This is a genomic window from Fictibacillus terranigra (assembly GCF_030412265.1).
Taxonomy (GTDB): Bacteria; Bacillota; Bacilli; order Bacillales; family Fictibacillaceae; genus Fictibacillus_C; species Fictibacillus_C terrinigri.
The window spans coordinates 173,015-287,222 of record NZ_JAUHLN010000003.1 but is presented as its reverse complement, the minus strand read 5'-3'; the positions used below and the strand labels follow the sequence as shown (position 1 = coordinate 287,222).

Sequence of the window (114,208 nt, the reverse complement as noted above, 5' to 3'; positions counted from 1 at the left end):
GATTATGACACATCTGGTGTATTGATCATGACCAATGACGGAGCATTCGCCAATGAACTGATGCATCCCAAATACAAGGTGGACAAATCATATATCGCCAAAGTTAAAGGAATTCCTGAACGCGAAGTGCTGAAAAAAATGGAAAAAGGTGTCATGCTTGAGGATGGAAAGACAGCGCCTGCAAAAGTGAAGTTCATCTCAGGGGACAGAAAGAAACAAACCTCTATTATTGAGTTGATCATCCATGAAGGAAGAAACCGGCAAGTCAGAAGAATGTTTGAAGCGATCGGGCATCCGGTTATGAAACTGAAGAGGGAGCGCTATGCGTTTTTAGATGTGAAAGGTCTCAATCCCGGTGAATTTAGAGAACTGACACCGCATGAAGTCAAACAGCTTCGCAACCAAGCTGTCACACAACCGTCAAAAAAGAGAGGCCATAAATAAAATTTCAAGCGTTATAGTTAAGTTGGGAACATATAAGATGGGGGCGTCATAATTGAAAAAGAAAAGAAGACTGGTGTTTCGCTCAATTCTTCTTGCCATCATAGCCATTGCCGTCGGTTATACCTTCTATAATAATGTGTTTCAAGACAGGAACGGCAGTGTGCAAAAGGGAAATAAAGCACCCGATTTTGAGCTGACGGATTTGCAGGGAAACAAAGTCCGGCTTTCAGACTATAAAGGCAAAGGAGTGTTCCTGAACTTCTGGGGAACATGGTGCAAGCCTTGTCAGCGGGAGATGCCGTACATGCAAAAAGAGTATAAAAAGTATCAGAAACAAGGAGTAGAGATTCTCGCCGTCAATGTCGGGGAATCCAATGTTTCTGTAAAAAACTTTGCAGACCGTTTCCATTTGTCTTTCCCCATTCCGCTCGATGGTTCTCGTGAAGTGACGAAAGCTTATGGCATAGGTCCCATTCCAACAACATTCCTTGTTGACAAGAATGGAAACATCATTGAAAAAACGAGTGAATCATTAACCAATCAAACAATTAAAACGTACATGGAAAAAATCAAGCCGTAACGGGGTGTGCAAAATTGAAAACCATGCAATGTGAATGCGGCCACAAGAATCCGTTCGGAACTGAGATTTGTGAATCGTGCGGGAAGCCGTTAAGCAACGAACATTCGCGAGAGCTCATCAACATGAGATATGAGGGCAGCGCGGTTCGTTCACAGACCTACAATAAAACCTTTATCGATAAGATTTGGAACTTCTTTTCTTCTGTAAAAGTGGGCATTGGAATTATCATTGTCATCCTGGTAGCGGCTGCGATCGGCACTATATTTCCGCAGGAAATGTACATACCTCCCAATGTGGATCCAACGACGTATTATAAACAAGAGTACGGCACTCCGGGGCAGATCTTCTATCTGCTCGGTTTTCACAATCTTTACGGGTCTTGGTGGTTTTTACTGCTGCTCGCCGCTTTAGGTATTTCTTTAATTATTGTGAGTATTGACAGGGGTGTTCCCCTATACAGGGCCTTAAAGCACCAGCGGGTGACACGCCATGAAAGCTTTATGAAAAGACAGCGCCTTTTTGCAGTTTCAGATCATGGAATCTCATTTGAACAAGTGAAGAAGGTTCTCTTGGGAAAGCGCTACAAAATAAAAGAAGACAACGGCAATATCCTCGCTGAGAAGAACCGATTTTCCAGATGGGGCCCATACGTAAACCATACCGGGCTCATCATCTTCCTGATCGGTGCCATGCTCCGTTTCTTCCCTGGCATGTATACCGATCAGACCCTCTGGATCAGAGAAGGGGAGACTGCCGCCATCCCTGGCACAAAAACGGATGAAGGCCAGTACTATGCCAAGAACCATAAATTCGTCATGGAGCTCTACAATAAAAAGGACAAGCAGTTTTCCAATGCACTGAATCAGGTGAACAATGAGGTGCCGAAGAACTATCAGAGCAATGTCACGCTTTATCATGCCGATCCTTCACATGTGGTTGGAGAAGCTCCTCAACTCAAAAAAGTCAAAGATGCTAAGATCAAAGTGAACGAGCCGCTTGCTTTTGGGGACTATGCCCTCTATCAAGTGGATTTCAAGCTGAACGAGTTTCATAGAATGAACCTGAAGCTTGAAAAGAAATCGACGGGCAAAAGCTTTGGAGAAATCAAGATCAATCTCTTTAATCCTAAATCCGAGTATAATCTTGGAAACGGCTACAAAGTGAAAATGATAGAATATTTCCCTAACTTCAAGCTTGATGAAGACGGCCAGCCTGCAACAGAAAACAGTGTTCCCGACAATCCTGCATTCGTATTTAAGATGTTTACTCCTGAAACACCAAAAGGAGAAACCGCTTTTATTGGAATCCGGAAGAACGTCGAGGCCGGAAAGAACAAGTATAAGATGACTTTCTCCGGACTCGAAACGAAAAACGTATCAGCATTAACCGTGAAAAAAGACAGAACACTTCCAATCATTATCGTTGGCGGAATCATCTTCATGCTTGGAGTAGTTCAGGGTCTGTACTGGAACCACCGCAGAATTTGGATTCAGCAGAAAAACGGGCAATTGTGGATCGCTGCCCATACGAATAAAAACTGGTTTGGCCTGAAAAAAGAAATGCAGGCCATATCACAGGAATCCGGGCTGGTCATGCCTGTTGACCAAAGCGATGAAAAAAGCGCTTAAGCCCTGACAGGAGGTTATTATGGCTGAACTTAGCAGTAATCTGCTTTATATCGCCTTTATTATCTATCTAATTGCAACAGCTGTCTTTGCCATGTCGCTTTCCGACAAAAAAGGAAACGAGAAAGCAGCTTATACCAGGAAGTGGGGGAGAATCGGATATGGTCTTTCCATCCTGGGCTTTATTTCACAGCTTGGATATTTCGTTACGCGGTGGATCGCGAGCGGCCATGCTCCGGTCAGCAACCTTTTTGAATTTACAACGTTCTTCGGAATGATGATGGTGTTTGCTTTCATTCTGTTGTATGGCATCTACAGAACGAATGCCCTCGGGGTTTTTGCGATGCCGATCGCCCTGCTGGTCATCGCATACGGAAGCATGTTCCCGAGAGATATCGCACCTCTGATTCCAGCCCTTCAAAGTGACTGGCTGAAAATACACGTAACAACTGCAGCACTCGGAGAAGGGATCTTGTCGATCTCATTTGTAGCAGGTTTCATCTATCTGATCCGCATGGTCGACCAAACGGTTTCTTCCAAAAAGACAAAGATGATTGAAATCATCATGTACCTGCTCTTATGTGTGCTTGGATTCGTGCTTGTCAGTGCAATCTCTTCTGCTGCTGGTTATGAGACGAAATTTGATTGGACGGACAAGAAGGATCAAAAAACTGAACTCACGTATAATGTGCCGGCTCTTGTCGGTCCGCCGAATGGAACACAGGCAGACAATCACTTCGGACCGCTTCTGAACGCTCCTTCCTGGATGAACGGTGAAGAAGCGCCAAAGAAATTTAATACATTCATTTGGTCCCTGCTTACGGGCGGTGTGCTGTATGGCATCATCCGGCTGATCTTAAGAAAACGGATCGCGGCAGCCATTCAGCCAAAGCTCAAGAATTTAAAACCGGATCTTGTGGATGAGATCAGCTATCGATCGGTGGCCATCGGTTTTCCTGTCTTTACACTTGGCGCACTCATTTTTGCGATGATCTGGGCTCAGCAGGCATGGACAAGGTTCTGGGGATGGGATCCAAAGGAGGTTTGGGCTCTGATCACGTTCCTGTTCTATGCTGCCTATCTGCACTTCAGGCTTTCACGGGGCTGGCATGGCGAAAAGTCTGCCTGGCTTTGCGTCATCGGTTTTGTCATCATCATGTTCAACCTGGTTGCGGTGAACCTGGTCATTTCCGGACTGCATTCTTACGCATAAATATGGAGAAAGACAAACCCTTCATGTCAGGATTTAATGCCTGGTATGAAGGGTTTTGTGATATACAGAGTGTTCATGTATGATAGAAGAGCAGATACATAAGAAATGGAGGAACAGCAGTGGAAAAAGAAGCAAAAATTCTTGTTGTTGATGATGAAGAAAGGATTCGCAAGCTCTTAAAAATGTATCTTGAAAGAGAAAATTATGATGTAGATGAAGCGGAGAACGGAGAGGAAGCGCTTGACTACTCTTTGACCTTAAATTATGACCTCATCTTGCTGGACGTGATGATGCCGGGTATGGATGGTATGGAAGTCTGTGAAAAACTGCGTCAAAGGAAAGCGACGCCTGTCATCATGCTTACGGCAAAAGGAGAAGAGATGAACCGGATCCACGGCTTTGAATCCGGTGCTGATGATTATATCGTAAAACCTTTCAGCCCAAGGGAGGTCATCCTGAGAGTGAAGGCGCTGCTGCGCAGGTCTTCATCAACTAAGTTCCTTCAGACGGAATCCGTCGCTAAAAATATTATCGTATTCCCGCATCTGACGATTGATCATGACGCACACCGCGTGATCGCCGGAGGAAAGGAAGTCAATCTTACGCCAAAAGAGTACGAGCTGCTGTATTATCTGGCGAAGACACCGGATAAAGTATATGCAAGGGAGCAGCTTTTAAAAGATGTATGGAACTATGAGTTCTTCGGTGATCTGCGGACAGTAGACACGCATGTTAAACGTCTTCGTGAGAAGCTAAACAAAGTTTCACCGGAAGCAGCCTCGATGATTGCGACGGTCTGGGGAGTGGGCTACAAATTTGAGGTAGCCGAACAACAATGATCTGGCGCAGTGTAGTCGGAAAGCTCTGGGTAACCATATTACTTTTGGTTTCCGTCGTCCTTTTTATTTTAACTGTCCTGCTTACACAATTCGTAGAGAGATACCACGATGAACAGGCAGAACAGCAGCTCACCAAGCTTGCTAAAAAAATGGTGGAGCTCGTTGAACATTATGACGACAGGGAAGAGGCTTTGCGCATTTCCTCAGAACTGGTCGATGCATACTCATTAAATGCTATGTTCATCATGGATAAAAAGGAGTATTATTCCCCCGTTCCGAAGAAAAACGAGGAACCGGATTTGCCCGTAAAGGTGTTCTTCAAAAATGAATCCCTGTCCTCTGTCTACAAAAATGGGGACAAGGTCGTAAAAAAAGGCGACTTTCCGGTAATGTCAAAAGGGAAAGAAAAACATAACAGGCTGTTGATCGTCGGATTGCCTTTTAAAATGCAAAACGGAAAAACGGGTGCGGTCTATATCTACCAGTCACTTGAAAACATTGCTGAAAGCACGAACTATACGAAGCGTTTGATCTTTTTATCAGCGGGCATCGCGATCATTTTAACAACCATTTTTGCCTTCTTTCTCTCTACCCGGATAACGGCCCCGCTCAGAAAAATGAGGGAGGCAGCCTCTCATATGGCAAGAGGAGAGTTTGATATGAAGGTTCCTATGCTGACACATGACGAGATCGGCGAGCTTGCCATGGCCTTTAACAGGATGGGAAGACAGCTGAAAAACTTTATCACTGCTCTGAATCAGGAAAAGGAACAGCTGTCAGGAATCTTGAGTTCGATGGCGGACGGGGTCATTACCTTTGACAGAAGGATGAGCATGCTCGTGTCCAATCCGCCTGCTGAACGGTTCCTGCAGGCCTGGTATTATGAACAGGGCATGGATCGCCGCGAGGAAGGAACTCTGCCTGATGAGCTGACGGAGTTGTTTGAAAATGTGGTTACGCTCGAAAAAGAACAGTACATTGAAATTGATATTCAGGGGAGAAGCTGGGTGGTAGTCATGACGCCTCTCTATAATCAGTCGTATGTCAGGGGAGCAGTCGCTGTCTTAAGGGACATGACGGAAGAGAGACGGATGGATAAATTAAGAAAAGATTTTATCGCGAACGTCTCTCATGAACTCCGAACACCCATCGCCATGCTGCAAGGATACAGTGAAGCCATCGTTGATGATGTGGCAGGCTCGAAGGAAGAAGAAAAGGAAATCGTCAGGATCATACATGATGAATCTCTCCGCATGGGCCGTCTCGTAAATGAACTGCTCGACCTTGCCAGACTGGAAGCCGGACAGATGAAGCTTCACCCGGTCAATGTGCAGGTTACTGAATTTTTTGAACGGGTTGTTCGCAAGTTTTACGGCATCGCACGAGAGAGGGAGATTGATCTTTCACTGACCATCGATACAGACGGGATGGCCCAATTCGATCCTGACCGGATCGAACAGGTTCTGACCAATCTGATCGATAATGCGCTCCGCCATACCGCAAGCAGCGGCAAAGTTTCCATCCGGGTCGGTGATACAGGGAAAAGATTAAAAATAGAAGTGACCGACAACGGCTCGGGAATTGCCGATGAAGACCTTCCTTTCGTTTTTGAACGGTTTTATAAAGCGGATAAAGCAAGGACACGCGGCAAGAAAGGCGGCACCGGCCTCGGTCTGGCGATCGCCAAAAATATCGTGGTCAGCCACGGAGGAACGATCTCTGTTCACAGCAAGCTGAACGAAGGGACGACGTTTTCGTTCTTTTTGCCGCTAGCTGTTGAAGAATAGGAAAACGGCTCGATTTTTCTTGTTCCATAAGAAACAAAATGAATCATGGGATGAAAACAAAACAAACGGCGATGAACTTCACCCAGTTGAAGTTTCACTAATGCCGTTTTTTTGTTCTGTTTCATACATAGACGCATAACATGAAAAGGTGATTCTAGTTTCAGGGAGGATAAGATGAAAGATTATGGACGACGTTTTCTTGTTGTTTTGGCCATCACCTTGTGCATCGGCATTCTGTTTGTGGGGGGGAAAGGAGGGAATGCAAAGTCAGGAGAAAGTTTTGAAAAACACTTGAAGGAACCGGAAATTCATGATACAAAAGTGGATAAGGATTTGCATCAGAATTAGGTTGGACAATTTGAGGAGGAGCAAGCTTGCCGACAGACTATCACAATCATTTAGAAAAAGGAACGCTCACACTGGACTATCTTGAAAAATTTGTTGCACAGGCTAGGGAAAGAGAGATCAGCCACTTCGGAATCTCCGAACATGCCTACCATTTTTACCAAACAAAAGATATTGTGAGCAAGCCTTGGATGGAAGAACGCAGATACTATGACATGAAAGACTATGTAAACTTGTTTCATGATGCATGGTCAAAGGATCTCGATGTAAAGATGTCAATTGAGATGGATTATACGCCAGGACGTCACAAAGAGATGGAACGTTTTATATCAAGCTATGATTTTGATTATGTGATCGGTTCTGTCCATTGGGTAGGGGACTTTGGCATTGATCTCGCAGAGTTCCGCAAGGAGTGGGACAGAAGGGATCTATATGAAGTATACCGGCAATATTATGACCAAGTCGTCACGCTGGCAGAGTCTAACCTATTTGATATCATCGGCCATATCGACCTTGTTAAAATTTTTAACTACATACCGAAAGATGAAGAATTTCTTCTTGAACAGTATGAACGGGCAACAGACGCTCTAAAAAATTCAAAAACGTGCGTAGAGATCTCTACTGCAGGGCTGCGAAAACCGGTCCAGCGTCTGTATCCAGAGCCTGTTCTTTTAAAGATGTGCCGCAGCAAAGGGATTCCAATCGTGTTTTCTTCCGATGCCCATGAGCCTTCACATGTGGGCTTGGATTATGGACAGGCATTTGAGCTTGCGAGAGAAGCCGGTTATACGTCTGTAATGACCTTTGATAAGGGAGAAAGAAAAGAAATCGCGTTTTAACAAAAAAGGCATGGAGACAGCAGTCTCCATGCTTTTTTTATCCTTTAGAGCCGCAGGCTAGAGAAATTCAGCAGGCTGACGGAGCTTTTAAAATTACAGGTTAATGGTCGTAGCCGATACAACATCTGAAAGTGCTTTAATCTTCAGCAAGATGTCCTGATCCAGTTCTTTGTCAAAGGTAAGCATCATGATCGCTTCACCGCCGGCCATCTTTCTGCCGACCTGCATCGCCGCAATGTTAACCTCCAGGTCACCAAGCAGCTTCCCGACCCTGCCGATGACCCCGGGCCTATCGACATGCTCGATGTACACTAGAAATCCTTCGGGGTCAAAGTCCGTAGAATAACCATTGATGTTGACGACTCTAGGGCCATAGCCATAAATAAAGGTAGATTGAAGGCTGAAGCTTTCTGTTTCTCCAATGACACGGGCTTCGATGAGATTTTCATAGCCTTGTGTTTCTGTACTATACTTCTCGCCAAACGAAAAGCCTTGTTCTTTCGCGATAAGAGTGGCATTGATATCATTGACAATTCGGTCGACTCTTGGCTGTAGGAAGCCGGAAAGAAGTCCTCTAGAAACTAAGCCAGTGTCCATTTCTGTGATTGAACCTGAAAAGGTAATCTTGATTTCTTTTATTGGAGAAGAAAAAGATTGGGATAAAAACTGGCCTGAAACTTTAGCAAGCTCATAAAACGGATAAATCTTTTGAAAGTCGTCATTGGAGAGAGCTGGCAGGTTGATCGCGTTTTTAACCGGTTTTCCTTTGGAAAAAGCCAGGATCTCTTGGGCAACCTGGGCAGCTACATTCATCTGTGCTTCTGCAGTTGATGCTGCAATATGAGGTGTTGCAATCACGTTCGGCAAGTGAACAAGCCGGTTTTCCACCGCGGGTTCCTGCACAAACACGTCAAGCGCACAGCCGGCGATATGGCCGTTTGATAAGTAGGTGTACAGTGCCTCCTCATCGAGGATGCCACCTCTGGCACAATTGATCAAATAAACCCCCTTCTTTGTCTTTGATAGATTGTCGGCATTGATGAGATTCTTAGTTTCTTTCGTAAGGGGGGTATGGACAGTAATAATATCACTGCTCTCAAGGAGTTCATCAAGAGTGACTGGAGCCACCTGCAGTGTTTTGGCCCTCTCAGTCGTTAAAAAAGGATCAAATACCAGTACTTTAGAGCCAAACGCACGAGCCCGCTTAGCCAGTTCCGTCCCAATTCTTCCAAGCCCTACGATGCCGAGTATTTTTCCTGAGAGCTCCGCGCCTGTGAAGCTGGAGCGGCTCCACTTTCCATCTTTAATCGACTGGTTGGCCTGAGGAATTTTTCGCAGGGTGGCCATAATCATCGCAAATGTATGTTCAGCAGTAGAGATTGTATTTCCGTCCGGGGCATTTATAACAAGTACACCGTTCTCTGTAGCGGCATCAAGATCTATGTTATCCACTCCGACACCAGCACGCGCTACGATCCGGATGTTTTTAAAACGAGTAAGAAGTTCTTTTGTCACTTTAGTGGCACTCCGTACGATTAGCGCGTCTATACTTTCAGGATCTTGTATGTCCTCCGCCTTGCCATAGATGACGGAAACCTCTGACTCACTCTCCAGAGCCGCCATACCTTCTTTTGCAATTGAATCTGCTGCCAGCACTCGAAACATTTCATCCACTCCCGGTTTGTAATTTTTCTTAACTAGGCAGAATATTTTTATAATATTGATAATTTACCACACGCCTATATAGAGTACAAACGAAAATTGAGAAGATCATATGAGGTAACTAGAAATGAAAGGCTTTCAGACGAAGAGATGAAAAGATGCTGCCTCTTTCGAAAAAATGTAATTGACAATGGTTATCATTTGTTTTTAAATGAAATGGAATACAAAAAACCCTCCAGCGTGAGCATGAAGGGTCTTGTTTCATTTTTCTATTCGAATTTCAACGCATCGCCATCGAACGGTTCGTCTGCCACTTTAATAGAATCTGTAGGGCAGCCTTCAAAAGCATCCTGCATGTCATCGATCAATACGTCGGGAATTTCTACAATTCCTTGGTTTTCATCAAGGGTAACAAAGGCGATACCTTCATCATCATAATCATAAATATCCGGCGCAGCAGCTCCGCAGGCTCCGCAGGCAATGCAAGTGTCTTTGTCTACAATTGTGTACTTTGGCATATTTGTAACCTCCTAATCATGGTAAGAACTATACAGTAAAACACGTATACATTCAAAATGTTATACTTCAATATATGTGTGCTATTCATATTGTAATTTATTAGCTACCAATATTTCAATAGAAAAAATAACGGTTTATCTCTTTACTCCCTCTATTTACATGTTTCCCCGGGTGTTTCTCCATGAAACGAAGTTCTGCTTCTTTATCAGTCTTCGCATCAAGACTCAAGTTTAGTAAGTGTGGTGAAAGATAATGAATACACGAGAAGGGCTGCTGCTCTATTGTTTTAAAAAATTCAATGGTGAGCGGAGCCTGTCAGGAATCTTGCATCTGATCAACGGGAAAAAAACGTCACAAACGCTTTCTGACGGGCACCTTTTTGAGCTTTCCTTTTTATTTGCAGTCTTCCCAGGGCTCGGGCGTGAAGAATTCGAACAGACGGTGAACCATCTGGTCGAGGCCCATTTCGTTAAAAAACTGAAAGACCGGTACATCATTTCCGAGGAAGGCGAAGAACAACTTACGAAATTTTTAAAGGAGCGGCCATACATTTTTGCGTTCAACGGACTTCGGTACCGGGATGCAGAAATGCCGTTTTCCAGACTCCTCGCTGAATACATACAAGCATTGTCTTACAGTACCCGGAACGTATATGATTTTCTTCCAGCAACAAGAGACCCGGTGACCCATTTTAGGGTGAAACGAATTTTTCCTAAACGACAGGAGAGGCAGGCTGTTGCCGGCAGGTTATACGAAGAATTCTTTGCGCTTTTGAGCAAACTGCCGGAGCCCTATGCAGAGGTATTTGTACTCAAGCTCAGCCGTTATGGCAGGACGGGCCTGACAAATCAGCAAGCGGCTGCAGTCCTTGGGCTGCAGGAAGAAGATGCGGAGTTTAATTTCCGTTTTGTTCTTCACTATCTTCTTAAATATGCCGAAGGTCGTGAGGCGGTCACTTATCCGATATTAAACAGGCTCGTAAATTGTCTGGAAGTAAACGATCCCCTCACTGTATCCGCCCAAAAGACATGGAGACTGCTGAAATCGGGGAAGAGCATGGAACAGATCATCAGCATCAGAAGGATGAAGAGAAGCACGATTGAAGACCATCTGGTAGAGATTTCAATCCATCGTCCGGATTTTTCGATCAGGCCTTATGTTTCTGAGCAGGAACATGCCCGAATTGTAACAGCCTTTCAACAGCTTCAGACCAAAAAACTGAAACGTATTAAAGAAAGCCTCGGAGATGATATCTCTTACTTTAAAATACGGCTCGTGCTTGGAAGGGCAGGTGATCGGAATGAAACTGGCAGATCTATTAAGTGAAAAATTTGGATACAGAGATTTCCGTACGGGCCAGAGGGAAGTGATAGAAGATCTCCTGATGAGAAAGGATGTACTGGCGATGATGCCTACCGGTACGGGGAAATCTATCTGCTATCAGCTTCCAGGCTATATTTTTTCAGGCTCCATCATTGTTGTATCTCCACTGCTGTCTTTAATGGAAGACCAGGTGGAGCAGCTGAAGCGTTCAGGGGAAAAAAGGACAGTGGCTTTGAACAGTTTCATGGATTTCGAAGAGAAAAAACGAGTACTTCACAGGCTCTCCTCTTATCGATTTATATATGTTTCCCCTGAAATTCTTGAGAATGAATACGTGATCAACGAATTGAAAAAAATCAGCGTCTCGCTTTTTGTCGTTGATGAGGCGCATTGTATCTCACAATGGGGCCATGAGTTCAGGACCAGCTATTTAAAACTGGCTTCTTGCCGCTCTGCTCTCGGGAATCCTCCATGCCTCGCCCTGACTGCAACTGCAACACCGGAAGTCCGAGACGATATTAGGGAAAAGCTTGAAATGACAGGCTGTTCGATGCATATCTATCAAGTGGACAGGCCGAACATCGCACTAACTGTCGAGCAATATACCGAGCATTTGGATAAACTGAACCGCGCGATTGGGCTAGCCTCCACTTTATGTGGTCCTGGCATTCTTTATGCCTCTACAAGGTCCTGGGCTGAAAATCTGGCCGAGCATCTTAGGCAAAGAGGGACGCATCGTGTGGCTGCCTATCATGGAGGTATGGAAAATGAAGAGCGGCTGCTGATCCAGAAGCAGTTTCTTAATGATGAGCTAGATATCATCTGCTGTACGAACGCATTTGGAATGGGCATCAATAAGCCGAACATTCGGTTTGTCATCCATTTCCATATGCCTTCGGCGATGGAGTCCTATGTCCAGGAAATCGGCCGTGCCGGGAGAGACGGGAAAAAAAGTCTTGCTGTTATGTTATACTGCAGCGGAGATGAAGAGATTCCTGGAATGTTTATTGACCATGAGTTCCCTGAAGAAGGGCAAGTGCTCCACTGTGCGTCACTTCCGGCAGCCGGCCGTGAATCTTTTGCCGCTATGCTCGAGCGATTTGAGATGAACGAAAGTGCAAGGCGATTTCTCGTTTATCAGTTCGAAAAAGAAGGTTATTTTGCAAACGAAGGGGACGTGCTTCCAGAAGATGCGAAAAAACGTATCCTTCAAAAAATAAGAAGCAGAAAAGCTCAAAAACGCAAAAAAATAGATGAAATGGTAGAATGGATAAAGGGTGATTTTTGCAAGCGGAAAAGGATTGCGCATATCTTTCATGAAGAGCTGGAGGAGCGACCGGAGCAATGCTGCAGTTTTTGCAGGGCGGATATAGAGCTTTTTTTTCAAGAAGATAGCCAACAACAGCTGCAGACTGAAGCTCCAATAAATTGGCAAAAAGAGCTGAAGCTAATCTTTAATCAGGAAAGTGATGATCAACATGAAGAATTGGGATCAAGCACAGCTGATCCGGCAGATGAGCGACAGAGAATTACGCATTAATATTTATTTTTCCCAATTCCTGTTTTTTACGGCTGGCATAGCGGTCATGTGGTTTACACATTTTGACCTGACCCGGCTCAGGTGGGAAAGCTTTAACATCATTGTCTTTGGGGCGGGAACGGCTATTGGAGTCGTCCTGATCAATCTTCTTTTGCATAAATGGCTGCCGAAAGGATCCCTGGACGATGGAGGAATCAATGTTCGGATTTTCCGATCAATGCCGGTCTGGCATATTGCTGTTCTTACAGCAGTTATTTCTTTCTCGGAAGAGTGGCTCTTTCGGGGAGCAGTACAGCCCCTGCTGGGACTAAGCTTGACCAGTTTACTGTTTGCTGTTCTTCATGTACGGTATATAAAAAAACCAGTACTTTTCACTGCGGCGGTTCTACTTAGCTTTCTTCTTGGATATTTATACGAATATACCGGAAATCTCCTTGTTCCAATGACTGCTCATTTTTTTATCGATTTTTTGCTGGGACTGCTGATTTCAAAGGGATGGCTTTCAGCCCATATCGAATCTTACCCACTAGAGGACAACGGAGGTGGTACTCATGAAGAACATGAGTGAACAATCTGAATTAATCAGCGATCGTCCGCTGCCTTCGAGGAAGGAATTTCATAAAAGAAAATCCGAACGGATTAGAAAAGAACATGCGGCAGAACCCGAATCTGAAAGTTCTCCATCGGCAACGGAAAAAAAGGACCGGCTGCCCCTGGCCAAGTCCCTTTTAGTGATCTTCTTGCTTCTCGTGGTATTTATCCTTACTTATAACTATTGGTTTCCGAAAGTAACGGATCCGTTAAAAGGCAATGATGATGTACAGAAAGTGAAAATTGAATCATGAGGTGTTAAAGGATGGTGACTAAACTTACGTCATCATCCTTTTTTTATCAATTTGTTCTGTTCGTCGATGGTGCTGAGTGTCATCTGAAAAGCCTCGGGGCAACTGGTTCAAAAACAGTATGTGAATGGGAATGATTTATTCCCATTACGCATACGTTGAAGCAGGAGGGGGCTTATATGAACGCAATCAACTACTGGAAGGTCGAGCCTTTTATCTCAGAAATCTGCAAAGTGGTCCTTAACACGCTGATTGAAAAAAAAGAACAAAAAGACTTGTATGACAGACAGATGAAGTGGTGGGCATTTTACAGTGCATTAATGGGTTGTCTTGGTTTGATTTACTTGTACGGATTTAAGCTAAACCATATGGAAGGTGTCAGGGCGGCAATGCTTTCACTGGCCGGTGACAAGATGATCTGGTTTATCGGGATCTATTTTCTATTGGCTGGGGTTCAGTGGAAACGGCTTAAAAAGAAATGTGCAAAAGCAGATGAAGAATATGAAAGCATCAGGAAAGAGATTATTGAACGCGGAGACGATTTATGGCCAAGGCCGGAAATGTGGAAGAATAGGCATCAGGTATTGGAGTATGTCAAGGCAGAGTACAACATTAATCTATATCATAAATGAAGTGTTAGCATGCGCAGGGGCATCCGAAAAAGAAATGGTCTGCAATGGAATGCTTTTCTGAATTAATCACTACAAAACAATCATCCATTGTTTCAATGCGACCGAAAGCGATCGTTTGGTGGGAAAGCGGGCAATACACTTCTACAGGTAGGCCAAGTTTTTCATTATATTGTAAATCTTTATTCAACACGAGAGATTTTGTCTTGATTTTTAATAAAGTCATGATGTTCCTCTCCATTCTTTTAAATATTTTAAATGGTTAATCTCATGATAAGGCAATTTTACAGTATTTTCAATAAAAGATTTTAAATATTCTCAAAATTTAAATCGTGTGAAGACGGGGAGGAAGTGAGGATATGTTTGTAAAAAGCAATATGATCCCGCTGCGAAAAACACATTTTGTGATGGAAAAAGATTCCGTCAAACAAGTGCTTGACCTTCTGGAAAAACATGATATCGATGGTGTTCCGGTTGTCTCGGACAAACGGTTTAAAGGAATTCTTACCCGGCATTCCATCTATGAAGCTTTCTTTGCAAGCGGCAAGTCGAAGGAGCAGTTTCTAGAAAAAACCAAAGCCGGCGATATTGCTTGCTGTAAAAACCAGACCATCTGTGAGGATGAAATGTTTGAAAGAACGCTCCTCATTGTGAAAGACATGCCGATCGTTGCTGTCACTGACAAGCACAATCATTTGCTTGGCGTTGTGACCCGGTATGATGTTCTGGAGCAGTTTCAAAGTGCGTTCGGCATGAAGAAGCCTGGGGTCAGAATCTCCTTCGCTTCCCTTGAAACAGAAGGCAGAATAGCCCGGCTGTCTGAAATTACTAAACAATTCCACGAAAATATTATCTCGCTGACCACTTTTGATGAAACCGATCAGCTCGTAAGAAGGATGGTCATGAAAGTGGAAAAAACGCCAAACCTTGAAAAGTTTGTGGAAAAGCTCAGCCAGTCTGGGTTCAGAATATTAAGCATACATGAAGACTGATCCGGCCAGCCCTGAAATGCAGGGGCTGTCCTTTTTATCAATTTTCAGTTAAAATGTGTTTTACAAAAAGTTATTAACGGGGATTTAACCAATACTCCCTTAGTTTTAGTACTATGCATGTACGCGTATGATTGTGAGCCGTTGTACAAATTTTACACAAGGAAAGCAGTCCGCTATACTTAAAGGTATAATCAGCTATTGGGGGATATAGAGATGGCTTCACAGGAAGGGAAGTATAATATTAAAGCTGTGTCAAAGATGCTTGGCATCCAAGCAGGAACTTTAAGAGCCTGGGAACGAAGATACTCCATCATCCAGCCCAAGCGAAATGAAGCAGGACACCGGCTTTATACAGATGAACACATCTATATCATCAAATGGCTCATGAACAAAATTAAACATGGTTTCACCATAAGTCAGGCTGTAGGTCTGCTTGATCATCACGGGAATAATATCGACGAGTTCGTCATGGAAAACAGCAGCCAGAAGGATCTGGCAGTTCAATTGGCGGACGAGCTGCTGGCTGCTCTGCTTTCTTTTCAGGAAAACAAAGCCAAGGAAGTATTGGACCGTGCATTCAGCCTGTTTACAATAGAAAAAGTTACGATTGATATATTAGGTTCTTTACTCGTAAAAATTGGGCACATGTGGGAAAATCAAAAAATCACAGTCGCCCATGAGCATTACGCAACATCTTTTTTGAAAGCGAAGATCGGCAATGTCATTTATCATCTGCCTGTAGACGGATATCGGCCAAAGGTTCTGGCGGTATGCGGATTGAAAGAGACACATGAATTAGGTTTGCTCATCTTCACGCTTTACTTAAGGCAAAAGGGCTTTGAAGTCATCTATCTTGGTGAAGGGATTCCTCCAGAAGATCTCAGTGTGGTCATTGACGAAATCGACCCTAAGCTGTTAGTGGTTTCCTGTACAATGGAAGAACATCTTTCAGACACCTTGAAATGGCTTGAAGTGGTGGAAAAAGAATATCCCTGCCTTCAGATCGGCTTGGGGGGCTTGGGGATTGAATATTTATCCAATGATATAAAAACCAAATTTAAAGACATGATAATAGGGAACACAAAAACAGATTGGGAACAATGGATTCATAAAAAACGAAAACATGAAAAACGACCGCTTCTTAATCATTGAACAGTGGCAAAGAGAAGTTAGCACCAACTTTCTGCTCACTCATATAGTGTATTAAAGAGATGCGGAATCGATCGTAAGGGGGACCAGAAATGCGGGTAGAGCGATTAACTTATAACAAAATCAAGATCTTCCTAACGTTTGATGATTTGAAGGAACGCGGAATCTCCAAAGATGAAATTTGGCAGGATATTCCGAAAGTTCATCAACTATTCAGAGATATGATGACCGAAGCAGACGATGAAGTAGGATTCAAAGCAGACGGACCGATTGCTGTTGAAGTTTTTGCTTTACCGGCGCAAGGAATGGTGGTCATTGTGACAAAAGGTCATAACGAGTATGAACTCGAAGACGATTATGATGAAGACTATATTGAAATGCAGGTTACCTTGGATGAAAGTGACGAAATCTTCTATGAATTTTCGTCATTTGAAGATGTGATCTCATTGGCAAAACGCCTTGGCCAGCTTAACATCGACGGCGGAGCACTCTATTCATTCGAAAGCTGTTTTTATCTAAAATTTGAAGAACAGGATCTTCCTGATATAGAACTGGATACACTTATTGCATTATTGGCCGAATTCGGAAGCTCTTCAACCATAACAAGCTACAGGGTGATCGAATATGGAAAAGCGCTGATGAAGAGCAATGCCATATCACAGATCAATTCCTATTTTAAGTAAACTCCCGGAAATCCGGGAGTTTTTTTGTTTTAAAAAAACACATATGCCATTACATCATCCTCCAAACATGGTATGATAGATGGGATTTCCTTATAGAAAAGCTCACAAAACGTGGCAGGGAATATAATGAACTACATATATTTATTGGGGTGGGAGTGATTACACACATGAAAATTGCAGTCTTATACGGAGGGGTATCTGCAGAGCGAGAGGTATCCTTATCAAGTGGAAAACAGATTATGAACGCTTTGGAATCGAAAGGGCATGAAGTAATCGGAGTTGACTTTCATCCTGACCGTTTGGAAGAAATTATTGGTCTGAATGCGGATATCGTATTCATCGGATTGCATGGAAAGTATGGTGAGGACGGAAAGCTGCAAAGTTTGCTTGATATGCTTAAAATACCTTATGTCGGTTCTGGAGTGCTTGCTTCGGCACTGGCGATGGATAAAGCCCGTTCGAAGCAGTTCTTTAAAATTGCCGGAATCCGTACAGCAAATGAGTTGGTTTTGGAGAAAAAACTCTACAGTGAAGATCAATTGGATGTTCCTTTTGGATATCCGCTAGTCGTCAAACCTAATCATGAGGGATCTACGATCGGATTGACCATCGCCCAAAACAAAAATGAAATGCTGAGCGGCATCACATCCGCGCTCTTGCATGATCATACAGTGATGGTGGAAGAATTTATTTCTGGCAAAGAAGTGACAGTGGCGGTAATGGGGGAAAAAGGTAAAGTAAGTGCTCTCCCGGTGGTTGAAATCGTACCGAAAAATGCGTATTACGATTATGAGTCTAAATATGCGGAAGGCGGGAGTGTGCATTATGTACCTGCGCGCCTTGACGATCGTACGACTGCGTTGCTTCAAAAACAGGCGGTCTTGGCGCATGAAGTACTGGGATGCGAAGTGTATTCCCGGGTAGATTTCATTGTTCCGAACGACGGAAGTGCACCGGTCATTCTTGAAGTGAATACACTGCCTGGAATGACACCTACCAGCTTGTTCCCTGACGCAGCAAAAGAAGTAGGTCTTTCTTACCCTGATATGATCGAAAAGCTGATCCAGCTCTCCCTTCAAAAATAAATGGATGCCCTCCCGCCGTATCTTGGGAGGGTTTCATTATGCGGGCGATAGGATAGTAAAATAGTAACGAAAGCGCTTACCTTTTTCGCGATAATCTTTAAAATTCCCTTCTCATAGGACTAACAAAGGTGTATACTGTCTCTGAAGATGGACTAAACTTTAGAGGTGACAATTATGGGAGGTAACCAAATGACTGCCCAAAACGCAGCAGATCACAAATCAGATAACCATGAAAATAACAACGTGCTTACCGCAACACAGTCGGTGATTGGCGAAGCACTTGATAAATTAGGGTACCCAGAAGAAGTATATGAACTTCTTAAAGAACCGATCCGGATGCTGACAGTCCGCATTCCAGTGAAGATGGATGACGGCTCTACTAAAATTTTCACGGGATACCGTTCACAGCATAACGACTCTGTCGGACCGACTAAAGGGGGAGTACGGTTCCACCCAAGCGTAACAGAGACAGAAGTGAAAGCACTTTCGATTTGGATGAGCTTGAAGGCGGGAATTGTAGATCTTCCCTACGGTGGCGGAAAAGGCGGAATCATTTGTGATCCCCGCAACATGTCGTTCCGTGAACTGGAGCGCCTGAGCCGCGGCTATGTCCGAGCGATCAGCCAACTCGTTGGACCTACAAAGGATATTCCAGCGCCAGACGTATTTACCAATTCACAAATCATGGCATGGATGATGGATGAATACAGCCGAATCAGAGAGTTTGATTCTCCGGGTTTCATCACAGGCAAGCCATTGGTTCTCGGCGGTTCTCACGGCAGAGAAACTGCTACAGCAAAGGGTGTAACCATTTGCATTCGTGAAGCGGCTGCAAAACGCGGGTTCCAACTTGAGGGTGCAAGAGTCGTTATCCAAGGATTCGGTAACGCAGGAAGCTTCTTAGCGAAATTTATGCATGATTCAGGTGCAAAGGTTATCGGAATCTCGGATGCTTATGGTGCATTGCATGATCCTGATGGCCTTGACATTGACTATCTGCTTGAAAGACGAGACAGCTTTGGTACCGTAACTAAATTATTCAAAGATACCATCTCCAACAAAGAGCTTTTAGAACTCGATTGCGACATTCTTGTTCCGGCAGCGATAGAAAACCAGATCACTGCAGAAAATGCTCATAATATTAAAGCTTCAATCGTAGTTGAAGCCGCCAACGGCCCAACAACACTTGAAGGAACAAAAATTCTAACCGAGCGTGGCATTCTTCTCGTTCCAGATGTTTTGGCAAGTGCTGGCGGAGTAACGGTATCTTATTTTGAGTGGGTACAGAACAACCAGGGGTATTATTGGACAGAAGAAGAAGTGGAAGAGAAACTTGAAAGCGTTATGGTGAAGTCTTTTAATAACGTTTACACAACTTCAACGAACCGAAAGGTAAACATGCGTCTCGCTGCTTATATGGTGGGCGTGCGAAAAATGGCTGAAGCTTCTCGATTCAGGGGCTGGATTTAATACTTTGCAAAAGGCGAAAAAATTCCCTATCATTAATGGATAGGGAATTTTTTATTGTTTTTGGGTGAGCTTAAAAAAGATTAATTCGATAGATTAGTGAAACCAGGAGAGTGGAGAAATGAAGTACGATGTGTGTATTATCGGCGGGGGTCCATGCGGTTTATCCGCAGCCATCTCCGTGAAAGAGAAAGGGCTATCCTATGTGGTGATTGAAAAGGGAAACATTGTGGAGTCGATCTATAACTATCCGACCCATCAAACATTTTTCAGCACAAGTGAAAAGCTCGAGATCGGTAATGTGCCTTTTGTGAATGAGGAAAGGAAACCGAGAAGAATTCATGCCCTGACCTACTATCGCGAGGTGGCCAAACGAAAACAACTGAATATCCGTACCTTTGAGAAAGTAACAGAAGTTCAAAAAAAGAACAATACAACCTATTATATCCGAACTAAAACGGCGAAGGACGATATATATGAGTATGAAGCGAAGGCTGTTGTTATTGCAACCGGATATTATGATAATCCTGCCTATATGAACATCCCAGGGGAGGATCAGAACCATGTGTTTCATTATTTTAAAGAAGGCCATCCTTACTATAATAAAGATGTAACGGTCATCGGAGGAAAAAATTCAGCAGTCGATACAGCTCTCGAGCTTCAAAAAGCGGGTGCTAGAGTGACGGTTCTTTATCGGGGAGAAGATTATTCAAAAAGTGTGAAACCATGGGTGCTGCCTGAGTTTGTTTCCCATGTGAACAGCGGGAAAATCTCGATGCATTTTCAATCAAATGTTCTTGAGATCGGAAAAAATACAGTTATTTTTGATAAAAAAGGAAACAGAGAAACCGTAAAAGCGGATTTTGTGTTTGCGATGACCGGATATCATCCCGACCATGATTTCCTAAAGAAAATTGGGATTCTTATTGACCATGAATCCGGTCGGCCGGCCTACAATCCTGAATCGATGGAAACCAATGTGAAAAATGTGTTTATCTGCGGTGTGATTGCGGCGGGAAACAATGCCAATGAAATTTTTATTGAGAACGGAAGATTCCATGGCGGTTTGATCGCCGAAACGCTGGCAGCCTCGCTTCTTTAGAACCGGGCTGTTTTTTTGTTTGTGCTTCGTTAAGAATGGATGTTTTTGTAGCGAATAGCATGTGTTATGATACTGAGGAGGTGTTTACATATGAAAAAAGTAGCGTTGATCACAACCGGAGGAACGATTGCCAGTAAGCCGAATGAAACGACAGGACTGCTGTCATCAGGGGCTTTAACGGGAGAAGAGCTGGCTGCAATGATTGAACTCCCGAACGATATTGAAGTGAATATCTTTTCACTGTTCCAAGTGCCAAGTATGCACATGACCTTTGAACATTTAAACGTGCTTAAAGAAGCGATTGAAAACTTGTATGAAGATTCCGCTTATGATGGAGTAGTCATCACCCACGGAACGGACAGTATTGAGGAAACCGCATATTTTCTTGATCTCACCATTGCTGATCCCAGGACAGTGGTTGTAACCGGGTCACAGCGTTCGCCCGGCGAGATCGGCAGTGACTCGTATACGAATATGAGGCATGCCATCTATACCGCTTGCGATCCCAATTTAAAAGGTTCCGGAACGGTGGTTGTTTTTAACGAGCGGATCTTTACAGCAAGGTATGTAAAAAAAGTCCATGCATCCAACCTGCAGGGATTTAATTCGTTCGGATTTGGTTACTTGGGGATCATTGACAATGATAAGGTGGTAGCTTATCAAAAGCCTATTGGAAGAGAATTTTATACGGCAGTACAAGAAGTGCCTGCTGTTGACATCATCAAGTGTTACATCGGTGCGGACGGAAAATTTGTGAAAGCCGCCATGGACAGCGGAGTTCAGGGGATTGTCCTTGAGGGTGCTGGAAGGGGACAGGTTGCCCCATTGATGATGGAATCCATTATTGAAGCTGTTGCAGCAGGTATTAAGGTTGTCATTACGACCAGTTCTGAAGAAGGCCAAGTCTATCCGACCTATGATTATCTCGGAAGTACGTTTGATCTTGCTGAACATGGAGTGATATTGGGCAAGGATTATGACAGCAAGAAGGCCAGAATCCGGCTTGCCGTACTTCTGGCTGCAGGAGAGGGAGACCGCATACAGACGATTTTCTAGGCAGATGTTACAATTTCTTCATAAACATCAGCTAACGGTTTCCATTCTATGTGTTCCATGATACGATTGTAAAAAACAGCTGAAAAGAGGGCTTCTATGATTGGAATTATTTCGGCAGGGGTTGCTCCTGCTGTCGCCCTGCTTGCTTTCTTCTATTTAAAAGATAAATATGAAACTGAGCCTGTTTCTATGGTCATTCGATTATATATTTTTGGAGCTTTGCTCGTTTTTCCCATTATGGTTATCCAATTCGGATTTAAAGAAGAAATAATGGTTTCTTCTTTTACAGAGGGCTTTTTTCTGTCTGCTCTTCTCGAAGAATTCTTAAAGTGGTTTCTAGTTTTTTATTGTGCCTATCAGCATGCGGAGTTCAATGAGCCATATGACGGGATCGTCTATGCCGTGGCTTTATCCCTTGGATTCGCTTCAATGGAGAATATTTTATACCTGTACGTGCATGGACTGACTGAAGCGTTCGGCAGAGCATTGATGCCCGTTTCCAGCCATGCCCTGTTCGGTGTGATCAGCGGGTATTATTTTGGGAAGGCTAAGTTTTCTTCTGGTAAGAAGAGAAAAATGTTCTTAACCCTTTCCTTTCTTATACCGTTTGTATTGCATGCCATCTACAATTGGATATTACTTGTTTTCGAAAAGGATTTTCTTATCGCCATGCTGCCTTTTATGCTGTTCCTTTGGTGGCTGGGATTGAAAAAAGTGAAGCTCGCCAATGCCCATAAAACAGCCTGGATGACACGGCAGAAAAATGTAGGATCCTAAACCCGGAGAATTTAAAGCTCCGGGTTTTTTCTTGTCTAATTCTTCAGCAATTCATTGCATAAAATGCTCAGATTTACAAAAGCTACTTTTATCATACAAAGCTGAGAATATTTCACAGGAGGCACTTTCTCATGAAAAAACCAATGCGTTACATTAGACGGACGCTGTTTTTTTTAGTTGCTATGACATGTATTATGGCCGGATATACTCCGGAAACGACCCATGCCTTTACTCCCCAGGTCATTCAAAAGGGTGCAACAGGTGAAGATGTAGTTGAGCTGCAGTCGAGGCTGCAATATATCGGGTTCTACAATGGTCCAATAGACGGTGTCTTCAGCTGGAGAACATACTGGGCTCTTCGTAATTTTCAGTATGAAAACAGGTTAAAGGTCGATGGACTCGCTGGATTTACAACGAAGAAGAAGCTGGCGGACCAGTCGAAATTTGATTATGGATGGGTTCATAAACAAATTCGCAAAGGCAATAAATTTACTACTTACGGCGGAGTTCCAAAAGAAAAGCAAGTGAAGAAAAATGCTGGAAGGAAGGCTGCACAGCAGCCCGCCGCACCAGGGAAAAATGCAGCACCGGCAAAGCCGGGCCAAAAGCAGGCTGCCAAAGTCAGCAAGCCGAGACCCGGCAAAAACATTCCGGATGGGTATTCTCAAAATGATATAAATTTGATGGCGAACGCTGTTTATGGTGAATCTCGTGGAGAGCCTTATATCGGCCAGGTCGCGGTAGCCGCGGTGATCATCAACAGGGTGGAAAACCCAGAGTTTCCCAACACTGTATCCGGGGTTATTTTTGAACCAGGAGCGTTCACGGCCGTTGCAGACGGACAAATTTACCTGACGCCGAATCAACAAGCGAAAAAAGCGGTCATGGATGCTTTAAACGGATGGGATCCTACCGGGGAAGCGCTTTATTATTTTAATCCTGATACAGCAACATCCGGCTGGATTTGGACAAGGCCTCAAATCAAAAAAATTGGTAAGCACATCTATACCAAATAACGGAGGTGATTTCCTTGATACGGACAGTATTAATCGCTTTATTAGTAGTAGCTATAGCAGGTACGGGGTATTGGGGATATAGTGAACACCAGAAAAAGAACGCCATCCTCATTCAGGCGGAAAACAACTATCAGCGTGCCTTTCATGATTTAAACTTTAATGTTGACGCCCTGCATGATAAGATCGGGGAGACTCTGGCTATGAACTCTAGACGCCAGTTGTCTCCAACTCTCTCTCAAGTATGGAGGCTCACTTCGGAAGCCCATAACAACGTCGGACAATTGCCGCTTTCTTTACTCCCGTTTAACAAGACAGAAGATTTCTTAACGAAAATGGGTGATTTCAGCTACCGTGTCTCATTGAGAGATCTTGAGAAGAAGCCGCTGTCGGATAAAGAATATTCAACACTAAAAAGTCTTTATGTCAACTCGTCAGAAATTCAAAATGAACTTCGCAAGACAGAAGCACTCGCTTCAAAAAAGAACCTTCGCTGGATGGATGTTGAGATGGCGCTTGCAAACAACAAACAGCCTGACGACAATACGATCATCGATGGTTTTAAAACGGTAGATAAATCTTCTGAAGGTTATTCACAGACAGATTTTGGCCCGGAAGTAACAAATATCCACAACGCTAAAAAACGGAACGTATCCAAACTGAAGGGAGAAAATATCTCTAGAGAGGATGCAAAAAAACTCGCGATCAAGTTCTTCCAGCTCAAGAAAAACGTAAGAATAAGCGTAAAAGAAACGGGTAAAGGCTCAGAATATAAAGCGTATTCCCTCACCATGTACAATCCGGAAACAAAAGCAACAACCTACATGGATGTTACAAAAAAAGGCGGTTATCCATTATGGGTGCTGCAAGACCGAAAAGTAGCCGCCCAGAAGATCAGCCTGAATGAGGCTCAGAAACAAGCCGTTTCGTTCCTTAACCTTCACATGAAGAGTAAAATGGAAGTTGTCTCAGCTAATCAGTACGATAACATCGGTGTCTTCACTTTCGTAAATGTTCAAGATGGTGTAAGAATCTATCCGGACAGTGTCTCTGTTAAAGTGGCACTGGATAATGGAGATATTATGGGGTACCAGGGGACCGATTTCTTAACTTCCCATCATGAACGGACCATCCCGCCTGCAAAAGTCAGTGAAAAGCAGGCGAGAACGAAGCTTAATCCGAAGTTCAAAATGATGGAAAAACACATGGCTATCATCAAGAATGATGTTCAGCAGGAGATCTATTGCTATGAGTTTTTAGGAGTACTTGGAGATGAAACGTACGTGATCTATGTCAGTGCGGAAAACGGAGATGAAGAGCAAGTGAAGAAATTAAAAGAAGGAGAACCGGATTACAGCTCCATGTAAGTTGGTAAAAGGAAAGCTTCGCTGCTTTCCTTTTTTTTATGCACTTGTGCTTTTTGGGAACTATGGCATAATAAATGGTAAAATAGTCTTATAATGGGGGATTGTGTTGTTTGCTATAGGTGACTCGCTAATTTTGGAGCCGGCAGTTTCAAGACAGGAAATACGCTATAAATGCAAAGTGATGGAACTGTCTGATGACCAGATCTACATTGATTATCCGATCAATGAAATAACAGGAAAAACAGAGTTTTTTGTGAATGGTACAGCGTTCAAAGCGACATTCTACCATCAAGATCAAAATGTATATATGTTTCAAACCGAGCTGAGCGGACGAAAAATTGACCGTATCCCACTCTTAGCGATCCAGCATCCGGATGAAAAATCTTTAGTAAAGCTCCAGAGGCGCCAATTTATTCGCATTGAGACCATGCTGGATATCGCTGTGCACCCGTCAGATACTGTGTTCATACCGTTTACTTCAGTCACCTCGGACATCAGTGCTGGCGGTTTGCGAATGGCTTTACCTGCCGGACATCCGTTAAAGGAAGGCATGAGGATCATCTGCGGGGTCATACTCCCGATGAATTCAGGTACTGTTCATTGCCTCAGGGCAGAATGCAATGTGCTGCGCATCCTTGAGCACAACGGCAAAGAAAAGGTGTCTGTGCACTTTAGCAGCATTGGTGAAGCCGCGCAGCAAAATCTTGTACGCTACTGTTTTGAGCAGCAGCTTGCCGAGAAAAAGAAGTTGTTGAACGAATAGATCCGATGATGCTTGGACATATTAGTTTCAAGTATCAGGAGGCTGATCGGCGTGAAAAAAATTGAAAGCCTGCTCTTAAAGCTCGCCATTATCCATTTTGTTTTTCTTATTCTCTCTCAATGGATACTTACACATGAAACATGGAAACGGAACGTAAACAAAAGCATTTATTATGAAGGCGTCATAAAAGGCAAGAGCTCAGGCACGATGGAAACCATAGACCGCTAGTTGGGTTTATGGTATAGTTAATGGCGGAATGTGGCCTACGAATACGTTAAAAAAGCAGGGTGTATACCTGCTTTTATTCGTATGGTTTCAATAAAAGATTTTTGTGTATGCAGGAGGAAACATGAACAAGAAACTAAAGATCGCCATTGACGGCCCGGCAGGAGCCGGCAAAAGTACAGTTGCCAAATTGGTCGCGGACAAGCTTTCTTATATATACATAGACACGGGTGCCATGTACCGGGCATTAACCTATAAAGCCCTGTCTTCAAAGTCTGATTTACATGACGGCAGGATCCTGCAATCTCTTCTTAAAGATACAAATATAGAATTAGAGATTACAGAGAACGGCCAGGCTGTCATCCTTGACGGAAACGATGTCTCCAAAGAGATCAGAAGCTCGGAAGTCACGAATAATGTGTCTTTTGTCGCAGCACCTCAACAGGTAAGAGAAGAGATGGTCAGACGCCAGCAGGAGCTGGCAAGTGCGGGCGGTGTCGTGATGGACGGCCGGGACATAGGGACTCATGTCATGCCAGATGCAGAACTGAAAGTATTTCTGATCGCATCTGTAGAAGAGCGTGCAAGAAGAAGATTCGATGAAAATACAAGCAAAGGATTTGAAGCGGATCTAGAGAAATTGAAGGAAGAGATCAGTCTCCGAGATAAACGTGATTCAGAACGTGAGTTTGCTCCATTGAAAAAGGCGGATGACGCGATAGAGCTTGACACCACATCAATGTCCATTCAAGATGTTGTTAATGAAATTCTTCATTTGGTGAGTGAAAGGGCTGGATAAATTGAACCTTTACAAATTCGGTAAAGCGGTGTGCAGTGCTTTTTTGAAAAGCATGTACAGAATAGAAATTCAAGGGATTGAAAATGTGCCTGCCGAGGGCGGAATCCTGTTATGCAGCAATCATATTAATAATTTTGATCCTCCGCTTGTCGGAGTGGCCGCACCAAGAGACGTTCATTTTATGGCAAAAGCAGAACTTTTCAGCATGCCTGTCCTAAAGACGATCCTGCCAATGATTAATGCTTTTCCTGTTAAACGCGGTATGAGCGATAAACAGGCGTTAAGGAATGGACTCGGCATACTGAAAGAAGGAAAAGTTCTTGGATTATTTCCAGAGGGTACGAGAAGCAAAACAGGCGAATTAGGCCAGGGGCTGGCGGGAGCAGGTTTTTTTGCACTGAAATCAGAAGCTGCTGTCGTGCCATGTGCGATCAAAGGTGAGTATAAACGCGGCAAAAAAATCACTGTTAGTTTCGGAAAGCCGATTGATTTTACAGAAATGAGAGTGCAAAAAGCTTCCGCAAAAGACGCAACAAACCTTATAATGTTAAATATAGAAAAGCTTCTAAAGGAATCTGTATCGTAAAAGGAATACTGTATACTTCCTTCATATAGAAGGTTGAAATATATACTTATACGAAATTGAGGAGGCATTGTGGTATGGCTGATGAGTTGAACACAAGTTTAGAAGAAACAAAAGTGCTGGAAGTTGGAAATGTGGTAGAAGGGACTGTCCTAAAGGTTGAAGATAAGCTGGCCATTATAGATGTGGGCTATAAGCAGGATGCTGTATTGCCTGTGAACGAGATTTCCAATGTTTTTGTTGAAAAAGCATCAGATTTTCTGACCGAAGGAGACAGAGTGACAGTAAAAGTCACGTCTCTTACAGAAGATCAGCTCACCGTTTCCAAAAAGGCGGTGGACACGGTCAAGTCGTGGGAAGAGCTAAAGCAAAAGTTTGACCAGAACGAAACGTTTGAAGTGACCGTTCATGAGGTGGTAAAAGGCGGTTTGGTCGTGGATCTTGGAGTGCGCGGCTTCATTCCCGCATCCATGGTCGAAAAAAGGTTTATTGAAGACTTCAGCGACTATAAAAACCGAACATTAACGGTGAAAATTGTTGAGCTGGATGAAGAGAAAAACCGAGTGATCCTCTCCCATCGGGCGGTAGAGGAGGATCAGGAATCTCAACGAAAGCAGGAGCTGCTGAACAATCTGGAAGCTGGCCAGGTGCTCGATGGCACTGTCCAGCGTTTAACAGATTTCGGTGCGTTTGTTGATATCGGCGGGCTAGACGGCCTTGTCCATATTTCCCAGCTATCCCATAAACGTGTGGATAATCCTTCAGAAGTCGTCTCAGAAGGGGAGGCTGTAAAAGTGAAAGTCCTTTCTGTCGACCGGGATAACGAACGTGTCTCACTCTCCATTAAAGAGACTCAGCCGGGACCTTGGGAAAGCCTTGAAGCGGGTCTTGCACCAGGCAAAGTCATCCAGGGGACGGTGAAGCGCCTTGTTTCCTTCGGTGCTTTTGTTGAGGTGGCACAGGGTGTTGAAGGGCTTGTGCATATCTCCGAAATCAGCAACCGCCATATTGGAAATCCTGGAGAAGTGCTGTCTGAAGGCGAGAAAGTGACAGTAAAAGTGCTGGATATTGACAGGAAAGAAAAAAGAATTTCACTTAGCATCCGCGCTGCACAAGAAGCTAAAGAACAGCAGAACATCCGTGAGAACTTCCCGAAAGAAGAAAAAGGATTCTCGCTTGCTGATATGATCGGCGATAAGCTTAAAGGTTTAAATAAAGAGTAAGATTAAAAGAACTCCGTTTAGGAGTTCTTTTTTGTTCTTAGCTTTTCTGGTTATTTCTTCTTCTCGCTTCTTCAGGGCCTTCGAGTGATGTTGCCCCAGCGTATTTCAGGCTCTGGTCACGGTCGGATTCTACCCGGTGTGATTCACGAAGTTTTTTTTCCTGGCGGTCTTTTCCCATGATGCTGCCTCCTTTCTATTTGCTTTTATTATGACTGCTTGATTAGGTTTTATGCGATTGAGCCATAATGGTGGTAGAGGAGGAGAGCAGGTTGGAGGGTATTTTCTTTTATTGGTTTGCATGGATCGGCTGGGCCTACAGCACTTTTTTGATGAAAGCAGCGCCTCGGAGGACTGTCTATTCAGCATTGCTTCTGATTTTGCTGATCACGCATGGGCTCGTATTGGACACGGGGCGTTTAAGCATTCATTGTTCATTTCTGATTTTAGCTTTAAGCTGTTATCTTTGGATTTTAAGATTACCGTTTAAGATGGTGCTGTATTATGTTTTCTGCACATTTCTTATTGCCCTTTCCTATAATGCAATGCTGCTGTTCTCGATGTATGATCCAGTCTGGATCGTCGTCCAAGTGAAATGGCTGCTGGCCGGCGCCCTTTTTGTTTTTTCTCTGATGCTGATCAAGGATTCTCATTATCGCCCGCTCGTGCTGGCAGGCGGATTCTGCGTGGGAGAGGCTCTCTATCATCTGGTAATTCAAAAATTAACATCGGGCATCGAGCTCGGAAGCCTTAATTTCCTTGATGTTGTGACCTTGTCGCTGGCTTTATGCTTTGTCTCGAGGGGCGTGCAGCAGTTCGGGCACTTCTTGTCTGCTGAAGCAGGGAAGGGAAAAATGATAAAACGGGTATCTAGGGTGAGGGCGCGCTGAATGAGAGTTGTAGGTTATACTTTTATCTGCTAAAATTAATTAGCTATCTCTAGGCCCTTCATTGCGGAAGGGTTTTCTTTTTTGGGACTATTAAGTTAAAAGGATGTGTCGACATGCAAAAGCCAGTTTTGGCCATCGTCGGAAGACCGAATGTGGGAAAGTCCACAATATTTAACCGTATTGTCGGAGACCGGGTTTCTATCGTGGAAGATATGCCGGGTGTGACAAGGGACAGAATCTATAGTTCAGCTGAATGGCTGAACCGTGAATTTAATATAATTGATACCGGTGGAATCGAAATCGGTGATGAACCTCTATTGCATCTCATGAGGCAGCAGGCAGAGGTCGCTATCGATGAAGCCGATGTGATCCTTTTTCTTGCGGATGGAAAAGAAGGGGTGACAGCAGCTGATGAAGAAGTCGCAAAACTCCTATATCGGTCAAAGAAACCGGTTGTCCTTGGGGTAAATAAAATTGATAATCCGGAACGCAAGGATTTGATCTATGATTTTTATTCTCTTGGAATGGGAGAGCCTTATCCTGTATCAGGATCTCACGGCATTGGTTTAGGAGACCTTCTGGATGCTGTATTCAGCCATTTTCCAGAACAGCCTGAGGAAGAGGAAGATGATGAAACAATCCGTTTCTGTCTTATCGGACGTCCAAACGTTGGCAAGTCATCGCTCGTTAATGCGATATTAGGTAAAGAGCGTGTCATCGTCAGCGATATCGCCGGAACAACGAGAGACGCGATCGATTCGGAATTTACTCGTGAAGGCCAGAAATATACGATCATTGACACGGCAGGCATGAGAAAAAGAGGGAAAGTCTATGAACATACCGAAAAATATAGCGTTCTTCGTGCTTTAAAGGCCATCGAACGGGCTGATGTCGTTTGTGTTGTACTAAACGCAGAAGAAGGAATTATCGAGCAGGATAAAAAAGTGGCAGGCTTCGCGCATGAAGCAGGCAAAGCCGTGATTATTATCGTAAATAAATGGGATGCCATTGAAAAAGATGATAAAACACTCCGCGAATTTGAACAGAAGATCCGCGATCATTTCTTGTATTTAAGCTATGCTCCGATCCTTTTCGTATCCGCAAAAACAAAACAAAGGCTTCATACGCTCTATCCTTTGATCAACCAAGTGGCTGAGAACCATTCTCTTCGTATCCAGACAAACGTCCTTAACGATGTTATTATGGATGCGGTGGCGATGAACCCTACACCGACGGACAACGGTAAACGCCTGAAGATCAATTATGCTACACAGGTTGCCATCAAGCCGCCTACCATCGCACTTTTTGTCAATGATCCGGAACTTCTTCATTTTTCATACCGCCGGTTCCTTGAAAACAAAGTGAGGGAGACGTTTGGCTTTACTGGCACTCCGATCAGAATCGTTGCCCGCAAAAAAAATGAATAGGTGAACTTCATGCAGATTGTCTTGTTGTTTATCGGTGCTTATTTATTAGGTTCGATCAGTTTCAGCTATATGATCACTAAAGGTATGAAAAAAGGTGATATACGCAAGCTGGGGAGCGGTAATGCCGGGGCGACGAACACACTGCGTGTGATCGGTGTGGGTCCTGCCATCTGCGTGCTCCTGCTGGACGGGCTGAAAGGAATGATCCCTGTGTGGGCAGCACTTGCCATGCAATACAATATGACCGCGGCGATTGCGGCGGGCGCAATGTCCATCATCGGCCATAACTGGCCGGTCTATTATGGATTCAAGGGCGGAAAAGGGGTGGCGACGACGATTGGTGTTTTTGTGGTGGCTTCGTTTATTCCTGCTCTCATAGCGGGATTCTTCGTCATTCTGATCATTGCAGCTACCCGATTTGTTTCGTTAGGCTCCATCGTATTTATGATTTTGACGCCTGTTTTAATGTTTATTTTAAAAACTATACCTACGGAGGCGGCGCTATTCGCCTCATTGATCGGTGTTCTCTCGATATGGAGGCACCGCACCAATATCTCCAGACTTTTAAAAGGAAATGAAAGAAAAATAGGGCATTAAGCAAGGAGTGGATTAGCAATGGAAAAAGTAGCAGTAGTCGGTGCCGGCAGCTGGGGCACAGCGCTGGCCCTCGTACTAGCGGATAACGGACACGATGTTCGCATATGGGGAAGAAGACAAAAACAGATTGAAGAAATTAATTCCCTACATACCAATGAAAAATATTTGCCGGGCGTTTCACTTCCTGAAGAGCTTCGGGGTTTTACCGATCTCCAGGAAGCGGTCTCAGGAGCTGGAACGATCCTGCTCGTCGCTCCTACTAAAGCGATTCGAGAGGTACTGGGGGATCTGACAGCTCATTTAGATCAGCCAGTCACCATCGTTCATGCCAGCAAAGGGATCGAACCGGAAACGTATAAACGGGTATCCGAGATCATTGAGGAGGAAGTGCCTGCAGATAAACGAAAATCCATCGTTGTATTGTCCGGGCCAAGCCATGCGGAGGAAGTTTCTCTGAGACAGCCTACTACCGTCACTGTTTCCTCATCGGATATTGAGGAAGCGGAATTTGTTCAGGATCTGTTTATTAACCAGAATTTCAGGGTGTACACCAATCCAGATATTGTGGGCGTTGAACTCGGCGGATCATTGAAGAATATCATCGCCCTTGGGGCGGGCATGTCCGACGGTCTTGGCTATGGAGACAACGCGAAAGCCGCTCTGATTACAAGAGGGCTCGCTGAGATCGCCAGACTGGGAACGAAGATGGGGGCTAACCCGCTGACGTTCGCAGGTTTGACCGGAATTGGAGACTTAATCGTTACTTGTACGAGTGTCCACAGCAGAAACTGGAGGGCCGGAAACATGCTGGGCAAAGGAGAAGCACTCGAAGCTGTGCTTGAAAAGATGGGGATGGTCGTTGAAGGGGTAAGAACAACGAAAGCAGCATATCAGCTCGCTCAGAAAGAAAATGTGGAGATGCCGATCACGAATGTTCTTCACGATGTTCTGTTTGACGGAAAGAATGCAAAGGAAGCTGTGGATGAGCTGATGAGAAGAAGCAGGACCCATGAGGTGGAAGACGTATCTTCTCTTTTATAGGAAAAAAATGTCCGAATCATCCATACGGTTATCTTCCCGATTTCTATCACGATTATTAGACTAACGCATAGGATAATGGTGAATAGGTTGTTGGAGGAGGACGAAAAATGGATCGGAACAATCAATTTTTTGATAAAGTTGAGAAGAAAACGAACGTTAAGAAAGAAGATATTTTTAAACTAGCCCAGACCGTCAGCAATGAAAATCTGCGGGATGAACGCACTTTAAGAAGACTGATCTCCCAGGTAGCCTCCTTGGCCGGTGTCCCTGTTTCTAGGCAAAAAGAAGATCAAATTGTCAATGCGGTTATTAATAACAATGTACCTCTGGATTTCAGCACATTATCCAAAATGTTCGATAACAAATAGGTATGCTTCAACGGATAGCCAATCAATCTGCAAATTGGTGTATTTAGTCATTCGGCAGGCGGTGTATCAGACACCGGCCTGTCTTTTTTTTGATGTAAGAAAGAAGTGTCCATCTACAGCTTAAAAGATGAATTTGAATCATATTTCACCCTGGTCCTCGAAAGATGAAAAGTGAGATCTTCTTTTCATCCCTAGCCGTCTTCACACTACCGCCAGAATTGCTCCAGCGTTTGTCGGACCAAAACATGAGCACATACGCATTTCTTTTGTTTTATGCTATAATTTACGCTGTATGCAAAGGGGGATATAAATGGACGCTGGATTAATGAAAATGTGGGTTGCGCTTTCATCCATCGCATTGATGTTTATCGCGGTTTTTTCAATCATGATCAGCAGGTTAAAACTAAAAGGGATTTTTAAATACATACTGGCAGCTATCGCATATATTTGCATGATTACAGCAGGCATCTTAATTGTACTCGTAGTCTTTAGCGGACCGGTGAAAGGATAGGTACGCCAGAAACATGAAAAAGATATGTACTCTCACGTTTTTAGTTTGCCTGCTCTTCAGCCTGACGGGGTGTCTGTATCCCGACAGCCAAAAAAGTGAAAACCGGGTCCCTTATAAAGACCAGATTGCCATGGTGCAGTCTGCGGTGGACGATTACCATAAAGAGACGTCAGTGCTGCCGATCAAAAACAAAGACGCCTCAACAGACGTCTATGAAAAATACCCGATTGATTTTGGAAGGCTTGTCCCAAAGTACATGCAGCAGCCTCCAGGAAATTCGTTTGAAAAAGGCGGAACGTTCCAGTATGTACTCATTGATGCAGAAACAAAGCCAAAAGTAAGGCTGATAGATCTGGTGATCGTGAACAAAGCACAGGATCTGGAAGCCAGACTGAAGGAGTATGTCCGAACCCATAAATATCCGCCATATCAAAAGATATTGGCCAATGGCAGGTACACCCTTGATTACAAAAAGATGGGCTACAAAGAAGCGCCATACGCTGTCAGCCCTTACTCCGGAAAGAACCTGCCATTTATTGTTGATAATGATTCAAAAGTCCACGTGGACTATTCCATGGATCTTTATCCGCTCATCAAAAAGGGACTCCCTGTGAAAAAGGGGGAAGATGTTCGGACGCTTCTTACTAAAAATTCCTTCTTTGTTCCAGTACGGTCCGTTCCTTATACGGTTAAGAACGGAGAACCCGAGTTTCAGGTAACGGATCAATAACTTTCCACGGCACCCATAAATAATTGGCATGAACTCTCCTCCTTTTTAATACATTCATAGAAAAGGAGGAGGGTTTTTTATATAAAAACGGACATGGTGATAACCTGGACAGTTTGCACACGGAAGATCACAAGTGTTTGTGCTTCTCTCCCGGTCTATACAACGAACTGAGGTCCATCGCTGATTTTTGTATGAAAAAACTTTCATTCCTTATCATATTTTTGGGACAACATCATAAGTATGTATTGTCCAAGAATAGCATCCGGAACTTATTTGGATCGGGAGGGAAATGAATGGAAAAAATCGATATTTTCAAAGATATCGCTGAACGGACAGGAGGAGACATTTATCTCGGAGTAGTCGGTGCTGTTCGCACAGGGAAATCTACCTTTATCAAACGGTTTATGGAGCTGGTCGTGCTGCCTAACATTCAAAATGATGGTGAACGACAGCGGGCACAGGATGAGCTTCCTCAGAGTGCAGCAGGGAAGACCATCATGACGACAGAGCCTAAATTTGTTCCGAACAACGCTGTGAGCATCCATGTTGGGGAAGGTTTGGATGTCAATGTCCGGCTAGTGGACAGTGTAGGCTATGCCGTGCCGAGTGCAAAAGGCTATGAGGATGAGAACGGCCCGAGAATGATCCATACACCATGGTATGATGAACCGATTCCTTTTCATGAAGCGGCTGAGATCGGTACGAGAAAAGTCATTCAGGAGCATTCCACTCTCGGTGTCGTAGTCACTACTGACGGCTCGATCGGTGAGATTCCAAGATATGACTATATCGAATCGGAAGAAAGAGTGATCGATGAACTGAAAGAAGTCGGCAAACCTTTTATACTTGTAGTGAACTCTGTGCACCCTCATCATCCAGATACAGAGCAGCTTCGCAAGGAACTTTGCGAGAAGTATGATATTCCTGTTCTCGCCATGAGTGTTGAGAGTATGACAGAGCATGATATAAACAATGTTCTCAGGGAAGTGCTGTATGAGTTCCCGGTTCTTGAAGTCAACGTGAACCTGCCAAGCTGGGTCATGGTGCTTAGAGAGGAGCATTGGCTGCGGGAAAGCTACGAAGAAGCGGTAAGGGAAACGGTGAAGGACATTAAAAGGCTTAGAGATGTCGACCGGGTCGTAGGAAGCTTCAGCGACTTCGAATTTATCGATGATGCACGTCTCGCAGGCATCGAGATGGGGCAGGGGATTGCCGAAATTGACTTGTTTGCTCCGGATGACCTGTATGACCAGATATTAAAAGAAGTCGTCGGTGTGGAGATCAGGGGGAAAGACCACTTGCTGCAGCTGATGCAGGAGTTCGCCTATGCCAAGCAGGAGTACGATCAGGTCGCTGACGCCTTAAGGATGGTGAAACAAACAGGATATGGAATAGCGGCTCCGGCTCTGACCGATATGAGCCTCGATGAGCCGGAAATTATCCGTCAGGGCTCAAGGTTTGGTGTCAGGCTGAAAGCGGTAGCACCATCGATTCATATGATTAAAGTAGATGTCGAATCAGAGTTTGCGCCGATCATCGGTACAGAGAAACAGAGCGAAGAGCTCGTAAGGTATCTCATGCAGGATTTTGAGGAAGATCCGCTGTCGATCTGGAACTCAGATATCTTTGGGCGATCCCTCAATTCCATCGTAAGAGAAGGCATTCAAGGGAAGATTTCACTCATGCCGGAGAATGCAAGATACAAGCTGAAAGAAACACTGGAACGCATAATTAATGAAGGTTCTGGAGGTTTAATCGCTATTATTTTATAATGAAAGGCTCCTTTAAAGGAGTCTTTTTTGTTGAAAAAAGTCAAATTGGCTCTGTAAAAGTCGGATTTTCGCTATTTTCCTCATAAAAATATTGAATTCTTATGACTTATCGTTTAATATAAGGCTTGTCACGAAAGTATTTAGTAAATCCTGTATAAAACAGGGCTCAGCGCTTTATGATAGTAAGACAGCCGAGAAACATATATAGATGATAGTGTTCTTTGAGAGGAGGTGAATGGAATGAACAAGACTGATCTTGTAAATGCAGTATCTGAACAAACTCAACTTTCTAAAAAGGATGCCACTAAAGCTGTTGATGCAGTATTCGAGGCAATCGCTGAAACTCTTAAAGAAGGTAACAAGGTACAACTTATCGGTTTTGGTAACTTCGAAGTTCGTGAGCGTGCCGCTCGTAAGGGTCGCAACCCGCAAACTGGTCAAGAGATCGAAATCGCAGCAAGCAAAGTGCCTGCTTTCAAACCAGGAAAAGCCCTTAAGGATGCTCTAAAATAAGCTTATACATAGGGCAAGCAAGAACCGCATTATGCGGTTCTTTTATTTTGGAAGAAAAATGCGCCAGGAGCCTTCCTTTTTTGCCATTGCTTGTTACATATGCTAGAATCGGTTTTAGAAAACGTACAGCGAACGTGGGAATGAACCTACATAAAACGTTGCAGGAATGAAAATGGAGGCTACCGCAGTGAAGGAATTCGATCAGGAGAAAATACAGCAAGCAGTAACTATGATACTTGAGGCCATTGGAGAAGACCCATCCCGAGAAGGACTCGTTGATACACCCAAAAGAGTGGCTAAAATGTACCAGGAAGTATTTCAGGGTCTGAACCAGGATCCTAAAGAACATTTTGCTACGATTTTCGGGGAAGACCATGAGGAACTGGTTCTTGTAAAAGACATTCCGTTCTATTCCATGTGTGAACACCATCTTGTCCCATTCTTTGGGAAGGCGCATATCGGCTATATCCCAAGAGGAGGAAAAGTTACCGGGCTCAGCAAACTTGCAAGAGCAGTCGAGGCGGTGACCCGAAGACCGCAGCTGCAGGAAAGAATTACTTCTAATGTTGCTGATGCGCTGGTAGAAACGCTTGACCCGCATGGTGTCATTGTCGTTGTCGAGGCAGAGCATATGTGCATGACGATGCGCGGTGTGAAGAAGCCGGGCTCTAAAACCATTACATCTGCAGTAAGAGGAATATTTGTGAAGGATGCAGCCGCCAGGGCAGAAGTCTTAACGTTTATTCGCGGTTAATTTAAAGGAAATGGAGTGGACGGCATGAAGGCGAACGAGAAGATGAACGAGAATGAGTTTTTTGTGATCAAAGCGAAAGAAAACGGTGTTAACGTCATAGGATTGACCAGAGGGACGGAGACCAGATTTCACCACTCGGAGAAACTGGATAAGGGCGAGGTCATGCTGGCGCAGTTCACTGAGCATACATCAGCAGTCAAAGTACGGGGCAAGGCGGTCATATATACAAGGCATGGTGAAGTTGACACGGAAGTATAAAGCTTGGCTCGAGCCAAGTTTTCTTTATGGCGTAAAGGATTGTTGAGTGGCCTGTATGATATAATACATAATAGATAGAGTATGCTGTATTTGCAGGATGTGGGGGCAGGGACATGAAGATCATCCAAGAAATAAAAAAATTAAATGAATACGTTTTACGTACGATGGAACATTCCTTTTTAAATAAGTATGTCGATGTTCCCCGGATGAACAAGGATAAATGCCTCATTGCGTATTCGCTTTTGAGAGAAAGCGGGCTGGAAGGCGAAGAATTGCAGGAATATTACGCAGCTGTAATGCTCGTTCAAAGTGCGCTCGATACACATGAATACATACTTCAGATTGAAAAGGACAATGTGAAAGGACGGCAATTAACCGTTCTGGCGGGAGATTATTACAGCAGCCTGTACTATTTCATGCTGTCTCTCTGTGAAGATCTCCCGCTCATCCGGGCACTTTCACTCGGGATTCAGGATGTGAACGAGAGCAAGATGAGGCTTTACTACAGCAAACAATCAAAACCCGAAGAAATCACAAGCGGAATCAAAAGCTTGGAGGCTGGGATCCTGTCGAGGGTGGCACGACACTTTGGCAAGGAAGAGTTCATTCCTTTTATCTCTGAGTTTTTGTTTGTATCTGCCGCTTCTCAATGCCCTGATCCTCTTTTTTCAGATTATCATCATCAGATCAAAAATGATCTGCTGCTTTCCCGTCATAGGCTCAAGACACAAAAGCAGCCGGACATATTAAAGCCATTCATGGAAAAGAGAATGAGGGCACTGCTTGAAGCACCTCACTATTTATTGCCGGAGGAAGGATAAGCGATGGAACATTTAAAAGAACAGCGGGTCCATTCGGTCTTTGAAAAAATCTCAGGCCAATATGATTTTATGAACAACGTGATCAGCTTTAAACAGCATACCAGATGGCGAAATGATACGATGAAACGCATGGCCGTGAAAGAAGGAAGCCAGGCGCTTGATGTGTGCTGCGGCACAGGGGATTGGAGCATCGCTCTCGCGAAAGCGGTCGGGGCATCCGGGTCTGTAACCGGACTGGATTTCAGCCAGAACATGCTGGAAGTCGGCAAGAAAAAGGTTTCAGAACTCAGGTGCACGAATGTAAAGTTGATCCATGGAAATGCTATGGAGCTGCCTTTTCCCGATAATACGTTCGATTACGTGACCATCGGGTTCGGTCTTCGGAACGTTCCTGATTATCTCCAGGTAATCAGGGAGATGCACCGTGTCGTAAAGCCTGGCGGGAAAGTGGTCTGCCTGGAAACCTCTCAGACTACCACACCTGTCGTTAAGCATGTATTCCGTTTTTACTTCTCGGTCGTTATGCCGTTCCTGGGGAAACTTCTGGCAAAGAGCTATAGTGAATATTCCTGGCTTCAGGAATCAGCCGGAGAATTCCTGGACAGAAATGAGCTTAAGACTTTATTCGAAGAAGCCGGTCTATCCCATGTAACCGTTAAGCCTTATACGTTTGGAACGGCTGCCATGCATATGGGAATTAAACAAACATAGAAAGAGAGATCGCTTGTGTTTAAGAAATTAGCTATCATTCTTGAAATGATCAAGTTTGAACATACTCTATTTGCGCTCCCGTTTGCATTTTTGGGGGCCATACTTGGTAATGTGGTGGAGGAAGGATCTTTTCCATCGATCAGCGAATGGATCTGGATTACTCTTGCCATGGTCGGTGCGCGCAGCGCAGCGATGACGCTAAACCGTGTCATCGACGCAAGGATTGACCAAAAAAATCCAAGGACGGCAACAAGGGCCATCCCTTCAAAATTAATCAGCATGAAAGAAGCCGTATTATTTATTGCCGGTTCTTTTGTTTTGCTGTTTGTCAGTGCTTCACAGCTTAACCTTCTTTCCGTGTGGCTTTTGCCGCTGGCTGTTTTTTTTCTAGTATTCTATTCCTATACGAAGCGCTTTACCTACTTATGCCACGTGATTCTGGGAGCAACGATTGCTTTGGCCCCGCTGGGAGGCTGGGTCGGAGCAACTGGAACTCTCTCGGCAGAAGCCTTTCTGCTCTATGCCGGTGTGGTGTTCTGGACAGCTGGGTTTGATGTGATTTATGCCACTCAGGATGCGGATTATGACAGAAATCATGGGCTGTATTCCATTCCGTCTTATTTCGGAATTCCAAAAGCCCTTTTTATCGCCCGCTGTTTTCATGTGCTTAGCTTTACAGCCTTCTTAGTGCTCGGTGCCTTTTCCGCGTTCGGATGGGTCTATTTTGCCGGAGTGTTTTTATCAGGAGCGATTATGATCTATGAGCACTCCATGGTTTCTCCGGAAGATTTGTCTAAACTGAATGTTGCCTTTTTTACGATGAACGGAATTCTGAGCATTGTGATGTTTATTTTCTCATTGGGAGATTTGCTGCTATGAAAAATTTTGCTGTAGGAATAACAGGAGCGAGCGGAGCCATCTATGGTGTCCGCCTTGTTCAGGAACTGCTGAAAAGCGGACATAAAGTACACCTGATGGTCACCGAAGCCGGCTGGCAGGTTTTTCATGAAGAACTAGGTTGGGATACGGAAGACCGTGAAACTATTCTTCAGGAACATTTTCAGAAAGATAGCACGGGTGAGCTTCATTATCATACGCTTAGGAATTTCAAGGCTCCAATTGCTTCTGGTTCTTATCAGAACAGCGGAATGATTATTATACCTTGCTCGATGGGCACGTTGTCCGGCATTGCTCACGGTGCATCCGGCAACCTGCTTGAACGGGCAGCGGATGTGATGCTGAAGGAGGGGCGGAAACTTGTCCTTGTGCCGCGGGAAACACCGCTGAACAGCATACATCTGGAAAATATGCTCAAAGTAACCCAGGCAGGCGGCAAGATTCTTCCTGCGATGCCCGGTTTTTATCAGCTGCCGAAAACACTGGACGATCTGGTGGATTTTTTAGTCGGCAAAGCGCTGGACAGTTTGGGTGTCCAGCATGATCTGTTTAGGAGGTGGGGAGAGTAATGGCGCTCAATATCGGCGAGATTAAATATACAAACATCCTTCCTATGTTTTTTTATTTGAATAAAAATGAATTTGAGAGGACTGGCTCGAAGTTTATTCCTCAGATACCCGCTGAGCTGAACCGAAGAATGGCGAGGGGAGAAATCGATCTAGGAGGAATATCTTCCTTTTCATTCGGTGAAAACAGCAGCCAATACAGCCTTTTTCCCAATCTGTCCGTTTCCACCTTTGGAAAAGTGGGATCGATTCTCTTATTTTCAAAAACTGCTGTTGGAGAACTGGATGGCAAGAAAATCGCACTTACTTCAAGTTCTGCAACCTCGGTCGTTCTGCTGAAGATCATTCTTAAAGAATTTTACGGCCTAAATCCGGTTTACGAAACGATGGCACCGCACTATGGTCAGATGCTTCAAGACCATGACGCATGCCTGCTGATCGGTGAGGATGCGATTAAGGCTGATTGGCGGCAGGACAAAGAAATCCATGTATATGATCTAGGTGAACTATGGTTTAATCATACGGGACTTCCTATGACGTACGCAGTCATGGCGGTGCGGAACGATACAATTAAAAGAGAGCCGGCTCTGCTCGAGAAACTCTTATTTGAGATGTCCGAGAGCAAACAAAAAACGAAGTCAGACCATTATCAGGAAATGATCAGACATATTCTTCCGGCACATGGGGGAGAATACTCTTTTTGGGCAAACTATTTTCATGGCATCAATTATGATTTTGGGGAAGAACATCTGAAAGGGCTTAAGCACTACTTTCAGCTCGCCCATAAGCATTCGTTGATTGAGTCCGTTCCTGCATTTACTTTTTTTGACTACTCCTTACAGGGCATTTAGGTGAACGCTATGAAACTGACAGAACTCTATTCACATGTAAAAAAAGATCTGCAGCAGATTGAAACTGAACTTGAACAGTCAATATCCGCAGACCATCCCATCCTGCAAAAAGCCGGAAGCCAGCTGCTTAAAGCAGGAGGAAAGCGGATCAGGCCTGTTTTCGTGCTGCTGTCCGCACATTTTGGAGAATATGATGTCCGCAGCGTGAAAAAAGTCGCTGCTGCTCTGGAAACGATACATATGGCGTCTCTCGTTCATGACGATGTGATCGACGACGCCGAGCTCCGCAGGGGTGCAAAGACCGTAAAATCACAGTACGACAATAAAGTTGCGATGTACACAGGAGATTTTTTGTTTGCTAAAGCGATCGAGATGATGACCAATGTCCGCCAGATCGCAGCACATCAAGTCCTCTCTTATTCCATGAAAGAGATGTGCCTTGGTGAGATCCAGCAAATTAAAGAACAGTTCGATCTTGATCAGAGCATCAGGCAATATTTGCGGAGAATCAAGAGAAAAACAGCCCTCTTGATCGCAATCAGCTGCCAGCTTGGGGCGATTGCCTCCAATGCTTCTGTACAGCTGCAACGGCAGCTGTACCGTTTTGGCTATTCCGTTGGTATGGCGTATCAGATAACCGACGACATTCTGGACTTCACAGCAACTGAAAAAGAACTGGGTAAACCTGCAGGCGGCGATTTGAAACAAGGGAACATCACACTTCCGGTTTTCTATGCGATGGAGCAGATGCCTGAACTGAAACACAGAATCCAGAGATATTATCAAACGTGGGATCAGGATGAATTCTCCGGTATTATCGATCAGATCAAAACCAGTTCATCCATTCAAAGAGCTTCCAGGGCTGCGCAATCCTATTTGTCCGATGCGCTGGCCGCCGCCGAGCAGCTTCCAGCGGGACAAGCGAAAAACAGCATGATCAAGATTGCAAAATATATTGGCAAGCGCAAATTTTAGCTCATTGCTAAATCGTATTATTTTTGATACTATTTTCTAGGGGTCTCAGCTAGCATACAAGCCCTGAACCAATACATAGAAGATAGGGGAGAACTATTGTGGAAAAAACGTTTCTAATGGTAAAGCCAGATGGTGTACAGCGCAATTTGATCGGTGAGATTGTTTCAAGATTCGAGAAAAAAGGATTTCAGCTCGCTGGAGCTAAATTGATGACAATCTCACGCGAGCTTGCAGAAAACCACTATGGAGAACATAAAGAGCGTCCGTTCTTCGGAGAGCTGGTAAACTTCATCACTTCCGGACCTGTTTTCGCTATGGTGTGGCAAGGAGATAATGTAATCGCTACTGCTCGTAACATGATGGGTAAAACGAACCCTTCAGAAGCGGCAGCCGGAACGGTTCGCGGCGACTTTGCAGTAAACGTAAGCAACAACATCATTCATGGATCTGATTCTCCTGAAAGTGCTGTTCGTGAAATCGGTCTTTTCTTCAAGGAAGATGAACTCGTTAACTACGAAAAAGCAATTTCTTCTTGGATTTAATGTAAGCGTTATAAAACCAGCCGTTCTGGATTGTCCCAAAAAGTAAAATGCTTTTTGGGGTCAATTCAATCCGGCTGTTTTTTTTTACACTCTTTACATGAGCGTTAAGGATGTTTCCCTTTTGCCGATAAAAAAGGTAAACACTATAAAAAGGAGTAGGAAATGTGGATCTAGATTATTCGAATTTTATAAAAGACATTCATTCCATGACTTCCATTGACCTGTCGCTCTATAAAGAGGCCCAGATGAAGAGGCGGCTAGCTGCTTTTCGCGATAAGAAGAATTATGAAAGTTTTGCACTTTTTTCGAAAGCTTTGAGGAGAGACCGTCTTTTGATGGACGAATTTCTTGACCGGATGACGATCAACGTTTCGGAGTTCTACCGGAACCCTGAACGATGGCTTGTTGTGAAGGAGAAGATCATACCCGACCTATTAAGCCGTACGAACCGATTGAAAATATGGAGTGCTGCGTGTTCAACAGGTGAAGAGCCTTACACACTCTCTTCCATGCTGCAGGAGAGAAGCGGTGATTTTAGCTATTCCATTTTGGCGACGGATCTTGATGTGATTGCCTTGAGGAAGGCAAAAGAAGGCTTATTTGCTGCGTCATCATTAAAAAATGTTCCTGGTACAGTGAGGAACAGCTGTTTTCGTACGGAGGCAGGGGACGTGACCGTGACAGACAGGCTCAGGAAACCAATCGTGTTTAAACAGCATAACTTATTGGCAGATCCTTTTGAGAAGAACTTTGACCTTATCGTCTGCAGGAACGTTATGATTTATTTTACAGAAGAAGCGAAGGAGGCATTGTTTCAAAAGTTTTCAGAAGCGTTGAGTCCCGGAGGATATTTGTTCGTGGGAAGCACAGAACAGATTTTTCATCCGGGGCGCTTTGATCTGCAGGCCAAAGAGGCTTTCCTGTATCAGAAACCATTGACCTGATCGGTATAAAGTGATCAGGCTTTTGGGTTGACAAATTGAACACAATGCTTTATCTTGTGTTTTAACGATTTTAAATTTTGACCCGAGAATAGAGTTTAGAGATTAGTTTAGAGATGAGAATAGTTGAGAATGATGAGTGGAGCCGAGCAGAGGGTTATGAATACATAAACTACCCATGCCTCTTCGTGCATGGTTTTTTTGTACCTCCTTTAGCCTCATTCATTCTTCATTTTGATGGAGGTGAATACAAACCATGTTGTGTCTTTCCTTTTATTTATCCCCTACATGAATAGATCTTTGCCGACTTATTGCACTAAATATATTAAGGAGGAATTGCAATGGCCGTCAAAGAACTGCTTCAAAAAGGCATTCTGGGAGAAACCTTTACACGAGCAGAAGCCAGCCAAATGATGAACGAAATATTGGAAGGAAAAGTAACGGAAGTCCAGCTATCGAGTTTGCTTACGATTCTTCGCCTGCGCGGAGAAACGATCGAGGAAATCGTTGGATTCTCGACTTCAATACTGGATCATACCGTACCTCTCCATCTGGATTATCCGCAAATTCTGGATACGTGCGGAACAGGCGGAGATGGAGCGTCGACTTTTAATATATCCACCGCGTCCTCCCTCTTGCTGTCTTCCGCGGGAGTGAAAGTTGCCAAACACGGCAATTCAGCGGTTACTTCAAAGAGCGGCAGCGCAGATGTGCTCCAGCAGCTTGGGATCGCAACGAGCAGCAACGCGGCAGATATCGTAGAGAACCTGGAGAAATTTTCCCTTTGTTTTCTTTTTGCTCCAAACTATCATCCGGCCCTCCGGCATGCAAGCCACACAAGAAAAGGACTTTCCTTCCGTACTGTATTTAATATTCTTGGGCCTTTATGCAATCCGGCTCATCCGACCCATCAGCTGATTGGCGCCTATAACAATGAAACGGCAAAGAAGATGGCGCATGCCATCGCCGAGTTCAAACACCAGAGGACGCTCGTCGTCACAGGGGCAGATGGGCTTGATGAATGTTCTATCTTCGCACCGACCCACTTTTATGAAGTGGAAAACGGCAACGTGAGCGAATTTATCCTTACCCCTGAAGATGCCGGACTCCCATATGGACAGCCGAAGGAGGTAACGGTCGGGTCCAGCGAGGAAAGCGCTCAGCTCATTCGTGCGGTCCTGCGGGGCCAAGCGAATGCTTCTGCGGAAAATATCGTGATCTATAATACAGCTGCTTCATTTTATCTTACAGATCGAGTCTCAACCATCCGTGAAGGTGTTAAATTGGCCCGCGGCATCATAGAAAATGGCAGTGCCATCCGGCATTTAGAGATGATACAGAACCATACAGGAGGAGTTCCATATGCTGCAACAAATTCTTGAACAAAAAAAAGAAGAGATCACAAAGCTCGAAACCTGCTACAGTTTAAAACGTGACAGAAAGAAGACCTCTCTCTATAAAGCGATCAGAGCATCAGAAGCCTCCCCTGCACTCATCGCTGAAGTAAAAAAAGCATCGCCTTCGAAAGGGACGATTAAAGAACATTATGTACCTGCAGAAATAGCTGCTGAATATGAACAGGGGGGGGCAGCTGCGATCTCGGTGCTGACTGATCAGCGTTTTTTCCAGGGGCATATAGCCGATCTGGTAGCGGTGAAACAGATGGTCTCCCTTCCGGTATTAAGAAAAGACTTTATTATCGATAAAATTCAAGTGCTTGAGAGTGCTCATATCGGGGCCGACGCCATCTTGCTGATCGCTGCGGCGATGACACCGCAAAAACTGCACGAGCTCTATCGTTTTGCCCATGAACACGATCTTGAGTGCCTGGTGGAAGTCCACTCAGTCGAGGAACTGCAAGCCGTCCTCAATGAGTTTACTCCTGAACTGATCGGAATCAACAATAGAGACCTTCGTACGTTCAAAACGGACGTTAACCATACCGCGGCCATCGCAAGCCACATACCTGAGGGCATCTTAACCGTCAGCGAGAGCGGGATAAAAGATACAGAAGATCTCCATTTCTTGCGAAGCCACAGCATCGATGCGATCTTGGTCGGTGAAACACTGATGCGCGCATCATCGCCGGCTGAAGGGATCCGAATGTTGTATGGCAGCTAAAATTCCGTTTATTAAATATTGCGGCTGCCGAAGCAAGGAAGATCTCCTTCTTGTGAAAGAATCACTGGCTCATTTTGCAGGCTTTATTTTTGCTTCGAGCAAACGGAGGGTTGATCCGGAAGACGCGGGTCAATGGATTAGGGAGATCCAGCCTGTCAACCTGCAATTAACAGGTGTATTTGTTAACCCGACGATTGAAGAGGTGCAGGATGCTTTAGAAAAAGCACCGTTGAATATCATTCAATGCCATGGAGACGAAACACCAGGCTTTCTTCAAGAACTGAAACGAGTAACCGGAAAAACAATATGGAAAGCGATACGGCATGAGGCAAGCGGATGGAACTCCATGAAAGAGTTTGAAGGATTCGCGGATGCATACGTTATCGATGCCCGTGTAGAAGGAGTATATGGAGGGACGGGCACAGCCTTTGACTGGGAGGCGGTGCCCATGTATTTAGAAGAGGCCGCACGGCAAGGCGTTGCTTGTTTTATCGCGGGAGGTATTCAGGCGGAAAATATTATGAAGCTGCTGAACTATCGTCCGCACGGCATTGATATAAGCAGCGGAATTGAAGAAGACGGCAAAAAAAGCCGTATGAAAATTAAGGATTTAGAAGGGATGATGATGCAAGATGAAAGCAGTATATCCTGACAGCCGGGGCAGATATGGAGAATTTGGCGGAAAATTTGTACCGGAAACGATTATGTTTGCTTTGGAAGACCTTGAAAAAGGATTCAAGGAAGCGATTGAAAACCCAGGCTTCATGGAGGAACTTCAGCATGAACTGACCGACTATTCCGGTCGGCCCACCCCATTAACCTATGCTGGAAAGCTGAGCAGACGGGTGGGGGGAGCTTCCATCTACCTGAAACGGGAAGACTTGAACCATACTGGTGCACATAAGATCAATAACGCAATCGGGCAGGCGCTTCTAGCCAAAAGAATGGACAAGAAAAAAATCATCGCTGAAACAGGAGCGGGACAGCATGGGGTTGCAGCCGCTACAGCGGCCTCAAGGTATGGTTTGGAATGTAAAGTGTACATGGGCGAAGAGGACATCAGGCGGCAGGCGTTAAATGTATTCCGTATGAAACTGCTTGGAGCAGAAGTGATTCCTGTGAGCAGCGGCACGAAAACACTGAAAGACGCAACGAATGAAGCGATCCGCCAATGGGTAGCATCCGTTGATGATACCTTCTACATGATCGGTTCGGCTGTAGGTCCCCATCCTTATCCAAAGATCGTTAAAGAGTTTCAGAGTGTCATCGGTTACGAGGCAAAAGCCCAGTTTGCACAAATTAAGGATGGCCGCATGCCAGATAAAGTCGTCGCATGTGTCGGAGGCGGCAGCAATGCGATCGGTATGTTTTCCGCCTTCGTTGAAGAGGATGTTTCTCTAGTCGGGGTTGAAGCCGGAGGAAAAGGCCTCTTGACTGGATTGCATGCCGCGACCATGGCCAATGGGACCGCAGGTGTCATCCATGGTTCAATGACCTACCTGCTTCAGTCCCAGGACGGGCAGATTCAGGAGCCCTATTCGATCTCCGCAGGTTTGGATTATCCGGGTGTGGGGCCGGAGCATGCTTTCTTAAAATCTACAGAACGAGTGAGATATGAAAACATTACGGATCATGAAGCGCTCGAAGCACTGAATCTTCTTTGCCGTGAAGAAGGCATCTTATGCGCTCTCGAGAGCGCACATGCGGTGGCACAGGCCCTCAAGGAAGCCAGCAGCATGAAATCCGGTGAAAATATTATCGTCTGCCTCTCGGGCAGAGGAGATAAAGACGTTCATACACTTTTTGAAAAGCAGAAGGAGGATGCCGCTCATGGGGAATAGAATAAAAGAGTTTCAGCAAAAAAAATCACCGTTGTTTGTACCTTTTATTACAGCAGGTGACCCTTCACCTGATATTACCGTTGACCTGGCCATCGCTCTTCAAAAAGCAGGGGCGGATGCTCTTGAACTTGGGATTCCCTATTCCGATCCGCTCGCAGATGGACCTGTCATTCAGCGTGCTTCCAAACGGGCGCTTGAAAATGATATGACCCTGGAAAAAGCGATGGTGCTCGTCTCCGATATGCGAGGTGCAGGTTTAACGATTCCGGTCATTATCTTTACTTATTACAATCTTTTGTTACAATTGGGAGAACAGAAATTTTTTGAATTGGCAGCACAGCACGAAATAGATGGGCTCCTTGTTCCGGACATGCCTTTTGAAGAGAGCAAAGACCTTCAGGCGTCATGTTCAGATCATGATCTCAGTCTCATTTCTCTCGCTGCACCCACTACATCTGAAGGTAGGCTTAAAGAGATCGGAGAGTCCTCACAAGGATTTCTATATTGCATCTCTTCCCTTGGTGTTACCGGGGCAAGGACATCGTTTGCAAGCGGAATCGACCGCTTTTTGAATGATGCGAGAGCGGCAAGTTCAGTTCCGGTTCTCATCGGTTTCGGACTGTCAAGCAGAGAGCAGATGCAGCAATTCGAGGAGAAATGCGATGGTTTCATCGTAGGCAGCACCATCGTTTCAAAAATTGAGGAGCTGGGACCGGACCTTCTCAGGGAGGATAAGCAAAGGGAAGCACTTCAAACGTTTTCAGATTTCCTGGCTGCACTGGTCCCGCTGAAAGTTTACAGTTAACCGAAAGGAAGGGTCTTTGTGGAGGCAAAATCACAGTTATTAAATTTAAAACCTTATCAGCCGGGCAAACCAATTGAGGAAGTGAAAAGGGAATACGGGCTGTCCAAAATTGTTAAATTGGCATCCAATGAAAATCCTTATGGAAGCTCACCGTCTGTAAAAGATGCGATCACAGCAGAGGCCGCTAATCTTGGGCTTTATCCTGACGGATACAGTGCAGAACTCAGGGAGGAGCTTTCACGTTTTTTAGGAGTCAAAGAAGGCAGCTTAATTTTTGGCAACGGATCCGACGAAGTCGTGCAGATCTTGTCAAGAAGCTTCCTTCGTGAAGGCACGAACACGGTCATGGCAGCGAACACTTTTCCGCAATACAAGCATAACGCCGTCATTGAAGGTGCAGAAGTACGCGAGATTCCGCTGCTTAATGGAGAGCATGACCTGGATGGCATGCTGAAGGCTATTGACGGCCAAACAAGGATCGTTTGGCTTTGCAGCCCTAATAACCCGACAGGCCACTATATTGATCAACAATCGTTCAAGTCATTTATGGCGGATGTTCCGGATAACGTGCTCGTCGTGAGCGATGAAGCCTACTATGAATACGTAGTAGCCGATGATTTTCCGGAAACCATCCCTTTCCTGGATATGTATCCAAACCTCGTCATCCTAAGGACATTTTCTAAAGCCTATGGATTGGCTGCGCTGCGAATCGGTTACGGGATCGGTAATGAGAAGCTCATCACTGCCATTGAACCTGCCAGAGAACCGTTCAACACTTCTCGCATTGCACAGGCAGCGGCTCGGGCTGCGATTAAAGATCAGGAATTCATCAAGTCCTGCTCTGATAGAAACAGAGAAGGCCTGCAGCAATTCTATGATTTCTGCAAGGCAAGAGGATTGGACTATTATCCTTCCCAGGCCAATTTTATCCTCATTGATTTTAAACAGGATTCGAACCTTTTGTTCCAGCATCTCCTGGAAAGAGGCTATATCGTGCGTTCGGGTGCTGCCTTAGGTTTTCCGACAAGCTTGAGGATTACGATCGGTGACAAAGAGCAGAACAGTGAGATCATTGAACACCTGGAAAACTATTTACTGAAGTCTGGAAACGTGAAAGAAGAAACGGTATAAATCATCTGGAGAAGAGAGGCCGGCTTGGTCTCTCTCTCGATAAATTCAAAATTTTCGAAAAATACTGTTGATTTTTACGTCGGGACTGCTATAATATAACTAATATGGTTTCTCTCCACTCCTATCCATATTATTGTTTTCCCTGACAGCGCTTTCAAAGTCAGGGTTTTTTTTGTTTTGAAATACTCATATCTTTATCTGCTTGCTCATAGCCTGTCTATATAAGGGCGGCAGTTGAAGACGTACATTTTGATGCGGACGCCCTCTCTCATGTATAATGGTTACCAAACAGACTGCCGTGAGAGAAGGAGTTTTTATTCGTGGAAAAGTTACAGGAAGCCATCACCCTTGTTGAAATGGGACATGTCCAGGAGGGCATGAAGCTCATTGAGTTACTTAGAAAAGAAGCTGACCATCAAACGCTCTACACAATCGCAAGGGTCTATGAAAACTGGGGACATTTAGAGGAAGCGATGGGAATCGTCAAACAGCTAAGAGCTTTTTATCCTGAGGATGGGGACCTCGGCATCTTTGCCGCCGAGCTGCTCATCGAGATGGAAAAGGAAGACGAAGCTCTTGAAATACTGGGACAGATCAGTGCAAATGACGATTCCTACGTCCAATCTCTCCTTCTGCAGGCAGACCTTTATTTTATGCAGGGGCTTCATGAAGTAGCAGAACAAAAGCTGCTGAAGGCCAAGAAGACGAGACCGGACGAGCCTGTCCTTGCCTATGCTCTTGGTGAACTGTATTTAGAGAGGGGCGATTTTATCAAGAGTGCCGCCTTCTTCAAGGAAGCTGAACCGATTGCTTCGACGCTTCCGGAAGGAGACCTTTACCTGAGGCTTGCTGAGGCACTGAGCAGGGGCGGAAAGTTTGAAGAAGCTCTCGAGTATTATAAAAAAGGGCTGGAGTTGAAAAAGGAACTGCACAGTCTGTTCGGATACGGATTGACGGCGCATAAAACAGGGGAGTATAAAACATCCATTTCTGCTCTGGAAGAATTAAAAGAACTGGATCCTGAATATACAACTCTCTATCCATTGCTTGCCGCCTCCTATGAGGAAGAAGGAGCTCTCGATGAAGCGGTCGAGGTGATCAGGCAAGGAATCAGCAAAGACGAATTCAATGAAGACCTTAAAGTGCGTGCGGCGCGCCTCATGTACCGTACCGGAAACAGAGAAGAAGGCGAAAAGTATGCGAGGGAAGTGATTGCGCTTAACCCATCAAATGCAGAGGCTGTCCTTCATTTGTCATCCATGCTGAAAAAAGAAGAACGTTTTGACGATATGATCGAACTGCTCACACATGTGGCAGAACAAGGTGATGAGACACCCGAGATAATATGGGATCTGGCCTTTGCATACAAGGAATCAGAAGAATATAAACTTGCCAGAGAACAATATGAAGGGGCCTATCCTTATTTTAAAAATCATGAAGTTTTCCTGGAAGAGTACGGAATGTTTCTGATTGAAGAAGGAGAACCTGTCAAGGCAGCGGGCATCTTGAAACATGCCTTATCACTGAACCCGAACCTTCACCATGTGGAGGAGACGATCAGCAGGCTGGAAGAGTTCTAAACCACCCGCTTTTTTCTGTAAATATTCTTTCCGGTTAGAAGGATTTAACAAGCAGGGCAAGAATATACTAAAGTAATATACTTTGGTTAGGAATGATGGGGGGATCACAATGAGCAGCACCGTTTCTGTCCTTGAAAAAAAGGATTTTATCAAATGGTTTTTAAATCATTATCAACTAAAAAAACGTGAGTGCGTCTGGTTGTTAAATTACCTTGTCAGTGACGACCAGCTCATGGAAAAGGTTCACTTTGTCGAAAAAGCAGAGTATTGCCCTAAAGCCATTATTATGTCCGCTCAATGCACGGATGGTGTCCCGTTCCGTTTTTATAAACAGAATGTTTTAACGACGGATGCGGAAAAATCATTCCACGATATCCGTCTTAATCACGAAGAAGATATCTTTATCGAATTGAACTTTAATTCTTCAAGGTTGACACCCGAGTACGCTTCTGTGCTGGAAGAAAACCCGCATTTGCCTGACAATATGGTGACAGACCGCAAATACGGCCTGTGGGCAGAACTGATTCTGGACCAATCGGTGTCTCAGTTTAAAAAACAAAAAATTCTCGTAAAAATTGACCGTGCGCTGGATCAAAAAGATGAAGAAACGTTCCAGCAGCTGACTGACGAACTTAGAAAGTTGTAGCCCTCTTTTTAAAAAAGAGGGTTTTATTTTTTGTTTTTTGATACGATGGAGTAAACAGCAAACTATTATTGCATAAAGGAGCTTCACAGATGAAATGGAGATCAGGTGATATTACAGTTTATCAGCAGTCAAAAGAGTTCGTCGATACGGTTGTCATCCCTCTGCAGCCCCTCTCCTTCGGGATTTCCATGAAAACAAGCGCCGGAATGGCCGATTATTCCCTTCTGATCGCTGAAGAAACAGAACGGCAGCTTCACGGCCGTTTATTTCTGATGCCCGCTTTTACCTATTTAAAACATGATAGTGAAGAAGCTCTCATATCCAGGCTCCTGTCATGGGTAAAGGAACTCAAAGAGGAAGGGTTCCGGCATATTTTTTTCCTTACGAGTGATGCCGAATGGAAAAAAAGTGAACAGAAGCTGGGAGAAAATCTCCTTTGGATGCCTGTCATCCCGATGGAAACAATGGATCCTTCATACAAAGAAGAGATCATCAAAGAACAGGTCAAGCAGCTGTTTCAGATCATTCTCCATAAGTGGCAGGAAAGCTGAAAAACCAAGTACTGGAGATACATGTTCATATTGACAGTAAAAGACAACTTACGCTATCATGTTAATGTCCTAGTAATATGTGTGTAAAACAATTGTCCGGATGGACTTTATTTACAGCAAGGGGGGGAAACGAAATGTCTAAGGAAGATATCTCCAGGCGCCAGTTTTTGAACTACACATTGACAGGTGTCGGAGGATTCATGGCTGCAGGGATGCTCATGCCTATGGTGCGTTTTGCCATCGACCCCATCCTTGAAAAGGGTGCGGACCAGGATATGGTAGCGGTTACTGAAGTCAGCAAGATCGGCAAGGAACCAAAGCGATTCAACTTTAAGATCAAGCAAAAAGACGGATGGTACGAATCGGAGGTCACCCAATCTGCATGGGTGTACAAAAACGGAAAGGGTGAATTAATAGCGCTTTCACCGGTTTGTAAGCATTTGGGTTGTACGATTGACTGGAACACAGATCCAAGCCACCCAAACCAATTTTATTGTCCTTGCCACGGAGGCCGTTATGAAAAAGACGGTACGAATATTAAAGGCACACCGCCTCTTGCGCCTCTTGATGAGTATGACAGCAAGGTGAAGGACGGCAAGTTGTATCTAGGAAAGGCAAAACCACGAAAGGGGGCGTAATAAATGCTGCAAAAAATTTACGATTGGGTAGACGAACGCTTGGATATTACGCCGCTGTGGCGCGATGTGGCTGACCATGAAGTGCCAGAGCACGTTAACCCGGCCCATCACTTTTCCGCGTTCGTTTATTGTTTCGGAGGATTGACGTTCTTTATTACGGTCATCCAAATCTTGTCTGGAATGTTCTTGACCATGTATTATGTTCCGGATATCGTCAATGCCTGGGAATCCGTTTATTACCTTCAGAACCAGGTGGCATTCGGAGTGATCGTAAGGGGGATGCACCACTGGGGAGCCAGCTTGGTAATCGTTATGATGTTTTTACATACCTTGCGCGTATTTTTCCAGGGCGCATACAAAAAACCACGTGAATTAAACTGGGTAGTTGGAGTACTTATTTTTGGTGTTATGCTTGGACTTGGTTTCACAGGCTATTTGCTGCCTTGGGATATGAAAGCGCTGTTCGCTACAAAAGTAGGGATTCAGATCGCAGAAACCATTCCTGTGATCGGACCGATCGCAAAAACGTTCCTTGCAGGCGGAGAGATTATCGGAGCACAGACATTAACGCGTTTCTTTGCGATTCATGTTTTCTTCCTGCCAGCTGCACTGCTGGCGCTAATGGGTGCCCACTTTATCATGATCCGCAAACAAGGTATCTCAGGTCCGTTGTAAAATTGCCTTTTTAATTATCTTTATTTTTGAAATTGAAAGACATTCTCTGCAATAGAGATACAGCTTGGCGGACAAAGCGGACATGCTTCAGGGCATAGAGGCTTTGGGCCGCTAAAAAAGGGAGGGAGAAAGATGCATCGAGGCAAAGGAATGAAGTTTGTAGGAGACTCCCGTGTTCCTGCAGAGCGCAAACCGAACATCCCGAAGGATTATTCTGAATATCCCGGAAAAACGGAGGCGTTTTGGCCAAACTTCCTTTTGAAAGAATGGATGGTAGGTGCCGTCTTTTTAATAGGGTATTTAATCTTAACCATTTCTCACGAATCTCCGCTGGAGCGTAAGGCAGATCCGACAGATGCAGGATATATTCCGCTTCCTGACTGGTATTTCCTTTTCTTGTATCAGCTTTTAAAATACAAGTACGCTGCCGGTGATTACGTTCTGATCGGAACGATTGTTATTCCTGGACTTGCTTTTGGAGCGCTGCTGCTGGCACCATGGCTGGACAGAGGTCCTGAACGCCGTCCTTCGCGCCGACCTGTCGCCACAGGATTAATGCTGCTTGCCCTTATTTCCATTACATATTTAACATGGGAGTCAGTGGTTACCCATGACTGGGAAAAGGCGAAAGAACAGGGTAAGATCGTTGAGAGCAATATTGACAAGAACGATCCGGGCTATCAAGTGTTCAAAGGCCAATCCTGTGTAGGCTGTCATGGATCAGAACTGACAGGCGGAACGGGGCCTTCGCTCATAGGCACAGGATTAAAACCTGAAGAGATCATGAAAATCGCCAAAGAGGGTAAAGGAGCTATGCCTGCAAACGCTTATAAAGGCAATGAAGCTGATTTGAAAAAATTGGCAACCTTTATCTCAAAATTAGAAAAGTAACATCTAAAAAGCTGGCTTTCATAGTCAGCTTTTTTTACATCAACCGGCAAGTGAGGAGAGGGAAAAAATGATCTATCTATATGGAATCCTGAAGCAAAAATGGTTCCTTTCCAGTTTGCTTATCATCAATATTCTTGGAACGGCCTACGGGTATTACTGGTATAAAGACCAGCTCGCGGAAACCCCGCTGAAGTTCGTTCTTTTCGTACCGGACAGCCCGACGGCAAGTCTGTTCTTTGTCTTCGTGCTCATTGCCTTTCTAGTTGGAAAAAATCTTCCCTATATTGAAGCGCTGGCGGCAGTCAGCCTGTTTAAGTACGGAATATGGGCAGTCGGAATGAATATTGCCGGCGGTCTCGTGGACCCTCCACTGTATTTGGCGAACTACATGCTGATCTTCTCTCATCTTGGAATGGCGGTGGAAGGGCTCCTGTACACTTCATACTATCGGATTCGCCTCCGTCATCTGGCAGTAGCGGCTCTTTGGGCCTTTCATAACGAGATCGTCGACTATGTATACGGCATGATGCCAAGGTATGATGTTCTTTGGGAACACATGCAGCTGATCGGTTATCTTACGTTCTGGCTCAGCGCTGTTTCGGTAATTCTTGTTTATTATTTAACGAGGGATCGGCCGGCTTCTTCTGGCAAATAAAGGTCTAACCTTGTCCGTTTCCACATATGATTTGTTATACCGTATGGGAGGGACAGGGAATGAAATTTATATTTGCCGCTATGTTCAGTATACTGCTTGTTTGTCTGCCAGTCGCGGCACATGCGAATGGGGGCCAAACAAGCAGCCTTGACAACGTCACTCAATTATCGGATAAAGCGCTGGAGCTTGCCAAAGAGGAACGGTATAAAGAAGCGAGCGAAGTCCTTTTCTACTTGTCATCTCAATTCGGCAAGGGCGCCTTAAAAACGGATCTGGGTGAAGATAAAATCCGCATGGTGGATGTTACGATGGAGGATACAATCGAAACACTGGGAAGAGCGGAAGAACCGCGTGATGTGAAGATCCACCAGCTTACAGGGGTCAGGCTGCTGGTTGACGCTCTCATATCCGATCACCAGCCACTATGGAAACAAACAGAGTATCAGCTCATCAATCCACTAAAGCATATGCAGCTTTCTTTACGAAACAATCAAAGCCAGGAATATCAGGAGGCTGCCAATGAATTTTTGGCCAACTACTCCATGATCCGTCCGGCCGTCAGCATGGATGTGACGGACACATTTTTTGACCGGGTGGATAAGGATGCAGAGTTTATCGACATCAGCCGGAACCGCATCTTTACCTCTTCAGCCGATAAAAGAAAGCTGGAATCCGTGAGATCCGATTTCGAAAAATTGTTTGCGGCAAAAGAAGACAACGCTGAACCTTCCTTGTTCTGGCTGATCTTTTCCATCGGGGGAATCATCTTTTCTACATTATTTTACGTAGGATGGAGAAAATACAAAGCGGAGAAGGAAAACGTAAAAGAAGTAGAGAAGCGATAGAGCATTCTGATTGACAGAACGTCCTGCAAATCTTTAAAATTAAAGTATCAACTATAGTGGAGGAATGCGATAAATGTCTTTTCTCATCTATTTTGCATTATTGCTGATTATCCCGATCTGGGCTCAGATGAGGGTAAAAAGCACCTATAACAAGTATTCAAAAATTGAAAACTCAACAGGTAAATCAGGGGCCGAAGTTGCCCGTGAGATATTGGACCGCAACGGGCTCTACAATGTCGCAGTTGAACCGGTCAGAGGAAGGCTGTCCGACCATTATGATCCCCGTTCCAAAGTGGTCCGCTTATCCGAAGAGAACTATTACGGCCATTCCATCGCTGGATCTGCAGTTGCCGCGCATGAAGTCGGCCATGCCATCCAGGATAAAGAAAGCTACGCACCGCTTCGCTTCAGGCATGCATTAGTGCCGGTTGCGAACCTCGGCTCGAATTTTGCTTACCTTTTGATTATTGCAGGAGCCATTTTCGCTTCCGCTAATCTGTTGTTAGTCGGTATCATCTTTATGGCGGCCGCTGTACTCTTTCAACTGGTGACACTTCCGGTCGAATTTAACGCCAGCAGCCGTGCGATGGATCAGATCGTAACCACCGGCATGATCCGGAACAACGAAGAGCGGCAGGCGCGAAAAGTCCTTAACGCCGCCGCACTGACATATGTGGCTGCAGCATTGGTTGCAGTATTGGAGCTTCTCCGGTTTGTTCTAATGTTCTTTGGAATGAATAATGATGATTAAATATGAAAGCCCCTGCTCAGGCAGGGGTTTTTTATGGTTTCATGCCGTAAAAGAGGGATTGGGTTAACACCTGAGCAGAGAATGGATTCAAATGAGTGGTCAATTGAACCGTACACAAAAAGCATGTTGAAGGTCAATTCCTTCAACATGCTTTTTCGGAAATGAATCATGTTTCTTAGTTCCCTATCGGATTCTTGTCGCTATCGAGGGTAAATCCTTCGCCCAGCACTTCGTGTACATCGTTAACGGTTACGAAGGCGTGGGGATCGACCCGTTCGATCACCTGCTTCAGCCGGACGATTTCATTTCGCGCGAAAACGCAATAAAGAACTTCCTTCTGGCTCCCTGTAAAACTCCCTTTGGCGTTGAGAAGGGTTGCACCGCGGTCAAGCTCTTTCATAATCAGTGCGGCGATCTCGGTATTTTTCTCAGAGATGATCATCGCGGCTTTGCCTGCATAGGCACCTTCCTGCATGAAATCGATCACACGGGCACCGATAAAAACGGCGACTAGCGTGTACATCGCTTCCTTGTAGTTAAGGTAAATGAGGGATACCGTGATGACCACCGCATCGAACATAAACATGGTCTTTCCCATGCTCCAGCCGAAGAATTTATGGCCGAGCCGAGCGATGATGTCAACTCCGCCTGTTGTTCCCCCAAAGCGGAAGATGATGCCGAGCCCGATGCCGATGAATACGCCGGCAAAAAGCGCAGCGAGCGTCATGTCCTGTTTAAGGTTAATCGAAATCGTTGAATAGCGCTGGAACAGAAATAAGAACAATGAGACTCCCAGCGTGCCGATTAGAGTATATATGAATGCGTTTTTTCCAAGAAGCTTCCAACCCACGAAGAAAAGAGGAATGTTGAGCGCAAGATTGGAATAGGAAGGGTCAATGTGGAACAAAAAGTAAAGAAGAAGGGTGATCCCGGTAAACCCGCCTTCCGCGAGATTGTTTGCCATATTGATGTGGACGATGCCAAATGAAAAGATGGCGGATCCCAGTAAAATAAAAATTACGTTTTTGCTGTGAATCGGAAATGTCATGAATGTGCCTCCTGAAACTTATGCGTTGCCTATCGTTTTGCGTTTTCATTATATAGGAAAAAGTTGGGGTGTTCAATCGCTCATGAAATTTGTCAAATGTCTTATTCTTCGCTAACATAAACATAGGATTGACGAAGAGGTGATCGTATTGAAAAAAACCATGCAGGATTTGCAGCAAGAAGTTGATACATATATCGGCCAATTTAAAGAAGGGTACTTCAGTCCTCTTGCGATGATGGCCAGGATGACAGAAGAGCTTGGTGAGCTCGCCCGTGAAGTGAACCACTATTATGGTGAAAAACCAAAAAAATCGACCGAAAAAGAACAGACCATAGAAGAAGAATTGGGTGATATTTTATTTGTCTTACTATGTTTTGCCAATTCGCTCGATATTAGTATGGAAAAAGCCTTTGATATGGTCATGAATAAATTCAAAACAAGAGATAAGGACAGATGGACACGCATCGAGGAAGGAGAAAAAGAGTAATATGAATCAACAAATATCTATTGTCATTGCAGGACCAAGAGGAAAAATGGGACGAGAAGCGGTGAGTATGGTCAGCGGAACCCCGCACTTTACACTGGCGGCAGTGATTGATTCCAAAAATGCCGGAAAGAAGGTTAGTGATCTGGAAGGAATGCCTTCTCTTGATGTCCCGGTTTTCGATGATGCGAAATTGTGTTTCGCGGAGATCCGACCGGATGTATTAATCGATCTAACAAAGCCGGAAATTGGAAAAGTCCATCTGGAACAGGCGCTTGAGCATAATGTCCGTCCGGTGATCGGAACGACGGGCTTCTCGGATGAAGATTTGGAGCGCTTGCAGAATCTGGCAAAAGAAAAGGAACTGGGAGCGATCATCGCCCCTAACTTTGCCATCGGCGCTATCTTGATGATGAAATTTGCGCAGATGGCTTCGAAATACTTGCCGGATGTTGAGATCATAGAAAAGCATCACGATCAAAAACTGGATGCTCCGTCGGGGACAGCCCTGAAGACGGCTCAGCTGGTCAGGGAGGTCAGAGAGCCAAAATCCCAGGGGCATCCTGAAGAGAGGGAGGATCTGCCTGGGGCAAGAGGCGCTGAACTTGATGGTATCCGAATCCACAGTGTGAGGCTGCCGGGGCTTGTAGCCCATCAGGAAGTGATCTTAGGCGGTGAAGGGCAAACGTTAACGATCAAACATGATTCTATGAACCGCACTTCGTTTATGCCGGGTGTTAAGATGGCGGTGGAAGCGGTTGTGAATCTGGATCATCTTGTTTACGGCTTAGAAAATATTATCGAGTAAAGGGTGGGGGAACGATGAGAATCGCCTTGGTTGCGCATGATAATAAAAAGCAGGAAATGATTAACTTTTCCATGGCTTACGAACCAATCTTAAAAAAACATGAGCTGTTTGCTACGGGGACGACCGGGCAAAAAATAATGGACGCAACCGGACTGGACATTCATCGGTTCCAATCCGGCCCGCTTGGGGGTGACCAGCAGATCGGCGCGCTCATCGCCCAGAATAAAATGGATCTGGTGCTCTTCTTCCGCGATCCTTTAACATCACAGGCGCATGAACCGGACATTTCTGCGCTCATCCGCCTCTGTGACGTATACCAGATTCCTGTTGCGACCAACGTGGCGAGCGGGGAGCTTTTTATCCGGGCGATGGAACGAGGAGATTTCAACTGGAGAACGATTATTAAAGAAAGAGAAGGTCATCAATCATGAACAAAGAAAGCTGGCTGGCGGTTGGCGCCCATTCCGACGATGTAGAGATCGGGATGTCGGGCACGATATCGATTCACACGGCCAACGGCGGCAAGGCGACGATCTGTGATCTGACAAGAGCTGAATTGTCTTCCAATGGAACGGTAGAGCTGCGAAAGGAAGAAGCGGCACGGGCAGCCGCGGTGTTGGGAGTTTCCGAGCGGCTCAATCTGGGGCTGCCAGACCGCGGGCTGCAGATGAAAGAAGAATACATATTGGCAATCGTTTCCGTCATCAGGAAGCAGCAACCTGATTGTCTTTTTATTCCTTACTGGGAGGACCGGCATCCTGATCATGGCAACTGTTCAAGGCTGGCAGAGGAAGCCGCTTTTTCCGCGGGTGTCAGAAACATTGTGGATCCAGAGAGCCTGCCGCCTCACCGCGTAAAGAAAATCTATTATTATTTTATCAACGGTTTTCAAAAGCCTCAGGTCATGGTCGATGTTTCAAATGTTTATAAGAAGAAGATAGCCGCTCTTCAATGTTATGAGAGCCAGTTCGTGAAGCGGGATGACAGTTTTGATACCCCTTTGGTCAACGGCTATATCGAGTCAGTGAGCGCACGTGAGAAGATGTTCGGGCATGAGGCGGGAGTAGGGTATGCGGAAGGCTTCATGACAAAACGGCCCCTATTATTGAAGAATTTATAAGGAGAAGCGCTATGAAGCTTAAAATAGGAATTACTTGTTATCCTACTGTAGGGGGATCAGGTGTGGTAGCGACGGAGCTTGGAAAGCTGCTGGCAGAAAAGGGCCATGAGATTCATTTCATCACCTCAAGCTTGCCTTTCCGGCTCGGCAAGGTGTACTCCAACATCTTTTATCATGAAGTAGAGGTAAACAACTATTCGGTCTTTAAATATCCGCCGTATGACCTGGCGCTTGCGAGCAAAATGGCAGAGGTGGCCAAACGGGAGAAGCTGGATATCATTCATGCGCATTATGCGATCCCTCACGCGGTCTGTGCCTTCCTCGCTAAGCAGATGACTGGCGAAAAACTTAAAATTGTTACCACGCTCCATGGAACAGACATCACGGTGCTCGGATACGATCCTTCTTTAAAGGAGATGATCAAGTTCGGCATTGAGAACTCAGATGCTGTGACCGCTGTTTCCAACAGCCTGAAGGATGATACATACAAGCTCCTCGGTGTGAAAAACGAGATTCAGCCGATCCACAATTTTGTGGACGAAAGGGAATACTTCAAACTGGAAGCCACGCATCTGAAAGAGGGATATGGCATTAAACCGGAAGAAAAGGTAATCATCCACATCTCCAATTTCCGGTCGGTCAAAAGAGTCCCGGATGTGATCAGAGCGTTTCATAAAATCGTAAGCAAAATTCCAGCAAAACTCCTTCTGATCGGAAACGGGCCAGAACTTACGGTCGCCTGTAAACTGGTGGAGGAGCTTCATATTGAGGAGCACGTGCTCTTTCTCGGTAAACAAGAGAACGTGGCAGAGCTGTTTTCCATCAGTGATCTAAAGCTTCTTCTTTCAGAGAAAGAAAGCTTCGGGCTCGTTCTCCTTGAAGCGATGGCCTGCGGTGTGCCCGTTGTCGGCACGAATATTGGAGGTATTCCCGAGGTGATTCTCGATGGTGAGACAGGGTATATCTGCGAGCTTGGAGACATAGACGGCATCGCTGAAGCGTCACTTTCCATCCTGACCGATGAGAAAAAACAGCATACGTTTGCATATCAAGCGATGCAGCACGTCAGGGATCATTTCCATTCGTCCAAAATTGTGGGAGATTATGAAGAATTATATTACAGTGTGCTAGAAGGATAGGATAATATGAGCGATCTTTTTAGAGGAGCACGGGTGATCATGGGCAAGCTGCTTCAAGCTGGCCATCAGGCTTATTTAGTGGGCGGATGTGTGAGAGACTATCTGTTGAATCGCGAAATCGGGGATATTGATATCGCTACGTCTGCGCGCCCTGAGGAGGTTCGTTCCCTTTTTTCAAAGACGATCCCAGTCGGCATTGAACACGGGACCGTCATTGTGCGCATGGAGCATGTTTCCTACGAAGTGACGACGTTTAGAAAAGAAGGGACTTACACGGACCGGCGCCATCCGTCCTCTGTTGAGTATATCGATTCATTGGTAGAGGATCTTTCAAGAAGAGATTTTACGATCAATGCCATCGCGATGGATGAAGACGGAAACCTGCATGATCCGTTCGGCGGCCGGCAGCATCTTAAGGAAAAGAAAATCAAGACTGTCGGTGCCGCTGAAAAGCGCTTTATGGAAGACCCGCTCCGCATCATGAGAGCTCTCCGATTTTGGTCGGTTCTGGGCTTTACACTGGAGGCAGAGACAGAGAAAGCGTGTACAGCTCTGGCCGATCAATTAAAAGCAATCGCAGTTGAACGCATTGCGATGGAATTTATAAAACTTTTAAGGGGTGTTGAAGCACCTTCCTGCCTTAAGTTCATTTTTAAATCGGAGCTCGTTTTTTCTCTGCCTGAACTTCATCGATACAAGAACTCTGCAAATTCCCTGTACGGAGTACAATGGACCGGACTCGAGCATGATGAGGAAAGATGGGCTGCGCTTCTATTCGTGCTGGGGGTTGAAGACTCTGCAGCTTTTTTAAAAGCCTGGAAACAGTCCAATGCATTGATCCGTTCAGTGCAGCAGCTTATCGGCTATCTCGGGAAGGATGAGCTTGCGCGGATGGATCTTTATGATCTGGGAGAAGAGCAGGCGGTATCCTGTCAGCGTGTGATGAACGTCATTAAAGGCAAACCGGTTGGCGAAATGCTGACTTTGGTGCAGAAGCGTTTTCGGGAGCTGCCGATTCATCAGCGGAAACAACTGGCTATCAACGGAAAAGACGTGGTCAAGGATAATGAAAGAATGAAAGGGCCATGGATTCAGGAGATGCTGCGAAAGATTGAACAGGCCGTTGTGGAGGGGGAAGTTATCAACGAAAAAAGTGCCATCATGGAGTGGGTGAGGAGTTGGAAGGAAAAATGAGACAGCATTTGCTTCAGATGCTTATTCAGAATGAAGGCGCGTTTGTTTCCGGGCAGCAGATCAGTGATCAACTGAACTGCTCCCGGACCGCAATCTGGAAGCATATCACAGAACTGCGTAAGGAAGGATATGTGATCGATGCCGTTCAACGGAAAGGTTATCGTATCGTTTCTTCTCCCGACCGGGTCACTGAACATGAGATCAGTGCCCGTCTGAAATCAGATGTATTGGGCAAGAGCATCGTATATGAAGAGTCAGTGAAAAGCACACAGGAAATTGCCCAAAAGCTTTCTTACGAACAAAAGCCGGAGGGAACACTTGTAGTGGCAGATGAACAGACAGGCGGAAGGGGCAGGCTCGGGAGGCCCTGGCAGTCACCAAAGGGCACAGGCATATGGATGAGCCTTATCCTTCGGCCGGATATTCCGCTTCAAAAAACCCCGCAGCTTACCCTTCTCGCGGCTGTAAGTGTAACGAAAGCGATCTACAAAGTGACAGGCCTAAATGCAGAGATCAAATGGCCGAATGATATATTGATCAAAGGTAAAAAAACGGTGGGCATCCTGACCGAACTCCAGGCGGAAGCGGACCGTGTTCATGCTGTAATCATTGGAATCGGACTCAATGTAAATGTAACGAGTGAAGATTTTAACGAGGATGTAAGGGAGATCGCCACATCATTGAAGATTGAATCCGGAAAAGAAACAAAGCGGGCTGAACTGATCGCAGCCATCCTTGAAGAGATGGAGTTGCTCTATCAAGAATATTTAAGGAATGGTTTTGGTCTCATAAAACTGCTGTGGGAAGGGTACGCACACAGCATCGGAAGGCGAATCAGGGTAAGATCCGCCAGCCAGCAGCTCGAGGGAGTGGCGAAAGGAATCACTGATGAAGGCATCCTGCTCCTTGAAGATGATGATGGAAAGGTTCATTCGATCTATTCAGCGGATATTGAGATACCCGGAATGTAAATTATGTGGTACATTATAGAGTGTAGAAAAGGCGGTATCCCGCGGAGCGGGAACTGCACTTTCTGTGAACGTTTTGACAGATAGCGTTACATCTGCCTAGATCCATAATAGGACCGGGACAGAGGGATTCCGAGGTTTTTAAAGATGTATTGTACCCCTCTGTTTTATTGAGGGGTTTTTCCTCTGTTCCTCCGAAAAAAGGAGGAAAAAGGATGAAGACAACACAAAGTTTCATAGCCATGAAGCAGCAGAGCGAAAAGATTGCCATGATCACGGCTTATGATTATCCATCCGCACAGCTTGCGGAGCAAGCCGAAGTGGACATGATCCTCGTCGGTGATTCTCTCGGAATGGTGGTCCTTGGCTACGATTCGACAGTGCCGGTCACCGTGGAGGATATGATCCATCATGCCCGAGCTGTAAAACGGGGAGCCCCGAACACGTTCATCGTCACCGATATGCCTTTTATGAGCTATCATGCAGGCAGGGCGGAAACGGTGAAAAACGCGATGAGAATCATGCAGGAAACGGGAAGCCACGCTCTTAAGCTTGAAGGCGGTAAATCTGTGATCGAAACGATTGGATTTTTGGTTGAGGCGGGCGTACCCATCGTCGGCCATCTCGGGCTGACCCCACAGACCGCTGGTGTGCTGGGCGGATACAAAGTCCAGGGAAGAGCAGCGAAGGAAGCTAAACAGCTGCTTCAGGATGCCTTGGCGATCGAAGCGGCAGGAGCGTTCTCGCTTGTCCTTGAATGTGTGCCGAAGCAGCTGTCTCAGCTTGTGGCAGAGTCCGTCAAAATTCCTGTCATCGGCATCGGGGCAGGCAGCTCGGCGGATGGCCAGGTTCTTGTATACCATGACCTTGTCGGCTACGGTTTCCACCATGTACCTAAGTTTGTGAAGATGTATGCCCATTGTGCCGAAGGGATGAAAAAGGGTATTGAAGGCTATATCGCAGAAGTGAAAAAAGGAACGTTTCCTGCTGAAGAGCATTCATTTACGATGAAGCCGGAAGAAGCAGAAGCGCTTTACGGAGGGAAATAAAGGTGAAGATCATCAAGAGCATCAGCGAAATGAGCGCATTCAGCGCCGAAGCGAAGGCGGAAAGGAGATCGATCGGTTTTGTACCGACGATGGGCTACCTCCATGAGGGGCACGCTTCACTCCTGGAACAGTCGAAAAAACAGAATGACTTCTGTATTCTGAGTATCTTTGTCAACCCTCTGCAGTTTGGCCCGAATGAAGATTTCGACCGCTATCCACGGGATTTTGAACGTGACGAACAGGTTGCCCGAAATTATGGGGTGGACGCAGTATTCTATCCTGATGTAAAGGAGATGTATCCATCTGAACCATCTGTAACTATGAGAGTAAACAAAAGGGTGGATACGCTCTGCGGAAGAACACGTGAAGGCCATTTTGATGGAGTGGCTACCGTTCTGACAAAACTGTTTCATATTATTTCTCCGGACAGAGTTTACTTCGGAATGAAAGATGCCCAGCAAGTTGCTGTAGTTCAGGGCTTGATCTCGGACCTGAACTTTCCGGTAGAGCTCGTTCCCTGCCCGACGGTGCGTGAAGAAGACGGGCTTGCCAAGAGCTCGAGGAACGTCTATCTTTCTGAAAGGGAGAGACAGGAGGCGCCGGCCTTGTACAGGACCCTCCGGGAGGCTGCAGAACGTCTCTTGGAAAGAGAAAATATTACACACATTAAAGAAAAAATGGTAGAGTATTTAGAGAAGCAAACGAGCGGAAAAGTGGACTATTTTGAGATTTTATCCTATCCGGAGCTGGAAGAAGCCCATGAAACAGACCGAGAAATGATTATCGCCCTCGCCGTGCAGTTTAAGAATGCGAGATTGATTGATAATATAACCATTAATCCTGATGGAAGGAAATATAGGTGATTCGTATGTTCAGAACGATGATGAAAGGCAAAATACACCGCGCACGCGTGACGGAATCGAACTTAAATTACGTGGGAAGCATAACAATAGATGAAGATATTCTTGATGCGGTTGACATGCTGCCGAATGAAAAGGTACAAATCGTCAACAACAACAACGGAGCGAGATTTGAAACCTATATCATTCCTGGCCCCAGAGGAACGGGAGTTATGTGCCTGAACGGAGCTGCTGCGCGGCTCGTCCAAGAGGGTGATGTGATTATTGCTATCTCCTATGCCATGATCGAAGAGGAAAAAGTTTCTTACCATCAGCCTAAGGTTGCCATTATGGATGAGAATAACCGAATTACAGAAATTTTAGGTTATGAACCGGCTTCAACGATTCTTTAACCCCTTGCTCAAGGGGTTTTTCTATTTACAAAGGCTTGGTGTCATGCAAGGAACCACCGTGCCGATTGAACTGAGGTGAGAAAGGATGAACAACCGTTATGTTGTCATAGATGTAGAAACGACAGGAAACGCTCCTGCCCGCGGAGACCGGGTCATTCAAATCGGTGCCGTTGTTGTTGAAAATAACATAATTGTAGACAGGTTCTCTTCCTTTGTTAACCCTAAGGTTCCGATCCCTCCGTTTATTGAACAGCTGACCGGCATTAATGATAGGATGGTCAAGGATGCTCCCTTGTTTGAAGAGGTGGCGCCTGTCCTCCTCCGGATGCTCGAAGGATCTTATTTTGTCGCACACAATGTTTTATTTGATCTGAACTTTCTGCAGGAAGAGTTTGAGAACAGCGGGTATCAGCGATTTACAGGTCCTCTCCTGGATACGGTCGAGCTCTCGCGTGTCCTCCTGCTTCAGGCTGACGGCTATCAGCTCGGACAGCTGGCAGACTATCTTGGCATCGAGCATGAAAATCCCCATAAAGCGGACAGTGATGCGGAAGTAACGGCTTATCTGCTGATCGAATTGCTTCAGAAACTGTCCACGCTTCCTCTGCTCACCCTGCAGCGGATGGAGCCATTTCTTAAAAAGATGCAGAGCAGTCTGGAAGAAATCGTCAAGGACCTTATCATCTCCAAATCTTCTAAGATTGAAGACGATAGGGGAATGGACTATTTCAGGCAGCTTGCTATAAAATCTTTTTCCCCGGTCGAGAAAGATGAGGATCCTTTGCAGGTCAAGATGGATCCGGCAGATCTTCTGGAAGATCTGTCACAGGAAATGGAACACTATGAAGTTCGTGACAGCCAGCAGATGATGATGAAAATGGTATATGAAGCAATGGAGGACCATCAGCACGCCATGATAGAGGCTGGAACGGGAGTAGGCAAGTCATTGGGCTATCTCATCCCATCTATTCTTTATGGAAAACGGGAGGAACGCCCTATTGTTGTCAGCACCCATACGATTCAGCTTCAGCAGCAGCTGATGGAAAGAGATATCCCGATCCTGAAAAACATCCTGCCTTTCCCGTTCCATGCGACCGTTTTAAAGGGACGGAACAATTACCTTTGTCTGCGAAAGTTTGAACAGTCGCTGGATGATTTTTCCGAAGACAATTATGATACCAACCTCACGAAAGCCCAATTACTCGTTTGGCTGACAGAGACTGATCAAGGTGATGTGGAAGAACTGAATCTTGCGTCAGGAGGCAAGCTTTTTTGGCATCAGGTGAAGAGCGATTCTGCCTCATGCCTCAACCAGCGCTGCCCATGGTTTTCCAGATGCTTCTACCATCGAAAAAGGAGGGCGGCTCTATCATCTGATCTGGTTATCACCAATCATGCCCTGCTCTTCAGCGATGTGAAATCTGAGTCACAGCTGCTGCCCTCCTACAAAGAAGTCATCATTGATGAAGCCCATCATGTGGAAGAAGTGGTCAGCGACCATTTTGGTATCCAGACCGATTACTTCGTCTTCACTAGAATCCTTGAACGAATTGGGATTGATAATGACAGCGGGTTGGTGAAGAAGCTTTATCAACTGGAGGAGACGGTTGAGCTGCCAGGTCTTGAACGGGTGCTGGAACAGCTGGGGAAAGAACTGCCCGAAGTGAAGATGGAGCTCGACGAAATGTTCCGCTCGATCCGGTCTTATGTACTGCAAGCCAGGAAGAGCAGTATGAACGACTTTGGTCGCGTGAGTTACAGGTACGGTGAAAGGGAAAGCACGAATGGAACGTGGCAGGCGATTCTGGAGATGGTCCAGCGTGCGCTCTTTGGCTTAGGTGATCTTGGGAAATCACTGAAGAAAGTGAAAAAATTAGCGGATGAAAACGAAGAGCATATGAATTTTGCCCAAAAAGGGATGCTGGCAGATTTTGACGGGTTGAGAAACCAGCTAGAAGAAGAGAAAGAAAAGCTGCGCCATCTGCTGAAAGAAGTGAACGATGACGAGGTGTTCTGGTGTGAAGTGGAGGCGAAGGGCGCAAAGAATGCGGTCTATCTCTACAGCAAACCGATCGTGATCAGTGATCTGCTGGCTGATGAATTCTTTGCGAAGAAGAACAGTGTCATTCTCACTTCAGCTACACTTTCTGTCAGAAACTCGTTTCAGTATATGACATCAAGGCTGGGACTCGATGATTTTGGTCCGATCACGGCAAATCTTCCTTCACCTTTTTCCTATGATCAGCAAGTAAAATTCATGGTTCCGACTGATGTGCCGCTGATCAATGAAGTGGATCAGGAGACATTCGTTTCTGTCATCGCCCGCCAGCTCTGCCAGATCGCAAAAGTGACCAAAGGGCGCATGCTCGTTTTGTTTACGTCCAACGAGATGCTTAGGGAGACTTACAATGTTTTTAAAAGCATCATCACAGAAGATGAGTTTGTGCTTTTCGGGCAGGGAATCGACAGCGGAAGCAGGGCACGGCTGACAAAGAACTTCAAGAAGTTTGACCAGTCCATCCTTTTCGGAACGAGCAGTTTTTGGGAAGGCATCGATATCCCCGGAGACGATCTGTCCTGCCTCGTGATCATCCGTCTTCCTTTCACTCCGCCGGATAATCCGGTAACGGCGGCGAGAGCGGAAAAACTGAAAGCTGAGGGAGGCAATCCGTTTATGGAGCTTTCTCTTCCTCAGGCGATCATCCGTTTTAAACAAGGGTTTGGCCGGCTTGTACGTACACAGCGGGATACCGGTGTTGTGTTTGTCTTTGACAGGAGGATCACCGAAACGCGCTACGGCAAGTCCTTTATAACATCATTGCCGTCCGTACCCGTTCAAAAGGGATTGATGCATGATCTTCTGACCGATCTTGAGGGCTGGATGGACGAGTCATGAAAAGATTAGAGAAGGCTGTCCCCAAACGGGCTGAAGTTTGATATAGTAAGAAACGAGAAGAATGAAGCCAGCTGTAAGGAGGAAACACTTTGGAAAGCAGGATTGAGGTTCTTTCCACGGTAAAGGTCAAGAAATCGCCGGACTTGTATAAAGTTGTGACCGAGCTGAATAAAACGCTGAAAACAAAAGATGTGATGTTTGGCCTGGCACTTGATGAACAAGACCAAAATACAATGATATTTACCATCTATAAGACATAGAGGCGGCCGAAAATGAAAAAATGGTGGGTTGTTTTAGTGATTGTCTGTGCAGCAGTTCTCTTCTGGCAGGGAATCTCACTGTATCGTCAAATCCTTTCGGATAAAGAAGCCGGCCAGAGCACGGCCGTGGAGGCCGCAAAGGACGAGTATGGCTTGTCGCGGATCGACAGCGTCGATTATTACCACGGAAACCAGGCGTATGAGACCGTCAAAGGAACCTCTGAAAAAAATGGAAACGTCTTTGTCCTTGTTGGCCCCAAAAATAAAACAAAGCTCGTTAAACAGAGCGACGGACTGACGGAAAAACAGATGAAAGCCTATGTCGACAGGAATTTAAACCCGAAAAAATGGGTCGCGCTCCGGCTCGGCATGGAGCACGATCAAGTAGTATGGGAAGCCGTCTATCTGGATGCTAAAGGTAGGCATACGTTCTATTACGGGTACTTCGAGAACGGAGAACGCTATAAAAAATATAGTATAAAAGAAGAAATCTAAAAGCGAGGGATGAAAGAAAATGGAACTGGCAAACCGAGTTAAAGCATTGACACCATCAACTACACTGGCAATCACAGCAAAGGCTAATGCTCTGAAAGCAGAGGGTCATAATGTAATTGGTCTTGGAGCCGGGGAACCGGATTTCAATACACCGGACCACATTATCGAAGCAGCCTACCAGGCGATGAAGGAAGGCCACACAAAGTATACGGCTTCAGGCGGCCTGCTCTCATTGAAACATGCTATATCGCGGAAATTTAAAGAAGATCAAAACTTAAATTATTCACCTGCCGAGATCGTAGTCGGAACAGGTGCAAAGCAATCATTGTACACACTCTTTCAAGTCCTGCTCAATGACGGTGATGAGGTGATCATCCCAACTCCATATTGGGTCAGCTATCCGGAACAAGTAAAACTTGCCGGAGGGGTTCCGGTCTATGTAGAAGGAAAAGAAGAGAATGCGTTTAAAATCACTCCTTCCCAGCTAGAAGAGTCAGTGAACAATAAAACAAAAGCGATCATCATCAACTCCCCGAGCAACCCGACAGGTTCCCTGTATTCAGAAGATGAACTGAAGCAGCTCGGAGAGGTTTGCTTAAAACATAATATCCTGATCGTTTCAGATGAAATCTATGAAAAGCTGACCTATGGGGGAGCATCACATGTATCCATCGCTCAGGTTTCTCCTGAATTGAAGGAACAAACGATCATTATTAATGGTGTCTCCAAGTCGCATTCGATGACAGGATGGAGAATCGGCTATGCGGCTGGAAACAGCACGATCATCAAAGCAATGACGAACCTGGACAGCCATAGCACATCGAATCCGTCGACCATTTCCCAATATGCGGCGATTGCTGCCTATGAAGGAAGCCAGGAGCCGGTAGAAATGATGAGAAAAGCGTTTGAGTCAAGACTCGATACCGTCTATGAAAAACTGATCCAGATCCCAGGCTTTTCATGCGTTAAACCTAAAGGAGCCTTTTACTTGTTTCCTAATGTAAAAGAAGCAATCCAGCTGACTGGTTTCTCAACTGTAGATGAATGGGTCGCGGCCTTGCTGGAGGAAGAAAAGGTAGCTCTCGTACCTGGTTCAGGTTTCGGATCGCCGGATAACGTCAGGCTTTCCTATGCTACATCATTGGAGAAATTTGAGGAAGCATTGGAACGCATCGAACGTTTCATGAAGAAAAACAGCAAATAATCCCTTTTGGGCCATTTGATTTTTATAAGTGATTAGACGATAATCACTTATACATAGAACATTTTGGAGGGTGTCACGTGAAAACTACTATATCCCGATTAAAAAGCCATATCGATCAAACCGTTACGATCGGTGCATGGCTGAGCAACAAACGTTCCAGCGGCAAGATTGCTTTTTTGCAGCTGCGGGACGGGACAGGCTTCGTTCAGGGAGTCGTCGTGAAAGCCGAAGTAGCTGAAGACATCTGGACGACAGCAAAAGGACTTACACAGGAAACGAGTCTTTATGTCACTGGAAAAGTGCAGCAGGACGACCGTTCACAGACAGGTGTTGAACTGGTTGTTACAGATGTAAAAGTGATCCATGAGGCAGTCGATTACCCGATCACACCGAAGGAACATGGAACAGAGTTCTTGATGGACAACCGCCACCTGTGGCTGCGTTCTAAACGCCAGCATGCCATTATGAAGGTAAGGAATGAAATCATCCACTCCATGTATGAATTTTTCCATATGAACGAGTTTATTAAAGTGGACCCGCCGATTTTGACTGGAAGCTCTGCAGAGGGAACGACCACACTGTTCCATACGAAATATTTTGACGAGGACGCCTACCTTTCTCAAAGCGGTCAGCTCTATATGGAAGCCGCAGCGATGGCGCTCGGAAAAGTATTTTCATTTGGTCCGACGTTCCGAGCTGAAAAATCAAAGACGCGCCGCCACTTGATCGAGTTCTGGATGATCGAGCCTGAGATGGCCTTCGTAGAGCATGAAGAATCTCTCGAAATCCAGGAGCAATTTGTGAGCCATGTCGTCCAGACTGTCCTTGAGCGCTGCAAACTTGAACTTACGGTACTTGGCCGAGATCTTTCTAAACTGGAAAACGTGAAAGCTCCTTTCCCTCGCATTTCCTATGATGATGCGATCACATTGCTGAAAGATAAAGGGTTCGATGACATTGAATGGGGAGAAGATTTCGGGGCTCCGCATGAAACGGCGATCGCAGAGAGCTTTGACAAGCCTGTATTTATTACAAACTATCCGAAAGAGATCAAAGCTTTCTACATGAAGCCGCATCCAGAACGTGATGATGTGGTGCTGTGTGCGGACCTCATTGCTCCGGAAGGATACGGAGAAATCATCGGCGGAAGCCAGCGTATCGACGATCTGGAGCTCATGAAAGCACGCTATGAAGAGCATGGATTAACAGATGATGCTTACAGATGGTATCTGGAGCTTCGCCAATTCGGAAGCGTTCCGCATTCCGGGTTCGGACTTGGTCTGGAGCGTACGGTGGCCTGGATTACAGGTGCAGAACACGTACGTGAAACCATCCCATTCCCAAGACTGTTAAACCGTTTATATCCATGATTATGCAAAACCTCCTAACAAGAGGTTTATGACAAAAACCTCCTTACTGGAGGTTTTTCACTATTTTTCTATCCATCCGGTATCCGCTTCAGGTCTGTCACGATTTTCATCATGATTGCAGGAAGCACAGTTTCTCGTGGTATACTGATGGAGGAGGGGTGTTATGATGGAAAAGGCATTGTTTCTTAAATGGCTGTCTGAAGGCACGGTTTCTATACCCCACGTTTTGTTCAAGCACTACCGTGCCATTGGACTTCAGGATGAAGAGTGCATGCTGCTTCTTCATGTCCATACATTTATAGAGTCCGGAAACCCGTTTCCGACCCCGGAAGAGCTGTCCGGCAGGATGAGCATCTCATCTGCGAGGTGCATGGGGCTCCTAAGGGGCTTCATCCAGCAGGGGCTTCTGGAGATCGACCAATATGAAGACGGTGAAAAAGGCATGTATTACGAAGCCTATTCGTTGAATCCGCTTTGGGAAAAGCTGCTTTCCTTGCTTTCAAGCCATGAAGCGAGGCAGGATCAGCAGCAAAAACAAAAAGAGGAAGAGGACGTCTACAGCATTTTTGAGCGTGAATTTGCGAGGCCGCTTTCTCCAATGGAATGTGAGACGCTAAAAATATGGATCGATCAGGACCGGCACTCGCCGCCATTGATTATTTCTGCATTGAAAGAAGCGGTGATCAGCGGCAAGCTGAACTTCCGGTATATCGACCGCATCCTTTTTGAATGGAAGAAAAACAATATACAGACACCTGAACAGGCCAGATCTTACGGGGAGAAGTTCAGAGCAAGGCAGACCCGGGGCCCATCACGGTCGGCGGAGCAAGGTGAGAGCCGCAATCAGTTCTCGGTTCCTGTTTATAACTGGCTTGAGCAATCGTAGACGAGTGAACCTCGTCTACTTTTCTATGTATGCTGTAAGCAAGAGTTTGGAGGTTATGATGCTAAATAAATCACAGATCGCATACTGCTTGGAGACCATTGGTACGATGTTCCCCGATGCACATTGCGAATTGAACCACAGCAATCCCTTTGAATTAACCATCGCTGTACTACTGTCTGCCCAATGTACCGATGCACTGGTGAATAAAGTCACGCCGGGCCTCTTCGAAAAATATAAAACGCCCGAGGACTATCTGAAGGTCCCATTGGAAGAACTGCAGGATGATATCCGTTCAATCGGTCTTTACCGCAATAAAGCGAAAAATATACAAAAGCTGTGTGAGCTGCTTTTAAACGAATACAGCGGGAAGGTGCCGGAGGACAGGGATGAGCTTACAAAGCTTCCGGGAGTTGGCCGAAAGACAGCAAACGTCGTTGTATCCGTTGCGTTCGGCCTGCCGGCTATAGCGGTCGATACCCATGTTGAACGGGTGAGCAAGCGGCTTGGCATCTGCAAGTGGAAGGATTCCGTCCTGCAGGTAGAAGAGACGCTCATGAAAAAAGTGCCTAAAGAGGAGTGGGGCGTCACCCACCACAGGCTCATTTTTTTTGGAAGGTACCATTGTAAAGCCCAAAGCCCCAAATGCCCCGAGTGCCCGCTCCTTGAACTATGCCGCGAAGGCCAGAAGCGTATGAAGTTAAAAGCAAAGAAAGCCGTTACGCGATCCGATGCTAAACATTCCTGAACCGATGAGACATCCTCTATTTTTCTGCGAAAAGGAGCAGCAGGAAGAGGAAGGGGCGGATGTTCCCTTTTTGGAGGAGCTCCTTTTTTATAATGGCAGGGAGAGTTCCCCCCTTGAGAACGGAAGAATTGATTCGAAGTTTGAGCAGTGGGAAACAAAAAGCCAGACGATTAGAGCATTCTTTTCTGAAAGAAACCGCACAGAAGCAAGGAAGCCGATGATCTTCCAGCTAAGCTGCTTTCTGCAGGCTTTGATGTGGTGCAACGGGGAGGCTGCCGGAAACCTTTTAGGGTGGAAGGAAGCGGTGGGGAAATTGGCAGTCAAGCCGGTGAATTCAGAAGAACGCCTCGCGATGGTCTTCTCTCAGCCAGACCATTACCAATCGTTTATCCAGCTGAATGAGATGTTCCTTGAACTGAAGAAAAAGTTTGCGTCTCATAGGCGAAGAGCATAACGGAATACGGACAAATTCTTCCTACATAGACTAATTCATGAGAACGTGTAGGAGGGGGAGCTATGCAGATTCATGTTGTTCAAAAAGGAGACTCGCTCTATAAGATCTCTCAGTTTTACAACCTGCCCTGGCAAGAGATCGCTTCCGTCAATGCCCTTGGACCCCAAGATGTTCTGACTGTAGGTCAGACACTGCTCATACCTGCACCATTCGTCTATAAAGTAAAAAAAGGGGACACCATTGAGAAGGTCGCTTCAAAACTTGGTGTCGCCTTATTTGAGCTCAAACAGGCGAATCCCGGTGTAGATGATCAGCCGTTAACCGGAGGGCAGACACTGAATGTTCCGCAAAAAAGGAAACGTACATTGACAGTAAATGCATTTTCTGAACCATCCGACAGGGCAAAAGAAAACTTTAAAAAAGCGGCCAAAGCATTAAGCTATATTTCACTTTTCAGCTATGAAGTAAGTGAAAACGGTGACTTAAAGCCACTGGATGATGCTGCATTTTTGCGGGAGATTAAAAACGAGAACGTCAGGCCGCTGATATCGATCACGACGATCAAAGATGGAGGCTTCAGCCAGGAACTGGCGACAGCGGTATTGAAGAACCCTGACACTAGTAATAAAGTCATTGAGAACACCGTCCGGATCATGAAAGAAAAAGGATACGTCGGCGTCAATGTTGACTTTGAATATATTGGCCGCAAAAATAGAGAGCGGTATAACCGGTTTCTTCGGAATATTACTGACCGCATGCACAAGGAAGGATATGTTGCAACTAGCGCTCTTGCACCGAAGATCAAAGAAAAACAAAAAGGTGTCTGGTATGAAGGACATGATTACAAAGCACATGGACAGACTGTTGATTATGTTATTCTCATGACCTATGAATGGGGATACAGCGGTGGTCCCCCTCTTCCGGTCAGTCCCCTGAATGAGGTGAAAAAGGTGCTTGATTATGCCGTGAACACTATACCGCGGAGCAAGATATTGATGGGTATCAACCTCTATGGCTACGACTGGAAACTTCCTTTCGTCCAGGGGGGCCCACAGGCTAAAGCTCTCAGTCCGGTTCAGGCCGTTCAGCTGGCACGAAAGAGAAAAACAGCGATTCAGTATGCAAAAGACGTTCAGGCTCCGTATTTTGTTTACTGGGATAAAGAGAAGAAGCAGCATAAGGTTTGGTTTGAAGATTACCGCAGCATGAAAGCAAAATTTGATCTGATCGATGAATATCGCCTTGGTGGAGCAAGCTTTTGGAACCTTGCTTTTGATTACCCGGGGTTGTGGAATTACTTGGAGGACCGATATATGATCAGGTTTCAATAAAAACAGGCCATCGCCGATGATCCCGGCGATAGCCTGTTTTGTTGCTTACATTATTGATTTAAATCAGGAAGAGAAGGGAAACCGCCTTGCTCTTGCTGCTGTTTCTGCTCTTGCTTTCTTTGTTGCTGTTTTTGCTGCTGCTCCTGCTGTCCTTGTCCTGGGGGAGTCTGAGGCTCAGTTGTGCCTCCTTGCTGGCCGCCATGATCAGGCTGGCCGTTGTTGCCTTCGTTATTACCCTGACCAGGATTGGTGTTGTCTCCAGGGTTTGTGCCTTCCTGTCCTTGTCCTGGTTGATTACCTTGATCAGGGTTGTTTCCTTGACCCGGATTATTCCCCTGATCAGGATTCTGTCCTTCGGCAGGCGGCTGTTGTTCATCTGGTATGGTAACCGATGTATGAGCAGGATCGCTCTCTTTCCCTGTATCGGTTTCGACCGCGGTGACCACGAACGTATACGTCCTGCCGGGTTCAGCGTTTGGTACGGTGAATTTCGTGTCGTTGATCGTCTGTTCAGCAGCTGGTGTGCCGTCAACGCTAGCTGCTACCTTATAGACCGTTTTGCCCTTGCCGCCTTTGTATTTCCATTTGACATCAATGGATTTGCTCTTATCATCGTACTTGGCAGTCAGGCCTTCAATTGAAGCTGGTTTCTCATATTTGTTGGAAACTTCGGTAGGTTCCGTTCCGCGAACAAACAATTCGGTCGTTTTTTGATCATCTGGTGTAAATTCGCTTGCTTTTTTATGTGTTCCTTTTTCAAGTGTTACATCTACTACAGAGTTCGGTTTCTTGAAGTCAGTGTTGCTGTGATTTAAGCGGCTCATCACTTCTTTAAAGATTAACTTGGAATAGTTTTTTTGTTTCGTATCGAGATAGTGAACGCCGCCTTCATCTTTATATTTGTTGTAACCGGTCCAAACAGCCGCGGAATAGGAGGTTGTATATCCAGCCATCCACGCATCGTTCGTTGCGCTCTTAGGGATGCCGTACTGATCCCGGATTTCCTTAGGAAGGTTGGTCGTTCCCGTTTTACCGGCAATATTAAGGCCTGGGACGTTCGCCATCATTCCTGTACCGCTTCTCATGACGCCTTTCAGCATATCGGTGATCATATAAGCAGTATAATCCTTCATCGCAGCGATTGGCTTTGTCTCTGGTTTTACAACCTGTCCGTTAGGGAACTCAATCTTCCGGATCGTTGTCGGCTCGGTATAGACGCCTTCATTACCAAAGGCGGCATAGGCGCCCGCAAGGTTCAGTGGAGTGATCCCTTTTTGGAATCCGCCGATCGCATAAGCTGGAGGTGCAGAGTCAATCTTGATACCCAGCTTATTGGCGAAATCGACTGCTTTGCTTTCGCCAACTTCAAGGAACGTTCGGACGGCAGGTGTATTCTCCGATTTTTCGAGAGCCTTGCGCATCGTTACATCTCCAAATTGTTCATTATTGAAGTTATTGATAGTCGCGCCATTGATGGTAATCGGTGTATCTTTCAAAATGTGCCCGGTATCCCACTTCATGTTGTCGATCGCAGGGCCGTAGTCAAGGATCGGTTTGATCGTAGATCCCGGCTGCCTTGGATTTCCTGAAGCATAGTAGGCGCTCATCAGGTTCTCATCGCGTCCGCTTCCAATCGCCCGTATGCCGCCGGTCTTCGTATCCACAATCGCGATGCCGGACTGCAGTTTTTTATTTTCGTTGCGCAGGAACGAGGCGTTCTGCAGCACGTCCTCCGTTGCTTCCTGAGCATTTGTATCCATGTTCGTGTAAATTTTCAGCCCATCTGCAAAGACATCAACATCATCCATGCCTTTCATTTTATGAAGGTCTTTGATCACTTGCTGAAGATAAGCTTCGTGAACCCGTGTTTCCTGAAGCTTTCCTTTTCGTAAGCCATCTGTTACAGGAGTAGCTTTTGCCTTATTCGCTTCGGCTTTCGTAATGAAGCCGTACTTTTGCATCTGTCCGAGAACTACGTTTCGACGCTGTTCCGCTTCTTGTGGATGCGTGAGAGGATCATAGTTGCTCGGCGCTTTTGGAAGTCCAGCGAGCAGGGCTACTTGATGAAGCTTTAGCTGATCCAATTTGTCCGCATCAAAATAGGTTTTAGCGGCCGTTCCAATCCCATAGGCACCGTGGCCAAAGTAAATTTTATTCAAGTACATCTCAAGGATTTGTTCCTTGGAGTACTTCTGTTCTAGTTTGATCGCCAGGTACGCCTCTTGAATTTTACGCGTCAGTGATTTTTGATTGGTGAGAATCGTATTTTTGACGACCTGCTGGGTGATTGTGCTCCCCCCTTCAGAACCAAAGCCACCCGTTAGGTTGGCAAGTGCCGCACCAAATATCCGGCGTACGTCAACACCCGGGTGCTTATAGAAGCGAACATCTTCAACCGCTACGAATGCATCTCGTACATTGGGCGGAATATCCGCGATTCCTGCTTTAACCCGGTTCTCTTCAGAAAAGAGTGAGCTGACTCTTTTTCCGTCTTTATCATAGATTTGAGAAGATAAAGGGGTCTTAAGTTTTTCAGGGTCGAGTTTTGGGGATTGTGCCATGATGACCCCGACTGTCACTGTCCCAATAAGGAACATGATAATCAAGAATGAGATAATAACTTTAAAGAACGGGAACCCCCTTTTCTTCTTGGGAGGATTACTGTCTCCTCCCGAAGCCTGTCTGCGTTCCTGCCTGCTGCGGTATTCATTAGACATGTATTTGTACCAACCTTTCACTTACTGCATTGTACATTATGATTATTCGTCAATCGCGTATTATTTATGAACTTGACCTTGCCTGCTACTGTTTGAAGTACATTTTATCAATAACTTTCAAATAGTCAATTCTGGGAATAAAACCCGGCGGTACAAGGGACCCGAGCGTTTCGATATCTTTTTTTGGAATGGATTTCCTGCCGCTTTGCTGTTCGTTCCAGAAAGAGATCAAATGGGATGCGTCAAGCAGATAGATCTCGTTCAGCATGGAGAAGCGCAGGATAACGAAGGAGATGCCGCCGTGATTCATGATCGCTTCCATGTGCTGAATTTGATGTTCATGAAAGTTGCGAAGCGGAAAAGAGGTCTTGTTCTTCGATTCCTTCGCTTCAAAATCAATGTACCTGCCCCGGTATACCCCGTTGTAATCTGTCGTTGAAGCGAGTTTAAAGTAAGCTTCTTTTATGACAGCCGCCGAACGTTTTGGATATTCGACATTAACAATCTGAACGGGGGTGGGTTTTTTATGAATGACGGCTCTGCCGGTTTCTAGATAGTACTCATTGCTTTTATTCAGATCTTCTTCAAGCGTCATGCCCCGATTGCCGTAGGAAATGGTGTTTTTGGCATTAGGAGCGCCCTTCTTAACGGGAACCGCCTGCTTTTTTCCATTCGGATAATTAATGGGAGGCATCGTTTCACATCCTTCATATTGAATACATAAGAAAAACTATGCGAGCGGCAAGTGCTGGCATAGTTTATTAGTGAGCGGCCGTATTAGTTTAATCGATCGCAAGAAGGGTCCGCAGTTCCTCCTGCCTGAAGCCCATGACGACCTCCTGAGAACCATCCTTTGTTATCACGGTAACGGGAGTAGCACTTGCTCCAAGACCGATGATTTCATTCATATATTGGGGATTCTTTCGGATATCTCTTTCCTCAAATGGAATGTTATTTGATTTTAGCCATTCTTTTTCAGCAAAGCATGGCGGGCATGTTTCCTGTGTATAAATGATCACCCTTTGCTCCATACTGGCGCCTCCAAACCTCATCATGATCTTTTTATTTTACCGTTTTTCTATAAACCTTACAAATATTTTAGCAGCTGCGGTAGAACGATAAGAAGAAAAAGGAGGGGACAGGGTGAGCCAGGAACTGATCCGGGAAATTCAGTGGAAAACGGAAAAAGGGAACCGGGATAATATTTCACGTACCGTATTCTATCAGCGGTATTATGAAAAACATCCCGAGATCAAGTGGTCCTTTTTGGCATCCATCGTATCAAGAAATGCAGGTTACAATATGTGTGACCTTGAAGGAGAATGGATGAATAGATCCATTGCTCCACAATACCGTAAACTGCTTTTTTTAACGTATGAGCGGGCGAACTGGCTAATCTTCTCTGATGCCTATCCTCAGCTTCTTCTTTATGAAAAAAGCAAGGAGGCTGGCATCCCCCTCTTCTCGCTTCTGTCTGAGCTGAATGTATCGGCTTTTATGCAAAAAGAGTGGAAGCGTTTCTGGTCGGAAGGGGATGAAGAGAGGCTATGGACATCACTGATCATCAATGAACAGCATCTGATTCAAAAGCCGGTCATCGAACATCCGGTGTACCGAAGGAGAGTTTTTCTTTCCTTGCCTTACCGTCTGCAAAATTGGCTTCATTTCAGCACGGTCTTGATTCCGACAAGAGAGGGTGATGTTTACGGTTTTTCCGTTCATGGCTTCCGCCGCATTAAGAACCGCATCCTGCTTGGAAGAAGGCTGGCTTGGCTGCTGTTTCAATCCCCCTATAAGATCCTCTTTCATGATTTTGCCTATTTAACACCGCATACCGGTTCGAGGAGCGATTATGAGCAGTATGTATATCCAAACCGTAATAGGGTTCCACAGCTGTTAAGGCTGACCTATCCCCTCATCCACCACGGCCGGCCACCATTGCAGGACTGGAGTCAACACGCAGCCCACCTGGAAACCTATTACAGCAGGTTCTCTATTCCTGAGAAGTCCAAGCTGACGGATTGGTACCATAAAAAAGAGCTGGAGCTGCAGATCGGAATCCTTCTGGAAGAGATGCTGTTCAGCGATAAGAATGACCGATAAGAAAAAGGTGATCCGTGTCACGGATCACCTTTTGATTCATTCCTGTTGTTCGCGCATTTCGCTTGCTCACCTTAACAGAACCGAGCGTGTGTTGTGTGATCAAGCGCTCCAATGTCTATCGGCTCTAAACGCCGGCTGCAGCTTTTCTTGGTCCAGCTTCAGCGCCTAGAAAGGATGAAAGATCGTTCTACTATCATCACTTCTCGGCTGCTTCACTTTCACATCTCAACACAAAGAGCGTGTCGTTATGTGAAAGTTCCACCAGCTTTCGTCTATGACCAGGCGCTTCAGCTTTTCTTTTTATGTAGCTGGATAATTCGGGCCCTCCAGCTTCTTGTCACCGTGTCCGGTTTCTTTTTCCTGTTCAGGGGCGTTTGTCATCTTTTCCTGCTCCTGCTCCAGGCTGTTTTCGTGTTTCTCCATATTCGATCACCTCCTGTCAGTAGTGTTAGGCAGGAAGTCCTGTTTCATACAGGATAGATAGTGTCGAAAGGAGGATTTTTTTAAAGAAAACCACATTCTTTGCCGAATTGCTTCTAGTTTTGTCACCTCTGAAGGGAATCAAAAAAAGGGACGGAATTACTACTGTATAAGAAAACGGGGAGGGAATTAGAAATGGAAATGGTGTTTAAAACAAAAACGGTTTCGGAAGAACTTGGTGTGAATCCAACAACCATTCAGCGCTGGGTGAAGCACTTCAACCTTACCTGCCAAAAAAATGACCATGGGCATTATCTGTTCTCTGAGCAAGACATTGAAGACCTGCGTGAGATCAAGAAGCAGCTGGACGCCGGGCTTCTCATGAACGATATTCAGATCGCAGCTCAAGTAAAATCTCCAGAGGCACCTGTAAAGGCGGGGAAATTTGATGAACGGTTCGAGAGCCTGATGACACAGATTGAAAAGCTGGAAAAAAAGATCGAAGAAAAGGCTGACGACGTATTATCCTATCAAGTTCTTCAGCATGCGACAGAGATGGATGACATGATGAAGCGATTGATCAAAATAGAAGAAAAGATTGAAGACATTGAAGTCAAGCTGCTGAAGATGCCGCAGGGACCCGAAGAAACGGCAGAGTACAAAAAACCGAGACGGAATTGGCTCGTCAGTCTTTTCACCCTGTAGTGCAACTGCCTCGTGCAATCTATCCATTCTTTTGGTAGGATAGAAGAGTCAGGGGTGAATAAGGTTTGCGCTTAAATCAGTTAACGAGAGAGCTTTTACATGTGAATCGTGAAGCTTTTGATCAATATATCGAAAAAACAAAAAAAGAAGGCTATGAAGTAGACTTTTATGGTGAGGTTAAGCCGTTTACCGACAAGATCCGCGCAATGGCTGAAGAATGGAAAAGCTTATCACTGCCATGGGTGGAGGACAATAGGCCGAAATATATTCATGTTAATCAGATTAATGACACGTTTGATAACTTACAATTTGTTGCGGTATTTGCCTTTCAGCCGGATACAAGGGAGAAACGGTTCACCGAGATGGTCAAATCCATTGATTACGTCCTGAGTACCATGCTGGATCGGCTGCATTCGTAAAAGACGGAAGACCACGCCGTCTTTTTTTATTTGTCTCTTTAGCTGCAGGAAATGAGTAGCGTTTTCTTGGTGGGAGCGGGTACAATAAAATGTATTCAACCAGACCTGATAATAATTTCACGTACCGTAATATAAGACTATAAAGCAAGGAAGGTACTTAAATGTTTGATCCCACGATTTATGAAAACTTAAAAATAATCCTTGAAGGTATGGTTTATGACCTTGATTTTGACGGCCAATTGAAAGTAACGAACCGGAGTGACATCGTAGACCTTGCAGCACTCAGCCGAACATACAGCCTCGAAGTATTATTGAAAGAAAACAATGCGCGGGGCTTAAAGGCAAAAGTTGAACTAAAAGCAGGTCTAGAGGACCTTGCCGATGAAATAATGGAAAGAGAGACAGAGAATACAGGTTGCCGTTTTTCAGTGACCTTTTATTTGACGGTACAGGATATTGAACGGGAATGCTCGGAGATCGGAGAAATTTTGCGCACGATCTGGAAGCCGATCGGTGAAATTTCTCAAAAGGTTTCCTATATTTATGGAATGCCAAGAGGAAGCTATAGTAACGAAGTCCTCGTACTGCTCAATCATAAATTACATGATGAGAACAGCGGACAGCTGGAGGAATACCTTGATCGTATGATGGCATCCTATGAACAAATTTTCAATAAAGGGGAAAACTAAACAATGACGACACCATTGAAGGATCTGCAGCCATTCCTGCAGGAGAATTGGGAAAAAGCGGCGTTTGAGGCATTGACGCCTGTTCAGGAGCAGATGCTGCCGAGCATGCTTGGAAAAAAAGACTTGATCGTAGAATCTCCCACGGGGACAGGAAAGACGTTGGCGTACTGTCTTCCGGTTCTGGAAAGTATAGACAGTAATTCCGCATCGGTTCAGGCCGTGATCATCGCTCCTACGAAAGAACTCGTCATGCAGATCCACACTGTTTTTCAGGAGTATGCCCAAGGCAGCGGGATTTCTGGGACAACTCTGATCGGCGGAGTAAATGTACAGCGCCAGATTGATAAATTAAAGAAGAAGCCTCAGTATATCATTGGAACACCCGGAAGAATTCTCGAGCTTTATAAAAGTAAAAAGCTGAAACTTCATGAGGTGAAAACGATAGTCGTCGATGAAGCAGATGTTGTTTACGATATGGAATTAATGGACGAGGTGCAGAATATTGTTAAAGGAACGATGAAGGATCGGCAGCTGGTGTTCGTTTCAGCGACCATTTCAAAGAAATCAGAAGAGGTTGCGAAGGAATGGATGAACCAGCCTCTTTTTATAAAAGTTGAAAGAGATACGGCGGCAGCAAATAGAGTGCAAAATCTTTACCTTATTTCTGAGAGACGTGATAAAATAGATAATCTCAGGCGCATCATTCGACACCATTCGGCGATGAAGGCTATTGTTTTCTTTGGTGACAGCATGCGGCTTGAAGAAATTGCTGCAAAAATGGCTTACCGTGGGATTACCGTAGGGGTAATTTCAGGACAGGCATCAAAACAAGAGCGGCAAAAAGTGATGAGAGAATTCCGTGCAAGTGATCACGCATTGCTTCTTTCCACTGACCTTGCTGCGCGCGGGCTCGATATTAGCGGACTAACACACGTTATACATTTTGACCTCGCAGATTCAGAAAAACAATACATTCACCGTTCAGGAAGAACAGGCAGGATGGGGCAAGAAGGAACGATTATCTCTCTGGTTACAGAAAGAGAGGAAAACGTCCTTTTGAAATGGGCGAAAAAAATGAACGTCTATCCTCAAAAAGTGACCTTTAGAAGAGATCAGCTTGTTCCTTCTTCCCAAGATTCACAGCAAAAAACAAACAAAAAAAGACCGCCAACAAAGTCAGCGCCCCAGCGTAATTTTACAAAGAAGAAGGGGAAATAATTGCTGGAGAATAAAAACCTGATTCAAAAAATTAATGAAATACTGGAACGTTTTAACTTATCGATAGATGTTCACATTGAAGCCAAGTGCCCTTTGAACCGCAATATTGGGGGGAAATACAATGCAGGGGACCATTCGATCACGTTATTTCTGGAAGAAATCCAATCGCAGTCCCGATGGATGTTTCCTGAAGAGGATGTTCTGCTGGAGTATGCTTTAGTCATCTTTGCCCATGAGGCAGGCCACGCAACAGATCCTTACTTGCAAAAGCTCGTGGAGCTGTATGACGACACGGAAGATGAACTGAAAAAAAGAAAGATTGAACTGCTTGTTGAAGTTCAGGCATGGAAAATCGCAAGGGCGCTCGTGAGAGAGGTGCCGGAGAAGTTCTTCAACAAAATTAAAAGAATTTCTTTGGAGCACCATTATGAAGCCGTCTCCGCCCGCATGGAGAACGCAGGTGTCGCTTAAGAAGATGAAATGAAAGGTCCAGTCCTGGTTAAACAGTACTGGACTTTTTTGTGAGAATCATGTTTTAAAATTATCGAATAAACATTTGGACCCAGGCACCCTCATAGTACCCGACTCCAATCTGGCTATAATTGCTGCTTAAAATGTTTTGACGGTGCCCAGGGCTGTTCATCCAGTCCTGCATGACTTGCTGTGGGGAACGCTGCCCTTCTGCGATATTTTCTCCGGCAGCCGAATAGGAGATGCCGAACGTTCTCATCATGTCAAAAGGTGAACCGTAGGTCGGTGACGTATGGGAGAAATAATTGTGTTCGACCATATCTTTTGCTTTGATCTTGGCAACATTGCTGAGTTTCGTATTGAGTGTAAGCGGAGAGAGCCCTTGCTTGTTCCGTTCCTGGTTAACGAGGCTTGCTACTTCCTTAGCGTTAGCGCTTAGGCCAGTCTCAGGGGCCACAGGCTTCTGCGTGGCAGTTTGTCCGGCAGTAGTTTGGCTCGAAGGAAGTTCGATGATTTGCCCCGGATAAAGCAGGCTGGCATTTCGCACTTGCGGATTTTCCAGGAGCAGCGATTGCAGGCTTAGTCCATATTTTTTAGAGATCGTATAGAGTGTATCTCCATAGCGGACGTTGTATAATGATGAGTGATCAGGGACATAAAGGACTTGTCCGGGCAGGATCATGGTTTGGTGAAGCAAATTCATATTCATTATAGTTTTAACGCTTGTCTGATGCGTTCGAGCAATTTTATAGATGGAATCTCCCGGCTTTGCAGTATAAGGACTCGCTGCAAACGCGGCAGTCGTCATACTCAGAAAAGCGGTAAGACTTAATGCGGCCGTTTTAAAAAACATGGTTCCTCCTTATGAAATGATTCTCACTATTCAAATATTCACACATCATGGAAACGAAAACAACTGGGAATCAAAGGGAAATCGTTTTCGTGATAGAATCGGCCTTTTTGGAGAAAAATTTGTTATGATAGTTGAGTTGAAACTATGCTGATGGAGTAATGGAGTGAAAGAAGAATGAGTTACCAAGTGCTGCTGTTTTATAAATACATCACGATTCAGGACCATGAGCAGTTCGCTGCTGAGCATCTTGAATTCTGTAAATCGATAGGACTAAAAGGAAGAATCCTGATTGCCCATGAGGGGATAAACGGTACGGTATCCGGGACGACGGAACAAACGGGCCGATATATAGAACACATGAAAAATGACAGCCGGTTTAATGATATGGTGTTTAAGATTGAACAATCACAAGGCGACGCCTTTAAAAAAATGAAAGTTAAACTGAAACGAGAGATTGTTAATTTAAATTTGGAAGATGATGTAAATCCAAACGAGCTGACGGGCAAACATTTGGCACCGAAGGAATTTTACAAAGCCATGCAGCAGGAGGATGTGGTGATCCTTGATGCAAGAAATACGTACGAATATGACCTTGGCCATTTTAAGGGCGCCATACGCCCTGATGTAGAGACTTTCAGAGACCTTCCGGAATGGATCAGGGAAAACTTCAGCCAGTTTAAAGACAAGAAAGTTCTCACTTATTGTACGGGAGGCATACGCTGTGAGAAGTTTTCAGGCTTTTTAATAAAAGAAGGTTTTCAGGATGTCTCCCAGTTGGAGGGAGGTATCATTTCGTATGGCTATGATGAAGACGTAAAGGGAGACCTTTGGGATGGGAAATGCTACGTTTTTGATGAGCGTATCTCTGTACCGGTCAACAGGGCTGGAACAGAAAAAGTTGTGGGCAGATGCTATCACTGCCGCAACCCTCAAGAACGCTATGTGAAATGCGGCAACCCTGAGTGCAACAAACACCTTTTAATGTGTGAAGATTGTGAGCATGAACATAAACGATCATGCAGTGCCCACTGCCGGGGTCATAAAGATAATCGTTATGTAAAAGAAAATAGCGAAGTGGAGGCTTAACTCCCATTATAAGCATCCTTTTATTTAAAGAGGATGCTTTTTTCACTGTATGACATTTTTAATAGGTGTATAATACAGGAAGAGCCATCAAGGAAGGTGTGTTTCAATGATTGATGTGGAATTCCCCGAAAACAAGCTGGAACTCCTGCCCGCAGTCTTCATCTTTATCGTGTTTGTGATATTGGCATGGATGACCGTTAAAATTCTGAAGCATTTTCACGAGAAAGAGCTGAAGAAGGCTGAAATGGCGGAAGCAAGAATGAAAGAGTTGGAACTTCAAAAAAAACAACAGTAGAACGCATGAAAAAACAGGCAGCCGCTCAGGCTGCCTGTTTGTGTGTTCCGTTATTTATTCAGCTGACATTTTCACAAGCTTCCTGGAAAGGCCAAGCAGTACAAGGCCAAGGAAAATGGTTGCTCCGCCGATAAGGATGAATACTTCAAAGTATCCTAAAGATTCAGTGGTAGATGCCAATTGTCCAGCAAGGATGTTTGCAAATCCAGAACCGGCAAGCCAAACACCCATCAACAGCGAAGCTAGTTTCACTGGTGCGAGTTTGCTGACCATGGATAAACCTACCGGCTGGAGGCAAAGTTCTCCAATCGTATGAAGGAAATAAGTCAGTACCATGAAGATCATGTTTGCTTTTACGGCTGAGGATGCATCCGTTCCAGTTTGTAATAGGGCAGGAACAAGAACTGCAAATCCGAGGCCAAGTAAAATCATACCTGTTGCCATCTTCGCGGGAGTCGGCAGGTCTCCGCGTTTTGATTTTGATAATTTTACCCATAATACAGAAAGGATTGGAGCAAAGATTACGATGAACAATGGATTCAATGATTGGAACCAGGAAGTTGGCACGGTCCAGCCGAATACGGTTCGATCAATAAACTTATCTGTATAAAGAGTTAACGAACTTCCGGCCTGTTCAAAACCAGCCATGAAGAAAATAACAAAGAATGTAAGGATGAAGATGACTTTAATTCGGCTCTTTTCAGCTTTCGTCAGAGGCTTCTTTTTCTCTGCTGCACTGATGGTATCTTGTGAAACACCGACTGGCTTTTTGCCGATGTCCCCCAAGAATTTATTGCCAAGAAGGTTGAACAACAGCTGTCCGATGATCATTCCGATGGCTGCCGCCAAGAATCCAAATTTAAATCCGAAATGCTCGACACCATTGACCGTCGTTTTGAAATAGTCTTCAGCAAGGAATCCTACAACTAATGGGGAGAAGAATGCTCCGATGTTGATACCCATATAGAAAATGGTAAAGGCGGCATCTTTGCGAGAATCGTTCATCGGATACAATTCACCGACAAGAGTTGAGATATTTGGTTTAAAGAATCCATTACCGATAATCAGCAAGGCAAGTCCAATGTAAAACGCCGGTTTACTTTGATTTGCGAACAATACCAGGTTACCGAGCGCCATGGTAACGCCGCCGAGCGTAATGGCGAGCCTTCTGCCAAGAAAACGGTCGGATAAATAACCGCCGATCAAAGGAGTAAAATAAACAGCACCGGTGAAGAATCCATAAATGCTAAGTGCAAGTGTTTCATTCATTCCTAATCCGCCGCTGATGAGCGATTTAGTCAAATAAAGGACAAGAATGGCTCTCATGCCATAATAGCTGAACCTCTCCCACATTTCTGTGAAGAAGAGCAAATAAAGTCCAGGTGGATGTTTCTTCTTAGTTTGGAGCTGAACGTCTTGCTCCACTTTAACTGTTGCTTCCATCTTGATGCCTCCAATTTATTTAATCTATAAATATTTTAATTTACTAAATATTTAGTAGTCAACAAAAATTATAGGAAAAAACTATTATAAATTAATTATGAAAACTTCGAATATTAAAACAGAAAGCGTTTTCGTTGATTAAACTAGTGATTAAGACCTATGAAAGAACAACTAAATTAGAAAAATCAGGAGAAAAATTTTATGAGAATTGTCGTGATTTATGATACCCATATGCCTAAAAAGTCTAAAAAATTGCCGGGAAGGCTCCTTGCCGACCTGAAAACGGCTGATCTCATTGTCCATGCCGGCGATTGGGAAACTCCCGAATTGTTCAGTCAGCTTCAATTCTATGCACCCGTCAAAGGTGTGACCGGAAACGTGGATGATCCGGAGCTGAAAGACATTCTTAGTGAAAAAATAATGTTTGATTTTAAAGGATTTACATTTGGAGTTGTTCACGGACACGGAAAAAGACAAACCACAGAAAAAAGAGCAATCTCAGCGTTTTCGGATGAAAGCGTGGACTGCATTATCTTTGGCCATTCTCATATTCCGAAGCTATATCATAGGAACGGCGTCCTCATGTTTAACCCGGGCTCGCCCACCGACAAACGAAGAGAAAAATATTTTTCTCATGGAATCATCACAATAGATCAAGTATTGCATGCTCAGCATGTATTTTATAGTGATAAAAATTAATATTATTAACTATTTAAGTTTACTCTGATCAAACCGCTTTTTCAAATAATTGGATTGGACAACTTGGTCAGTGCAACCATTAACTGTCCAGCAACCTTATGGCAGCAAATAAACTTCGTAATGGGGAGGATTCTGCAATTTCTCTCTCTTAAGCCGCCCTTCATCTACCAAGGCATTGAGGCTTTCTTCGACCTCGATGGGGTTTACACCATACAAATCGGCAACCTTAACGGTGGAGACCGCCATCCATTTTGGAACTTTTGTTGAGGAAACAATCATTGACCTGATATGTAAAAATAAAGCTTCTTTCTCCATTTTCAACACTCCTTCTCATTCCTATTTATAAGAAAGATTTCCATTCTGTACATTTCATATTCAGCTGGCATAAAAATTTATTAATTTATTCATTTTTGGAAATGATGTTGAGGCAGAACAAACTATGAAATGAGGTAAATCGTTTAATGGACAATCAAAAATTCCCAATCAAGATCAACGGGAAAGACTTTGACGCTATACAGGGACAAACCATTTTGGAAGTGGCTAAATCTCAGGATTACGAAATACCGAGTATTTGCTATCATCCTAATCTAGGAACCATCCAAACTTGCGATACCTGTTTTGTTCAGGTTAAAGGCGAACTGGTAAGAGCTTGTGCTACAAAAGCTGAGCCAGGAATGGAAGTAGATACTTTATCCAAAATGGTGAAGGATGCCCAGTATGAGGCCATGTCGCGTATTTTGAAGAACCATGAGCTGTATTGCACGGTTTGTGATAATAACAATGGAAACTGTGTCGTTCATAATACAGCGGAATATTTGGAGATCGAGCATCAAAAATACAAATTCGAAGCAAAGCCATATCCGCCAGACAATTCTCATCCTTTTTACCGGTACGAACCGGATCAGTGTATTTTGTGCGGCCGATGTGTGGAAGCGTGCCAGGATTTGCAAGTGAATGAGACGCTGACCATCGATTGGGAACGGGAAGCACCGCGTGTGATCTGGGATAATGATGTACCCATTGATGAATCTTCCTGCGTTTCCTGCGGACACTGCGTGAACGTTTGTCCATGCAACGCACTGATGGAAAAATCAATGCTTGGAGAAGCAGGATATCTCACGGGAATCCCTGCCAATATGCTTGGGCCCATGATCGATCTCACGAAAGAAGTTGAACCAGGATACAAAGAAATCTTCGCTATTTCCGAAATGGAAGCAGCCATGAGGAAAGCCCGGATCAAGAGGACAAAAACGGTTTGTACTTACTGCGGAGTGGGCTGCAGCTTTGAAGTATGGACAAAAGGCAGGGAGATTTTAAAAATTGAACCGACTGAAGAAGCTCCTGTTAATGGCATCTCAACCTGTGTAAAAGGTAAATGGGGCTGGGATTTTGTGAACAGCGAAGAACGGCTGACACATCCTTTAATCCGTAAGGGAGAAGAATTTGTTGAAGCGACGTGGGAAGAAGCATTGAACCTCATCGCAGGCAAGCTGACAGAGATCAAGGATCAGCATGGCGCAAATTCCATAGGCTACATCGCCTCCTCCAAGTGCTCAAATGAAGAGAATTATCTTTTTCAAAAATTTGCTCGTGCCGTGATGGGGACCAACAATGTGGATAACTGCTCTCGTTACTGCCAGTCTCCGGCCACAGCCGGTTTGATGAGGACTGTTGGCATCGGCGGTGATGCGGGTACGATTAAGGATATTGCGGCTGCTGAACTTGTGATCGTTGTAGGAGCCAATCCCGCTGAGTCTCACCCTGTCCTCTCAACAAGGATTAAGAGAGCGCACAAGCTGCATGGGCAAAAGCTGATTGTGGCTGATCTAAGAAAGAATGAACTCGCAGAACGGGCCGATGTTCATCTCCATCCAAAGCCGGGCACAGATCTCATTTGGATATCCGCCGTTACAAAGTACATCCTTGATCAAGGGTGGCAAGACAAAGAGTTCTTGGAAAACCGAGTGAACGGGCTGGATGATTATCTCACATCCTTGGAAAAATTCACGTTAGAGTACGCTGAGGAGCGTACAGGGCTAACGAAAGATGAAATGATTCAAATCGCTGCGATGATCCATGAGGCTAAATCCGTCTGTGCTCTATGGGCTATGGGCGTAACCCAGCATATGGGCGCGACCGACACAAGCACAGCGATTTCGAACCTTCTATTAATCACGGGCAACTATGGAAAAACAGGTACAGGGGCGTATCCGCTTAGGGGACATAACAATGTGCAAGGCGCTTGTGACTTTGGAACGATGCCCGCTTGGTTCCCTGGCTACGAGCCCGTACAGGATCGGGAGGTGCGCGAACGGTACGAAAAAGCGTGGGGCGTGTCATTGCCAGAGGAGCCGGGATATGATAATCACCAAATGGTAGAGGGAATTCATAAGGGAGAACTCAAGGCGCTGTATTTGTTTGGTGAGGATATGGCATTGGTGGATTCTAATTCAAACTATGTAGATTCATGCCTTGAGAAGCTGGACTTTTTTGTGGTGCAGGATATTTTTTTCAGTAAAACTGCACAGTTTGCAGACGTTGTACTTCCGGCGGCGCCAAGCCTTGAAAAGGACGGCACGTTCGTAAATACGGAACGCCGTATTCAGCGTTTTTATAAAGTGTTTGAACCGCTTGGACAATCAAAGCCTGATTGGGAAATATTCCGGGATCTCGCCAATCTGATGGGTGCAAAGTGGGCCTACACTCACCCGGGTGAAATCATGAAGGAAGCTGCCAGTCTTGCGAAATTGTTCTCAGGTGTGAGCTATGAACGGCTCGAAGGCTGGAATAGCCAGCTATGGCCGGTGACGGCGGATGGGACTGATACTCCGCTATTATTCGAGGAAAGATTTGGTTTTCCTGATGGCAAAGCAAAACTAGTGGCCGTTGACTGGACTGAGCCCTTCCAGCCTGGAGAAGAATATGACCTGTTTTTAAATAACGGCCGTTTGCTCGAACATTTCCATGAAGGCAACATGACATATAAATCAGAAGGCCTCACTCATAAAGTCCCGCACCCTTGGGTTGAAATCTCTCTGGAGCTTGCTCAAGAACGCAATATTGAAGATGGATCATTAGTAAGCCTGACATCACCCTATGGAAATGTTGAAGTGCGCGCAATCATTACCGACCGAGTCAAAGGGAATGAGCTTTATTTGACAATGAACACTCGGGAAGACAATGAAGCCGTCAACAAATTAACGAGCAGCTACCATGACAAGGTGACACATACCCCTGCGTTTAAGGAAATGGATGTGAAGATGGAGGTGCTGGAATTGAAGGGAGAACCACCACTTCCTGAAGTCAACCACCGTTTTGGCAACCGCATTCCCCAAATCAGTGTCAGGGTGGAAGAAAAATGGAAACGGGATGATTTTACACCTATACAGGATCTTTTTAGGGGGGATGAATATGGCCAAAGCGATCAAGCAAATTAAAAAGAAGAACCATAACCAAGAAGAAGAGCAGGCAAGCGCTGTTGCTTCGATTGTAAAAGAAATCGCAAACAATAGTGATGCGATCCTGACCATGATCGGAATCGTAAAAAACCTTCATGAAATGGGTGCGCTGGATACCATTTCAGCACTAATCGAGAAACGAAATGACGTAGGCGTAATTGCGATTCAGCAAATCAATAAGCCTGAGATGCACAAGACCATAAAAAATGGAATCAACACTTTCAATTTCTTAGGAACGATCGATCCGGAGCAATTGCGTACCATGCTATTTGGGATTACGAAAGGACTTGAGAGAGCATCGGAATCTGTTGGCAAAAAGGAAAATCAAAGTCTTTGGCAAATGGGAAAGGCCATGAGAAATCCAGATACGAGAGCGACTATATCGATGATGATGGATTTTATGCAAGGTATGGGCGAAGGGATGGCAAATGTCCCAACAAATAAAAAATAGGAGGGGGTAGCTAGTCATGGAAACAAGAATGATTAAGATCAAAGATTGTAAAAACGAGCAGGATGCAGATAAGATTTCTCAAGCCCTTCAGCATGTATGGGGCATAGGGCCGTTCCACATCAACCACGAACGGGGAGAAGCAAGTATCAGCTTCGATAAGAAAATGGCGTCCTATGAAGATTTCATTCAAGCGATCCATGAAAGAGGATATTCGGTTGAAGAAATTGATGCATACGAGGGGATGAGAGAGGAGGTACAGGATGAAGAAATGTGAAATCTGCGGTGTTGAAGAAAGCCAGAATAACGACCAGACCGATAGTTCACCTAAAATCCTCCATGTTTGTGAGGATTGTCAAAAGGAACGCAAGCTCGACCATTTATGACATCCATTATCAAAGAGTGCATTGTAAATAAAGTTTAAAATAGTGGTTGATGGCCACTGAAAATTCTGATAAAATGAAAAAAATCAAAAGGCTATGTGTAACTGGCGAAACACGGATCACCGTGAGGGAGCACATAGTGTCGCAGCCGTTCGCCTGGGCAGAGGTAAGGAGTTAGTTCCCTTACCTCTTTTCTGTTTATTAGAGATTGTGAACGAGTTCTTTGTTTTGGATGAAGAGAAACCATCATAAAAGAGGAGAGAGAACATAATGACGACAACTACATTAGAAAAAGGCAGAACCATCAAAACGTTAAATAACATTGCTGAAAGCGGGTTAAAGGTATTCAGCAAGGGCGATTACATCATTGACAATGATAATGAAAATCCGGAAGCCATCGTTGTCCGCAGCTTTAACATGCATTCGATCACATTTGGCGATCAGCTAAAAGCCATCGCACGGGCCGGTGCGGGAGTGAATAATATTCCGGTTGATCAGTGCACCGAACGAGGAATCGTCGTTTTTAATACGCCGGGTGCGAACGCAAATGCAGTAAAAGAAATGGTTCTTACGACGTTGATGGCTTCATCCCGAAACCTTTTTGCCGGCGTGGCCTGGACGAAATCATTACAAGGGGAAGGCGAACAAATACCAAAACTTGTAGAAGCCGGAAAAAAACAGTTTGTTGGAAAAGAAATTAAAGGAAAAACGCTTGGGGTTATTGGCTTGGGAGCAATCGGTGCATTAGTCGCGAATGATGCATTGGATTTGGAAATGGATGTCATTGGATTTGATCCCTTCATCTCAGTGGATACCGCCTGGAATCTGTCCCGCAATGTACAGCGTGCCATGACGCTTGAACAGTTATTTGCTGAATCCGATTATATTACGGTTCATGTGCCTTTAACACCTGATACAAAAGGCATGTTTAACGAGAAAGCCTTTAGTGTCATGAAGGCTGGCGTCCATATTCTGAATTTCTCTCGCGGAGAGCTGGTCAATGAAGATGATATGGAGGCGGCACTTGAGAGCGGAACTGTCGGCCAATACATCACAGATTTTCCGAATGAAAACGTTCTGAAGATGAAAAATACAGTGCCGATCCCACATCTTGGCGCATCAACAAAAGAATCGGAAGAAAACTGCGCCATCATGGCGACTCGTCAGGTGAAGGAGTTCTTGGAAACAGGCAACATTAAAAACTCAGTGAACTTTCCAAATGCTTCTTTACCCTATACAGGTAAACTCCGTGTGGCAGCATTTCACGAAAACATTCCCAATATGGTAGGGCAGATCACGCAGGCCGTATCCAGCTACCATATGAACATCGCGGACATGGTGAACCGAAGCCGCGGTGGATATGCCTATACAATGATCGATATTGATAATAAAGTTAACGGTGATGTGATTCCCGGGTTAGAAGACAAGATTAAACAAATTGACGGCATCATTACCACTCGTGTGATTTAATGGCTGGATACGCAAAAGCCTCAATTCCGTTAAGGGATTGAGGCTTTTTACATGTTAAGTATTGCGTTAGATCGGTTCGCTATGCGCTTTATGAGAAGCTAAGAGATATCGGTGCGTAAAATATTCAACGATGCCCAGCAACAGACTTGTTAACAACGCTCCATACCATGTAACAGAAGCGTACCACTGGAAGTTTGAGGCATAATAGACAATGATCCAGGAGACCGCAAAATCGGCAAGTACACTGATCCATAGCGCCCCTCTTCTCAGAATAAAGTATTCAAGTGCGACACCCAATACAGCAAGTGTAATTCCAACTACAATGATCTGCCAAAAACTTTCGAAATGAACACCAGGAAAGAAAAAAGCCGAGATGAGTAAAACTATCGGAACCGCAATAAGCTTTAGGATCAAGCTTGTCATGTTATACCTCCTGTCTTGCTGATATTTTATCCAGGATCTTATGTCTCAATACAGTAAAAATGAGACATACTAAACGTCGATTAAAAAGGACAGGAGTGGAGGACATGCCCGAACTTCCAGAGATGGAGAACTACCGGCTTGTTTTATGCCGCCAATTGAAAGGAAGGCCGATCACAGAGGTGGACATCAACAGGGAAAAATCCATAAATAAAAAAACAGAGATCTTTGAAGCTCACTTGCAGGGAGCGGTTATTACCGATATTAGAAGGCGGGCAAAGCACCTGATTTTTCAGTTGAACACCGGCAATGCCCTGCTGCTCCACCTGATGCTCGGTGGATGGATGTACATTGGAAATGATGAGGATAACCCTGACCGTACAAAACAAGTTATCCTGTCCTTCGGTGAACGAAAACTGTATTTTATCGGATTACGGTTAGGGTTTCTTCATCTACTGAATGGAAAAGAGCTGAAAGAAAAATTGGAGGAACTGGGTCCTGAACCGTTCGATCCCAGCTTTACACTCGAAACGTTCCAGAAACGTTTTGGTACAAAGAGAGGTACATTAAAATCCATTCTGATCGACCAGAAATTTATGGCCGGCATCGGGAACTGTTATTCAGATGAAATATGCTGGCAGGCGAGGCTGCAGCCTGCAAGGAAAGCCAACGAACTAAAACCGGACGAAGTGATTACACTGTATCACGCGATTATACCCGTATTAGAGAATGGAATTAAATTTGGAGGATATATCGTCAATCCTATATATGCTGGAGATGCAAAAACAGGCGGATATAACAACCACCTGCTTGTTTATGACAGGGAAGACCAGCCCTGCCTCCGCTGCGGAACCGAGATTAGGAAAATAGAAATTTCCTCACGTAAATCCTTTTCTTGTCCGAACTGTCAGGTTTAACAGATGTACAGAACAGAGCCGACAGGCTCTGTTTCTTAATGCGCGGAGCATGCTAGAAGAGAAAACTTAAAAGATATACCAAATAACATATTGACATATATCATATATATCAATTAAATTATAAATAGAAATAAATTTACTGAAAATTCAGAAAGGGGAGGCTCTTTTTAAAAGTGTTTTTCGAAAGCGCTATCATTATTGCCTCTAGATCCTACATACCATTTTATTTTTCAAAATTTGAGGAGGGCGTTGATATGAAAGTGAAAAGCTATAAAAAGTTGGCTGCCATTTCGGTTATAGCAGGAAGTGTTCTTTTTAGCTCGGCTTGCTCAGACGCCAATTCCACTTCGGGGAATAAGAAGTCGGGAGACAATAACACGATCAGCATTACGTACCGAGACGGGGGAGGAACGAACAAAGGGCTGACTGACTGGTTAAACAAAGACGTCATTCCGGAATTTAAAAAAGAACATCCAAAAGCAAACATCAAGCTTTCTCCTATCAGCGCATCCGAAGGGGATTATTTTGCCAAAGTGGCTCTTATGCTCAAGTCTGGCCAGTCTGCGCCGGATATCGTGACGGAAGATACTTTCATGGTCAATTCAGATGCGAGTGCAGGTTATCTCGAACCACTGGACGATAAACTGAAAAACTGGGATGAGTGGAGCCACTATATCGAAAATGTGAAAAATGGTGTTAAGGCTCAAGACGGCAAAATTTATGGCGTGCCGTTTAATACAGATTCACGTGGGCTTTGGTACAATAAAGAGCTTTTTAAGAAAGCAGGGCTATCTGTTCCATGGGAACCTAAATCATGGGGTGATATCTTAACGGCTGCAAGAACCATTAAGAAGAAATCCCCCGGTGTTATTCCGATGTGGATGAACTCGGGTAAAGCCACGGGTGAGGCAACTTCAATGCAAACGTTCGAGATGCTCCTGTATGGTACAAAAGATCCTTTATACGATGAGGAAAAGCAAAAATGGATCGTGAACAGTCAGGGACTGCTTGATACGTATTCCTTCATCGATACCATTTATAAAGAAAAACTCGGTCCCGGCTTATCACAAGTATTGAACGGGCAAGGGGGCACTGTTGCTTATACTCAGCTATTTCCAAAAGGAAAAATAGCCATTGGGCTAGACGGGATCTGGCAGGCAGGAAACTACCGCAAAGACGGTCCTGCACCTTGGCCGGATGCGTTCAAGACACTGGGCTATGCAGCCATGCCAACCCAAAACGGTGAGGGACCGGGAAAAACTTCCATGTCAGGCGGATGGGCGTTTTCCATTCCTAAAAAATCAGATAACAAAGATCTTTCATGGGAATTCATTAAATTCATCTCAACAAAAGAAAACAACCTCAAACTATTGTTAAAAGAAAACAATCTTTCTCCTCGTGAAGACGTGTCAAAAGAACCAGAATATTTGAACCTGCCGATGTTTAAAGAGGCTTCTGAATTCCTGGAAAATACTCACTTCAGGCCATCTGTCGATAAATATCCTTCTGTTTCCACAGTCATTCAGTCAACGGTAGAAGATGTCGTAACCGGAAAGCTTTCTCCAAAACAGGCTGTTGAAATCTATCAAAAAAATGTAACGCGTGTGGTAGGCGAAGATAAAGTGATCGAAAGGTAACGTTTTCTGAAAGGAGTGTTTTCTTTGGATGCAAACCCTGTAATTTCTACATCAACATCGGTTGACAGCAAATCATCGCTTCATAAACGTAAAAATAAAAAACTGTTGTCATCGCTTCTCTTTTTACTGCCTTCCTGGATCTTGCTGCTCATCTTTTTTATTGGGCCGATCCTTTTAACCTTTTATTTTGCTTTCACCAATCTGTCGCTGACTGGCAGTGAAGCACAGGCGACCCAATTCGTTGGCTTTAGTAACTTTGTTAACATGTTTCAAGATCCTAACTTTAGGATCAGTGTGATCAAGACCATACTGTATCTATTGTTCTCAGCCATAATAGGCCAGCAAGTTCTTGGATTTATTCTGGCGCTGCTTATGAAAGAGAAAAATCCAGCCTTTCGACGAGTGATCGGCATCATTGTGATTGCCGGCTGGGTGACTCCCGAGATTGTTGTCGCTTTCTGCTGGGTGGCATTCCTAAATGACAGCGGGACCCTGAACATGATTCTGCAGCATATGGGTTTAAAACCTGTTGCCTGGCTATTCGCTTTTCCGATGACAAGTGTGATCATCGCGAACATCTGGCACGGTACGGCGTTTTCCATGCTTGTTTTTCAGGCTGCATTGGATGATGTGCCAAAAAGCATCGAAGAAGCTGCGGTTGTGGACGGTGCTTCAAGGTTCCAAGTTCTTTATAGGATCGTGCTGCCGATGATCAAAGGTTCAGTCGTAACCAACATGATCCTTGTTACCCTTCAAACGTTGGGAGTTTTCACGCTAATCTACGCGATGACAGGCGGAGGCCCGGGCACATCAACACAAACCCTGCCGATCTTTATGTACAATCAGGCCTTTGTTAACTATCAGCTGGGTTACGGGACAGCCATCTCATTGATCCTCTTATTAATCGGGGTGCTTGTAAGCCTTCTGTACTTAAAATCAATGAAAGTCAAAGTTTAGGAGAGAGACCGATGAAAATAAAATCCAAAAAGCTGGAAAGATCGATCCCATACATCATTTTAGCGGCCATAGGTGTACTCTTTCTCCTTCCGCTGCTTTGGGTGCTCATCGCATCAGTCGATCCTAATGCCAACTCTTCCATCAAGGTACCGTCTGCCTTTACGGCGGATAATTTTAAAAGCGTGTTAACCGACCCCGTCAACATACGGGCCTTTATCATCGGATTGCTCCTTTCCTTAGGACAAGGGCTGCTTGTGGTGCTTGTCGCAGGTCTGGCTGCATATCCGCTTTCCCGTTACCAGATGAAATATAAAAAGCATTTTATGTTTACAATCCTCTTTATGACATCGCTGCCGATTACTGCCGTTATGGTGCCAGTTTATCAGCTGTTTATTTATTTGAAACTGCAAGACTCGCTTTGGGGGACGATGTTATTTTTAACAGCAGCCGGACTTCCTTATGCAATCTGGATGCTGAAAAACTTCATGGACGCTGTGCCGCTGGAACTGGAGGAATCCGCATGGATCGACGGTGCGTCGGTTTGGGAAGGGCTGAGAAGAATCGTTGCTCCATTGATGATTCCTGGAATCTGTACGGTCGGTATTTTTACCTTTTCCGGAAGCTGGGGTAATTTCTTTGTTCCTTATATTCTTATTCAATCCCCGGAAAAACTGCCGGCTTCCGTTACGATCTATCAATTCTTTGGCAACTTTGGAATGGTGGAGTACGGCAAACTCGCCGCTTTTTCTATCCTGTATACCTTCCCGGCCATTGTGTTGTATATTTTCTCCCAGCGATTCATGTCACAAGGATTCAGCCTGGGTGGAGCTTCCAAAGGATAAGCAGCGAAAGGATTAGAATTGTGACCTTTTAGGTATAATCAATATGTATACTTTGTTTTCCATAATATAGTATGCATATTTTAGTTTTTTGGGGTGGAACCATGAATCCTTTATACAGACAAGTTTACCAATCAATCAAAAATAATATTGTCAGCGGAGAATATACAGAGGGAGACCGTGTGCCTTCTGAAAAAGAACTGTCTGATACCTTTCAAGTGAGCCGAATTACAAGTAAAAAAGCACTGGATCTATTAGTAGATGAGGGACTTGTTTTCAGGCAGCGGGGGAAGGGGACGTTCGTGTCTGCGAAACCGTCACAAGAACCTGGCCTCCACGAAGTAAAAACGAATAAATGTCTAGTCGGACTCATCGTTCCGGATCTTGATGACAGCTATGTCTCTAAAGTAATTGCGAGCATTGAAGAAGCTTCAAACGGGCGGTGTTTTATCATATTAAAACGCACGAAAGGGCTTCCTGGAAAAGAGGCGGAAGCGATCAGACAGCTCATCGACTTTAATGTGGACGGTCTGATTCTCTATCCAGCAAAAGCCGAGCATTATGGGTCTGAATTACTGAAGCTGATTATCGCCGAGTACCCGTTCGTCTTGATCGACCGGACGTTCAGGGGTGTTGCAGCAGCCTTCGTCTCTACGGACAACATTAAGGCTGCGAAGGAAGGAATGGACTATTTGTTTAGCTTGGGCCATGAAAATATTGGAGTCCTGTCTCCCGCAAGTGATACTACAACTGTTGTAGACCGTTTTACAGGAATCCTGCGGGCATATGAAGATCAGAACAAAATCGTTAACCGCCAGCTCTGGTGCAAGGAATTAAGGAATTCCATTCCGTCGCCGCTTGAGACGCGAACGAAACCCGAGCAAGATATCGAAACGATAAAAAAACACCTGATACAGCACCCTGAGATGACAGCACTATTTGCCATTGAACACAATATCGCTGTTCTGGCGAAACGTGCAGCCGAACAGTTAGGGCTGCGTGTTCCAGAAGATCTTTCCATCCTGTGTTTTGATGCCCATGATAATAATCTGAGCGGCTGGGAGTTTACCCACCTCCGCCAAAATGAAAAAGAGATGGGCCGGCTTGCCGTCACAAGGCTGCTTGAAATGATCAACGGCCATTCTTCGATAAAGAGGGAGTTTTTAGACGTAACTTTAGTTGAAGGAGATTCAACAAGTCCTCTAAATGTAAAACCGTATGTAAAATAATCAAACTCTTGAGGAGTGATGAAATGATGAAAGTGGCACTTTTAAGCAGATGGCATGTCCATGCGGATGATTATGCCCGTGAGGCTGGGAAACACCCAGATCTGTCGATCAAATGCATCTGGGATGAGGATACAGCGAGAGGAGAAAAGTGGTCCAGTGAGCTCGGTGTTCCTTTTATACGGGAACTTGAAACAGTTCTGCGAGATCCACAGATTGATGGAGTCATTGTCAACACACCAACCAATCGGCATAGAGAAGTAATCCTGGCAGCTGTTGAACATAAAAAACATGTTTTTACAGAGAAGGTTCTGGCGTTTACCACTGCCGAGTGTGAAGAAATTTATGAAGCTGCGGAAAAAAATGGAGTCAAGCTTACCGTCTCCTTGCCAAGATTGACGGCCAACTACTATTTATATGCACAGCATGCTCTCGATAAGGGATGGCTCGGTGACTTAACCTCCATCCGGTGCCGTCTCGCGCATAATGGAGCGGTCCCCGTAAGCGGCAGTGTCAATGGCTGGCTACCCCCGCATTTTTTTGACAAGGAACAGTGCGGAGGGGGAGCGTTGATCGACCTTGGTGCCCATCCCATCTATTTAACCAACCGGCTGGCGGGTGCGGCATCTGCGGTAACGTCCATTTTTCAAAAGAATGATCAAAGGACGGTTGAAGAGAATGCAGTGGTTCTTGTCGAATATGGATCAGGTGCACTCGGAACAGTGGAAACCGGATTTTTATCGTATGGAAGTCCCTTTCAGCTGGAACTCTACGGGACGAAAGGAGCGCTGCTTATAGAAGAAAACGAGATCCGTCTAAATAGCAGTCAGCTAGAGCAAGAGGGCTGGATTATCCCTGAGGTATTGCCGAAAGCCCTCCCGATGCCGATGGAGCAATGGGTGGAATCGATTGTAAAGGGAAAAGAAACGACGATTAGGAAAGAAGACGTTTGCAGCCTGACCTTGATCAACGAAGCAGCTGCGCTATCACATGCTGAAGGAAGAAAGGTCTTGATTTCTGAAGTAAAAGAAGTTCTCTTAAACCAATAATCAAGGGGGAAACTTTCAAATGCCTAAGAAAATACGAATCGGAATTATCGGATGCGGCGGAATCGCCAACGGAAAGCATATGCCAAGCCTTTCAAAGATTGACGAAGTGGAACTGGCTGCCTTTTGTGACTTGGAGGAAGAAAAGGCACGAAAAGCTGCTCAGGAATTTGGAACACCGGATGCAAAAGTGTTTACCGATTATAAAGAACTGCTGGAAGATAAAAGTCTTAATGTCGTTCATGTTTGTACTCCGAATGACTCACATGCAGACATAACGGTTGATGCACTCGAGGCGGATAAGCACGTCATGTGTGAAAAACCAATGGCCAAGACAGTAAAAGATGCACGCCGCATGGTTGATACCGCCAAAAGAACAGGCAAGAAGCTGACGATTGGGTATCAGTACCGTTACCGCGCCGACAGCTGGCATCTTCACAAACTTTGTGAGCGCGGAGATTTTGGAGAGATTTATTATGCGAAAGCACACGCCATCCGCCGTCGGGCCGTACCAACTTGGGGAGTGTTTTTAGATGAAGAAAAGCAGGGTGGAGGATCTCTGATTGATATAGGCACACATTCCCTCGACATGACATTATGGATGATGAACAATTACGAGCCAAAGGCGGTGTTAGGGACCACTTTCCATAAACTCGGGAAAAAGAAGGATGCTGCAAATGCCTGGGGTTCATGGGATCCTGATAAGTTTACGGTGGAAGATTCAGCGTTCGGCATGATCACCATGAAGAACGGAGCCACGATTTCTCTGGAGACGAGCTGGGCACTGAATACTTTACAGACAGGTGAAGCAATGTGTACCCTTTGCGGAACGGAAGGCGGAGCCGACATGATGGACGGCCTCAGAATAAATGGGGAAGACTTCGGCAAGCTGTATTCCAATAAAATCCAGGTGGATGGAAAGGGAGTCGCCTTTTACGATGCGGATGAAGAGAGCGATGCCGATCACGAAGCGAGACTGTGGGTCGACGCTCTTCTGAATGATAAAGAACCGGTCGTTAAGCCTGAACAAGCGCTTGTTGTTACGGAGATCCTGGAAGCAATCTATGAATCTGCCAAAACGGGCAAGGCGGTTTATTTCGACGAAGAAGAGAAAGATTTAGACCCATCCGTTCAAACAGATAAAATCCTACAATAAAATAAAACGAAAAGGCTGCAGGTACACCAGCAGCCTTTTTTCCTTCTCACCGTTCTTCTTTCTCTGTATTCCTGTCATCTTTCATTAATGTCTTCATATCAATTCTTAGCATGCGATCTCTAGGATATGACCCGGTATAACGATATTTGTTAGCTCCGGATTCAAAGGAGACGTAAAGATCACTTTTTACTAACACGGCTCCTTCGTTCATTGGAATAGCGGTGATACTTTCTATTGGTTTCGCTGTTTCGCCATCCAGGAACCAGAGTGGAGCTTCTTTTTGCCCAATCCTGACGTATTCATTAGGTTCCTCCTTTTGCGGATCCTCATATCGATAGAGAACACTATCGTTCGCACGGCCATAGGAGGTAACTAATGAGATTCCCTTCTTTTGAACAATGGCTCCCTGAACTTTCCCAATGGTTGAAAAGACATAATCAGGAGTTGCAGGCTCACTTGATCCTTCCTCCCATTGCTCATTTGTAAGCATATCAGTATTCGTTTTAAGCTTATAACCGACCATCCAGGCGTATTGCATTTCACCGGCACGATTCACGAGGTGGTGTGATGGATCGGTTGGATAACTGGTGGGTTCATAAAATTCACCTACCCAAAGAATGCCTTTATCATCGTCGTAGACATCATAAGCAGCCTCAACGGGGACAGGAATCTGGTTCGTAAACGCAAGCTCCTCATTATTATTCGCTGCGACGATGTCACTGATGTTTAATGTGAAGAGGAATTGTTCAGAGGAGATCCAAACGTGGTCGCGGCTTACCGTAACGCCTCCCGCGTGGCCGGTGTAGGGTGTTCCATCTTGGTTGTATAATACAATGGATTTAATTAATTGTTCAGTCTCCGCATCAATAACGCATAACGTTCCAGGTCGTCCGTCATCCAAATAATTTATGGTAAATAACCAATCCTTTTTCTTATAATAACCCAATCCTTGCGGGACAAGATCCTGCACCAATCCGGGGATAATGGGGCCATCCTTGCTGATATCCCATAGACTTTGATATTTCGGATTTCTATCGTTTAAAGACCTTTCTGCCTGTGTAATAAGTTGATGTCCAGGTCTAACAGTAAAAGGGGGAGATTTTGCGGATTCATTTCCTGAAGTATCTACGGCTGTCATTTGCAGATTAAAATTGAGATTGCCGATAAGAGAAGATAACCTGAATTCATGCTTGGAGGTTGTAACAGAGAACTCTAAATTCCCATTCTTGTAGATATTATAACGATAAAGGTCTGATTCGGAATTTGGATCCCACGATAACAAGACTTCCCCGTTACCAGCATCCACTCTTACATTGGCTGGTATTTCAGGTGCTGCATCATCTTGTTTTGGTCTTGGAGGTACTTGTCCTGGTTCGGTCCAGCCGGGCGTTGCATTTTGATTGCCGGATAACGTTTTCATCGTGTTGCTTCCATCGGCTGGAAAGCTGAAAGTAATCGACCTATTCACGCGTACCTGGTCACCGGTGTAATTTGCTTTGACGATTTCTTTTCCGTTCGGATCCAATACGGACACGGTCTGATTTTTGCTGTTCACCAAGCCGCCCACATTTTCTAATCTTTGGATATGATCTTCCTCAATGTATTTACTAGTGTAAGAGGAAAGGTAGAGGTGATTAAAGCCTTCCAATGTCATCGGCTGAGTTTCCTGCCGTCGTGTCCATAACAGCATCGAATCCCACGGGCCGATCCTGGCTGAATTTTCAATGGCGGCGTTCCATCCACCGGATTGAATGTGATAGCCTTGCAGATTGATCTCTTGATCGCTGTTATTATAAATTTCGATATACTCAAACGCATCATAACCGGCATAGTTATCGGTATCTGGGACCACCTCTGTGATCAGTAATCGGGGTACCGTATTTTCGGCTGCACTGGATGGAAAAGCAATGAATAACACATCGCTGGATATTGCCAAAATCAGCGATACAGCATAGATCAGCCACTTATTGCCATTAAAATCTTTCATTTTTTCTCCTCCCCCTAAACTATTTTTGTTTCTCAGATGACTGTTATAGATCATAGAAAAACAAAAAACCCCATGACATAACATATACTGCAAATGCAGTACAAACTATGTGCACAGGGTTCTCCATATCTCTACCCATAAAGCAGGTTTGAATTATCTGATTATTTTTAATAATACATAAATTCCGGAAGGATAGCAATGGTATTGGAAATAAAAACTGGAACATATTCCGAAGGTCTACAGAATATTTTTATATTGACTCCTGAATGATTTGCCAATATTCGCTGTGACAGTCAGCTGATCAGTCTTACAAAAACCAGTTGACAGAATCATTTGAATATTGTATAAATTGTTTAGCAAACAAAAAAATATCAAGTTGTGTAGCTTTATGGCCGGAGATGAAGAGAAGCCATAGTCATTAAAAACATGGTACATGTTTTTTGGCTATGGCTTTTATTTTTTCTGCTCCCATAATTGTTACGTAATCAAAAGGGAAGGGGAAAGGGTTATGAGTTTTGAGCATTTGGATTCTCCGGAATTAAAGCGCTTTCAAAGGAAGGTCACACTCTTGTCCGCGGCCGGTACGTTTCTTGATGGCTTTGATTTAACTGTTATTGCTGTTGCCATGCCTTTAATTTTAAACCAGTGGGACATAGGACCAGGGCTACAGGGGTTAATTACATCATCAGCCGTCATTGGTTCATTAATCGGTGCCTTATGGCTTGGTAATTTAACAGATAAGTTTGGCAGAAAAGCGATGTACGTCGTTGATCTATTAGCGTTTGTTGTTTTTGCAGCCTTAACTGCATTTGCACAGGCTCCATGGCAGCTGATTTTATTCCGCTTCTTATTGGGAATAGGAATCGGTGCAGATTATCCTATTTCTGCTACTCTAGTATCGGAATTCAGTTCTACGAAAAGCCGGGGAAAACATAGTACTTCTCTTGGAGCCATGTGGTTTGTCGGGGCTGTTACAGCCTACCTCGTGGGGATATTGTTAGTGCCGGTTGGTCCGAGCGCCTGGAGATACATGCTTATGGTAGGCGCTGTATTTGCATTGATCGTTTTCTTTTTCAGAGTCACACTTCCGGAATCTCCGAGATGGTTAGCTTCAAGAGGGCGTGAGAAAGAAGCGGAAGAGATCATGCTGAAAATTACAGGTCAAAAAGTGGCGATTCCTCTGGCCTCTGCTTCGAAAACAAAATTCAGTCATGTCTTTTCAAAGACACTGTTTAAGCGCACGTTCTTTGTTTGCGGATTCTGGTTCTGCTATGCGGTTGCCTATTATGGGATTTCCATGTATACACCAACGATATTAAAACCCTTTACCGATGGATCACAAATGATGGTTTACATGGGATCCGGAACAGTTAGTCTATTGGGTTTACTGGGGGCCATCGTTGGAACAAATCTTGTTGAAAGGATAGGGAGAAGGCCGCTTATTATCACTTCATTTACAGGCTTATCAATAGCACTGATTATTCTGGCCCTCAATCCCACCCCAACGCTGTCATTTTTAGTCATACTTTTCAGTTTGGCTGTGCTGTTTGCGAATATGGGTGGAGGAATTCTTAATTTTGTTTATCCGACAGAATTGTTCCCGACAAGTATTCGGGCGAGTGCTTCCGGTTTGGCAACAGGTGTCAGCCGGATCGGTTCGATCATGGGTATTTTAGTCTTCCCTAATCTGGTTGCGGCATGGGGGAATAGCAAAGCACTGTGGTTTTTTGCCGTTATTAGTTTAATAGGCTTAATTATATCTGCTTTATTAGCCCCTGAAACAAAAGGGAAAAGATTAGAAGACCTAAATAATGAATCAACTTCAAATTTTGATCATTCACCGAATGGAGAAAATCATGGAAAAATGGCTTAATAGCTGGTCCCTGGGACTATCCGCTGATTTAAACGACTTTACGATGATTAAAAAAGCTGGGTTTGAGGGCATCGAAATATTGGCAGAACAGAAGAATGCTGTTCAATACTTAAAGTATGCCAGTGATTTGGATCTAAAAGTTGGATTGCATCTCCCATTCCACGATCTAAATCTGGCTACTCCTGATGCGGCTGTATACGAAAGGACATTGTCTGTATTAACCGAATGGATTGCAAATCTCGCTGAATATGATGGGACGCATGCCACCTTTCATGGTGGATATGCCTGGTTTTCCGAAGAAAGAAATGAGTCCCTGTTCAGGGTCGAAGAGCGCATTATTAAGTTAAATGAAGTGGCGAAGCACCATGGAATAGAATTGTTATTAGAAAACCTGATACCCGATAAACTAAACTATTGCCATCACATTGCTTCGAATCTAGAAGAATGGATCGATCTAATCACTGCTGCAAATATAAAGGCGTGCTTGGATCTCGGTCATTTGGATTTGATGGGGAATGATTTGAAAGCAGCCATTGATAAGCTGGCTGGAACATTAGGAGCTGTCCATGTCTCAGAGAATGATGGGAGATCGGATCTTCATTTGCTTCCTGGTGATGGGAATCAATTCACGGTGGGGCTGGAGAGCTATTTAGAGGATCGTCACTTTGGCGGACCGATCATCTATGAAATTAATCCTTATCAATATTCAATCCAGGACATTGTCAATCATCTATCGAACAATAATTCTACAGTAAGATAGCAGGCATCTGCACTTGTACAAATGAATATGAGCGGGAAGAGAATAAGAGAAACCCCTAGCTATTTTTGCCTTTGCGAATAAGGCTTCTATAGCTGGGGGTTTTATTCATTCAGTTGGATCCAAAATGGAGGTATTCGAATGGTGAAAGGCTTTATATTTGATTTGGACGGAACCGTTTATGTAGAAGACCAGATTATTGATGGGGGAAAGGAAGCGATTCAATATTTACGAGATGGTGGGCATAAGGTTGTTTTTTTTACGAATAAATCCATTTCTACTCGTAATGACTATGTGAAAAAACTGCAGCGATTGGGTATTGACGTGTCGATAGAAGAAGTGATCAACTCAAATTACATTACCGCCAAGTTTCTAAAGCAAAACATGAATAGTAATGATGCAGTCTATGTCATTGGGGAGCACGCATTATTCGAAGAGTTAATAATTGAAGGAATAAGACTTACAGAGGATCCCAATCTGGCTACTTATGTCGTTTTAGGCTGGGATCGGCAATTTAATTATATGAAACTGAACCTTGCCTACCAAGCTTGGGCAAAAAACAGGGCTACGATTCTGGCCACCAACCCGGATCGCACATGTCCGGTAATTGACGGTCAGCTTCCTGATTGCGGGTCAATAATTGGAGCCATGGAAGGAACGATTGGCCGGCCAATTGATTATATAATGGGCAAACCTTCTAAATTAGCGGCGGATATCGTTATAAGAGATGTTCTAAAATTAAAACCTGAAGAATGCTACATCATCGGAGACCGTTTAGAGACTGATATTCGAATGGGAAATGATAATGGGATACAAACGGTTCTTGTGCTATCTGGAATTTCAACAAAAGCAATGTTGAAGGAATCTGTGCACAAACCCTCCTATATTCTTCAAAGCATCAAAGATATCCACCAATTACAATTTAACAGCCATTTGCCAATAACGAGTAATTGAAGTGAAGGAGGTTGATCGAAATGATGGAATGGGCAAAAAACTTTGACGAAGGGATGCTGTTGAAGCTGTTCATATCTGCCATATTGGGGCTGGCAATCGGCTTGGAAAGACAATTAAAGAGGAAACCGTTGGGGTTAAAAACAAGCTTGGTCATATCCATTATTAGCTGCCTGTTAACCATCGTTTCCATACAATCCTCCTATTCATTTCCATCATCTGATCTGATAAAAATACAAATGGATCCGCTTCGATTAGCGGCACAAATTGTTTCGGGAATTGGATTTCTGGGAGCGGGAGTTATTTTAAGGAAAGAGGATGATACCATTACTGGTTTAACAACGGCTGCAATGATATGGGGAGCGGCAGGGATTGGTATTGCGACAGGTGCTGGTTTTTATATCGAAGCTGTTGCAGGTGTCATCCTATTAATGATTAGCGTCGAGCTCCTTCCGATTTTTTTGAATAAACTTGGTTTTTGGAGAAAAGTACATGCGAAGGAAATCTCCATTAAACTTAACTTAAAGTATAGAGAAGAAATCGGTGAGGTGATCTCTGAAGTACAGAAACAAGGGCTTAGAATCGACCATGTCCATATCCAGGATTTAGAGGACTGTTCACTTCTCCTGGAGCTAAAAGTAACAGTCCTTAACAAACACACAATCTATGATATATACAGAGGCATAACTGAGATAAACAAAATATACCGGACAGAAATCAGCGGTTAATATCATACAAAAAAGGGGGGTGTTCTGTGCACTTTAGATATCAAAATTCCATAGGGAAGAATCTCCTGTGGACATAGCAAGGGCACCCGCTTCCAGTCCTTTTATAATATCTTCTTTTGAACTGATTAAGCCTCCTGCAATGATGGGCAGGTTAACCTGTCGTGTAAGATGATCGATCACTTTTGGCATCAGTCCCGGGAGAACCTCAATTGCATCTGGATAATAAGACTGGCAGATGTTGATTCCTTTTTTAATGGCACTGTGATCAATGAGAAACATTCGTTGAATGACCATTAATCCTTCGTCTTTTGCAAACTTAATCAAGGAGCTTTTTGTAGTAATGATGCCTGCAGGATTCCATTTTTGAGCAATATATTTTATGGCACTTTTTGTATTGGAAAGGCCTTCAATAAAATCAATATGGATAAAAATACTTTTTTGAGCCTCTTTTAATTTATCAAGATATTCCGTCATATTCAGCAAGTTTCCCGTTAAAAGAAATACGATATTGGATTTACTCGATATCGCTTTTTCAATATCTCCTTCACTTTTAATCGAAGCAATGACTTGTGACTGAACCAGATCAACGATATTCATACTGTGCACTCCTTAACCAAAATTTAAATCGGTTTTTAAAATATAGGGGGATTGCACTAGGTATTCGATAAAAGGTGTGGTTTCTCCTTTTTTCATGTGTCTGACTGTATTTTTATAAAATGGCCATGTTGCGGATATCCCCATCTTGCATAATTTGAATGGATAAAGTGAACAAAGGGGTGATCTGTTTGAAAAGCAACGATGAATCAGCAGGTAATTGTTTTAAACCATTTATCAGTCCTAATCCCATTACTTCCTTTAATCCGGTTCAAAGTTTCCCGAGGATTGACAAAACATCATTCCTCAGTCCTTTCTCAAGTGTGATTGGGGATGTAGCCATAAGAAATAATGTGTATGTCGCACCGAATGTCAGTATACGTGCGGATGAAGGAACCCCATTTTATATAGGGTCCAATACAAATCTTCAGGATGGAGTTATTTTACATGGTTTATTAAATAAACGGATTTCTGTAGGTGGAAAGGGATATTCCATCTTCATCAGCAAGGAAGTCACCATAGCTCATGGAGCTCTTGTCCATGGTCCTTGTTATATAGGTAAGAAGGTGTTTGTTGGATTTAAAGCCATTGTATATAACGCAATCGTACAAAGCGGAGTATTTATTTCCAATAATGCGGTGGTGACCAATGGTGTTCATATTGCTATGAATAGGTTCGTTCCTCCAGGGGCTTATATTGATTCTCAAAAAAAAGCGGATGCCCTTTCTAGAGTACCTTCTGACAGCAAAGAATTTGCCAGAGAAGTGCAGCGAGTCAATCAGGAATTTCCAGCTTCTTATAATTTATTATTCGGTGAAAGCCGCTGCTCCTGTGGAGTTGCATATGACAGCCGCAGTAAAGAGGAGCAGAATGATTAAAAAAGGGCTGAAGGCCTTTTTTCGACGAGGACCAAAGTGGAACAGCAAGCCCGCGGGTATGCTGTTTTTTCTTTTTTTGGTGCCAGGCACCGCGGTTTTTCGTACATCAACCCCTTTCACGCGAGATATTTGTTTTCTTACGAACGTTTATTCGATAAAATAGGGGGTGAGGTGACGGATATGGAAACGAAAAAAACGATGCAGGAACTGCTTGCATTATTAAGAACGGAACCTTCCATCAACGAACAGATAGTTCACTGGAAAACGATTGAAGAAAAAGATGCGGTGACAGGGCCGATCCCTGAAACGCTTCATCCACATATAAAACAAGCTCTGCAGGACAGGGGGGTATCTTCTCTCTACTCCCATCAGCTGTCCGCGTTTCAGACAGCTCAACACAGCCATAGCTTTGTCGCAGTCACACCGACGGCATCAGGGAAAACCCTATGCTACAACTTGCCGGTCCTTCAGGAAATCGCTCACAACCCGGACAGCAGGGCACTATATTTATTTCCGACCAAAGCGCTCGCACAGGACCAAAAAGCAGAAATCAATGAGTTTATTGATGCGATTGGTCTCGATATCAAGAGCTATACGTATGATGGCGACACACCGGCAAACATCCGGCAGGTCGTACGAAAAGCCGGAAATGTTGTTATGACGAATCCAGATATGCTGCATTCAGCGATTCTGCCTCATCATACGAAATGGGTGTCCCTGTTCGAGAACCTGAAATACATCGTCATCGACGAGCTCCATACATATAGAGGGGTGTTCGGCAGCCATGTTGCAAATGTCATCCGCCGTTTAAAGAGAATCTGTTCCTTTTATGGAAGCCAGCCGATCTTCATCTGTACATCTGCGACCATCGCGAATCCGAAAGAGCTTGCGGAAAAGCTGACGGGAAGCGCTATGGAACTCATTAACAACAACGGCGCTCCGAGCGGGAAGAAGCACTTTATCTTCTATAACCCTCCAATCGTGAACAAGCCATTAAACGTGAGAAAATCAGCGACTCTTGAGGCGAGAGACCTCGCCAGCCAGTTTCTCAAAAACAAGATACAGACCATTGTGTTTGCAAGAAGCCGTGTAAGAGTTGAAATCCTGCTGACATATCTGCAGGAACTGGCCAAAAAGGAATTCGGCATGAAATCCATTCAAGGGTACAGGGGGGGCTATCTTCCAACTCAGCGGAGAGCCATCGAGAAGGGCTTGCGAAATGGAGAGATCATGGGTGTAGTGAGTACGAATGCCCTTGAGCTTGGTGTCGATATCGGACAGCTCCACGCTTGTATTTTAACAGGGTATCCTGGTTCGATTGCTAGTGCGTGGCAGCAAGCGGGGAGAGCGGGACGCCGTCAGGACGAATCAGTCGTGATCATGGTTGCAAGCTCCAGTCCGATGGATCAATATATCATCCAGCAGCCGGAATACTTTTTTGACCGTTCTCCTGAATCTGCACGGATCAATCCGGATAACTTGATCATCCTTGTCGATCATGTCAAATGTGGGGCGTATGAGCTTCCTTTTCAAGAGGGGGATTCATTCGGCGGAGTAGAGCTTGAAGAGATTCTTGAATTTCTGACAGACGAACAGGTTCTTCATCACCAGGGAAAACGATATTTCTGGATGAACGACTCATTCCCTGCACATAACATCTCATTGCGGTCCGCATCACAGGAAAATGTGGTAATCGTTGACCAAAGTGATGTGGCAAATGTCAAAATCATTGGGGAAATGGACCGTTTCAGCTCGATGACCCTTCTGCATGAGGAAGCGATTTATCTTCATCAGGGCATACAGTATCAGGTCGAAAAACTGGATTATGAAGAGAAGAAGGCCTTCGTTCGGGAAGTGGATGTGGACTATTTTACCGATGCCAATCTTGCTGTTTCTTTAAAGGTGCTTGAAATTGACAAAAATACGAAGATGAAAGATCAGGAACGAGCGTATGGGGAAGTAACGGTAAATGCGATGGCTACCATTTTCAAGAAGATCAAATTTGAAACGCACGAGAACGTAGGGTCAGGGCCGATTCATCTCCCTGAAGAAGAGCTTCACACGTCGGCTACCTGGCTTGAATTTGAAAGAGAACAGCTTCACAATGTAAGTGAGAGCTCCATTGAACAGGGGCTGATCGGGGTGGCGAATGTGTTTCGTCATGTGGCACCGCTTTTTGTCATGTGTGACCCCAGTGATTTGCATGTCGTTCCACAGATCAAAGCAGTCCATTCCGGCAAGCCGGCGATTTTCCTTTATGATCGCTATCCAGGCGGCATCGGATTGAGTGAGAATGTGTATAAAATATGGGATACGGTCATTCATGAAGCCTATCATGTAATTCAATCATGTCCTTGTGAAGCTGGGTGCCCTTCTTGCACAGGGACGATGCTGGAAGGTGAGAATGCGAAGGTTCTTGCATTAAAGCTGCTGGATGCAGTCAGGAGAGATGAACATGTCGATGCAATCCAAACTGAATCGCTTTAAAAAGCATCTCGTCACCGAGAAAAACAAGGCGGAACCTTTGGTCGAATTCACTCCGCAACGTCAGGCCATTCAGCATCATGAAGCTTGGAAAAGTCTTCAGACTGCCCCTTATTTTTATGATGAGGAGTATTGCCTCGTCAGGGAAGTCCACTATCCAGTAGATCAGCGCTGGGGGAACTATTCCTTTAAAGAACTCGAGAGTGTCATGGAGGCATGGATGAAGTCTGGGGACATCCATCCTCTATCTTCTCATAACCTTTCCCCAGCAGATTTACTGTTCTTTGATACAGAAACGACAGGATTAAGCGGTGGAGCGGGTAATACGATCTTTCTGCTCGGGCACAGCCAAGTGGAAGAAGAGCAAGTTAAAGTAAAACAATATTTTCTTCCCGGACCGGGCTCCGAGATCGCGATGTACCACTATTTTCTAACACAAGTGAAGGAACTGAAGAACCTGGTCACGTACAACGGAAAATCGTTTGACTGGCCTCAAGTCAAAACGAGACATACACTGATCCGGGATTTTGTACCGTCACTGCCAGCGTTCGGCCATTTTGATCTTCTCCACGGCTCCAGGAGGCTGTGGAAACAGAGTCTTGAATCCGTGAGGCTCTCTGTCGTTGAAAAAGAGATCCTTGGTGTGGAGCGGGAGCATGATACTCCTGGTTATCTTGCACCGATGCTCTATTTTCAATACTTAAAAGAAAATGATCCGGAACTCGTAAAGGGGGTCATGATTCATAATGAGTGGGATGTTCTATCGCTGATCACCCTGTATATTCACATTTCCAAGATCCTTCAGGGTTCATCAGCCGTGACGAGTATCGAACAATATGAGTCGGCCAGGTGGTATGAATCTGCCGGGCAGTTTGGCGTCGCTCTCCAAAAATACACGGAAATGATGAATGGGGAAGGCAGTCCAAGCAAAATGGCCAAGAAGGCTGCCGCCGCTCTTTACAAAAAAATGAAGCAGGAACATCTCGCTGTTCCGCTCTGGCAGGAACTTTGTCAAAACAGCTCGATGGAAAATGATGAAGAACCTTTCGTCGAGTTGGCAAAATGGCATGAACATCAGGAAAAAGATTTTGAAAGAGCACTTTATTATGCGGAAGCCGCTTATGGGATCTGGAAGAGGAAAAAAAGGCTTTTGAAAAGGACGGAGGTTAAGGAAAAAGCCGCGTTTGACAAGAGAATTCAGAGATTAAGAAAAAAATGTGAAATCACCTAAAAAAATATAAATTTTGGCCGATAAATGTATTTAATTTTGAACACTTTTTGTGTAGAATGAAAAAGGAGATTTTTCATAGGAAAATCATAATTTATTCCCCAGGCAAGCGCAAAATGTGCGCCGCTTTGACGATAGTCGCTATTAGGTTACAGGTGCTGTAGAATTTTGGGGAATTGGCCATTTT

The 114,208-nt window shown here is 44.8% G+C and carries 124 protein-coding genes and 1 riboswitch (1 of these 125 only partly in view); of the genes, 109 read left to right on the top strand and 15 right to left on the bottom strand.

The window, feature by feature from the left end:
- The 8 genes from QYF49_RS16655 to QYF49_RS16620 form a co-directional block, all read left to right on the top strand.
- On the top strand, window positions 1-444 hold the 3' portion of the coding sequence (locus tag QYF49_RS16655) for a pseudouridine synthase (RefSeq protein WP_290400729.1). It extends 306 nt beyond the left edge of the window; the window shows 444 of its 750 coding nt (coding positions 307-750); the start codon falls outside the window, past its left edge; its stop codon occupies window positions 442-444.
- 52 nt (window positions 445-496) lie between these two features.
- A complete protein-coding gene (gene resA / locus QYF49_RS16650; RefSeq protein ID WP_290400728.1) occupies window positions 497-1,024 on the top strand; it encodes a thiol-disulfide oxidoreductase ResA in 528 nt (175 codons plus the stop codon).
- A gap of 14 nt (window positions 1,025-1,038) precedes the next feature.
- Window positions 1,039-2,652, top strand: a complete 1,614-nt coding sequence (gene resB / locus QYF49_RS16645) for a cytochrome c biogenesis protein ResB (protein WP_290400727.1) — start codon at window positions 1,039-1,041, stop codon at window positions 2,650-2,652.
- A gap of 19 nt (window positions 2,653-2,671) precedes the next feature.
- Window positions 2,672-3,862, top strand: coding sequence for a c-type cytochrome biogenesis protein CcsB (gene ccsB, locus QYF49_RS16640; RefSeq protein ID WP_290400726.1), 1,191 nt, complete (start codon window positions 2,672-2,674; stop codon window positions 3,860-3,862).
- Window positions 3,863-3,981: 119 nt separating this feature from the next.
- Entirely contained in the window at window positions 3,982-4,701 is a 720-nt protein-coding gene (locus QYF49_RS16635; protein ID WP_290400725.1) for a response regulator transcription factor, read from the top strand.
- The gene (locus tag QYF49_RS16630) at window positions 4,698-6,488 is read left to right on the top strand and encodes an ATP-binding protein (protein ID WP_290400724.1); all 1,791 of its coding nucleotides are present in this window, start codon (window positions 4,698-4,700) and stop codon (window positions 6,486-6,488) included. Before QYF49_RS16635 ends, QYF49_RS16630 begins: the two co-directional genes overlap by 4 nt.
- 174 nt (window positions 6,489-6,662) lie before the next feature.
- On the top strand, window positions 6,663-6,836 hold the full coding sequence (locus tag QYF49_RS16625) for a hypothetical protein (protein WP_290400723.1): 174 nt from the start codon (window positions 6,663-6,665) through the stop codon (window positions 6,834-6,836).
- Window positions 6,837-6,862: 26 nt separating this feature from the next.
- Entirely contained in the window at window positions 6,863-7,672 is an 810-nt protein-coding gene (locus QYF49_RS16620; protein WP_290400722.1) for a histidinol-phosphatase, read from the top strand.
- A 93-nt stretch (window positions 7,673-7,765) separates the two neighbouring features.
- Here QYF49_RS16620 and serA read toward each other — a convergent pair whose 3' ends face one another.
- Window positions 7,766-9,337 carry a phosphoglycerate dehydrogenase gene (gene serA / locus QYF49_RS16615; RefSeq protein ID WP_290400721.1) on the bottom strand — a complete coding sequence of 524 codons (1,572 nt, stop codon included), beginning with the start codon at window positions 9,335-9,337 and terminating at the stop codon, window positions 7,766-7,768.
- A 266-nt stretch (window positions 9,338-9,603) separates the two neighbouring features.
- Entirely contained in the window at window positions 9,604-9,852 is a 249-nt protein-coding gene (locus QYF49_RS16610) for a ferredoxin (RefSeq protein ID WP_062235300.1), read from the bottom strand.
- Between the two features lie 253 nt (window positions 9,853-10,105).
- Between QYF49_RS16610 and QYF49_RS16605 the strand changes: the two genes are divergently transcribed.
- The 5 genes from QYF49_RS16605 to QYF49_RS16585 all read left to right on the top strand — a co-directional run bounded on the left by QYF49_RS16605 (window position 10,106) and on the right by QYF49_RS16585 (window position 14,190).
- The gene (locus tag QYF49_RS16605) at window positions 10,106-11,179 is read left to right on the top strand and encodes a YpbB family protein (protein WP_290400720.1); all 1,074 of its coding nucleotides are present in this window, start codon (window positions 10,106-10,108) and stop codon (window positions 11,177-11,179) included.
- On the top strand, window positions 11,154-12,716 hold the full coding sequence (locus QYF49_RS16600; protein ID WP_290400719.1) for a RecQ family ATP-dependent DNA helicase: 1,563 nt from the start codon (window positions 11,154-11,156) through the stop codon (window positions 12,714-12,716). Before QYF49_RS16605 ends, QYF49_RS16600 begins: the two co-directional genes overlap by 26 nt.
- A complete protein-coding gene (locus QYF49_RS16595; protein WP_290400718.1) occupies window positions 12,655-13,284 on the top strand; it encodes a CPBP family intramembrane glutamic endopeptidase in 630 nt (209 codons plus the stop codon). The genes QYF49_RS16600 and QYF49_RS16595 overlap by 62 nt, the downstream gene beginning before the upstream one ends.
- The gene (locus QYF49_RS16590; protein WP_290400717.1) at window positions 13,268-13,561 is read left to right on the top strand and encodes a hypothetical protein; all 294 of its coding nucleotides are present in this window, start codon (window positions 13,268-13,270) and stop codon (window positions 13,559-13,561) included. The genes QYF49_RS16595 and QYF49_RS16590 overlap by 17 nt, the downstream gene beginning before the upstream one ends.
- A 176-nt stretch (window positions 13,562-13,737) precedes the next feature.
- Window positions 13,738-14,190, top strand: a complete 453-nt coding sequence (locus QYF49_RS16585; RefSeq protein ID WP_290400716.1) for a DUF2663 family protein — start codon at window positions 13,738-13,740, stop codon at window positions 14,188-14,190.
- Between the two features lie 4 nt (window positions 14,191-14,194).
- On the opposite strand, the gene QYF49_RS16580 is transcribed toward QYF49_RS16585, so the two are convergent.
- Complete coding sequence (locus QYF49_RS16580; protein ID WP_290400715.1) at window positions 14,195-14,413, bottom strand: hypothetical protein; 219 nt, start codon at window positions 14,411-14,413, stop codon at window positions 14,195-14,197.
- A 133-nt stretch (window positions 14,414-14,546) separates the two neighbouring features.
- On the opposite strand from QYF49_RS16580, the gene QYF49_RS16575 reads away from it, so the two are divergent.
- The 15 genes from QYF49_RS16575 (at window position 14,547) to rpsA (ending at window position 28,471) form a co-directional block, all read left to right on the top strand.
- Window positions 14,547-15,179 carry a CBS domain-containing protein gene (locus tag QYF49_RS16575; protein WP_290400714.1) on the top strand — a complete coding sequence of 211 codons (633 nt, stop codon included), beginning with the start codon at window positions 14,547-14,549 and terminating at the stop codon, window positions 15,177-15,179.
- Between the two features lie 213 nt (window positions 15,180-15,392).
- Window positions 15,393-16,331 carry a MerR family transcriptional regulator gene (locus QYF49_RS16570; RefSeq protein WP_290400713.1) on the top strand — a complete coding sequence of 313 codons (939 nt, stop codon included), beginning with the start codon at window positions 15,393-15,395 and terminating at the stop codon, window positions 16,329-16,331.
- Between the two features lie 89 nt (window positions 16,332-16,420).
- Window positions 16,421-17,011 (top strand): genetic competence negative regulator, encoded by a 591-nt coding sequence (locus QYF49_RS16565; protein ID WP_290400712.1) that lies wholly within the window; start codon window positions 16,421-16,423, stop codon window positions 17,009-17,011.
- A 167-nt stretch (window positions 17,012-17,178) separates the two neighbouring features.
- Window positions 17,179-18,096: a D-alanine--D-alanine ligase family protein gene (locus tag QYF49_RS16560; protein ID WP_290400711.1), complete on the top strand. Its 918-nt coding sequence runs from the start codon at window positions 17,179-17,181 to the stop codon at window positions 18,094-18,096.
- A 189-nt stretch (window positions 18,097-18,285) separates the two neighbouring features.
- On the top strand, window positions 18,286-19,566 hold the full coding sequence (locus QYF49_RS16555) for a Glu/Leu/Phe/Val family dehydrogenase (RefSeq protein WP_290400710.1): 1,281 nt from the start codon (window positions 18,286-18,288) through the stop codon (window positions 19,564-19,566).
- A 118-nt stretch (window positions 19,567-19,684) separates the two neighbouring features.
- Window positions 19,685-20,665, top strand: a complete 981-nt coding sequence (locus QYF49_RS16550) for a YpdA family putative bacillithiol disulfide reductase (RefSeq protein WP_290400709.1) — start codon at window positions 19,685-19,687, stop codon at window positions 20,663-20,665.
- Window positions 20,666-20,755: 90 nt separating this feature from the next.
- Window positions 20,756-21,721 carry an asparaginase gene (locus QYF49_RS16545; RefSeq protein WP_290400708.1) on the top strand — a complete coding sequence of 322 codons (966 nt, stop codon included), beginning with the start codon at window positions 20,756-20,758 and terminating at the stop codon, window positions 21,719-21,721.
- A gap of 96 nt (window positions 21,722-21,817) precedes the next feature.
- Entirely contained in the window at window positions 21,818-22,498 is a 681-nt protein-coding gene (gene prsW, locus QYF49_RS16540; protein ID WP_290400707.1) for a glutamic-type intramembrane protease PrsW, read from the top strand.
- 131 nt (window positions 22,499-22,629) lie between these two features.
- A complete protein-coding gene (gene sleB / locus QYF49_RS16535; RefSeq protein ID WP_425589598.1) occupies window positions 22,630-23,514 on the top strand; it encodes a spore cortex-lytic enzyme in 885 nt (294 codons plus the stop codon).
- A gap of 14 nt (window positions 23,515-23,528) precedes the next feature.
- Complete coding sequence (gene ypeB, locus QYF49_RS16530; protein ID WP_290400706.1) at window positions 23,529-24,878, top strand: germination protein YpeB; 1,350 nt, start codon at window positions 23,529-23,531, stop codon at window positions 24,876-24,878.
- 106 nt (window positions 24,879-24,984) lie between these two features.
- Window positions 24,985-25,641: a flagellar brake protein gene (locus QYF49_RS16525; RefSeq protein ID WP_290400705.1), complete on the top strand. Its 657-nt coding sequence runs from the start codon at window positions 24,985-24,987 to the stop codon at window positions 25,639-25,641.
- Window positions 25,642-25,692: 51 nt separating this feature from the next.
- Window positions 25,693-25,869, top strand: coding sequence for a DUF5359 family protein (locus QYF49_RS16520; RefSeq protein ID WP_290400704.1), 177 nt, complete (start codon window positions 25,693-25,695; stop codon window positions 25,867-25,869).
- A 121-nt stretch (window positions 25,870-25,990) separates the two neighbouring features.
- The gene (gene cmk / locus QYF49_RS16515; protein ID WP_290400703.1) at window positions 25,991-26,665 is read left to right on the top strand and encodes a (d)CMP kinase; all 675 of its coding nucleotides are present in this window, start codon (window positions 25,991-25,993) and stop codon (window positions 26,663-26,665) included.
- Between the two features lies 1 nt (window position 26,666).
- Window positions 26,667-27,251 carry a lysophospholipid acyltransferase family protein gene (locus QYF49_RS16510; RefSeq protein WP_290400702.1) on the top strand — a complete coding sequence of 195 codons (585 nt, stop codon included), beginning with the start codon at window positions 26,667-26,669 and terminating at the stop codon, window positions 27,249-27,251.
- A 74-nt stretch (window positions 27,252-27,325) separates the two neighbouring features.
- On the top strand, window positions 27,326-28,471 hold the full coding sequence (gene rpsA / locus QYF49_RS16505) for a 30S ribosomal protein S1 (protein WP_290400701.1): 1,146 nt from the start codon (window positions 27,326-27,328) through the stop codon (window positions 28,469-28,471).
- Between the two features lie 37 nt (window positions 28,472-28,508).
- Here the strand turns inward: rpsA and QYF49_RS16500 are convergent, their stop codons facing one another.
- Window positions 28,509-28,649: a YpzI family protein gene (locus tag QYF49_RS16500; protein WP_290400700.1), complete on the bottom strand. Its 141-nt coding sequence runs from the start codon at window positions 28,647-28,649 to the stop codon at window positions 28,509-28,511.
- A gap of 91 nt (window positions 28,650-28,740) precedes the next feature.
- Between QYF49_RS16500 and QYF49_RS16495 the strand changes: the two genes are divergently transcribed.
- The 34 genes from QYF49_RS16495 (at window position 28,741) to QYF49_RS16330 (ending at window position 56,763) form a co-directional block, all read left to right on the top strand.
- The gene (locus QYF49_RS16495; RefSeq protein WP_290400699.1) at window positions 28,741-29,358 is read left to right on the top strand and encodes a YphA family membrane protein; all 618 of its coding nucleotides are present in this window, start codon (window positions 28,741-28,743) and stop codon (window positions 29,356-29,358) included.
- Window positions 29,359-29,471: 113 nt separating this feature from the next.
- Entirely contained in the window at window positions 29,472-30,785 is a 1,314-nt protein-coding gene (gene der, locus QYF49_RS16490) for a ribosome biogenesis GTPase Der (protein ID WP_290400698.1), read from the top strand.
- Window positions 30,786-30,794: 9 nt separating this feature from the next.
- Window positions 30,795-31,382, top strand: coding sequence for a glycerol-3-phosphate 1-O-acyltransferase PlsY (gene plsY, locus QYF49_RS16485; protein WP_290400697.1), 588 nt, complete (start codon window positions 30,795-30,797; stop codon window positions 31,380-31,382).
- Window positions 31,383-31,400: 18 nt separating this feature from the next.
- Window positions 31,401-32,423 carry an NAD(P)H-dependent glycerol-3-phosphate dehydrogenase gene (locus QYF49_RS16480; protein ID WP_290400696.1) on the top strand — a complete coding sequence of 341 codons (1,023 nt, stop codon included), beginning with the start codon at window positions 31,401-31,403 and terminating at the stop codon, window positions 32,421-32,423.
- A gap of 107 nt (window positions 32,424-32,530) precedes the next feature.
- Entirely contained in the window at window positions 32,531-32,791 is a 261-nt protein-coding gene (locus QYF49_RS16475; protein ID WP_290400695.1) for a stage VI sporulation protein F, read from the top strand.
- 310 nt (window positions 32,792-33,101) lie between these two features.
- Window positions 33,102-33,302 carry a DUF2768 domain-containing protein gene (locus QYF49_RS16470; protein ID WP_290400694.1) on the top strand — a complete coding sequence of 67 codons (201 nt, stop codon included), beginning with the start codon at window positions 33,102-33,104 and terminating at the stop codon, window positions 33,300-33,302.
- A gap of 13 nt (window positions 33,303-33,315) precedes the next feature.
- Window positions 33,316-34,032, top strand: coding sequence for a hypothetical protein (locus QYF49_RS16465; RefSeq protein ID WP_290400693.1), 717 nt, complete (start codon window positions 33,316-33,318; stop codon window positions 34,030-34,032).
- 293 nt (window positions 34,033-34,325) lie between these two features.
- Window positions 34,326-35,804, top strand: a complete 1,479-nt coding sequence (gene spoIVA / locus QYF49_RS16460) for a stage IV sporulation protein A (protein ID WP_290400692.1) — start codon at window positions 34,326-34,328, stop codon at window positions 35,802-35,804.
- A 240-nt stretch (window positions 35,805-36,044) separates the two neighbouring features.
- Window positions 36,045-36,317, top strand: coding sequence for an HU family DNA-binding protein (locus QYF49_RS16455; protein WP_290400691.1), 273 nt, complete (start codon window positions 36,045-36,047; stop codon window positions 36,315-36,317).
- A gap of 187 nt (window positions 36,318-36,504) precedes the next feature.
- Window positions 36,505-37,071: a GTP cyclohydrolase I FolE gene (gene folE / locus QYF49_RS16450; protein WP_290400690.1), complete on the top strand. Its 567-nt coding sequence runs from the start codon at window positions 36,505-36,507 to the stop codon at window positions 37,069-37,071.
- A 24-nt stretch (window positions 37,072-37,095) separates the two neighbouring features.
- The gene (gene mtrB / locus QYF49_RS16445; protein WP_290400689.1) at window positions 37,096-37,329 is read left to right on the top strand and encodes a trp RNA-binding attenuation protein MtrB; all 234 of its coding nucleotides are present in this window, start codon (window positions 37,096-37,098) and stop codon (window positions 37,327-37,329) included.
- A gap of 113 nt (window positions 37,330-37,442) precedes the next feature.
- Window positions 37,443-38,150 (top strand): heptaprenyl diphosphate synthase component 1, encoded by a 708-nt coding sequence (locus QYF49_RS16440; protein ID WP_290400688.1) that lies wholly within the window; start codon window positions 37,443-37,445, stop codon window positions 38,148-38,150.
- Window positions 38,151-38,153: 3 nt separating this feature from the next.
- Window positions 38,154-38,861 carry a demethylmenaquinone methyltransferase gene (locus QYF49_RS16435; protein WP_290400687.1) on the top strand — a complete coding sequence of 236 codons (708 nt, stop codon included), beginning with the start codon at window positions 38,154-38,156 and terminating at the stop codon, window positions 38,859-38,861.
- A 15-nt stretch (window positions 38,862-38,876) separates the two neighbouring features.
- On the top strand, window positions 38,877-39,740 hold the full coding sequence (locus QYF49_RS16430; RefSeq protein ID WP_290400686.1) for a UbiA-like polyprenyltransferase: 864 nt from the start codon (window positions 38,877-38,879) through the stop codon (window positions 39,738-39,740).
- The gene (locus QYF49_RS16425; RefSeq protein WP_290400685.1) at window positions 39,737-40,327 is read left to right on the top strand and encodes a UbiX family flavin prenyltransferase; all 591 of its coding nucleotides are present in this window, start codon (window positions 39,737-39,739) and stop codon (window positions 40,325-40,327) included. Before QYF49_RS16430 ends, QYF49_RS16425 begins: the two co-directional genes overlap by 4 nt.
- Window positions 40,327-41,175, top strand: a complete 849-nt coding sequence (locus QYF49_RS16420) for a menaquinone biosynthetic enzyme MqnA/MqnD family protein (protein ID WP_290400684.1) — start codon at window positions 40,327-40,329, stop codon at window positions 41,173-41,175. The genes QYF49_RS16425 and QYF49_RS16420 overlap by 1 nt, the downstream gene beginning before the upstream one ends.
- 9 nt (window positions 41,176-41,184) lie before the next feature.
- The gene (hepT, locus tag QYF49_RS16415) at window positions 41,185-42,150 is read left to right on the top strand and encodes a heptaprenyl diphosphate synthase component II (protein WP_290400683.1); all 966 of its coding nucleotides are present in this window, start codon (window positions 41,185-41,187) and stop codon (window positions 42,148-42,150) included.
- 98 nt (window positions 42,151-42,248) lie between these two features.
- Window positions 42,249-42,692: a nucleoside-diphosphate kinase gene (gene ndk, locus QYF49_RS16410; protein WP_290400682.1), complete on the top strand. Its 444-nt coding sequence runs from the start codon at window positions 42,249-42,251 to the stop codon at window positions 42,690-42,692.
- 164 nt (window positions 42,693-42,856) lie between these two features.
- The gene (locus tag QYF49_RS16405) at window positions 42,857-43,636 is read left to right on the top strand and encodes a CheR family methyltransferase (RefSeq protein WP_290400681.1); all 780 of its coding nucleotides are present in this window, start codon (window positions 42,857-42,859) and stop codon (window positions 43,634-43,636) included.
- A 338-nt stretch (window positions 43,637-43,974) separates the two neighbouring features.
- The gene (trpD, locus tag QYF49_RS16400; RefSeq protein WP_290400680.1) at window positions 43,975-45,015 is read left to right on the top strand and encodes an anthranilate phosphoribosyltransferase; all 1,041 of its coding nucleotides are present in this window, start codon (window positions 43,975-43,977) and stop codon (window positions 45,013-45,015) included.
- On the top strand, window positions 44,996-45,754 hold the full coding sequence (gene trpC, locus QYF49_RS16395) for an indole-3-glycerol phosphate synthase TrpC (RefSeq protein WP_290400679.1): 759 nt from the start codon (window positions 44,996-44,998) through the stop codon (window positions 45,752-45,754). The genes trpD and trpC overlap by 20 nt, the downstream gene beginning before the upstream one ends.
- Window positions 45,744-46,406, top strand: a complete 663-nt coding sequence (locus QYF49_RS16390; RefSeq protein WP_290400678.1) for a phosphoribosylanthranilate isomerase — start codon at window positions 45,744-45,746, stop codon at window positions 46,404-46,406. The genes trpC and QYF49_RS16390 overlap by 11 nt, the downstream gene beginning before the upstream one ends.
- Window positions 46,387-47,595, top strand: coding sequence for a tryptophan synthase subunit beta (trpB, locus tag QYF49_RS16385; protein ID WP_290400677.1), 1,209 nt, complete (start codon window positions 46,387-46,389; stop codon window positions 47,593-47,595). Before QYF49_RS16390 ends, trpB begins: the two co-directional genes overlap by 20 nt.
- Complete coding sequence (trpA, locus tag QYF49_RS16380) at window positions 47,585-48,400, top strand: tryptophan synthase subunit alpha (RefSeq protein WP_290400676.1); 816 nt, start codon at window positions 47,585-47,587, stop codon at window positions 48,398-48,400. Before trpB ends, trpA begins: the two co-directional genes overlap by 11 nt.
- A gap of 18 nt (window positions 48,401-48,418) precedes the next feature.
- Entirely contained in the window at window positions 48,419-49,531 is a 1,113-nt protein-coding gene (gene hisC, locus QYF49_RS16375; protein WP_290400675.1) for a histidinol-phosphate transaminase, read from the top strand.
- A 320-nt stretch (window positions 49,532-49,851) separates the two neighbouring features.
- Window positions 49,852-51,111, top strand: coding sequence for a tetratricopeptide repeat protein (locus tag QYF49_RS16370; RefSeq protein WP_290400674.1), 1,260 nt, complete (start codon window positions 49,852-49,854; stop codon window positions 51,109-51,111).
- A gap of 109 nt (window positions 51,112-51,220) precedes the next feature.
- On the top strand, window positions 51,221-51,757 hold the full coding sequence (locus QYF49_RS16365) for a ReoY family proteolytic degradation factor (RefSeq protein ID WP_290400673.1): 537 nt from the start codon (window positions 51,221-51,223) through the stop codon (window positions 51,755-51,757).
- 89 nt (window positions 51,758-51,846) lie between these two features.
- Window positions 51,847-52,308: a YpiF family protein gene (locus QYF49_RS16360; protein ID WP_290400672.1), complete on the top strand. Its 462-nt coding sequence runs from the start codon at window positions 51,847-51,849 to the stop codon at window positions 52,306-52,308.
- Window positions 52,309-52,442: 134 nt separating this feature from the next.
- Entirely contained in the window at window positions 52,443-52,946 is a 504-nt protein-coding gene (locus tag QYF49_RS16355) for a Rieske (2Fe-2S) protein (RefSeq protein ID WP_290400671.1), read from the top strand.
- Between the two features lie 3 nt (window positions 52,947-52,949).
- Window positions 52,950-53,621, top strand: coding sequence for a menaquinol-cytochrome c reductase cytochrome b subunit (gene qcrB / locus QYF49_RS16350; protein ID WP_053358068.1), 672 nt, complete (start codon window positions 52,950-52,952; stop codon window positions 53,619-53,621).
- A gap of 132 nt (window positions 53,622-53,753) precedes the next feature.
- Window positions 53,754-54,512: a menaquinol-cytochrome c reductase cytochrome b/c subunit gene (locus QYF49_RS16345; protein ID WP_290400670.1), complete on the top strand. Its 759-nt coding sequence runs from the start codon at window positions 53,754-53,756 to the stop codon at window positions 54,510-54,512.
- A gap of 67 nt (window positions 54,513-54,579) precedes the next feature.
- On the top strand, window positions 54,580-55,167 hold the full coding sequence (lhaT, locus tag QYF49_RS16340; protein WP_290400669.1) for a lipoprotein heptaprenylglyceryl N-acetyltransferase LhaT: 588 nt from the start codon (window positions 54,580-54,582) through the stop codon (window positions 55,165-55,167).
- A 59-nt stretch (window positions 55,168-55,226) separates the two neighbouring features.
- The gene (locus tag QYF49_RS16335; RefSeq protein WP_290400668.1) at window positions 55,227-56,012 is read left to right on the top strand and encodes a sporulation protein YpjB; all 786 of its coding nucleotides are present in this window, start codon (window positions 55,227-55,229) and stop codon (window positions 56,010-56,012) included.
- A 73-nt stretch (window positions 56,013-56,085) separates the two neighbouring features.
- On the top strand, window positions 56,086-56,763 hold the full coding sequence (locus tag QYF49_RS16330) for a zinc metallopeptidase (RefSeq protein WP_290400667.1): 678 nt from the start codon (window positions 56,086-56,088) through the stop codon (window positions 56,761-56,763).
- Window positions 56,764-56,938: 175 nt separating this feature from the next.
- Here QYF49_RS16330 and QYF49_RS16325 read toward each other — a convergent pair whose 3' ends face one another.
- Window positions 56,939-57,811 carry a YitT family protein gene (locus QYF49_RS16325; RefSeq protein WP_290400666.1) on the bottom strand — a complete coding sequence of 291 codons (873 nt, stop codon included), beginning with the start codon at window positions 57,809-57,811 and terminating at the stop codon, window positions 56,939-56,941.
- Between the two features lie 160 nt (window positions 57,812-57,971).
- Here QYF49_RS16325 and QYF49_RS16320 point away from each other — a divergent pair, with 160 nt between their 5' ends.
- The 19 genes from QYF49_RS16320 to QYF49_RS16230 all read left to right on the top strand — a co-directional run bounded on the left by QYF49_RS16320 (window position 57,972) and on the right by QYF49_RS16230 (window position 75,466).
- A complete protein-coding gene (locus tag QYF49_RS16320; RefSeq protein WP_290400961.1) occupies window positions 57,972-58,298 on the top strand; it encodes a nucleotide pyrophosphohydrolase in 327 nt (108 codons plus the stop codon).
- A gap of 1 nt (window position 58,299) precedes the next feature.
- Window positions 58,300-59,103, top strand: a complete 804-nt coding sequence (gene dapB / locus QYF49_RS16315) for a 4-hydroxy-tetrahydrodipicolinate reductase (RefSeq protein ID WP_290400665.1) — start codon at window positions 58,300-58,302, stop codon at window positions 59,101-59,103.
- A 14-nt stretch (window positions 59,104-59,117) separates the two neighbouring features.
- Window positions 59,118-59,534 carry a methylglyoxal synthase gene (gene mgsA / locus QYF49_RS16310; protein WP_290400664.1) on the top strand — a complete coding sequence of 139 codons (417 nt, stop codon included), beginning with the start codon at window positions 59,118-59,120 and terminating at the stop codon, window positions 59,532-59,534.
- Window positions 59,531-60,223, top strand: coding sequence for a bacillithiol biosynthesis deacetylase BshB1 (gene bshB1 / locus QYF49_RS16305; protein ID WP_290400663.1), 693 nt, complete (start codon window positions 59,531-59,533; stop codon window positions 60,221-60,223). The genes mgsA and bshB1 overlap by 4 nt, the downstream gene beginning before the upstream one ends.
- 11 nt (window positions 60,224-60,234) lie before the next feature.
- A complete protein-coding gene (gene bshA / locus QYF49_RS16300; protein WP_290400662.1) occupies window positions 60,235-61,362 on the top strand; it encodes an N-acetyl-alpha-D-glucosaminyl L-malate synthase BshA in 1,128 nt (375 codons plus the stop codon).
- A 6-nt stretch (window positions 61,363-61,368) separates the two neighbouring features.
- Complete coding sequence (locus QYF49_RS16295) at window positions 61,369-62,556, top strand: CCA tRNA nucleotidyltransferase (protein WP_290400661.1); 1,188 nt, start codon at window positions 61,369-61,371, stop codon at window positions 62,554-62,556.
- The gene (locus QYF49_RS16290) at window positions 62,541-63,527 is read left to right on the top strand and encodes a biotin--[acetyl-CoA-carboxylase] ligase (RefSeq protein WP_290400660.1); all 987 of its coding nucleotides are present in this window, start codon (window positions 62,541-62,543) and stop codon (window positions 63,525-63,527) included. Before QYF49_RS16295 ends, QYF49_RS16290 begins: the two co-directional genes overlap by 16 nt.
- 212 nt (window positions 63,528-63,739) lie before the next feature.
- The gene (gene panB / locus QYF49_RS16285) at window positions 63,740-64,573 is read left to right on the top strand and encodes a 3-methyl-2-oxobutanoate hydroxymethyltransferase (RefSeq protein ID WP_290400659.1); all 834 of its coding nucleotides are present in this window, start codon (window positions 63,740-63,742) and stop codon (window positions 64,571-64,573) included.
- 2 nt (window positions 64,574-64,575) lie between these two features.
- Window positions 64,576-65,436, top strand: a complete 861-nt coding sequence (gene panC / locus QYF49_RS16280) for a pantoate--beta-alanine ligase (protein ID WP_425589597.1) — start codon at window positions 64,576-64,578, stop codon at window positions 65,434-65,436.
- A 5-nt stretch (window positions 65,437-65,441) separates the two neighbouring features.
- The gene (gene panD, locus QYF49_RS16275; protein ID WP_290400658.1) at window positions 65,442-65,825 is read left to right on the top strand and encodes an aspartate 1-decarboxylase; all 384 of its coding nucleotides are present in this window, start codon (window positions 65,442-65,444) and stop codon (window positions 65,823-65,825) included.
- An 85-nt stretch (window positions 65,826-65,910) separates the two neighbouring features.
- The gene (gene dinG / locus QYF49_RS16270) at window positions 65,911-68,721 is read left to right on the top strand and encodes an ATP-dependent DNA helicase DinG (RefSeq protein WP_290400657.1); all 2,811 of its coding nucleotides are present in this window, start codon (window positions 65,911-65,913) and stop codon (window positions 68,719-68,721) included.
- A gap of 89 nt (window positions 68,722-68,810) precedes the next feature.
- Complete coding sequence (locus QYF49_RS16265; protein WP_290400656.1) at window positions 68,811-68,981, top strand: YpmA family protein; 171 nt, start codon at window positions 68,811-68,813, stop codon at window positions 68,979-68,981.
- Between the two features lie 12 nt (window positions 68,982-68,993).
- Complete coding sequence (locus QYF49_RS16260; RefSeq protein WP_290400655.1) at window positions 68,994-69,476, top strand: cell wall elongation regulator TseB-like domain-containing protein; 483 nt, start codon at window positions 68,994-68,996, stop codon at window positions 69,474-69,476.
- A gap of 19 nt (window positions 69,477-69,495) precedes the next feature.
- Window positions 69,496-70,680 carry a pyridoxal phosphate-dependent aminotransferase gene (locus tag QYF49_RS16255; RefSeq protein ID WP_290400654.1) on the top strand — a complete coding sequence of 395 codons (1,185 nt, stop codon included), beginning with the start codon at window positions 69,496-69,498 and terminating at the stop codon, window positions 70,678-70,680.
- A 77-nt stretch (window positions 70,681-70,757) separates the two neighbouring features.
- Window positions 70,758-72,050: an asparagine--tRNA ligase gene (asnS, locus tag QYF49_RS16250; protein WP_290400653.1), complete on the top strand. Its 1,293-nt coding sequence runs from the start codon at window positions 70,758-70,760 to the stop codon at window positions 72,048-72,050.
- Window positions 72,051-72,216: 166 nt separating this feature from the next.
- A complete protein-coding gene (locus QYF49_RS16245) occupies window positions 72,217-72,936 on the top strand; it encodes a DnaD domain-containing protein (RefSeq protein WP_290400959.1) in 720 nt (239 codons plus the stop codon).
- Between the two features lie 58 nt (window positions 72,937-72,994).
- A complete protein-coding gene (gene nth / locus QYF49_RS16240; RefSeq protein WP_290400958.1) occupies window positions 72,995-73,681 on the top strand; it encodes an endonuclease III in 687 nt (228 codons plus the stop codon).
- On the top strand, window positions 73,665-74,135 hold the full coding sequence (locus tag QYF49_RS16235) for a YpoC family protein (protein WP_290400652.1): 471 nt from the start codon (window positions 73,665-73,667) through the stop codon (window positions 74,133-74,135). Before nth ends, QYF49_RS16235 begins: the two co-directional genes overlap by 17 nt.
- A 62-nt stretch (window positions 74,136-74,197) precedes the next feature.
- Window positions 74,198-75,466 carry a glycosyl hydrolase family 18 protein gene (locus QYF49_RS16230; RefSeq protein WP_290400651.1) on the top strand — a complete coding sequence of 423 codons (1,269 nt, stop codon included), beginning with the start codon at window positions 74,198-74,200 and terminating at the stop codon, window positions 75,464-75,466.
- Between the two features lie 50 nt (window positions 75,467-75,516).
- Here QYF49_RS16230 and QYF49_RS16225 read toward each other — a convergent pair whose 3' ends face one another.
- The 3 genes from QYF49_RS16225 to QYF49_RS16215 form a co-directional block, all read right to left on the bottom strand.
- Window positions 75,517-78,183, bottom strand: coding sequence for a transglycosylase domain-containing protein (locus QYF49_RS16225; protein ID WP_290400650.1), 2,667 nt, complete (start codon window positions 78,181-78,183; stop codon window positions 75,517-75,519).
- An 85-nt stretch (window positions 78,184-78,268) separates the two neighbouring features.
- The gene (gene recU, locus QYF49_RS16220; protein WP_290400649.1) at window positions 78,269-78,877 is read right to left on the bottom strand and encodes a Holliday junction resolvase RecU; all 609 of its coding nucleotides are present in this window, start codon (window positions 78,875-78,877) and stop codon (window positions 78,269-78,271) included.
- Between the two features lie 88 nt (window positions 78,878-78,965).
- The gene (locus QYF49_RS16215) at window positions 78,966-79,214 is read right to left on the bottom strand and encodes a glutaredoxin family protein (protein ID WP_290400648.1); all 249 of its coding nucleotides are present in this window, start codon (window positions 79,212-79,214) and stop codon (window positions 78,966-78,968) included.
- Between the two features lie 112 nt (window positions 79,215-79,326).
- Between QYF49_RS16215 and QYF49_RS16210 the strand changes: the two genes are divergently transcribed.
- Complete coding sequence (locus tag QYF49_RS16210) at window positions 79,327-80,286, top strand: DUF2515 family protein (RefSeq protein WP_290400647.1); 960 nt, start codon at window positions 79,327-79,329, stop codon at window positions 80,284-80,286.
- Window positions 80,287-80,586: 300 nt separating this feature from the next.
- Here QYF49_RS16210 and QYF49_RS16205 read toward each other — a convergent pair whose 3' ends face one another.
- Window positions 80,587-80,709, bottom strand: coding sequence for a hypothetical protein (locus tag QYF49_RS16205; RefSeq protein ID WP_255357569.1), 123 nt, complete (start codon window positions 80,707-80,709; stop codon window positions 80,587-80,589).
- Window positions 80,710-80,901: 192 nt separating this feature from the next.
- Here QYF49_RS16205 and QYF49_RS16200 point away from each other — a divergent pair, with 192 nt between their 5' ends.
- The 5 genes from QYF49_RS16200 (at window position 80,902) to QYF49_RS16180 (ending at window position 84,208) form a co-directional block, all read left to right on the top strand.
- Entirely contained in the window at window positions 80,902-81,411 is a 510-nt protein-coding gene (locus tag QYF49_RS16200) for a MerR family transcriptional regulator (RefSeq protein WP_290400646.1), read from the top strand.
- A 65-nt stretch (window positions 81,412-81,476) separates the two neighbouring features.
- Window positions 81,477-81,830 carry a YppE family protein gene (locus QYF49_RS16195; protein WP_290400645.1) on the top strand — a complete coding sequence of 118 codons (354 nt, stop codon included), beginning with the start codon at window positions 81,477-81,479 and terminating at the stop codon, window positions 81,828-81,830.
- Window positions 81,831-81,991: 161 nt separating this feature from the next.
- Window positions 81,992-82,519 (top strand): hypothetical protein, encoded by a 528-nt coding sequence (locus QYF49_RS16190; protein WP_290400644.1) that lies wholly within the window; start codon window positions 81,992-81,994, stop codon window positions 82,517-82,519.
- 3 nt (window positions 82,520-82,522) lie between these two features.
- Complete coding sequence (locus QYF49_RS16185; RefSeq protein ID WP_290400643.1) at window positions 82,523-83,737, top strand: DEAD/DEAH box helicase; 1,215 nt, start codon at window positions 82,523-82,525, stop codon at window positions 83,735-83,737.
- The gene (locus tag QYF49_RS16180) at window positions 83,738-84,208 is read left to right on the top strand and encodes a hypothetical protein (protein ID WP_290400642.1); all 471 of its coding nucleotides are present in this window, start codon (window positions 83,738-83,740) and stop codon (window positions 84,206-84,208) included.
- A gap of 70 nt (window positions 84,209-84,278) precedes the next feature.
- On the opposite strand, the gene QYF49_RS16175 is transcribed toward QYF49_RS16180, so the two are convergent.
- Window positions 84,279-85,061: a LysM peptidoglycan-binding domain-containing protein gene (locus tag QYF49_RS16175; RefSeq protein ID WP_290400641.1), complete on the bottom strand. Its 783-nt coding sequence runs from the start codon at window positions 85,059-85,061 to the stop codon at window positions 84,279-84,281.
- Between the two features lie 174 nt (window positions 85,062-85,235).
- Between QYF49_RS16175 and trhO the strand changes: the two genes are divergently transcribed.
- On the top strand, window positions 85,236-86,147 hold the full coding sequence (trhO, locus tag QYF49_RS16170) for an oxygen-dependent tRNA uridine(34) hydroxylase TrhO (protein ID WP_290400640.1): 912 nt from the start codon (window positions 85,236-85,238) through the stop codon (window positions 86,145-86,147).
- A 106-nt stretch (window positions 86,148-86,253) separates the two neighbouring features.
- The gene (locus QYF49_RS16165) at window positions 86,254-86,442 is read left to right on the top strand and encodes a hypothetical protein (protein ID WP_290400639.1); all 189 of its coding nucleotides are present in this window, start codon (window positions 86,254-86,256) and stop codon (window positions 86,440-86,442) included.
- A 54-nt stretch (window positions 86,443-86,496) separates the two neighbouring features.
- On the opposite strand, the gene QYF49_RS16160 is transcribed toward QYF49_RS16165, so the two are convergent.
- Window positions 86,497-87,885 (bottom strand): peptide MFS transporter, encoded by a 1,389-nt coding sequence (locus QYF49_RS16160; protein ID WP_290400638.1) that lies wholly within the window; start codon window positions 87,883-87,885, stop codon window positions 86,497-86,499.
- A 201-nt stretch (window positions 87,886-88,086) separates the two neighbouring features.
- Between QYF49_RS16160 and QYF49_RS16155 the strand changes: the two genes are divergently transcribed.
- On the top strand, window positions 88,087-88,584 hold the full coding sequence (locus QYF49_RS16155; RefSeq protein ID WP_290400637.1) for a metallophosphoesterase family protein: 498 nt from the start codon (window positions 88,087-88,089) through the stop codon (window positions 88,582-88,584).
- Between the two features lie 96 nt (window positions 88,585-88,680).
- Here the strand turns inward: QYF49_RS16155 and QYF49_RS16150 are convergent, their stop codons facing one another.
- The gene (locus tag QYF49_RS16150; protein WP_290400636.1) at window positions 88,681-88,899 is read right to left on the bottom strand and encodes a hypothetical protein; all 219 of its coding nucleotides are present in this window, start codon (window positions 88,897-88,899) and stop codon (window positions 88,681-88,683) included.
- A 146-nt stretch (window positions 88,900-89,045) separates the two neighbouring features.
- Between QYF49_RS16150 and fdhF the strand changes: the two genes are divergently transcribed.
- The 5 genes from fdhF (at window position 89,046) to QYF49_RS16125 (ending at window position 94,343) form a co-directional block, all read left to right on the top strand.
- Window positions 89,046-92,021 carry a formate dehydrogenase subunit alpha gene (gene fdhF / locus QYF49_RS16145; RefSeq protein WP_290400635.1) on the top strand — a complete coding sequence of 992 codons (2,976 nt, stop codon included), beginning with the start codon at window positions 89,046-89,048 and terminating at the stop codon, window positions 92,019-92,021.
- Window positions 91,996-92,493, top strand: a complete 498-nt coding sequence (locus tag QYF49_RS16140; protein ID WP_290400634.1) for a helical membrane plugin domain-containing protein — start codon at window positions 91,996-91,998, stop codon at window positions 92,491-92,493. The genes fdhF and QYF49_RS16140 overlap by 26 nt, the downstream gene beginning before the upstream one ends.
- 16 nt (window positions 92,494-92,509) lie before the next feature.
- Entirely contained in the window at window positions 92,510-92,767 is a 258-nt protein-coding gene (locus QYF49_RS16135) for a heavy-metal-associated domain-containing protein (protein WP_290400633.1), read from the top strand.
- Window positions 92,754-92,876, top strand: coding sequence for a hypothetical protein (locus QYF49_RS16130; RefSeq protein ID WP_290400632.1), 123 nt, complete (start codon window positions 92,754-92,756; stop codon window positions 92,874-92,876). The genes QYF49_RS16135 and QYF49_RS16130 overlap by 14 nt, the downstream gene beginning before the upstream one ends.
- 87 nt (window positions 92,877-92,963) lie before the next feature.
- Window positions 92,964-93,042, top strand: a riboswitch (ZMP/ZTP riboswitch).
- Window positions 93,043-93,143: 101 nt separating this feature from the next.
- Window positions 93,144-94,343 (top strand): phosphoglycerate dehydrogenase, encoded by a 1,200-nt coding sequence (locus QYF49_RS16125; RefSeq protein WP_290400631.1) that lies wholly within the window; start codon window positions 93,144-93,146, stop codon window positions 94,341-94,343.
- A 66-nt stretch (window positions 94,344-94,409) separates the two neighbouring features.
- Here QYF49_RS16125 and QYF49_RS16120 read toward each other — a convergent pair whose 3' ends face one another.
- The gene (locus QYF49_RS16120) at window positions 94,410-94,766 is read right to left on the bottom strand and encodes a DUF2512 family protein (RefSeq protein WP_290400630.1); all 357 of its coding nucleotides are present in this window, start codon (window positions 94,764-94,766) and stop codon (window positions 94,410-94,412) included.
- A gap of 104 nt (window positions 94,767-94,870) precedes the next feature.
- Between QYF49_RS16120 and mutM the strand changes: the two genes are divergently transcribed.
- From mutM to QYF49_RS16085, 7 genes are all read left to right on the top strand, one after another.
- Window positions 94,871-95,680: a bifunctional DNA-formamidopyrimidine glycosylase/DNA-(apurinic or apyrimidinic site) lyase gene (gene mutM / locus QYF49_RS16115; RefSeq protein WP_290400629.1), complete on the top strand. Its 810-nt coding sequence runs from the start codon at window positions 94,871-94,873 to the stop codon at window positions 95,678-95,680.
- Between the two features lie 254 nt (window positions 95,681-95,934).
- Window positions 95,935-97,317: an extracellular solute-binding protein gene (locus QYF49_RS16110; RefSeq protein ID WP_290400628.1), complete on the top strand. Its 1,383-nt coding sequence runs from the start codon at window positions 95,935-95,937 to the stop codon at window positions 97,315-97,317.
- 102 nt (window positions 97,318-97,419) lie between these two features.
- The gene (locus tag QYF49_RS16105; RefSeq protein ID WP_290400957.1) at window positions 97,420-98,274 is read left to right on the top strand and encodes a carbohydrate ABC transporter permease; all 855 of its coding nucleotides are present in this window, start codon (window positions 97,420-97,422) and stop codon (window positions 98,272-98,274) included.
- A gap of 11 nt (window positions 98,275-98,285) precedes the next feature.
- Window positions 98,286-99,116, top strand: a complete 831-nt coding sequence (locus QYF49_RS16100; RefSeq protein WP_290400627.1) for a carbohydrate ABC transporter permease — start codon at window positions 98,286-98,288, stop codon at window positions 99,114-99,116.
- A 101-nt stretch (window positions 99,117-99,217) separates the two neighbouring features.
- Window positions 99,218-100,342 carry a GntR family transcriptional regulator gene (locus tag QYF49_RS16095; protein ID WP_290400626.1) on the top strand — a complete coding sequence of 375 codons (1,125 nt, stop codon included), beginning with the start codon at window positions 99,218-99,220 and terminating at the stop codon, window positions 100,340-100,342.
- A 23-nt stretch (window positions 100,343-100,365) separates the two neighbouring features.
- A complete protein-coding gene (locus QYF49_RS16090; protein ID WP_290400625.1) occupies window positions 100,366-101,388 on the top strand; it encodes a Gfo/Idh/MocA family protein in 1,023 nt (340 codons plus the stop codon).
- Window positions 101,389-101,407: 19 nt separating this feature from the next.
- Window positions 101,408-102,541 carry a Gfo/Idh/MocA family protein gene (locus tag QYF49_RS16085; protein WP_290400624.1) on the top strand — a complete coding sequence of 378 codons (1,134 nt, stop codon included), beginning with the start codon at window positions 101,408-101,410 and terminating at the stop codon, window positions 102,539-102,541.
- Between the two features lie 46 nt (window positions 102,542-102,587).
- Here the strand turns inward: QYF49_RS16085 and QYF49_RS16080 are convergent, their stop codons facing one another.
- A complete protein-coding gene (locus tag QYF49_RS16080) occupies window positions 102,588-104,528 on the bottom strand; it encodes a lamin tail domain-containing protein (protein ID WP_290400623.1) in 1,941 nt (646 codons plus the stop codon).
- Between the two features lie 508 nt (window positions 104,529-105,036).
- Here QYF49_RS16080 and QYF49_RS16075 point away from each other — a divergent pair.
- From QYF49_RS16075 to QYF49_RS16060, 4 genes are all read left to right on the top strand, one after another.
- A complete protein-coding gene (locus QYF49_RS16075) occupies window positions 105,037-106,401 on the top strand; it encodes an MFS transporter (RefSeq protein ID WP_290400622.1) in 1,365 nt (454 codons plus the stop codon).
- Window positions 106,385-107,161, top strand: a complete 777-nt coding sequence (locus tag QYF49_RS16070; RefSeq protein ID WP_290400621.1) for a sugar phosphate isomerase/epimerase family protein — start codon at window positions 106,385-106,387, stop codon at window positions 107,159-107,161. The genes QYF49_RS16075 and QYF49_RS16070 overlap by 17 nt, the downstream gene beginning before the upstream one ends.
- A gap of 138 nt (window positions 107,162-107,299) precedes the next feature.
- Window positions 107,300-108,112, top strand: a complete 813-nt coding sequence (locus QYF49_RS16065; RefSeq protein WP_290400620.1) for an HAD-IIA family hydrolase — start codon at window positions 107,300-107,302, stop codon at window positions 108,110-108,112.
- 20 nt (window positions 108,113-108,132) lie between these two features.
- Window positions 108,133-108,837, top strand: coding sequence for an MgtC/SapB family protein (locus QYF49_RS16060; RefSeq protein ID WP_290400619.1), 705 nt, complete (start codon window positions 108,133-108,135; stop codon window positions 108,835-108,837).
- Between the two features lie 33 nt (window positions 108,838-108,870).
- Here the strand turns inward: QYF49_RS16060 and QYF49_RS16055 are convergent, their stop codons facing one another.
- Window positions 108,871-109,434, bottom strand: a complete 564-nt coding sequence (locus tag QYF49_RS16055; protein WP_290400618.1) for a glycerol-3-phosphate responsive antiterminator — start codon at window positions 109,432-109,434, stop codon at window positions 108,871-108,873.
- A 188-nt stretch (window positions 109,435-109,622) separates the two neighbouring features.
- On the opposite strand from QYF49_RS16055, the gene QYF49_RS16050 reads away from it, so the two are divergent.
- From QYF49_RS16050 to QYF49_RS16040, 3 genes are all read left to right on the top strand, one after another.
- Complete coding sequence (locus QYF49_RS16050) at window positions 109,623-110,309, top strand: LbetaH domain-containing protein (protein WP_290400617.1); 687 nt, start codon at window positions 109,623-109,625, stop codon at window positions 110,307-110,309.
- A 180-nt stretch (window positions 110,310-110,489) separates the two neighbouring features.
- Window positions 110,490-112,796, top strand: a complete 2,307-nt coding sequence (locus QYF49_RS16045; protein ID WP_290400616.1) for a DEAD/DEAH box helicase — start codon at window positions 110,490-110,492, stop codon at window positions 112,794-112,796.
- Window positions 112,765-114,024 (top strand): ribonuclease H-like domain-containing protein, encoded by a 1,260-nt coding sequence (locus tag QYF49_RS16040; protein ID WP_290400615.1) that lies wholly within the window; start codon window positions 112,765-112,767, stop codon window positions 114,022-114,024. The genes QYF49_RS16045 and QYF49_RS16040 overlap by 32 nt, the downstream gene beginning before the upstream one ends.
- Window positions 114,025-114,208 lie beyond the last annotated feature (184 nt).

Excerpts from the sequence above, each read along its gene's own strand:
- ccsB (WP_290400726.1), top strand. The coding sequence starts at position 2,672 with ATGGCTGAACTTAGCAGTAATCTGCTTTATATCGCCTTTATTATCTAT.
- QYF49_RS16630 (WP_290400724.1), top strand. The coding sequence starts at position 4,698 with ATGATCTGGCGCAGTGTAGTCGGAAAGCTCTGGGTAACCATATTACTT.
- QYF49_RS16625 (WP_290400723.1), top strand. The coding sequence starts at position 6,663 with ATGAAAGATTATGGACGACGTTTTCTTGTTGTTTTGGCCATCACCTTG.
- serA (WP_290400721.1), bottom strand. The coding sequence starts at position 9,337 with ATGTTTCGAGTGCTGGCAGCAGATTCAATTGCAAAAGAAGGTATGGCG.
- QYF49_RS16610 (WP_062235300.1), bottom strand. The coding sequence starts at position 9,852 with ATGCCAAAGTACACAATTGTAGACAAAGACACTTGCATTGCCTGCGGA.
- QYF49_RS16605 (WP_290400720.1), top strand. The coding sequence starts at position 10,106 with ATGAATACACGAGAAGGGCTGCTGCTCTATTGTTTTAAAAAATTCAAT.
- QYF49_RS16600 (WP_290400719.1), top strand. The coding sequence starts at position 11,154 with ATGAAACTGGCAGATCTATTAAGTGAAAAATTTGGATACAGAGATTTC.
- QYF49_RS16595 (WP_290400718.1), top strand. The coding sequence starts at position 12,655 with ATGAAGAATTGGGATCAAGCACAGCTGATCCGGCAGATGAGCGACAGA.
- QYF49_RS16590 (WP_290400717.1), top strand. The coding sequence starts at position 13,268 with ATGAAGAACATGAGTGAACAATCTGAATTAATCAGCGATCGTCCGCTG.
- QYF49_RS16585 (WP_290400716.1), top strand. The coding sequence starts at position 13,738 with ATGAACGCAATCAACTACTGGAAGGTCGAGCCTTTTATCTCAGAAATC.
- QYF49_RS16580 (WP_290400715.1), bottom strand. The coding sequence starts at position 14,413 with ATGACTTTATTAAAAATCAAGACAAAATCTCTCGTGTTGAATAAAGAT.
- QYF49_RS16575 (WP_290400714.1), top strand. The coding sequence starts at position 14,547 with ATGTTTGTAAAAAGCAATATGATCCCGCTGCGAAAAACACATTTTGTG.
- QYF49_RS16570 (WP_290400713.1), top strand. The coding sequence starts at position 15,393 with ATGGCTTCACAGGAAGGGAAGTATAATATTAAAGCTGTGTCAAAGATG.
- QYF49_RS16565 (WP_290400712.1), top strand. The coding sequence starts at position 16,421 with ATGCGGGTAGAGCGATTAACTTATAACAAAATCAAGATCTTCCTAACG.
- QYF49_RS16560 (WP_290400711.1), top strand. The coding sequence starts at position 17,179 with ATGAAAATTGCAGTCTTATACGGAGGGGTATCTGCAGAGCGAGAGGTA.
- QYF49_RS16555 (WP_290400710.1), top strand. The coding sequence starts at position 18,286 with ATGACTGCCCAAAACGCAGCAGATCACAAATCAGATAACCATGAAAAT.
- QYF49_RS16550 (WP_290400709.1), top strand. The coding sequence starts at position 19,685 with ATGAAGTACGATGTGTGTATTATCGGCGGGGGTCCATGCGGTTTATCC.
- QYF49_RS16545 (WP_290400708.1), top strand. The coding sequence starts at position 20,756 with ATGAAAAAAGTAGCGTTGATCACAACCGGAGGAACGATTGCCAGTAAG.
- prsW (WP_290400707.1), top strand. The coding sequence starts at position 21,818 with ATGATTGGAATTATTTCGGCAGGGGTTGCTCCTGCTGTCGCCCTGCTT.
- sleB (WP_425589598.1), top strand. The coding sequence starts at position 22,630 with ATGAAAAAACCAATGCGTTACATTAGACGGACGCTGTTTTTTTTAGTT.
- cmk (WP_290400703.1), top strand. The coding sequence starts at position 25,991 with ATGAACAAGAAACTAAAGATCGCCATTGACGGCCCGGCAGGAGCCGGC.
- rpsA (WP_290400701.1), top strand. The coding sequence starts at position 27,326 with ATGGCTGATGAGTTGAACACAAGTTTAGAAGAAACAAAAGTGCTGGAA.
- QYF49_RS16500 (WP_290400700.1), bottom strand. The coding sequence starts at position 28,649 with ATGGGAAAAGACCGCCAGGAAAAAAAACTTCGTGAATCACACCGGGTA.
- der (WP_290400698.1), top strand. The coding sequence starts at position 29,472 with ATGCAAAAGCCAGTTTTGGCCATCGTCGGAAGACCGAATGTGGGAAAG.
- plsY (WP_290400697.1), top strand. The coding sequence starts at position 30,795 with ATGCAGATTGTCTTGTTGTTTATCGGTGCTTATTTATTAGGTTCGATC.
- QYF49_RS16480 (WP_290400696.1), top strand. The coding sequence starts at position 31,401 with ATGGAAAAAGTAGCAGTAGTCGGTGCCGGCAGCTGGGGCACAGCGCTG.
- QYF49_RS16475 (WP_290400695.1), top strand. The coding sequence starts at position 32,531 with ATGGATCGGAACAATCAATTTTTTGATAAAGTTGAGAAGAAAACGAAC.
- QYF49_RS16470 (WP_290400694.1), top strand. The coding sequence starts at position 33,102 with ATGGACGCTGGATTAATGAAAATGTGGGTTGCGCTTTCATCCATCGCA.
- QYF49_RS16465 (WP_290400693.1), top strand. The coding sequence starts at position 33,316 with ATGAAAAAGATATGTACTCTCACGTTTTTAGTTTGCCTGCTCTTCAGC.
- spoIVA (WP_290400692.1), top strand. The coding sequence starts at position 34,326 with ATGGAAAAAATCGATATTTTCAAAGATATCGCTGAACGGACAGGAGGA.
- QYF49_RS16455 (WP_290400691.1), top strand. The coding sequence starts at position 36,045 with ATGAACAAGACTGATCTTGTAAATGCAGTATCTGAACAAACTCAACTT.
- mtrB (WP_290400689.1), top strand. The coding sequence starts at position 37,096 with ATGAAGGCGAACGAGAAGATGAACGAGAATGAGTTTTTTGTGATCAAA.
- QYF49_RS16440 (WP_290400688.1), top strand. The coding sequence starts at position 37,443 with ATGAAGATCATCCAAGAAATAAAAAAATTAAATGAATACGTTTTACGT.
- QYF49_RS16435 (WP_290400687.1), top strand. The coding sequence starts at position 38,154 with ATGGAACATTTAAAAGAACAGCGGGTCCATTCGGTCTTTGAAAAAATC.
- QYF49_RS16425 (WP_290400685.1), top strand. The coding sequence starts at position 39,737 with ATGAAAAATTTTGCTGTAGGAATAACAGGAGCGAGCGGAGCCATCTAT.
- QYF49_RS16420 (WP_290400684.1), top strand. The coding sequence starts at position 40,327 with ATGGCGCTCAATATCGGCGAGATTAAATATACAAACATCCTTCCTATG.
- hepT (WP_290400683.1), top strand. The coding sequence starts at position 41,185 with ATGAAACTGACAGAACTCTATTCACATGTAAAAAAAGATCTGCAGCAG.
- trpD (WP_290400680.1), top strand. The coding sequence starts at position 43,975 with ATGGCCGTCAAAGAACTGCTTCAAAAAGGCATTCTGGGAGAAACCTTT.
- trpC (WP_290400679.1), top strand. The coding sequence starts at position 44,996 with ATGCTGCAACAAATTCTTGAACAAAAAAAAGAAGAGATCACAAAGCTC.
- QYF49_RS16390 (WP_290400678.1), top strand. The coding sequence starts at position 45,744 with ATGGCAGCTAAAATTCCGTTTATTAAATATTGCGGCTGCCGAAGCAAG.
- trpB (WP_290400677.1), top strand. The coding sequence starts at position 46,387 with ATGAAAGCAGTATATCCTGACAGCCGGGGCAGATATGGAGAATTTGGC.
- trpA (WP_290400676.1), top strand. The coding sequence starts at position 47,585 with ATGGGGAATAGAATAAAAGAGTTTCAGCAAAAAAAATCACCGTTGTTT.
- QYF49_RS16365 (WP_290400673.1), top strand. The coding sequence starts at position 51,221 with ATGAGCAGCACCGTTTCTGTCCTTGAAAAAAAGGATTTTATCAAATGG.
- QYF49_RS16360 (WP_290400672.1), top strand. The coding sequence starts at position 51,847 with ATGAAATGGAGATCAGGTGATATTACAGTTTATCAGCAGTCAAAAGAG.
- QYF49_RS16355 (WP_290400671.1), top strand. The coding sequence starts at position 52,443 with ATGTCTAAGGAAGATATCTCCAGGCGCCAGTTTTTGAACTACACATTG.
- qcrB (WP_053358068.1), top strand. The coding sequence starts at position 52,950 with ATGCTGCAAAAAATTTACGATTGGGTAGACGAACGCTTGGATATTACG.
- QYF49_RS16345 (WP_290400670.1), top strand. The coding sequence starts at position 53,754 with ATGCATCGAGGCAAAGGAATGAAGTTTGTAGGAGACTCCCGTGTTCCT.
- lhaT (WP_290400669.1), top strand. The coding sequence starts at position 54,580 with ATGATCTATCTATATGGAATCCTGAAGCAAAAATGGTTCCTTTCCAGT.
- QYF49_RS16335 (WP_290400668.1), top strand. The coding sequence starts at position 55,227 with ATGAAATTTATATTTGCCGCTATGTTCAGTATACTGCTTGTTTGTCTG.
- QYF49_RS16330 (WP_290400667.1), top strand. The coding sequence starts at position 56,086 with ATGTCTTTTCTCATCTATTTTGCATTATTGCTGATTATCCCGATCTGG.
- QYF49_RS16325 (WP_290400666.1), bottom strand. The coding sequence starts at position 57,811 with ATGACATTTCCGATTCACAGCAAAAACGTAATTTTTATTTTACTGGGA.
- QYF49_RS16320 (WP_290400961.1), top strand. The coding sequence starts at position 57,972 with ATGCAGGATTTGCAGCAAGAAGTTGATACATATATCGGCCAATTTAAA.
- dapB (WP_290400665.1), top strand. The coding sequence starts at position 58,300 with ATGAATCAACAAATATCTATTGTCATTGCAGGACCAAGAGGAAAAATG.
- mgsA (WP_290400664.1), top strand. The coding sequence starts at position 59,118 with ATGAGAATCGCCTTGGTTGCGCATGATAATAAAAAGCAGGAAATGATT.
- bshB1 (WP_290400663.1), top strand. The coding sequence starts at position 59,531 with ATGAACAAAGAAAGCTGGCTGGCGGTTGGCGCCCATTCCGACGATGTA.
- bshA (WP_290400662.1), top strand. The coding sequence starts at position 60,235 with ATGAAGCTTAAAATAGGAATTACTTGTTATCCTACTGTAGGGGGATCA.
- QYF49_RS16295 (WP_290400661.1), top strand. The coding sequence starts at position 61,369 with ATGAGCGATCTTTTTAGAGGAGCACGGGTGATCATGGGCAAGCTGCTT.
- panB (WP_290400659.1), top strand. The coding sequence starts at position 63,740 with ATGAAGACAACACAAAGTTTCATAGCCATGAAGCAGCAGAGCGAAAAG.
- panD (WP_290400658.1), top strand. The coding sequence starts at position 65,442 with ATGTTCAGAACGATGATGAAAGGCAAAATACACCGCGCACGCGTGACG.
- dinG (WP_290400657.1), top strand. The coding sequence starts at position 65,911 with ATGAACAACCGTTATGTTGTCATAGATGTAGAAACGACAGGAAACGCT.
- QYF49_RS16260 (WP_290400655.1), top strand. The coding sequence starts at position 68,994 with ATGAAAAAATGGTGGGTTGTTTTAGTGATTGTCTGTGCAGCAGTTCTC.
- QYF49_RS16255 (WP_290400654.1), top strand. The coding sequence starts at position 69,496 with ATGGAACTGGCAAACCGAGTTAAAGCATTGACACCATCAACTACACTG.
- QYF49_RS16245 (WP_290400959.1), top strand. The coding sequence starts at position 72,217 with ATGGAAAAGGCATTGTTTCTTAAATGGCTGTCTGAAGGCACGGTTTCT.
- nth (WP_290400958.1), top strand. The coding sequence starts at position 72,995 with ATGCTAAATAAATCACAGATCGCATACTGCTTGGAGACCATTGGTACG.
- QYF49_RS16235 (WP_290400652.1), top strand. The coding sequence starts at position 73,665 with ATGCTAAACATTCCTGAACCGATGAGACATCCTCTATTTTTCTGCGAA.
- QYF49_RS16230 (WP_290400651.1), top strand. The coding sequence starts at position 74,198 with ATGCAGATTCATGTTGTTCAAAAAGGAGACTCGCTCTATAAGATCTCT.
- QYF49_RS16225 (WP_290400650.1), bottom strand. The coding sequence starts at position 78,183 with ATGTCTAATGAATACCGCAGCAGGCAGGAACGCAGACAGGCTTCGGGA.
- recU (WP_290400649.1), bottom strand. The coding sequence starts at position 78,877 with ATGCCTCCCATTAATTATCCGAATGGAAAAAAGCAGGCGGTTCCCGTT.
- QYF49_RS16215 (WP_290400648.1), bottom strand. The coding sequence starts at position 79,214 with ATGGAGCAAAGGGTGATCATTTATACACAGGAAACATGCCCGCCATGC.
- QYF49_RS16205 (WP_255357569.1), bottom strand. The coding sequence starts at position 80,709 with ATGGAGAAACACGAAAACAGCCTGGAGCAGGAGCAGGAAAAGATGACA.
- QYF49_RS16200 (WP_290400646.1), top strand. The coding sequence starts at position 80,902 with ATGGAAATGGTGTTTAAAACAAAAACGGTTTCGGAAGAACTTGGTGTG.
- QYF49_RS16190 (WP_290400644.1), top strand. The coding sequence starts at position 81,992 with ATGTTTGATCCCACGATTTATGAAAACTTAAAAATAATCCTTGAAGGT.
- QYF49_RS16185 (WP_290400643.1), top strand. The coding sequence starts at position 82,523 with ATGACGACACCATTGAAGGATCTGCAGCCATTCCTGCAGGAGAATTGG.
- QYF49_RS16175 (WP_290400641.1), bottom strand. The coding sequence starts at position 85,061 with ATGTTTTTTAAAACGGCCGCATTAAGTCTTACCGCTTTTCTGAGTATG.
- trhO (WP_290400640.1), top strand. The coding sequence starts at position 85,236 with ATGAGTTACCAAGTGCTGCTGTTTTATAAATACATCACGATTCAGGAC.
- QYF49_RS16165 (WP_290400639.1), top strand. The coding sequence starts at position 86,254 with ATGATTGATGTGGAATTCCCCGAAAACAAGCTGGAACTCCTGCCCGCA.
- QYF49_RS16160 (WP_290400638.1), bottom strand. The coding sequence starts at position 87,885 with ATGGAAGCAACAGTTAAAGTGGAGCAAGACGTTCAGCTCCAAACTAAG.
- QYF49_RS16155 (WP_290400637.1), top strand. The coding sequence starts at position 88,087 with ATGAGAATTGTCGTGATTTATGATACCCATATGCCTAAAAAGTCTAAA.
- QYF49_RS16150 (WP_290400636.1), bottom strand. The coding sequence starts at position 88,899 with ATGGAGAAAGAAGCTTTATTTTTACATATCAGGTCAATGATTGTTTCC.
- fdhF (WP_290400635.1), top strand. The coding sequence starts at position 89,046 with ATGGACAATCAAAAATTCCCAATCAAGATCAACGGGAAAGACTTTGAC.
- QYF49_RS16140 (WP_290400634.1), top strand. The coding sequence starts at position 91,996 with ATGGCCAAAGCGATCAAGCAAATTAAAAAGAAGAACCATAACCAAGAA.
- QYF49_RS16135 (WP_290400633.1), top strand. The coding sequence starts at position 92,510 with ATGGAAACAAGAATGATTAAGATCAAAGATTGTAAAAACGAGCAGGAT.
- QYF49_RS16130 (WP_290400632.1), top strand. The coding sequence starts at position 92,754 with ATGAAGAAATGTGAAATCTGCGGTGTTGAAGAAAGCCAGAATAACGAC.
- QYF49_RS16125 (WP_290400631.1), top strand. The coding sequence starts at position 93,144 with ATGACGACAACTACATTAGAAAAAGGCAGAACCATCAAAACGTTAAAT.
- QYF49_RS16120 (WP_290400630.1), bottom strand. The coding sequence starts at position 94,766 with ATGACAAGCTTGATCCTAAAGCTTATTGCGGTTCCGATAGTTTTACTC.
- mutM (WP_290400629.1), top strand. The coding sequence starts at position 94,871 with ATGCCCGAACTTCCAGAGATGGAGAACTACCGGCTTGTTTTATGCCGC.
- QYF49_RS16110 (WP_290400628.1), top strand. The coding sequence starts at position 95,935 with ATGAAAGTGAAAAGCTATAAAAAGTTGGCTGCCATTTCGGTTATAGCA.
- QYF49_RS16100 (WP_290400627.1), top strand. The coding sequence starts at position 98,286 with ATGAAAATAAAATCCAAAAAGCTGGAAAGATCGATCCCATACATCATT.
- QYF49_RS16095 (WP_290400626.1), top strand. The coding sequence starts at position 99,218 with ATGAATCCTTTATACAGACAAGTTTACCAATCAATCAAAAATAATATT.
- QYF49_RS16090 (WP_290400625.1), top strand. The coding sequence starts at position 100,366 with ATGATGAAAGTGGCACTTTTAAGCAGATGGCATGTCCATGCGGATGAT.
- QYF49_RS16085 (WP_290400624.1), top strand. The coding sequence starts at position 101,408 with ATGCCTAAGAAAATACGAATCGGAATTATCGGATGCGGCGGAATCGCC.
- QYF49_RS16080 (WP_290400623.1), bottom strand. The coding sequence starts at position 104,528 with ATGAAAGATTTTAATGGCAATAAGTGGCTGATCTATGCTGTATCGCTG.
- QYF49_RS16075 (WP_290400622.1), top strand. The coding sequence starts at position 105,037 with ATGAGTTTTGAGCATTTGGATTCTCCGGAATTAAAGCGCTTTCAAAGG.
- QYF49_RS16070 (WP_290400621.1), top strand. The coding sequence starts at position 106,385 with ATGGAAAAATGGCTTAATAGCTGGTCCCTGGGACTATCCGCTGATTTA.
- QYF49_RS16065 (WP_290400620.1), top strand. The coding sequence starts at position 107,300 with ATGGTGAAAGGCTTTATATTTGATTTGGACGGAACCGTTTATGTAGAA.
- QYF49_RS16060 (WP_290400619.1), top strand. The coding sequence starts at position 108,133 with ATGATGGAATGGGCAAAAAACTTTGACGAAGGGATGCTGTTGAAGCTG.
- QYF49_RS16055 (WP_290400618.1), bottom strand. The coding sequence starts at position 109,434 with ATGAATATCGTTGATCTGGTTCAGTCACAAGTCATTGCTTCGATTAAA.
- QYF49_RS16045 (WP_290400616.1), top strand. The coding sequence starts at position 110,490 with ATGGAAACGAAAAAAACGATGCAGGAACTGCTTGCATTATTAAGAACG.
- QYF49_RS16040 (WP_290400615.1), top strand. The coding sequence starts at position 112,765 with ATGTCGATGCAATCCAAACTGAATCGCTTTAAAAAGCATCTCGTCACC.